Origin of the sequence: Ureibacillus massiliensis 4400831 = CIP 108448 = CCUG 49529 (assembly GCF_000772965.1) — a bacterium.
Classification (GTDB): Bacteria; Bacillota; Bacilli; order Bacillales_A; family Planococcaceae; genus Ureibacillus; species Ureibacillus massiliensis.
The window spans coordinates 57,672-142,610 of sequence record NZ_JPVQ01000004.1 but is presented as its reverse complement, the minus strand read 5'-3'; the positions used below and the strand labels follow the sequence as shown (position 1 = coordinate 142,610).

The following is an 84,939-nucleotide window of genomic DNA, read 5'->3' as shown; positions in this document are numbered from 1 at the left end:
CAAATAGCATCAACTATTGAACCTAATTATTTATGTGCGAAGTTTGAGTAAATAATCATTAAATTACCTTGTTCTCTTACATGAATATTTAACCTTGTTCTCTTACATGAATATTTACTTCCAAATTCACCACACCTCCAGTTTGAATATAACTCAATTCCCTTTTTTTCTTTTTTAAAACTATAAAAATTATTTCTTTAAAATAAATATTGTAAAATCATCCTTCATAGCATAATCTTGTAATTTTTGTAACTCTGAATAGACCTTTTCACATATTTCTTGCGCAGAAAGATGACGGTGCAAATAGGTAATCTCTTTAATAATATTCCGAGATTCATTGACTTCTATATCTCTTATTTCTGTTACCCCGTCAGTCATGATTACAACAAAATCATTTTCCTTTAGCTGGATATCAAATTGAGGATATTTTACCTCTGGAAGTACACCCAATAATAATCCTTTACTTTCTAAATCGTGGAATGATTCATCACTAGCACGGAAATATAGTCCAGGTTCATGTCCCGCTGAACCATATGTTAATACATCATTAGCTAAATCATATCGGCCATAAAATGATGAAACAAACATACTGTCATCAACACTTTTCTCAATGATTCGGTTTAATACTTCTAAAACGTGTGATGGATTATTGTTAGCATACTCAAGTGTTTCCAATCCATTTTTAACCATGGACATACATAAAGCCGCAGGAACTCCTTTTCCTACAACATCTGTTACTGCAAAACTTAAGTAATCTTTTTTATCATATAAAAAGCAATAAACACAATCTCCATTCATTTGCCTTAATGGAATAGATAACATTCCAATATCTAAAGATTCTATTTGTGGTACAGTTGTTTTTAGTAAGTGATTTTGGATTCTTGTAGCAATATCCATCTCAATTCTCAATTCTTCTTGTTTGATTAAAAGACTTTGGTGTTCACGAAATTTAAGTCCAAATTGCACCATCACTTCGATGAGGAATTCGTAAGCATAAGATAGCTTTTCCGGTAAATCATCATAGATTTCTTCAATGGCTTTTTTATGAATATTGATTACATCTTCAGGTGCTACATTTTTTTTCATTAGCTGTCGAACATAATTTTGTCCTACATATAAATTCTGTTCCTGTCTATTTGCAATATAATCGGATAAGATTTGTTTATATTGAATTAATAATTGTTGCACAATATATCACCCCATTCTTAACCATTTTTCTACTCTAATTTTTGTTCCTCTTCCTACTTCTGAAGTAATATCCATATTATCCATAAGTCTTTTTACTCCAGGTATACCAGCTCCTATACCTTCTGGAGAATTTTCACCTAATACGCTTTTAATGTCAGCAATACCTGGCCCGCTATCCTTAGCTATTATACATATTCCTTTTAAATTTAGATCTTCATTGTCAATTTTTTCAATTTCAATCTGTCCAATTTCTGCATACAAGAAAATATTTTTTGCTAATTCTCCTATTGCAGTTGCGATTCGCGCTTGATCCACTACATCGAATCCGATTGATTTAGCTATTTTTCTAGCAAATTGGCGTGCAGTGATTATATCCCATTCCGTTTTAATATCTATAGTTATTATTTCTGTCACAACTGCACCCCCAAATCATAAGGTTTTTATCAAATTTATTTAACTTTTTATATAATTCTATTATTTGTTATCGGCAAAACCAATAAGGTTTATATACTTTCTATTTATTGTAATTATATTCTAATAATTGTAACAAAGTAATTATAATTTTATTTTAATAACAATGATAATGAAAAGAGCATCGAAAACTTTTGTTTTCGATACTCTTTTTTAAATTATGTATTCAAAATTTCATTAATCCTAAACTTATTTCTAAGGCTTCGTCCACTTTATCCATTAATTCTTCATCTAATTGAGTAATCCGGTCGGTTAGTCTGGATTTATCAATTGTACGCAATTGTTCAAGCAAAATTACCGAATTTCGTTCAAACCCATACTTTTTGGCATCTATTTCAACATGGGTTGGTAATTTTGCTTTTTGAATTTGCGCAGTAATCGCAGCGATAATTACTGTAGGACTGAATCGATTTCCTATATCATTCTGAATGATTAATACGGGTCTTGTTCCACCTTGTTCAGAACCTACCACTGGTGATAGATCTGCAAAAAAAACGTCCCCTCGTTTCACAATCAAATTTCATCCCCCGCTTACGAGACGCTCCACCATATGCTCTGCTTCATACTCCGCATGTAGACATTCACTACAAATTGACAAATTAATTTGTGACATTTCCACATAGCCTTTCATTAAAGCTTCCCGTATTTGATTTGGTTGCTTGTGCGTTGATAATCTACGTGTCGCAACGATAACATACTCTTCCTTGCGCGCAAATTTTTGCTCAAGTGTTTGATTAAACTCTATTAACATCTCTTGAGGAAGAGAATATTCGATTTCTTTTAACTCATCAGCTTTTTTCGCGTACAAAAACAAGCACCTCCACAAAAACCATACCGTTTCTTCTACCTATTCTATCATCGAAAATAGTAGTTGAAAAGACAAGATATTTTATAATGTGACAATTCTTGTGATTGTAGTGGTTTTTATTGGAGATTTTTGTCGGATTATATTGTTATGAGTAATAGATTCGGGGCACTCTAGTTGTTATAATACACGGTATTTCATAGTTTATAGTTTCAACTTTTGCTGCCCATTCATCGATTGTTATTTCTTCCTCATTTTGTTTTCCAATTAAAATTACTTTCTCACCTACATTATATGCACTAGGTAATGCAATCATACATTGATCCATGCAAATTCTTCCGATTATAGGGACTCTTTTCCCATCAATCAATACTTCTTGCCCACTTAATTTACGAATCATACCATCAGCATATCCTATAGGTAGTGTACCTACATACATTGGTTCTTCTGCTGTAAAGGTTGCACCATATCCAACTGATTCACCTTTTTGAAGTAATTTTACAGCAACAAGCTCCGTTTCTAATGAAAACGCTTGTTTAATTGGAAACGGTAATTTACCTTTTACGTAAGATGAAGGTGCTAATCCATACATTGAAATACCGAAACGCACTGCATCATATTGTAGATGTTTATCCTTTATCAACATAGTTGCCGTGTTTGCAGCATGTATGATTCGCGGCTTTTCCGGTAACATTTGGACTAGCTTTTCAAACTTTTCTACCTGTTTTTCAAAGTAGGATTCATCTTCTTCGTCTGCCGTTGCAAAATGAGTAAATATCCCATCTACTATAAGATTACTTGTTTTTTTAATGTCGCTAAATAGAGTTAAAAGTTCCTCAATAGTTGTTACACCAATTCTACCCATACCACTATCGATTTTAATATGTAATTTTAATAACTTATCGGAGTTAAATTGGACGCTATTAACCCAATCCGAAGAATATACTGTTAAAGTAATATTTTCATCAGCCGCTACCTTTGCAAAGGTAACCGGCGAATATCCAAGTACTAAAATATCAATATTAGGAAAATGCTTTCGAAGATGGAGAGCCTCATCGGGTGTTGCAACAGCAAGTATAGTTGCTCCTGCCTCTATTGCAGCACCTGCGACTTCGACATCTCCATGTCCGTAAGCATTTGCTTTTACAACAGCCATTATTTGTACTTCTGGTTGCAGAAATCCTTTTAAATGGCGAACATTTTCTTTTATTGCATTTAAATCAATTATTGCATGAGTTGGACGGTAGTGTGGTGTTGTCATTTGTTTTTCCCTCTTTTACTTAATTCTAAACCTAGAATAATTTTTGTACGTTATATTTTTCAGTTTTGTAAAACATTTGTTAATTATTATACCCGTCCAACTGTACAATTCAACATGCTTATTTTAATTCTCCTGGGATTACAGAAGCTGCTACTTCCATCATCTCGTCACGTGTTAAACTTTCAGAGGCTAAGAAGAATGATACCCCATCACGTTCCCAGCTAATTGAGTTATCCGTAATAGCACCAATAGTAAATCCTAAGTCTGCTGGATCGCCGGGAGCAAATACAGGAACCGTTGAATTTTCGTCATAAGCTATTGGTTGTTCCATTAATGTAAATGGTTTGTCTCCTTCGAACGTTAAAATAACACGTTCCGTACCATCTTCAACGATTGTTTGCTCGTCTACTAATGTAGTACCTTCCCATTGTAAATTAGGATAATGTACTTGGAATTCTTGAGGTTCAATTGCGCCAGTTTCTCCTGATTCCTCAGTAAACTTTTCTACCGCATACTCTTCTTCCTTATGTTCCATTCCTAAATCAATTTTGCTAAATGTAATAAGCAGCTGTTCTTCCCCAGCTTCGTTCATAACTGAGACTGATGTAGGTAATTTTGTTTTCTTATCTACCGTTATTTTTTGCGTTGGCATTACGCTTTTATGATTATTTCTAGTAGCTGCTTGGAATACATAATTGTTTTCATCTTCTTCCATTGCAACATTTTGATCTGCTAATAAATCTTCAGCTAGAGCACCAATGAGGTATGCTTGGCTATTTTGTTTTGGCCACTCACTCTGGAACTTGTACGTTTTTCTGAGTGAAGGTGTTACGACAAATACGCCTTCTTTGTTACGTATTATCATCTGTGTTACGTCTTCACCTTGTTGTGTTACCTTTACTCGATAAAGATCTGGTTGAGTATGCCAAACATTTACATCGTATACTCTTGGTTCACTTCCTGTTTTGATTTCCATTGTTGCATCTAACTCATAACCTTTGACGTTCGTCCATTTGTTGCTCAAATCCTTTAACACATCTTCCTTCGATTGACTACCACAAGCCGCGATTACAAGTACACTTAACAACAATACGATAAAAGCAATTACACGTTGTCGCAAAACTCCATCCTTTCTACTTTCACTCGATACGACAAATATATGAGTGGTTGAATAACTTTATGCTATCAATTTTGGACAATATGACAATTTGCTCTTAGGTTAAGAACTAAGTCATTAATATAACCTGAGCTGCAGCATAATCCTTGGAATGTGTGATGCTAACAAAACCTTTAACAATTTGACGATTGAAATATAATGTTGGTTTCCCTAGTTCGTCATTTAGTATTTCAATTTGATGAAATTCACAACCCTCTCTAATGCCAGTACCGTTTGCTTTAGAATATGCTTCTTTCGCTGCAAATCTTCCAGCTAAATATTCAATTTTTCTTTGCTCTGATAATTTATTGTAAACATCAAGCTCACGATTAGATAATATACGATTTCTAAACTTTTCCTTTTCATTTACTTTTTTTATTCTTTCAATTTCTATAATATCTAAACCGATTCCTTTAATCATAAAGGTTCTCCTTTTCATCTTTAATCAATACAATGTATAATGATGTTATAAATTGAGGTGGATATATGTTTATTAGAAGGGAAAGTTTCAAGCAATATATTAAATTGTACCCAGTTGTTTCTTCCATCATTGCGATTAATCTAATTGTTTATATTTTAATGCTTTTACCAGGGATGGAATATAGGTTTTTTATATATGGTGCAAGTATTAATTCATTAATTGGCGATGGTGAGTGGTGGCGAGTTGTTTCCTCTATCTTCATACATGCTGGTTTTCTACATGTACTGTTTAATATGTTTTCGTTGTTTTTATTTGGACCCGAGCTTGAAAAAATTGCAGGTAAAGCTCGCTTTTTAACAATCTACTTGCTTGCAGGTATTTTTGGTAACGTTTTAACATTTATGACCCAACCCGGTATATATACAAGCGTTGGTGCAAGTGGCGCAATCTATGGGGTATTCGGTGCATTTGCAGCGTTAGTTTACTATACCCGCCATACAATGCCACAGTTAAAACAAATCATTATGCCTATTATTATTATCAGTGTCATTTTAACCTTTTTACAACCAGGCATTAATATTATGGGTCATTTAGGAGGATTAGCTACAGGTTTCATTATTGGGCTTGTTTACTTTACTCCAAAAAACATTATACGTTGGCGAAACAGAAGATAATATAAAAAAACGGTAAAGCATTACCGTTTTTTATTTTGACTGAAACCATTTGAAAACCTTATCGGCATCTTCAATTTTCAAATGCGCTACCTTTGCAGTTGCACCCATAACCCCTGACATGACAGTTGCTTGTATTGATGCAAGCTCGTTTCTTTTTTGAAAATAGCTCTGTCTTCTTCCTATAACTTGAATTCGTTTCTTTTCAGTTAAAAATGTAACTCGACTAAAGATTCGGTATACCAAAGTTAGTTGGTTGTTTAGAATCGCATATCCCGCTGTACGATATTGCCATAATCCAAGCAAAACCACTGGTACTACTAGTAATATTGACAATAAACCATAGGGATAATAAAAATAACTAAGTAAAGCAACTAATGGCAGCACCCAAATAAAATCGATTCGATAGAAAAAGGATTTTGCCTTGGATGGTGGTTTTGTTAAATTTAGACCCAGATCAAACTGCGGGAATAATTCCCCTAATAACGGATATAGCTCTTTTTTTCGGATAAGTGGAAACAAAATAATTTTTTTCTCCTTTTCACCATATCCCCCTCCTGCACTTTCAATACTCACAGAGGCTAAACCAAATAATTGCCGTATAGGGTTCTCTACGATTTTAATCGCTTGAATTCGCTTTACAGGAATAGCTATTTTCTTCTTTTCAAGAAGCCCACGAGTAACTATAATCCGATCATTTTCTTCCACTATTTTAAAATCATAATAACTAAGAAAAGTTAGGCCAACAGATGCGATCCAAGCAAAAACCAGCCCTATAAAAATCATCCCCAAAATAACTAGAAAACCAAATTGAATAAATGCAGATACTTCTTCAAAAATCAAATCCAATGGAATATATTCAGAGAACTGGGATAACAAAGCTACTATACCAGCTAATACAACGCCTATACTATTTGATGTTGTAGCTAATAATAGCAAATCTTTAGATGACATTTTATGGATAAGCTTAGAAGATATTTCAGAATCACTTGAGCTTTCGAATATTAAAGAATCCTCTTCATTAAGTTTTATTCGCGCTTTTCTTTTAGCATTTTCCATTTCTATTTCAATTTGTTTTGCAGCTTCTTTCGTTACCGCTGTTAACTCAACCTCGGGCTTACCATTTGTACTCCCTGCTGTTTCAACCATTACTTGCACTAACCCGAATATCTGATGAAATATCCCCTCTTTATAATTCAAGCTTTGAATACGTTCGAAAGGAATATACCGCTTTTTCTTAACAAACAGGCCGTATTCTGATCGAAGCTCGTCATCCTCAAACCAGTAAACAAATGTCCACCATTTAATAATCCCGAATATTAAATAAAAAAACACTGGAACTGTAATAATAAGTATTGGAAAAATATCCGACCAAAAGTTAATCTCATTTGTTTGCTGCGAATTAAAGGTACTAGATATAAAAATAATTCCGATTGGGATGATTAACTCCTTCAATCCCTTTAAAAAATTAATAATTGCTGATATAGGATGTAGTTTATAAGTTCTGTTAGACATCATCTTCAGCCACCCTCGCTAGTTCAGAAATTCGCATACGTAGTAAATCAGCCTCTTCCGAAATAAGCATTGGAATGATATGTGTCGTTGCTGCCGTTGATATAGATATATTAGCTAAGTTATATTTTTTTAGTATTGGGCCTTGAGCTGTATCAACATGTTGCACTCGTACCATCGGGATTAGAGTTTTTTTTATGATGAACAATCCACTTTGTATTTCAATCTCATGCTCCCTAACATCATATCGCCAATGTTCCCAACGTATATTGGGAATGATCCAAATAAAAGCTAACGCTTCCACAATCACACCAGCTATCACTATGTAATGGATATAGTGTGGCCATTCAAATATAAACGTAAATACACTGGCGGCAATTGCAATCATTAAAAATACAACCGAACCTATAAGACCGTATAAACGCCATACAGTTAATCCCTTCCTAGGAATTTTATTTTTTAATTCATCCCTCAATTTCCACACCTCGTTTCTTTCTTTTACATACGTTTAAAATTTAAAATCGTTTCGTTTTCCCGTAGCCTACTATAATAAAAAAACTGACTCATAAGCTGAGTCAGTTTTTAGTTTAAAATTAAATTAGCTATCGCGACGGCGTGGACGGCGACGCTCACTACTTTCACGACGGCCACCTTCTCGTCTGTTTCGATCACGACTAGTTGGACGACCACCACGTGCGCCATCTCGGCGTGGGCCACGATCACGGCCACTGCGGCCACCGCTCGCACGGTCTTTTCGCATTGGCAATGGACGTTCTTCTGTTATTGTTACAGGCGTTTCATCCGGTTCTTTTGTCATTGATTTAATAGCTGCAGCCACTAAATCAACAGCGTCATGCTGTTCTAAAAGTTCATTTGCTAAAATACGATAGTCTCCTAAATCATTCGCTTGAACAATTTCAACTAATGTTTCCATTGAAATTTGTTGTTGACCTGCTAAAGCTTCTGATTCTGATGGTGGACGTAGAGGTGTCATACGTTTTTTCGTAGTTTCCTCAACAATTCGTAAATAGCCCATTTCTCTAGGTGTTACAAAGGTAACAGCCAGCCCCGATTTCCCCGCACGTCCTGTACGACCAATACGGTGAACATATGACTCAGGGTCTTGTGGAATATCAAAGTTATATACGTGTGTAACGCCTGAAATATCTAATCCACGAGCAGCTACGTCTGTCGCAACTAGAATATCAATTTTATTTTCCTTAAATTGTCTTAAAACAGATAAACGTTTTGCTTGGCTTAAATCACCATGAATTCCCTCAGCTAAGTAACCACGAATACTTAATGCTTGAGCTAATTCATCTACACGACGTTTCGTACGACCAAAAACAATTGCTAATTCCGGTTGATGAACATTTAACAAACGAGATAGTATCTCGAATTTTTCACGTTCTTGTGATTTCACGAAGTATTGGTCTATGTTTTCAACTGTCATTTCTTTTGACTTGATTTTAACTTCTTCAGGGTTTTTCATGAAGTTCGTCGCAATTTTACGAATAGCTGGTGGCATTGTTGCTGAGAAAAGTAATGTTTGTCTTTCTTCAGGGACATTTTCTAAAATAGCGTTAATATCGTCGATGAAGCCCATATTTAACATTTCGTCCGCTTCGTCTAATACGAGCGTTTGAACGTTATCAAGCTTTAATGTATGACGGTTAATATGGTCTATAATACGACCAGGCGTACCTACGATAATTTGAGGTCTGTTTTTTAAAGCGCGTATTTGACGCCCGATATCTTGCCCGCCATAAACGGATAAGATTTTCACTCGTTTATCATATCCAATTTTATAGATCTCTTCTGAAACCTGAATTGCAAGCTCACGAGTCGGTGCAATAATTAATGCTTGTATAGATGTGTTTTTAGGATCAATCTTTTCAATGATCGGAATACTAAATGCAGCTGTTTTACCAGTACCAGTTTGAGCTTGTCCGATAATATCTCTACCCTCTAGGGCAAATTTAATAGTTCCTTCTTGTATTGGTGTAGCTTCTTCAAAGCCCATACGTTGTAAAGACCTTAATGTAGATTCGCTAATGTTTAATTCTGAAAAATTTGTCAAACTCTTCAATCTCCTTTTTTTCCGCTTAAGTTGACAAATGGTTACATTCAGATGAAGTGTATTCGGCAATTTCGAGCCTTTGTTTGGAACGTTTCCGTTATTAAATAAATCTCTACGTTTACACTAGAGTAGTTTTATATGAAAGGAAAGCCCGGTCATTGCCGAGCGGTTTCAATTCTACACAATCTTTTAATCATTTTTAAAATAGAATAAAACCGTAAATTCAAAAAAAAGCACTCTTCATTACATTGAAGAGCCTTCGCAAAATGTATCCATTGCTTACAATAGTCTATCATGCGCATGTTCGTATATGCAACGATAAAGCTCTCCTGCATTTCGATTTAATTTATTTTATCTTCTTGTAAAAATTTTAATATTCCTGGAAACCATATATCACAATCGTCGCTATAACAAATATGATGTTTACCATTTTGCGAAAAGAATATGTACTTTTCACTACATGGTAGTTGATCGTAAAGATATTGTGCAGTAGTGTAAGGCACGATTCCATCACATCTTCCTTGTATAAGATACGTAGGCACATTTATCTTACTAATATAAGGTGTAACCATTTTAACAATTCTCATAAATTGAACAGCGCTACTAACAGGTACATTATTTATTTTGTTCTCGTAGCGTTTAAATAATTCATTGTCTTTTAAATGTCCATTAATTGCATCTTTGATAATTTGTCTTATATCTTTTAAAAGTTGTACAGGAGCAATATATTTTGCTGATGGACTTAAAAGAACTAATTTTTCTACATTGTATTTTGTTGCTAAATACAATGCAATCATTCCACCCATAGAAAACCCAACAACAATTACTTTATCGCACTTTCTTGCCAATCTACGATATGCAACCTCTGCATCTAAAAGCCAATGTTCCGCTTTATAGCCTTTTAGTGATAGCGTTTCTCCGTGACCACAAAAGGTAGGTGTTTCAACAATCCATTCTGTTTCATACTTAATAAAGTTAGCAAGTGGTTGAACTTCATATGGACCACCCGTAAATCCATGTAACATCAAAATTCCCTTTGTCATGGTGCTTCCTCCATATAAAAAGAAAAGTTCCAAAAGCAGTTTATGTATCTTACTTTTGGAACAAAATTATTTATTTGAACGACTCTAAAACCGTTTCTAGTTTCATACCACGAGAGCCCTTTAATAAAATAATGGATTCTTCACTAGCATGGTGTTTAATATAATTAATAATTTGCTCATAATCATCATTTGTATGAATTAGATTTTCAATTGCAAATTTATTTTGTAGTTTTTCGTAAAGCCAGTTCATTCGATTTCCAAATAAGCATACTTTTGTGATTTTAGATTCATCAATAACGCTGGCTAGTTCTTCATGAAACTGTCTTTCATTTTCACCTAGTTCTAGCATATCTCCAAGCACTAGCCATTTTTCTGATCGCATATGAGTTGTTTGTATAAATTGGATTGCAGCCGTCATTGACGTAGGTGCGGCATTATAAGCATCATTTATAAATAAAATGCCACTACTTGATTGGATCACCTGCATACGCATATCCGTAAGCTTTGCTTGTTCGATTCCAAAATGAATTTGGTCATCTCTTAATCCAAGCGACTTTGAAATTAACATTGCATTCAGCGCGTTTTTAACTTGGTGTTCCCCTAAAACGGGAATAAAGAACTCTCCATTTAGTTCTCCGCGCACTGTAAACTGACTACCCTTTTCAGTTGTGACAATATTTGATGCAACTAATGAATTATCTTCATTAAAACCAAAGGACTCTACATTTAGATTAGGTTCTTTCCCGACTAAATTTTGTAATAACGGTTCATCACCATCGTAAAACAGAACCCCATGTTCGTCTAATCCTTTAATAATTTCAAATTTCGCCTTTGCAATTCCTTCACGAGATCCAAGGTCTTGCAAATGGGCTTCGCCGATATTTGTAATTACGGCATAATGAGGTCTAGCTAATTTTGATAAAAATTCAATTTCACCAAAGCCACTCATTCCCATTTCTAGTACAGCAATTTCCGTATCCTCATCTAGTGATAAGATGGTAATAGGCAAACCTAATTGATTATTAAAATTACCGGTTGTTTTTTGTACTTTGTAATACGGCGATAAAGCACTTGCCAGAATGTCCTTTGAAGAGGTTTTACCATTTGACCCTGTAATACCTATAAAAATTGCATTGTGCTCATTTCGATATTGACGAGCCATCTCTTGTAAAGCAATTTCTGAATCCTCTACAAAGAGAACCGGAACATCCTTAGGTGGATTTGGTTCACCCATTACCCAAACGGTTGCAGCAGCACCGTTTTCAAAAGCTTTTTCCACATATCGATGACCATTTACCTTTTCTCCCCGAAAAGGAATAAATAAATCACCCTTTTTAATCGTACGAGTATCGATTGAAACACCTGTTACAATTGTATCCTCAAATTGAGCATTCTTTACATCTAACCAATTGGCAATTTGTTTTAATGTCTTTTTCACTCTTAATTCCCACTTTAATCTTTATTGTATTGAAGTATTTGTTTTTCTTCGTAACGCTCTACCGCTAAGTCGATTAATTGGTCAATTAACTCAGAGTAACTTACACCAGAGTTTTGCCATAACAATGGGTACATGCTAACTGGTGTAAATCCAGGCATTGTATTCACTTCATTAATAAATACTTCATTATTTTCCGTTACAAAGAAATCAGAACGAACTAATCCAGCACAGTCCAAAATCTTAAAGGCACGAATCGCCATATCCTTCATCGTTGAGTGAACTTCAGAAGTTATTTTTGCAGGTATAATCAATGAAGTAGAATTATCTTTATATTTTGATTCATAGTCGTAAAATTCAGTATTTGGTTTTATTTCACCTGGCACGGAAACTTTAGGATCATCATTCCCTAATACACCCATTTCTATTTCTCGTGCAACAATGCCTTGCTCAACAATTATTTTACGATCATATTTAAGGGCAACATTAATAGCATTTATAAGTTCTTCTTTGTTATTCGCTTTATTAATTCCTACACTCGAGCCTAAATTAGCAGGTTTTACGAACATCGGCCACGGAAGTTCATTCTCACATTTGTTAACGATTGCTGATTGGTTTTGTTCCCATTCTTTACGCAAAAAGTGAACATAGGATACTTGATTTAACCCTGCAATTTCGAAAAGCTGTTTCATCACAACTTTATCCATACCTGCTGCAGATGCTAACACACCATTGCCAACATACGGTAAATTTAATACCTCTAATAATCCCTGAACAGTTCCATCTTCACCATTTGTGCCATGTAATAACGGGAATATAACATCATATTCCATCTGTGTATTATTTTCGTCTAGAATGAATCTTAAAATATTGTTTGGTTGTGTTTCGGATGTATTTTTAAACTCTAATTCATCAATTGATGAAACTGGTGCACTTAATTGAGGTCCTTTACACCATTCCCCATCAAGGGTAATGTAAATCGGTTGAACATCGTATTTTTCAAAGTCAATCGCCTTTAATACTGCAAATGCAGTTGATAACGAAACTTCGTGTTCTGCTGATTTCCCACCATATAACAAACCAATTCTTTTTTTCATAAAATTAACCTCCAGTACCTGAGTATTTCTAGTTTATCACGAATTCGAATAACTAATGAATGATAACATATGAAAGATAAAAAACTTCCTGTCTTGGTTATTGGATTTTTTTCCATTGACAGAAAGTTTAAGAGATTTGTATCAACTCATCATAGTCTTGATTTAAAATCACATCTAAATCATCCCATACTTCATCAGGGAAATCGTTATCAGCTAATGTTCGGATTTCAATGCCAAACCTGTTAGGCTTATCTAATTTACATAATGATACTAGAGCACCGTCTTTTGCATAAGGACGGTATGCTTTTAGTAATTCAGGTTCAAGCACCGGAATTGAATCCATCGCTTTTTTTCTCCAAAATCCGCCATTTCCTATTCTTTCTTTGATAATACCATTCATAATATTAGAAACTAGAATCTCTGCTTCATCTAAATTTTCGAAATAGATTTTCTTAGTTTTTTCTCTCGCTGAAGAATAGTACAGAAACCGATTTTGTAGCTTTGACGAAAAAGGAGTACCAATTGGTTCCTTTTTATGACTAAAATAAAGTAGCTTTGCTTGCTCCATTGGAGAAAGTTGATCTAAGTTTTTTTCATCAACAAAATCTACCCAACATAAATCATCCGAAGTATCAGCATACTTTCTTATGAAGTTTGATAAATCTTCATTTATCACATAATCCAATTGCGTATGCATATTAAATAATCCATCTTCATAACTGTGTTTAAGAAGTAGGAGGTTAGGTATTGGATCTACTGCGGTAAAGAATTGTTTAAACGTTAAACCACTAAAAATAACGAACTGATCAACCTCATTCATATGTACATATAAATGATGAATAAACTCCTCAGATGCCTTTTTCTTTTTCGGCATGACCATTCACACTCCAATTGTTAGCTACAGAATTTATTATATGATTTATCGTTTAATTTTGAAACATTTTCATAGTCTTTTCGTTATAACTTTATACGTATCCATAAAGACGCATTTTAATGCTATAATATGTTACAGTTAACAAAGCATTTTATGAAGATGCAATGTTAAATAATCCTAATTTGATAGGTGAAATACATGGAAAATAATCGAAATTTCACGAAAAGGCTAGATTGGCCTCTCGTTTTTATATTATTCGCCTTTTTAATCGTTAGCCTTCTTGCGATTTCCTCGGCTCAAACAACAGGGCAATATGGTACAAATTTTGTTATTAAACAGCTTCAATGGTACGTGATAGGAGCAGGTATTGTAGCCTTTGTCTTATACTTCGAACCTGACCAATACAAAAAAATGTCATGGTATTTATACGGCTTTGGCATTTTAATGTTAGTGGTACTTATTTTCATGCCCGAGGAGAAAGGGCAAATAGGGGAACCTATTAACGGGGCAAAAAGTTGGTATCAGTTGCCGTTTGGTAGTATACAGCCTGCTGAGTTTATGAAAACCTTTTTTGTATTAGCTGCAGCGGATTTGATTAGCAAACATCACGAAAAATATGTTATAAAGTCGATAAAAACAGACCTTATCTTACTACTCAAAATTGGCATCGCGTTAGTGATCCCACTAGCATTTATCGCCACTCAACCTGACCTAGGATCTTCCTTAGTGTTTATAGCTATTACAGCAGCCCTAGTTATAGTCGCTGGTATATCTTGGAGAATCTTGATTCCTATTTTTGCTGGTATCAGTGTGATTGGTGGATCATTATTATGGATGGCCATTTACATGCAGGATTTCCTAGAGGAGACCTTCGGATTCAAACCATATCAATTTGCCCGAATTTATTCATGGTTAGATCCTTATTCTTATCCAGCTGACGATGGCTATCATTTAATCACTTCATTAAACGCCATTGGATCTGGAGAAATTTTCGGTAAAGGATATATGAATCGCGAAGTATACGTAGCAGAAAACCATACAGATTTCATATTTGCAGTTATCGGGGAAGAATGGGGATTTGTCGGTGCAAGTCTTGTTATATGTTTGTTCTTCCTGTTAATTTATCATTTAACGAAAACAACTTTACTCCTTAAAGATCCTTTCTGTACATATGTATGTGCTGGGATTATAGCTATGATTACGTTCCATGTGTTTGAGAATATTGGCATGACTATTCAGCTTCTTCCAATTACAGGGATTCCACTTCCGTTTATTAGTTATGGGGGGAGTTCTCTAATGGGAAATGCGTTGGCTATTGGACTTGTGTTTAGTATGAAGTTTCATTATAGAACGTATATGTTCTCAAGCTTTGATGAAGAAGAATAAAAAAAATCCCGACTGGTTGCTCAGCCGGGATTTTTAAATATTCGAGTTAATTTTTTTAAAACTATACTTGCGGAGTTTGTGTTGGTGGTGTTAATACTTTCAAAATTTCTAGACGTGACTTGGTTACAGATGCAGTAACACCTAATTTTGATAATTTTTTCACAATGTTTTTTAAGTCTGCTTCTTTTTTCATACTTCCACCTAACCTTTCCTCGTTATTTATAACGTTTTCATAGTTAAAAAAGTTTCAAGTGTAAGTCGAGAGGTCTGACATGTTACTCTTGAAATATCATAACATTTTTTACCTTAAAAGTATTTTTCATTTATGTTACAACTTTAAAAAAGTCAAACATTTTGCTTTTAATGATATTAAAAATATTAAAAGTTCCCATCTATCAATGAGATAATTATATCCAATCTAACTACCTTCCAAACAATCAAAATACAATTTTAAACTCTCAAAATAACAACACGTTCATATTTGTTAGCTCGTATTAGTTAACGGTAAAATGGTCATAATTAATTGCATAAGAAAGCAGGTTTTTTTATGAAAAAAACATTCCTACTACTCATGTCAATTCAATTCCTTGTTTACCTAGGATTTGGAATCATTATCCCCGTATTACCTGAAGTCATCGTTCAATATGGATGGGATGAAATTCATGTTGGAGGTTTACTAACTATTTATGCAATAGCTAGCTTTTTTACTGCTCCTTTTTGGGGGCATCTTTCTGATAAATTCGGAAGAAAACAGCTTATTTTATTAGGATTAATTGGTTTTTCAATGAGTTTTATCATGTTTAGTATTTTTATTGACCAATTGTTTATTTTATATTTGTCACGGATTATTGGTGGCTTGTTCTCTGGAGCACTTTATACAGCAGTAACCGGCTATATAAGCGATATCTCTACAAATGAAAACCGTAATAAGTATATGGGCTTCATGGGTATGTCCATTGGATTAGGATTTATCTTTGGACCTGCAATAGGCGGCTTACTTGGTCATATAAATTTACAGCTACCTTTCGTCGTATCCTCCATATTAATAGCTTTACTATTTATATATGGATTGATTTTAATAAAAGAACCTTCTCGTAGAGGCGATGCGAATAAAAGAGCCATTATCCCTATTGGTGCATCCAAAATGTTTGAATATCGTGTTCGCTATTTATTTTTATTTTCTTTTTTTGTAACGTTTATCCTGGCTGGGGTTGAAGCAACATTTCAGCTTTTTCAAATTGAAAAAATTGCTATTACACCCCTTCAATTAGGCTGGTTATTCATGTTTAGTGGGTTTTTTGATGCAGCGATTCAGGGTGGTTTAGTAAGACGAATTAAGGATGGTTCCGAAACAAAGTGGTTAATCTGGGCACAAATCATCACAGCAATCGGGCTTTTTTCGATCGTGTTTACGACTAATTTATTTTTAGCAGGTCTATCACTATGCATTTTTACCGCTGGAAATGCCTTAGCAAGAACTTGTGTTGTATCTTTAACAACAAAAGAATCTGGAGGAAGGTACGCAACAGGGGCTGGTTTATCTTATTCAATGGACAACTTAGGTAGAATCATTGGCCCATTATTTTTCACTTCTCTTTTTAAAATTGATATTTCCTATGGTTACATCTTATCTATTGTTCTTGCCTTACTTTCAATAATCCTCATTTTCCTATTTACTCGTTCTTCTAATTCTCTAAGATTTGAACATGAATAGTCAAAGGGCCACTTATATTTTTATACGTGTTTTTTGTATATGTTTAACAAATGGAAATATGTGGAAAATAAAGAGATAAGAACACTTATTATTGTTATTTTATTTTAGCGGAGGATAATGTTTAATGAACATGTCGAAACATTTAGATTTACCTATACAGCTCGAAAGAATCAGATCACAGCTAGAACCTTCTTTGCTTGATTCCGTAAGGATAAACCCATCATTAAGTGTATCATCCTTACACGATAGTAAATTTTCTGGCTTACCTTATCTACCACTAAATCATGCATATCCAAAAGATATGGAAGGTAACGGAATGTATTTTCTAGCACAAATTAACTTTGCTCAATTACGTCTTGATCCACCTTTTCCGAATAGTGGAATTCTACAGTTTTTTATCTCGCCGATTTTATTTCATAATAAAATAGATGTCGATGAACATATTTTCCAGCATTATTTCAAAGTTCGTTATTTTTCAAAAATCTTGTCGGAAGGAATGTTGGTTCAAAGTTTTCCTTTAATGAACATATTTTCAACTGATTTTCCTATTTTAAGTGAAATGAAGTTATCCTTTACTCATAAACTAGAACCAGTATCGGCAATGGATTATCGAATAGAAAAGTTCCTCACTAAGCCCCTAAGCGATTTTTCTTTTGAGCTTGAAGACGGTCGATCGCTTGAAGATGTTTACATTCAAGATTTTTTAGGGGCAGAACATAAGGTCGGGGGATACCCATATTTTCTTCAAATTGATACTCGTAAAAATTCACCTTTTTTAAGAAGATTTGATACACTATTATTACAGATTGTTTCAAATGATGAACAGAATATAATGTGGGGAGACAGTGGTGTTATCAAGTTCTTTATCAATCAACAAAAATTGATAAATCTTGACTTCTCCGAAATTTACTTTGTTACTGAACAATATGTTTAGTATTATTGTATAGTGACTACTTGATTTTCCGCCTTTCTAGAATTTAATAAAAGTTATAAAAACTTAATATTGATAAAGTAGGTGCAATCTTATGAGTATCCTCTTTAATCCTTATGTATTTCTTCCAATTTTATTTATTTTAAACCTTGTATTTGCGATTACCGTGATTTTCCTGGAAAGGAAGGATGCTTCTTCTGCTTGGGCCTGGATACTCGTCCTTTTCTTCTTACCTTTCCTCGGATTCGTTTTATATTTATTGCTGGGAAGGCAATTACGAAAAAAACATTTATTCCGATGGGATGGCCAAAAAGATATTGGGATTGATAATCTAATAAGCTACCAAATACAAGCTATCGAAGAAGATAAACTCGAACTACATCAAGAATATGTGGAAGATTATAAAAGTCTTATACATATGAATTTAAAAACTAGTAACTCTGTCTTAACACAGGATAATCATGTACAAATATTTAATGATGGAACAGAAAAATTCGAAGCCTTAATTGAAGATATAATGGCAGCAAAGGACCATATCCATATCCAATATTATATTTTTAAACTTGATAATTTAGGACAACGTATTCTCGATGCTCTAAAAAAGAAAGCCAATCAAGGTGTAAAGGTAAGAATTTTGTATGACGAAATGGGCTCACGCGGTATTAAAAAATGGCGTTTTAAAGACTTAATAGAGCTAGGTGGAGAGGTTGAAGTGTTCTTCCCATCCATCCTTCCACTTTTTAATCCTCGTTTGAATTTCCGAAACCATCGTAAAATTGTTATTATCGATGGCCGTATTGGCTATATAGGTGGCTTTAATGTTGGGGATGAGTATTTGGGATTAAATAAAAAGTTCGGATATTGGCGGGACACCCATTTACGTCTAGAAGGAAGTTCAGTTCACCCGTTACAAACAAGATTTCTACTAGACTGGAACCAAGCGAGCAATAACAGTATCGATTACTCTGAAAAATATTTCCCTGCAATTCCTAAAAAAGGGGATGTTGCGATTCAAATTGTATCAAGTGGTCCAGATAATGATTGGCCATCAATAAAAAATGGCTATTTAAAATTATTAATGAGTGCAAAGCGTTATATTTATATTCAAACTCCATATTTTATACCTGATAGTAGTTTCTTAAATGCAATTGAAATAGCTGCCTTATCTGGTATCGATGTTCGCATTATGATCCCGAACAAACCTGATCATATGTTTGTTTATTGGGCAACGTATTCCTATATAGGAGAACTACTTAAAGCAGGCGCAAGAGTTTATATTTATGAAAAAGGATTTATACATGCTAAAACGATTGTGATTGATGATGAGGCATCAACTGTTGGTACAGCAAACATTGATGTTCGAAGCTTTAGTCTAAATTTTGAAGTAAATGCGTTTATTTTTAATCGAACTATTTCACATGAGTTAGCGGAAGTTTTTGAAAAAGATATATTTGATTGTACTGAGTTGACGTTAGAGCAATATAATAATCGATCAAATATGATTAAAATTAAAGAATCCGTTTCTCGACTTTTAACACCGATATTATAACCAGTTTAAATATTTAAGTGTTACAAATCATAAAAGGACTGTTTAAATTTTATTTTAAACAGTCCTTTTATATTATTGAATTCCTAAATATTCTTCTAATGTTACACCAGAATTTTTAACATCAGTTGCTAATGGAACACCTAGATAGCGGAAATGCCATGATTCATACATGTATCCCGTTATTTCTTCTTTTCCTTTAGGATAACGAAGAATAAATCCGTAATTATGCGCATTGTTAACTAACCATTTTCCTGCTGTCGACTCTCCAAATTCACTTGTTAACCATAAATCTTCTTTCCCAACTTCACCAATATCGAACGCTAAACCTGTTTGATGTTCTGAGTAACCAGGACGGGCACTATAACGATCTGCATTGTCTTTACCGTCACGGTCTACATATCTTTTATAAAGAGATTGTTGGTATTCAAAAGAACGAAATGTACTAAAAGCAGTTAATTCAATTCCTTCCTTACGTGCTGCCTGAGCCATTTCCTCAAAAGCAGCTCGAGCTTCAACATTTTCCCCTGGATTGTAATTTTGGGGTAAAGGATACTTTTTGTTTGCAATTAATACGCCATCTACATAAGTTGGCTCAGTTGGTAACATTTGTCCAACAATATAACCATTCTCTTTAGTTACCTTATCATCTTTTTCTTCTGCGGCTGGAGGAGTTTCATTTTGTGTTTCTTCTTCATTCGTCTTTTCCTCTTCATCAGGTGTACTTTCTAATCCCTCTTCTTTATCGGCTTCCGAATTTTCAATCGACTCTTCCTGTTCTGTACTTTCTTCAGGCTCGTTAGATTCTATATGTTTCTGATTCTGTTGTTCGACAGGATTATTCTGTGTAGAATTGTTCGAAAAGAAGACGATAAAACCAATTGCTACAGCTAAGGCTATAACTGTTATTACTGAAATTAGTATGTATTTTGTCTTATTTGATGCTTGAGATTTTTTCATATAGACTTTCTCACTTTCTATTTCTGTACTGTTTTATTTTAGCACTGTTTTACTTTTTTGACTGTACTATTTTTTAAAGAAAAGTATTTTATAAATAAGAAAATCGAGGAGTCGGGCTCCTCGATTTTCCTTATTTTTTATCTACTATTTCAGGATGGTCAGAATAAAATTTTCTACCAATGTATGTTTGAATAATTAATATTAAACCACTCACCGACCAGTATAGCGGAAGAGCTGCCATTGAAGAAAGTGAAATGATAACAATCATGATTGGCGAAATATATACCATCATTTTCATTTGAGCTTTTTGCGCTTCAGGCACTGTCCATAATGATACTTGTGCTTGTAGGAAGTATACGATACCAGCAATCGCTGTCATTAAAATATCAGATTCCCCTAAATTAAACCATAAAAACTCGTGAGATTTCACATCTTCCGAATGGGAAATTGCAAAGTACAGTCCCATAATAATTGGCATTTGAATAATAATCGGTAAGCAACCCATATTTAACGGATTAATACCATTATCACGATAAAGAGCAATCATTTCTTGCTGAACAGCCATTTGCTCTTCTTTCGTTGTCGCCTTTTTCATTCGGTCTTGAAGTTCGTCCATTTTTGGCTTTACGATATCCATTTTAGATTTCATTAAAGCTTGTTTACGGTAATTTTTTAACATGGGCGGCATCAAAATTAAACGAATAGCAACCGTTATTGCGATAATTGCTAACCCATAACTACCCCCAAATAGTCCTCCAAGATAATCAATAAGGAAATCCATCGGTTTTACAAATATGTTATAAAAAAATCCTTCTTGATTTTCTACAGACTGACATCCAGTTAATATGAACAACAGGACGCCTAGCATAGAAAATAGCAATATTTTTTTCATTTTTCCACCTACTATATGTTTTTACTATGTTGAAGTATACAGTACTTAAGCTAGGATTATCAAATAGCAGGCGCTTCAATGAAAGATACTAAAATATCCATTTCCTGCAGTAGCCACGTTCCGTATTCTTAAACATTTTCATGTTCCAAATCATTAATTTCAAATCGATAAAACTCATGATGTAATTCATCTCTAAAATGTTTCGGTGTAACACCAGTATATTTTTTGAATATGCGAGTAAAGTAACTTTGATTACAGAAATGAAATTGTTCAGAAATCGAAGTAATGCTTTTATTTGTATGTCTTAAGTAATACTGCGACTCTTCTACTCGTCTAACATTTAAATATTCTACCAGTGTAATTCCAACATGTTCTCTAAAAATACGTGACAAATGACTTGTGCTTATATGAAATTTATTCGCTATACTTTCAACTGTTAAATCATTTTCTAGTTCATCATTTATGTACATGATTACTTTATTCACAGTTTGGTGTTTGAAAGTTGGTTGTTTGCGATCTGCAATAAAATCTACATAAAACTCAATTAACTCGTCTGCAAATTGTAGAAATTCAGCATCTTTCATTTTGTTTTCTATCATATCTGAGCAAGCTAGATTAAATGCAAACGCCTTTTTTGAAGGGACTTGATTATCTAATAATTTTCTAGCAACAATTGATGACAGTATGACAAAATAACCACGGACAATTTTAATCACTTGTTTTCCAAATCGAATCGATAGGATATCAATGATTTCATGCAAAGATTTCTTTGCCTTCGCCGCCTCTAAGTGAAAGATTTCAAACAACAGCTTTGATTCAATATTGAAAAAGTCCTCAATCCCACTATATTGATTAATACCATCAATTTCTTGAAAGTATCTTTTAGAAATGGTTTCTGATATTGAATGTTGATGCTGCATAAATTACCCCATCTTTCTTCAGAATGCAATTTGCATAAATTATTTGAAAAATCACATTTTATTTTTTTACAATAAGAATTATATGCTTTATATGAATATTGTATCATCCTATACATAAATTGATATTTTTATCTTAAATTTTGGTTATGATATGCAAAAACTTAATGTTTTTATTCGTATAAATATGTATAAAGTAATTATTTTATAACTACAGTGAATATTACCATAATTTGCGATTTTTTTTCAACTCAATTTTAAAGATTGGTATAGAATGAGATATACTTTGCATACTCCATTGTATACGATTAATATTTGTTTTACAGTATAATATTATATTTTACGCATTTGTAAAATTATTACATCGATGTTATCTTTAAATACTCATTTTATCAATAGTTTTTTTTGAATTGTTCAAAAAATCCTAAATTATTCCTCAATCTTCTCTATTTCAATTAGTTTAATATGTAGTAAAATTAATATATACTATACATACTAAGCTAATGAAGAGGTGTTACTATTGGATCCAAAGCAAATTGAAGAAATCATGAATATTATAAAAGATTTCTTCCCAGAGGATACATCAATTGCAATTTCTGATACCAATGAGTATCTATACTATCAGCCAAGTAAAAAGGTTGATTTAAAAATTAAACCTGGAGATCCTATTAAAGAAGGTTCTGCTGCACATAAAGCTCTTACATATGGACAAAAAATCAGTTCATACATTGAACCTGATGTATTTGGAGTACCATACTACGGAATGAGTATTCCTCTTGTTGAAGAAGGTGAAACGAAAGGAGCAATCATAGCTATTTCTCCTCAAAAGCCATCTCCATTTTTAACAAACTATATTACGATAAAAATTGATGACTGTTGGTATCCTATTAAACACAATCAAGTAATATACCTTGAAACACAATTAAGAAAAACGTTTGTGAAAACGATGAATCGCGAAGGCTACCATAGACTTAACTTAAGTGACCTAGAACTTTTCTTAGCTCCTGATTCTTTTATTAGATGTCATCGTTCTTACATTGTAAACATTGATTTTATAGAAGAAATCCAACCAGACTCTCATTCCACTTTCTTGTTAGTGATGAAAGACGGAACTAGAATTCCTGTCAGCCAAAGATATGCAAGTTACTTCCGTAGATCATTAGGCTTTTAATTTAAAATTGTTTTTCTACCCAAATCGACCATTGTACTATATAATAATGGTCGTTTTTTTATTTTTTTGTTTTTTATTTGATAAAGAACAGAGATGGTTTTCTTATTTTTCTTCGTTTTTACGTATTTTTTCTCGTTCATACGCAAATTAAGCACTTTCATAAATTTGTTGAAGATTTTGTGACATTTTGGTGCTAATATTAGTGTATAAGAATTATATTAAGTAGTAACTTGATATAATGTAGAGACTATTTTTTTATATTTAAGGGGAGGATTTTTAATGGATCCAAGAGTCGAAAAACGTCTAGGTTTAAAACAATTAGTCGATAAAGTTGTATCTGCAGAAGAAGCTGCCGCACTTATTAGCAATGGCGCTGTAGTTGGTATGAGTGGATTCACTCGTGCTGGAGATGCAAAAGTTGTTCCTATGGCATTAGTTGAACGCGCTAAAAATGAAGAGTTTAAAATTGATGTTTATACTGGTGCTTCACTTGGCCCTGAAGTGGACAAGTATCTAGCTGAAGCTGGTGCAATTCGCAAACGCGGACCTTTCATCGCAGACCCAATGATTCGTAACCAAATTAACTCTGGCGATGTTTTATATGTAGACGCTCATCTTTCTCACAATGCTGAATTAGTACGCCAAGGAATTATCGGACCAATCCAATATTTAATTATTGAAGCTGCTGCAATTACTGAAGATGGTTTAATTATCCCAACAACATCAGTTGGTAACTCACCGATCTTCGCTCAATATGCAGAAAATATTATTGTTGAATTAAATATCGCACATCCTGAAAGCTTAATTGGTCTTCATGATATTTATGTACCAGAAGCACAAGGACAACGTGGACCAATTCCATTAACTGATGCAACACAACGCATTGGAGAAATCGGAATTAAAGTTGATCCAGCTAAAATTAAAGCGATCGTTGTTTCTGAAGAGCCAGATGCTCCTTCATTAATCGTTCCTCCAGACGAAGAAACTCAGGACATGGCAAACATCTTACTAGATTTCTTCCGTTCTGAAATTAAAGCTGGACGCTTAACGAACAAATTAATGCCTTTACAATCAGGTGTTGGTTCTGTTGCAAACGCTGTACTTGATGGATTTGCAGATTCTGAATTTGAAGATTTGATCGTAGCCTCAGAAGTTCTTCAAGACGCAGTATTTAACTTAATTGATGCTGGTAAAGTAAGCTATGCTTCTGCTACATCTATTACTATATCAGAAGAATTACAGAAAAAAGTATACGGAAACCTTGAGAAGTATGCTGACAAATTAGTATTACGTCCACAAGAAATTTCGAATCATCCAGAAGTAATCCGTCGTCTCGGGTTAATTTCTATCAACACTGCTCTTGAGCTAGATATTTATGGAAACGTAAACTCAACGCATGTTAGTGGTACAAAAATGATGAACGGTATCGGTGGATCTGGGGACTTTGCTCGTAACGCTCGTCTTGGTATCTTCGTAACGAAATCATATGCTAAAGGTGGCGCTATTTCGTCAATCGTACCTATGGTATCTCACGTAGATCATACAGAGCACGATGTAGACGTAATCGTAACTGAACAAGGTATTGCTGACTTACGCGGACTTGCTCCAAAAGAACGTGCTGCATTAATTATCGAAAACTGTGCACACCCTGATTATAAAGAGCAATTACGTGATTACTATAACCGCGCAGTTGAAGCAACTGGTAATGCGCAAACTCCTCATATTTTAGAGGAAGCTTTATCATGGCATGTAAACCTTGCTAAAAACAAAACAATGAAAAAAGAAGTTGCTAAAGCTTAACTCTGTTACATTTTTTTCTTAATAGCAAGCAGAAATAAAACCTCGACAACTAATTAAGTTATCGAGGTTTTTATTATTGCTTTTGTTGACTTTCATTATAATAGGCAAGTGCTGTTTGTCCTCCACCTTCACCTATAAAATTATTCCCTCTAATGTTTGTATCGCTTACACTTGCTGCTGTTTCCGCTAATTCTTTGAGTGTATCACCTGTACCAGTTGCACCTGATTTCTGAAGATTCAATTTAGCTCCTGCCTTATCTTTAATCGAATTAATCATATTCATTGTTTTTACGCGGTTGTCTTTTTTACTTAAGAAGGATGCTACACCTGCGACAAAAGCTGCTAAAACTACACCTTTACCTTTCAATTTTGCCAATTTAATCCCTCCAAACGATCTGATACTTTACTTTTTCCCTTTTATAAAAAAATATACTTGTTCAATTTCGACAATTGCACGATAAACTATGTAAAAATACCTCGAACGATTTTTCCAATCTATCTTTCCATTTTGGTAATATATTTCCATTGCCTTTAATAATATATAAGTATCAAATTTTTTATATGGAGAGGGCTGAACTTCATGAGAGATCGAGAAATATTTTATGATTGGAAAGAAGTATCCTCATTTTTGGTTGGAGCATTATTACTAACAGTTCTAATTTATTTTTTTATTCAAATTTAAATTGGATATTCATCTAATAATTACGCTAAAATTCATACTACTTTATAAATCAATATTTCAATATAATCCCATACTATTTAAAAAGGTGTAGATAATGAATTTATCCATTATCTACACCTTTTTTATGCTTTTATATCATCATATTCATTACTTTTATCAAATGCCGCCACTACATAAGAACATACAGCTTCCATCTTATAACCGTTCTCTCTTGCGTAGCTTGCAGCTTGATCTAATAATTTTTTGGCTACCCCTTGGCCTCTTAAAACATCAGATACATACGTATGGTTCATGACCATGACGTTCTCTTTTTGAACCCACTCAATCTCAGCTAACTTTTCTCCATCTTTTTTGTACTCAAAAGCAAAATGCTGTGGACTTAATTCATTCAAAGTAAATTCCATTTTACTTCTCCCCCTTTGCCTAAAATATACCATACTAAAAACAGGAGTTTAATTAATTTGCATCAACTATTACTGGAGCTCTGTCCAGCCATCCTTTTGTTGTATTTTTCCAGCCTTCATTAATGATCCAAGTGCACGTTTGAAGGCGCCTTTACTCATTTTAAACATTTCTAATATTTCTTCTGGCGTGGATTTGTCACTAAAAGGCATTTTTCCACCCACACTATTTAAATACTCTAATATCTGTTCTGCATCTGAACTAAGTCTTTCGTGTTTTCTAGGTAGCATTGAACCATTTAATGATCCATCTTCCTTCACATCGATCACTCGAATCGTCACTTCTTGACCTAATCTTGGTTCGGATTCCATTTCCGAATTATGCACAAAAATACGATAAGGATTATCTATTCCAAGTAGGAAAGAACCTACTGGTAATAAACGATAGGGTCTAGCTTTTATATTTTTATTATGCAAATCCCCTACTGCACCTTCGTACAGTTCATTAACTTTCTCTTCTGTAATTAAACGTCCAAATAAATCACCATTACGATCGATTCGCAACGTTGTATAAAGCTCATCGCCTACTTCTGGCCACAGATTATTTAAAGGTGGCAAGTCCTCTGATTTGATTAAAACCTCACGTGTCGAGCCTATATCTACATATGCACCTTCTTTAGATACCTTTATCACACGTGCCCAACCATACTCGCCTTGCGTTATCTTCGGTAGGGCAGTTGTTGCTTGTAGGTTTCCTCGACGATCTGCAAATAGAAATACCTTAATACGATCTCCTCTTTGAAGAGGTTGTTGGACTTCCGAACGATTTAATGGAATTTCTAATTCGCCATTTGTTAACATAAAACGTGAATCCTGTTCTTCTAATACAGTAAGTTCGACAACTTCACCTGATTTTAGTTCTAACATGTGTTATTTCCTTCTCCTCTTAAACAAGTTATTGAGCTTTCATCTCTTCAAGCTTTTTTACTAACTCAGCATCTTCTTCTAATAGTTGTACTAGATCAGCAATTCTGTCTATAGAATTCCAGCTCAAATGATGTTCAATACCTTCAACATCCGCATATATAAGTTCTTCATCCACACCAATTAAACGAAGAAATTGTTCGAGTAGTTCATGCCTCTTTACTAGTCGTTTACCTAGTCTTTCCCCTTTTGATGTAAGTGTTAACCCTCTATATTTTTCGTATACTAAATAGCCATCTTTATCTAACTTTTGGACCATTTTTGTAACTGAGGAAGGTAAAACTGATAATGCTTCTGCTATGTCAGACACCCGCGCATATCCTTTATTTTCTATTAGTAAATAAATTTGTTCGATATGGTCCTCCATACTAGGTGTTGGCATAAACGACCCCTCACTTTCAAAATCTTACTTTTAAGTTTACTACAACCTTACGTAAAAAGGTAATATTTCACGACATATCCATTATTGATATTCGCTAATAATCTGTTGTTCACTCATATTAAAAATTTTAATAACAACATACAAAGGGTGCCCAGAAATTATTATTTTCTGAACACCCCCCATATATCACTTTATATTAATTAAACCATCTTAGGTTAGGAATGATTCTGACTTTTTCCAACTGCATAAATGGCTCTTATGATTTCCTTATTTAACAAGCTAATGTATATCGGATTATTCAGCTTATTATACACTTCTTCTCTTGCTTCAGCCGTTGACACATAGTTTGATGGTAATCTATTCAGCGTGTAAGCTGCTATTTCCATCTCACATTTTTCGCAATGACAAAATGTTTGATATTCTGGACCGAATAATAAAAATCTAACAAGACCATGAACTATTTCTTCGGTTACATTGACTAAAATTGGCTCTGTCATAATTGAAAAATCGCTCCATAAATAATATTTCTAGTGAATTAATCATAAAACGAATAATCAATTATTACAATGGAAAATCGAAATAAATAATGCATCAATTAGTAAACATTTGATTTCACTGTGATTTCAATATTAATTCATAGGTTTTAATTAAGTTCCCATCAATATTCGTTTGATGGTATCGACCATAAACCCAATCTGCACTTTGATCATCATACCATTTCGATTTAACATGACCACTCTGACCAGGAGCAACCAATTGGAAGGAGTGAGATAAATCATTTAAATCAACAACGAATCTCCATGACGCACCATGGTTCACATTCCCTTGCCCATCATTACCTGCAGCTTGTACAGTAATTCTAGAGCCACCAACTGATTGTTTACTTGGATTGATATATTGTGCAAGAAAATCGGATGCAGCAGATAAGGGATGATCAAATGTTAGCTTATTATAGCTACCCCATGTCCATTTTGAAGCTTTTGTTCCATATTTTGATTTTATATCCGTTATTGTTATTTCAAATGAATCAAATATAACTTGATCGATTCCACCAGCTTCTGTAACCCACACACCTGGATTTCCTGCATACGCATCTCTTAATAGTTGATCAGTCACTTGATATTTTGCTGGCATCAACTCATAGATATCTTCTGGCAGTTTACCATCGTATAATGTTTTCTGCACATTATCCATCAGTAGATTAAATACTAATGGTGCTGCCTCATCCTTATTATCAAACATTTCCCATTCTTCAAGAAGTGTAATGATTTCTTCATACTTACCTTCTGTATCCATTTTCTTTAATGTTTCAAGAATATGAGGTAAAAATTCTTCTGCATAAAAATTTTTTTTATCTGATTGAATTGCTTTCATGTCATTTGAAGTTAACTTTGTTTCTGACCCATCAACAGATTCTATCAATTCAACGATTCTTTCATAACGATATGGTGGCGCCCAATAGTTTGCAATATGGTATGGATATTCTTCTCCTATTACTTCGTTATTAGCAGTAACAATATAACCTTCCTCAGGATTAATGACAGAAGGTAATTCATCAAATGGAATATATCCTTCCCATCCATATTCAGATGAATCTCCAGGTACAGGTAATTCCCCTTCCCCAGACTTACGAATCGGTATATTTCCTACTGCCTTATATGCAATAGTTCCGTCGGTTGATGCAAATACAAAGTTTTGCGCTGGTGCTTTAAAGTCCTCTAAAGCTTCTTCAAACTCATCCCAGTTTGTAGCTTTGTTAAAACCTAAGATTGCACGAAATTCATGGGTTGGCTCTAACGCTGTCCATTGCATAGAGAAAACAGCATCTGGTGTTTCTTCTCCAAACATATAATCCGATATAACCGGGCCATGTCTTGTTACAACAACTTCAAAATCAATTGTTTCTCCATTTTTAACTTTAATCGGTTCATTTCGAACTTCTGCATCTTCCCATTTTCCGTCATACTTGAATTGAGTTGGATTTTCTGGGTTTGGGATTTCAATATATAAATCTTGAACATCTGGACCGACATTCGTAACTCCCCAAGCAATAGATTCGTTATGACCTAAAATAATACCTGGAACGCCTGCAAAAATTACTCCACTAACATTTTGTTCAGGTGACTGTAAATGCATTTCATACCAGATAGAGGGAGTGCCTAGACTAAGATGAGGGTCATTTGCTAGTAAAGGCTTCCCTGTTTCAGTTTTTTCACCAGATATAACCCAGTTGTTACTACCATTAAATTCATTTGGTAATAACTCTGTATTAAATTCTCCAGCTACTTTTACAGAATTATTTAAATTTGCTTCAATAATGGATGGTGCACCTTCAGGATATTTTACTAACAGTTCCTTCGCTTCTTCTTCAGTTAGGTTTTGCATAGCCCAATGATTAAATGCCTGCAATTTCCAAGTCCCACCTAAATCATAGGCCATGTATTTCCCAATGGTTAGCGAATCTATTGGTGTCCATTCTTCTGGTTTATATCCAAGTAGTGCAAACTCATAAGTTAATTTCCCTTCATTGATATAAGCATTTACACCTTCTGCAAACCATTCTAGAATTTGTTTCGTTTCATCATCATATGTTTCCCAAGACTTTTCAGCTGCATTTCTTAAGCTAAATGTACGGAATAACTTATCAGACTCAATTGCTGTTTCTCCAACGACTTCTGCAAGTGTTCCACTAGCTTGTCTTCTTGCTAAATCCATTTGAAATAGTCTGTCTTGGGCTTGTACATATCCTTGCGCGCGATATAAATCGGCTTCTGTCTTAGCAGATATATGTGGAACACCATGACCATCACGTGTCACAGTTACATCCTCATCCAATATTTCTACAACGACGTCGCCTTCAATTTTAGGTAATGAGCTTGCAACATAAAAATGTATCCCAACTACAATTAGACCACCTAATATAATTAATATACCAACTGCCCAAATTATCCAATCTATAATTCTTTTCGGTTTTTTCTTCTTTATAGCTTCCGTTGACATTCTTTTGACCACCTCTCGTAGGCAATAACATTTTAAATATCGTTTTTTACGATTCGAATTAAACGTATTTCATTTAATTATTATTTAATTTCCTATTATTTAAATCTAATTTTAAAAGAATTGGACAATGATCGCTACCGTAAATATTCGAATGTATATCCACTTCCTCAATTTGGTCTTTTAATTGCTCAGAGACAATATAATAATCAATTCTCCATCCAATATTTCGCTCTCTTACTTTATTCATATAGGACCACCACGTATATGAATCTGTTTTAGTTGGATTTAAATAACGAAATGAATCGACAAATCCCGATGATAATAATCGGCTCATTTTTTCTCTTTCTTCTACTGTAAAACCTGAGTTCCCCATATTCGCTTTAGCATTTTTCAAATCTATTTCTTCATGTGCAACATTTAAATCACCACAATAGACGACTGGTTTCTGTTGATTTAAGCTGATTAAATAATTCGCTAATTTCTCTTCCCAATTTAATCGATAGGGCAATCTCGCTAAATCTCTTTGAGAGTTAGGTGTATACACATTTACCAAATAAAAGTCATTATATTCTAATGTAATGATACGTCCTTCCTGCTCCTCTTCCTCATCCCCCACGCCATATTTTACATGATTTGGTTGATGTTTTGTGAAAATAGCTGTTCCTGAATACCCTTTTTTTTGAGCATAATTCCAAAACTGATGATATCCATCAAGTTCAAGCTGTACTTGTCCATCCTGACACTTTGTTTCTTGTATACAGAAAAAATCCGCATCAACTTCATTAAAGTAATCTAGAAAACCTTTCGTTAAACAAGCTCTAATACCATTTACATTCCACGAAATAAACTTCATTTTAAACTCCTTATGTAATCAATTTTCCTATATGTATTTAAAGCGCCCTCGCTTACACGAAAGGCGCTTTTTAACATACTAGTCTTCACCAACAATTTTAACTTCTAGCTCTAATTCAACACCAAATTTTTCTTTTACTTCCTTTTGAACCATTTTAATCGTATTTATATAATCTGTTGCTGTTGCATTCCCTTTATTAATAATGAATCCCGCATGCTTTAGAGAGACTTCGGCATCACCGACTCCCTTGCCCTGTAATCCACTGTCTTGAATGAGCTTTCCGGCGAAATAGCCAGGGGGACGTTTAAATACACTACCGGCTGATGGGTATTCTAAAGGTTGTTTTGATTCTCGTTTATATGTTAAATCTGCAATTTTTGCATCAATTTCTTCCTTATTTCCCTTTTTAAGCTCAAAAATTGAAGAAAGAACAAAATAACCTTCTTGAGTTATGATGCTGTGTCGATAGCGTAAATCGAGCTCTTCTTTTGATAGTACGATTATTTTTCCTTCTTTTGTTAACACAGTTGATGATACGATGATATCTTTGATTTCCCCGCCATAAGCTCCTGCATTCATCGCCATTGCTCCACCAACGGAGCCTGGAATCCCACAAGCAAATTCGAAGCCCGTTAAGCTTTCATTCGCTGCTATCTTTGAAACATCTTTTATTAAAGCTCCGCTTTGAGCATATATTTGGTTTCCATCCACTCGAATTTCATTTAATTTTGAAAATGTGATGACAATCCCTCTTACACCACCATCTCGAACAACCATATTTGAACCATTTCCAAGCATTAATAGCGGTATATGATGATCATAGGCATATTTTACAATAGCACTGGCTTCTTCTTCTGTTTCAGGCATTACAAACACATCTGCTGCCCCGCCAAGTTTTGTCATCGTATATTTCTTTAATAACTCATTTGTCTTAATATTTTTTGGATTCATTAATTGAGCCAAATCATTAGCCCACTTTTGTATAGTCATATTGAAAATCCTTTCTACTAAACGTACATACTTAGTATGGGAAATTGAAAGCTTTTTGGCAAGTGGCTATACACTTTAATTTATCCATATTTTTGACCATTTTTCTACTTCTCGAATTGCTCCTTCAAGTGCTTTCCCCTTATCCGTTAAGGAATATTCCACCCTAATAGGTACTTCTGAATATACTTTTCGCTCAACAATATTTTCTTTTTCTAATTCTTTTAAGCGTTCTGACAACAGCCGGCCACTAATTGGTAAAGAGGATTCAATTTCGTTAAATCTTTGAGGACCTTCCAATAATTGATACAATATTAAAGTAGTCCAACGCTTTCCTAACAAGTCCATAGCTTTTGAAAAACGTGGACATATACATACCTCTTTCATGATATAACACCTCTAGATTTAATTTTAGAAAGTAGACTCACTCTTATCGTCCTGTTTTTTAGTGTACCATTTAAAATTTAGCTACGAAAAGTAACTTAATTCTTGGATATTTACTATTATTGTATATTTTTCCTTGTTAAGATATTATTAGGTAACAAGAGAATTCGATTGGAGGTGTCAAATTCATGGATTATGCAATCGATTTTCCTCATTCAGCAATTTCATTTACGGTAAAACATATGGGTATTGCAAATGTTAATGGTGTTTTTGGTTCTTACTCAGCCATCATTAAAACAAAGTCTATTGAAAGCTTAGAAGATGTATTTATATCTTTTGATATCGATGTTCCAAGTTTATCGACAAGTGATCAAAGCCGAGATAAACATTTAATTTCTGCAGACTTTTTTGATGCAGATCGTTTTCCAAAAATAAAATTCAACTCATCAAAAATTGAAAGATTAACAGACTCTACATTTAACCTTATTGGAGATTTGACAATAAAAGATATTACAAAACCTACAACTTTTTTTGTTGAATGTACTGGGCAAGTTAAGAATCCTTGGGGGCAGGATACTTATGGTTTTACTGCTAACTCTTCAATAAATCGATATGATTTTAATTTACGCTATAATAAAATTTTAGAATCTGGTAGTTTTTTAATCGGTGAAAATGTAGACGTTTACATCGATTTGGAAATTTACCCTCTATAGGGTTTATCTACAATTTATGAGAAATGTCATGAAAATATTCATTTCGACATTTAAATTCCTACATAATAACACCTTGTATCTGTACAATGCATTAAATAAAATAAATCCCCCAACGAAATTTTGAAGTGACCCCTTAAAGTTAGACCATCTAACAATTGGGGAGCAGTTCATTTTCATGGGGGATTTTTTAGTTAAAAATCACAATGATCGTCTGTACAAATAGCACCGTTATCATTACCAACCATTTTTAACTTCGGCTTTAAACCGGCCTCACTAGCTACTTTTTCAATCGTTTTTTCAAATACTGGTTGAGGTTGAGCACCTGAAATACCGTATTTATTATCAAATACAAAAAATGGTACCCCTCTTACACCTAGTGTTTGTGCTTCTATAATATCTTGTTCTACATCTTTAGCGTACTGCTCACCTTCTAATATGTCGGTTGCTTCCTTCGTATCTAAACCAAGCTCTTCAACTAGCTTTAGTAACACATCTCGTTTACCAATTGCCTGACCCTCTGAAAAATAGGCCTGTAATAGACGTTCGCTCATTTCAGAACCTTTTCCCTTTGTATCTGCCCACTTAGCTAATCTATGTGCAGCTACTGTATTCGCTGTTTTCATAATATCAAAATCGTATTCGAGACCTACCTCTTTCGCACGGTTCGCAACGTTTTTCGTCATATTTTTAGCTTCATCTACGGATACTCCAAATTTTTTTGCTAACGAAGAATATACGGACTCATCCGCATCTATTGGTGTTGTAGGATCTAATAGAAAGCTTTTATATTCAACTTCAATTTGACCTTCATAACCTGTATCTTTTAATGCTTTTTCTAATTGACGTTTTCCAATATAACAAAAAGGACAAACGTAATCTGACCAAACTTCTACTTTCATAGGGTCACTTCTCCTTTTTTTCTTATTCTACGGAATTCACTTACTATAGTTCAATAAAAGTGCTCATCTAAATATATTTATGCTACCAAAATAGTTTTAAATAGATGATACTTTGGCATTTAATTTAATTTTTCTTTCTCTTTAAAAGTGAGTTCTTATACACAACATTGAATAATGTACTCAACATTTTCCAATACTTCTAAAAAGAATATATATTGGAGGCAATTTATGCAAAACTCTCTTTGGCTAAGTGGAATTGAACCATTATCTTTAAATAAACTATCTACTTCTCTCAATTGCGATGTTTGTATTGTGGGTGGAGGATTAACGGGTGTCTATACTGCCTATTTACTTGCAAAAAAAGGTGTTAATGTGGTGCTTCTTGAAGCAAACTCTTCTGTAGCAATTGCTACAACAGGTCACTCAACTGGTAAGTTAACACCTCAGCATGATGCAATCTTTGCAAAATTATTAAAATCATTTTCTGAAGAAGAAGCAAGAACCTACTTTGATGCTAACCAAAAAGCCATTGATTCCGCATTACAAAGTGTAAATAGTGATATATTCCAAAAAGTAGATTCCTATTTATATTCAACTACTGATCAAGGAAAACAGAAACTTCAGGATGAGCTAGAAGCATATAAATTACTCAATATCCCAGGGCTTGAAACATTGGAAACGGAGCTTCCTTTTGATATTAACACTGCAATCAAAATCGAAAATACATCTCAAATTCATCCTACAAATTTCACACTACATTTTGCGAAACTCGCATTAAAAGAAGGCGCAAATCTTTATTCAAATACCAGAGTCACAAAGGTAGTGCCAGACAATAATACTATTTATACAGAAGATGAGCTTGAAGTATCATTTAATCATCTTGTACTTGCAACACATTATCCGATTGAAGCCATTAAAGGTTTGCAAATTGCTAAACTTTCGATTGAACGTTCTTACTTAACTGCAACTAAAAATACGGAACTATTGAAAGGACAATATTTATCTGTTGATAGTCCTTCCCGAACAATCCGAACTGCCCTTATTAACAATCAGCCTTATTTTATTTATGGAGGTAGTTCTCATAAGGCTGGTACTGTTGAAGATACACAATTATATTATGACACGTTAGAAAATGAGGTCATGTCAAAATTTGATTTACCTAAACCTGAATTTCATTGGAGTGCTCAAGATCCGGATACCGCTGACTCGATACCTTATGTTGGGCCAATTACTGCAAATGAATCGAACATCTATATTGCAACAGGCTATCGCAAGTGGGGATTATCGAATTCCCTTGTTGCTGGTGAAATCATTTCAAGTGCTATTACAAAGGTAAAACACCCAGCGGAAGAGATTTATCATCCATCCCGAAATCAATTTGGTATTACTATGTTACGCATGTTCAATTTAATCGGATTTATGACTTCTAATTTAGCCGAGGGGTATTTAACTAGAATTGATGCACCTAAATGCACTCATTTAGGCTGTAAAACACGATGGAATGAAGGGGATGAAACATGGGATTGTCCATGTCACGGATCAAGATTCGATAAAAATGGAAATGTTATTGAGGGACCTGCAGTATATCCATTAGATTTGAAATGAAAAAGGTGTCGCCCTTAAAGCGACACCTTTATATTATTTTAAAGCGTCTGTTAGCACTGGTACAACTTGTTTTTTACGAGATACAACACCAGGTAATTCAATTACATGATCATTTAATTCTTTTCCAAATGCTTTTGCTGCATCTTCTGAAGCACTACCTGCCACAACAACGACTGAATCATTATTTAAAATGTCCGTAACGATGAAGAAATATAAATTCAAACCATTTTGTTCAACTTTATTATTTAAAAGACTTACTAATTCTTCTTTACGATTTAATACATCGTTTACATCCACCGCATTTACTTGAGCTACAACAGATTTGACATTACCAAATGTAAATTCCTTCGCATCTAAAGAAAGTAAATCTTCTAACGCTTTATCAGAAAGATCTGCACCTGCTTTTAGCATAGCTAAACCATATTCTTCCGCATTAATGCCAGCCTTTTCAGCTAGTTCTTTTCCTGCCTGAATATCTTGCTCAGTACATGTTGGAGATTTGAATAATAACGTATCAGATACAATTGCTGAGAACATTAGCCCTGCAATATTCGCTGGTATTTCTACATTATTTTCTTTGAATAGTTTATTTAAAATCGTTGCAGTACATCCAACTGGCTCCGCACGGAAATATAGTGGATCTGATGTTTCAAAGTTAGCAATTCGATGGTGATCAATTACTTCTGTTACTTTCACTTCTTCAATGCCATTTGCAGATTGTTGACGTTCATTATGGTCAACTAAAATTACTTCTTTTGCTTCATTTGCAACATTATCGATTAATCTTGGAGCTTCAAAGCCAAATTTATTTAATGCAAATTGTGTTTCACTGTTCACTTCACCTAAACGTACTGCTTCTGCATCAGCGCCAAGCTGTTGTTTTAAATATGCATAAACTATTGCTGATGTTATTGTATCTGTATCTGGATTTTTATGACCGAAAACTAATACTTTGCTCATTAACCAAAGTCCTCCTAATATTTGTTCATAATTCGAATTTATTTTAACACAACTATTTAGAAATTAGAAAAATAGAACTACATTTCCAATTCACAAAATAAAGCGCATACGTAAATGCCCCCGCAATTTACGTATACGCTTTTTCATTTAATATTAACATGTTGATCTGATACTAGATTCAATATACGAAAAACTACTTTCAATTTGTTCATTTGACTTTTGGAATGTCATGTATTGCTTTCGATTATTAGAAATCATACCTTCAATTAAAGCGTTAATTAGTGAACATAATGATGTAGATGTTTCAATAGATATTTGCTTTTGCATATTAATTGTAAACATAGCATCAGCATAATCACGAATTGGTGATAAAGTGGAATTTGTAAGTGCAATAACTTTCGCCTTTTTATTTTTTGCTAAATTAGCAATCGTTAGGACATCTTCTAGCACGTGATCAACAGCCACAATGACTAATACAGAATCTTTATCTATATTACTTAATTGCTGTACAATATCTTCCATTTCATGTTGAATCTGCTTTACATGTTTCCTTAAGTTTTTTAATGTACTTGTCATAAAATTTGCAGCTGGTGCTGATTGTCTAAAACCAAGTACGTATACGAACTGGGACTCATGTAAAAGCTGTGTAGCCAATTCAAATTGTTGAGGATCAATTAATTCAATCGTATTTAGAATATTTGATACATCCTCATTCATAATCTCTTTAATGAAATTACTTTGCTTTTTGGAAACGACAACTTTTTGTTCTCCTTTTGAAGATATCCCATTGAACAAATCATTTCTTAGCTTCTCTTGTAGCTCGTGATAACCTGACAATTCCATGGCATAACAAAAACGGATAACTGTTGATTCACTTACACCAATTAGTTGTCCCACCTCGGAAGCTATATGAGTAGCTACTATATTTGGGTTATCAACAACAAATTGAGCAACTTTACGCTGACCTCTAGATAGTCGAATATATCGTTTTTTTATAGTTTCAATGATATTCATGTTAGCTTCCAAACCTCCCTTAGACATGTTAATAGTATATATTTGATAAATGATAGGTTAACACTAATAAAAATTAAATACAATGAGTTTTCTGAAAAATCTTTCATAAGCTAAAGTGAAATGTTCGAAATTTCGACAAAATTAGATAAGTATTATCTAAAATAGGCATAGGGTGGGTGAATTTGCATAGATTTCAATATTTTCGGAAATCGAGTAGGTGACTATTCATTATTTGAGTAGTCGACCTCTCACACCACCGTACGTACGGTTCCGTATACGGCGGTTCAACCTTTTAAGTATCGTTGCTCATAAAGTAAGGAGATATCTTTTAGTCTCCACTTTGTGAGCTTTTCTTTTGTTATTGCACGTTGAAGAATTTCACTTCGTGAAAGTCTCCAATATCCCTTTCGGGAATTAGCTAATTTCATTGCGTCATCATGATTTACTCCATATTTACGAAGCATCTTATATTTAGTCTTTGGTTTCTTCCATCTTTTCCATATAAGTTGCCTTAACCGATGGTTAAGCCATTTCTGTGTCTCAATAATGAATTTCTTCATTCTTGAAATCCCATAATAATTAATCCATCCAGTTGTGATTTGATTAATTTTCTTGACTATTTCTTCAAAATTTCCATTCATTTTCCGACTTGTACTTTTCTTTAACTTGTCTTTGAATCGTTGTTTGGCCGACTTACTTGGTCGGCATCCAACTTTCCCATAAGATTTTGAATGTTAAACCCAAGAAAAGTAGAAGTTGTTGCCCCGCATACCTTACTTTTGTTTTGGTTAATGACGAGTTGTAAGTCTTGTTCAATGAACTTTGAGACACTTTCCATAACTCTCTCTCCAGCACGTTTACTTTTCACGTAAATGACAAAGTCATCCGCGTATCTAATAAAACGATGCTCTCTTTTCTCTAACTCTCTATCTAATTTGTTTAGATAAACATTTGCTAATATAGGAGACAGTGGTCCACCTTGCGGAGCACCTTCTTTGGTTTCAATATAGATGTCCCGGTCTAGGATCCCTGAACGCAAGAATTTCCATATTAATTTTAAGACAATTTTGTCTGATATGAATTCTTCTAAATATGCTCTTAGTCTTTGATGATGAATTGTATCAAAGTAACTTTTTAAGTCACAGTCCACTACTACGCGGTAACCTTCCTCGTAATATTTTTCAGCTAATATAATTGCTTGGTGGGCATTTCTGCCTTTCCGAAATCCAAAACTATGTTCTGAAAAGTGTGGGTCTATAATGGGTTCAATCACTTGAAGAATAGCTTGTTGGACGACTCTATCTAAAACGCTTGGTATTCCTAAATATCTTTTAGAACCGTCCGGTTTGGGTATGGCAACTCTTTTAACTGGTTGAGGTTGATAAGTTCCATCTTTCAACTTCTTTTTGAGAGGTTCAAAATATTTCTTCATGTGTGACTTTAATTGTACTACTGTAATTCCATCAATCCCTGGTGCACCATTGTTTGCTTTTACTTTCTTATAAGCTCTCCAAAGATTATTATTTGCAATAACTTTATCAATTAAATTGATATTGATACCATCCTGTTCTTTCATATCCATATTAGTATTCCTACGCGCTCCTATTTACCCTTTCGTTTCCAACTTATCTCTCCATAGGTAGCCATCTTTCGGTCTTTACCACGATGTTTTCTGCGGTTATGCGGAATATCTATACCTCCTTGTTTTCCAAGATTTAAGATTGTTCAGTCCTTCATCACCCGAAAGGGAGACTACTATGACGTCTGCTGACTTCTCACGATTCATCGAACTATCACTAGTTTAATTGTTAAATAAATAACCCTCGTGAGACCTCCCCGGGTAAGAGCTATAACCTTCCTCCCATGTAACTGCTATATTTACTGTATGGGATTCGTGCAGTATTGGACTTCGTTTTGTTATGCAAACTCGTCCATCCCAATTCAGCCTTCTATATAGTTTCTGTCCGTCAGTTCGGGATTTTGCCTCCGGCTTCCTTCAGATTCCACCTCACGGTGGACACCCTTGCCATTAGCTAACAGTTCCTACTGCCAAGCCTGTAGTGGACTTTCACCACCAAGTTATAGCCCATGCCGGGCGCACATAAAAAATGACTCAAAAGTTTGGTTCACTTTTGAGTCATTTTCACTTTTTCTATTATTCAAGCTCTGTTTGCATTGTTTCTTTTCCTAAGAATATAACTGCTATTACACCAATGACAATCGAGATACAGAAGATCATAAAGATTAAACCGAAATCATATCCAGCAGTTAACAAGCTCCCAACTAATAAAGGACCAAAGATTCCTCCAACTCGCCCAACTGCTGCCGCCATTCCAGATCCTGTACCTCTTATAATTAACGGGTACTGTTCAGGCGTATATGCGTAAAGCGCTCCCCAAGCACCTAGATTAAAGAAGGATAAAAGTATGCCAGAAATAAGTAGTACTTCAATTGTTTCGGCATTCCCAAAAACTAATGCACTTCCAGCAGTACCTAGTAAATAAGTTACAAGCACAAACTTTCTACCTAATTTTTCAATAAACCATGCAGCTGAGAAATATCCTGGAAGCTGAGCAAGAGTCATAATCAATACATATCCGAAACTTGAAATTAAACTAAAGCCTTTATTAACCATTACACTAGGTAACCATAGGAACATTCCGTAATAAGAAAATACTACGACAAACCAAAGAATCCATAGCATGATGGTTGCTTTTGCATATTTTTTTTCCCAAATCCCAGCCATGTTTTGTAAAATACTTCTCTTTTTCGCTTCTGGCCTTGCTGTAAACTGTGGGGAGTCAGGTAAATGCAAACGAATATACAGGGCATAAAAAGCAGGAATTGCCGTAAGTAAAAGGGCAACACGCCAACCTTCAATTGGCCAAAAATCAGCTGGAATAACAAAATAAGATATAACTGCTGCGATTAACCACCCTGCTGCCCAAAAGCTTTCTAATAAAACGACTACTCTTCCTCGTTCTTTTGCTTCAACACTTTCAGAAACTAAAGTAGATGCTACTGGAAGTTCTCCACCTAATCCCATACCAACAAAAAAACGTAAAATGAGAAATGCAACAAAAGTGGTTGTTAAGGCAGACAATCCACTAGCTACTGAAAAAATAACAAGCGTCCATATGAAAATCGTTTTCCGTCCAACCTTATCTGCAAATACACCAAATACAAGTGCCCCTACTGCCATGCCAATTGAGTTAATACTTCCAATCCACCCCATTTGGCTACTGTTTAATCCCCAATCTGCTGCGAGTGCTGCAATAACAAAAGACAAAATCCCTACATCCATTGCATCAAACATCCATCCAACACCCGCAACGCCTAACAATTTGTTTCTGGAAATTGTTTTATTATTAGCGCTTGTCTCCATTGTGATATTACCCATCTAATCACCTGTCTTTACATTTGTATTAACACATATTAAAAATAACTATAATTTGAGAAACTTACAAGAGAAATTTTTATTTTTTTTAAATTTTTTTGGTGAAAACATTATTTCTTTTCCCACTTATACTCAAATAAAGCTTTTACGGCTGTATTTGAAATGGAAACTTAAGATGACATAGCAGGAATTCAGCCAATATTTCTCCAGAATGTATGAAACTTTTGAGATCGTTTAATTTAAACTTATATAGTTTGTGTTAATTTAGTAAATTCTATTGAAATGTACTATTGTGTTGCGTTAAAATGTCTCTTATATACAAACAACTGTTCATCTTAAGAGAACAAAAGGAGATCATGTTATGTGGAGAGGTCTTATTGAAGAATATAAAGAATTTTTACCCGTTACAGAGAAAACACCTTCTTTAACATTAAACGAAGGGAACACTCCATTAATTCATTTAGTTAATCTGTCTAAGCAATTAGGCATTGAGTTATATGGTAAATACGAAGGTTTAAATCCTACTGGTTCATTTAAAGACCGCGGTATGGTTTTTGCTGTTGCAAAAGCTGTTGAAGAGGGAACAAAATGTGTTATTTGTGCCTCTACAGGAAATACATCAGCTGCTGCAAGTGCCTATGCTGCACGTGCTGGCATTGAATCCATTGTTGTTATTCCAAAAGGAAAAGTAGCACTCGGTAAATTAGCTCAAGCTTGTATGTATGGCGCTAAAATTATAGAAATTGATGGCAACTTTGATGATGCTTTAAAAATCGTTCGTGAAGTAAGTGAAACTACAGCCGTTACTCTTGTCAACTCCGTAAACCCTTATCGTATTGAGGGCCAAAAAACAGCTGCTTTCGAAATTGTTGATGGTTTAGGCTCTGCTCCAGATTATTTATGTATTCCAGTCGGGAATGCAGGGAATATTACTGCTTACTGGAAAGGCTTCAAAGAATATAATGAAGCAAAAAATACTGGTTTACCTAAAATGTATGGATTTGAAGCAGAAGGAGCAGCTGCGATTGTAAATGGCGAGCCAATTGCTAATCCTGAAACAGTTGCAACTGCTATCCGTATCGGTAACCCAGCAAGCTGGCAATATGCAGAAGCAGCCCGAGATGAGTCAGGTGGTATTATTGATTCAGTTACAGATAATGAAATTTTAGCTGCGTACAAATTAATCGCTAGCTCCGAAGGTATATTTGTAGAACCAGGTTCTGCAGCTTCTCTTGCAGGTGTTATCAAATCTGTTGAAAATGGGAAAATCAAAAAAGGTAGCCGCGTTGTAACTGTGTTTACTGGTAACGGATTAAAAGACCCTGATACAGCAATGAAAGTTTCTACAATCGATTTAGTATCTTTAAAAAATAGTGAAGAAGACATCAGAAAATATATTGAGGGAATTCTATGATAAAAAAATGGCAAATTACTGTCCCAGGAAGCACTGCTAATTTAGGACCTGGATTTGACTCGATTGGACTTAGTTTGTCTCTATATTTACATTTAACAGTGTCGCTATCAGATAAATGGGAAATTATACATGTTTCTGAAGGTTTACCGAAGGAATTTGAAATAGAAGATCATTTAATTTATCAGATTGCTCATGAAACTGCTGCACGCTTTAATAAGGAATTGCCACCTTGCAAAATTGAAATGACGAGTGAGCTTCCCTTTGCACGCGGATTAGGTAGTAGTGCATCTGCGATTGTAGCAGGAATTGAATTGGCAAACATAGTATGTGGATTAAACTTATCCAAGCAGGATAAATGCAACATTTCTTCTCAAATTGAGGGACACCCGGATAATGCAACAGCTTCTGTCTTAGGTGGTCTAACTATTTCTTCAATGGACAAAGATGGAATTGTTGATACAATCCACGTTACTGATTTAGATACTTCTTTTGTTGTTTTCATTCCTCAGGTTGAATTAAAAACATCTGAAGCAAGAAGTGTATTACCAGAGCATTTTGAACGACCATATGCTGTTACTGCGAGTGCAAATGCCAATATGCTTGCTGCTGCATTAATTGCAAAAGATTATGTACGTATCGGTCGTTATATGGAAGCTGATAAATTCCATGAACCTTTTCGAGCTCAATTAATACCAGATTATTATGAGATTATACAAATGGCAAAAGAGCATGGCGCATATGGCACTGCTTTAAGTGGTGCTGGACCAACCATGATTTCTATGATTCCTACTTCAATAGGGCAACGTTTTGTTACAAAAATGGAAAAGCTTTTCCCGTCACATCAAGTATTATTAACAAAAGCAGATCAAACAGGGGTAACTGTTTCTGAAGCCTCAGTTCTTACTCAATAGCTAAAAAGGTGATTCAAACAGTGTCTAAGACTGTAGTGAATCACCTTTTTATTTTAAGTTAATAGCACTAAACTAATGGCCATTACTGCCATACCACCGACAACACCATAAATCGATAAATGGGTTTCATCGTATTTTTTTGCTGCTGGTAAAAGTTCGTCAAGAGAAATAAAGACCATTATCCCTGCGACTGCGGCAAAAATAATACCAAAAAGCACATCATTTAAAAATGGCATTAGGATTAAATATGCTAAAAATGCTCCTACTGGCTCTGCTAATCCTGAAAGAAAAGATAACTTAAAGGCCTTCTTTCTTATTCCAGTTGCATAATAGATTGGAATCGCCACGGCAATCCCTTCTGGAATATTATGAATAGCAACAGCTATCGCAATTGCTATCCCTACATTTGGATCTTGGATAGCAGACATAAATGTAGCAATTCCTTCTGGGAAGTTATGAATGGCAATTGCTAATGCAGTAAATAAGCCCATTTTCATCAATTTATCATGATCTATTGCTGTTGTATTTTTTTCTGCTGCTTGAACATCTTCTACTGTTTTTACTTCATGGGGATTTTTGTTCTTTGGAATAAAACGGTCTATTAATGCTATAAATACCATCCCTCCGAAAAAGCCTACAATTGTCATCCAATAGCCTTGTGAATCGCCCAATGCATTTGTTAATGAATCTTTTGCTTTTACGAATATCTCAACTAATGACACATAAATCATAACGCCAGCAGAAAAACCTAATGCAACTGACAAGAACTTTTTATTTGTTCTGGATGTAAAAAATGCAATTAATGCACCTACACCTGTAGCCAAACCTGCGAAAAGCGTTAAACCGAAAGCTAAGATTACATTACTGTCCATTTGGATTCTAATCCCCTCTTTATTTTTATAATAGTATTATATACTTAAATGTTTCCTATGTGCAACTTTTTTAGTTTGGGTTATATATTATGTACAAGGAAAACTTTTGAAGCGTTTTCATGTTAGTGAAGGGTTTTCATGTTAGTGAAGGGTTTTCATGTTAGTGAAGGGTTTTTCGTGGATCTTTTCATCGCTCGGCTGCTAATTTTTCTTTATTTTAAATCACATAAAAAAACGCCCTATTATAAGGACGCTTTAACTTATTCTACAACTGTGTAATTCCCATGTTCCATATTAATTACAAACTCTGGTTTTGGTGGTTTACCGCCATGCTCTTTAATTTGTTCTTTGTGCCCTGCGATATGCTCCGGACTCTTTTCCCAAGCCTTCCAAGCCTCTTCAGACTCCCAACGAATGATCATTAATACTTCTTCTTCTCCACGGCGTACATTCTTCACAAGTAGTTCACGGCTAATAAAACCTTCTCTTTGCTCAATCAAAGATGGGCCTTGACCTGGTTTCTTTTTAAAACGATCTAAAATCTTGTCTGAATTTCCTTCTGTTACCGTCCATTTTCGAATTTGAACAAACATTTTTTATTTCCTCCTTCATTGTATCCTTATCGGCTCCTCTTTTATCATTACTCTAAGGTTTATGCCGATAAACATAAAATCTTTCCTATCTTTAGAAAAAGCTGCCCATAATATGGACAGCTTGATCATTTAATTATTTTAATTCGTTAAGAATTTCTTGGATTTTAGCAAGCTCAGATTGTAAGCCGCCCCCACCTAAGTACCAAAGTGGACCATCTAAGTAAACAATTCGATTGTCCTTATATGCTGTTGTTTGTTTAACGATGTCATTTTCCATATCTGATTCAATATTTGATACATCACCAATAGCAGCTGTACGGTCAATAACGAATAATACTTGTGGGTTAAACTCTAAAATTGCTTCAAAACCAAAGTTTGAACCGTGAGAAGAAGATTCAATATCCTCAGTTACTGGAACAAATCCATAAATATCATAAATGTAACCATAACGTGAATTTGTTGAGAAACCTGATAATTTACCTTCATTATACATTGTTACTAAAGTATTATCGAATTGACCAGAAAGTTCTTTTATTTCTTCGATTGCAGCTTCGATTTCAGCAACATGTTCTTGTGCTTCAGCTTCTTTACCAAAAATTTGACCTGCGATATCTACTGATTTTAAGAATGTGTTCCAGTAGTCATCTTGTGTTGCACCAACAAAGATTACATTTGGTGTAATTTCTTTTAATTGCTCATAGAATACTGACTGACGGCCAGAGATGAAAATTACATCTGGTTGAATTTCAGCGATATCTTCGAATAATGGTTCTTTTAATGTACCAACGTTTACATAATCATCACTGCTATATTTTGTTAAGTGTTCTGGTAATTGAGAATCTTGTGGAACCCCAACAATTCCTTCTACTCCAAGAGTGTCAAGTGTGTCTAAGAAACCGTAATCAAATACAACAATTTTTTCTGGCATTTTTTCAAGAGTAACATCTTCAAATAAAATTGTGCCAGCTTCTTCAGACTCACTTTGAGAAATTGTAGATGAGATAGTTAATGGATATCCTTCTTGAGTTGTTTCTGTTTCGTTTGATGGCTCAGCTTCTGAGCTAGTATTTGAATCAGTTGATTCATTGTTAGAATTACATGCAGCTAGCACGAATACTAACATTGCCAACATTAAAGTTAGTAATTTAAAATTTTTCATTCTTTATTTCTCTCCTGTTCCTTTTATTAATGATAATGAGAATCGTTATCAACTAATTGAAATTATATCATCTTAAAATATATCGTCAATACCTTTTTTCAATATTTTTTTCCTTTTTTCCTTAAAAAAATGATTTAGAAAATATTGTGAACAATAGTTTTCTAAATCATTAATTTCTTACCTAATGTGAGTTAAAATATACGCAAATACGACATCCGTTTTGCTCTTGAACTGGGATATGCATATCATATATTTCACGAAGTGCATCTGAATTGATAATTTCTTTCGTTGCTCCGCTCTTTACGACTTTACCGTTCTTTAGTGCAACAATATAGTCAGAGTAGACGCTCGCAAAGTTAATATCATGCAATACAATCACAACTGTTTTGCCTAACTCATCAACGAGCTTACGAAGAATTTTCATTATTTGAACAGAATGTTTCATATCTAAATTGTTTAAAGGTTCGTCTAAAAGCACATAATCTGTATCTTGGGCAATCACCATTGCAATAAATGCCCGTTGCTTTTGCCCGCCAGAAAGCTCATCTAAATACTTATCCTGCATTTCTGCTAGATTCATATAATCAATTGCTTGTTCGATAAATTGTTCATCCTCAGGTGTTAAACGACCTTTTGAATAAGGATAACGTCCAAAAGAAACTAATTCACGCACTGTAAGTCGTACGTTTATGTAATTCGCCTGCTTTAAAATCGATACGCGTTTAGCAAATTCATTAGATTTCCACTGTTTGACATTATTTTTATCAAGTAATACTTCGCCTGTATCTGCATCTAGTAATCGACTAACCATTGATAATAGTGTTGACTTACCAGCACCATTAGGACCAATAAAGGATGTAATAGATCCTGGTTGAATCGTAACGGAAACATCTTCTACAACAGGCTTGTTACCAAAATTCTTTGTTAAACCTTTGATTTCAATCATCCTGCTGCCCTACTTTCCTTTAATAATAAATAGATAAAGTAAATACCACCAACAAAGTTAATAATAACACTCAATGTAGTTCGCATTTCAAATAAATGCTCCACGATAAATTGACCACCGACTAATGCGATTACACTCATTAAACCGGATCCCAAAATAAGTATTGAATGCTTATAAGTACTAAAGAACTGATATGAAAGATTAGCTACGATTAATCCGAAAAATGTAATCGGACCTACTAAAGCTGTTGATGTAGCAATAAGTACTGATGAAAGAATTAAAACATTCAACACAAGTTTATCGTAGTTAATACCTAGATTCATCGCATTTTCTCGACCAAGTGACATAACATCCAGCTGCCCCAAAATACGATAACCATAAAGAAAGGCAAGTAATAATATTGCTGTTGCTATATATAAAAGCTCGACTTTAATATTAGAAAAACTTGCAAATAATCGATTTTGTAAGCTTAGATATTCTACAGGGTCAATCAGCACTTGTAAGAATGTAACCAAGCTTCCTAGTAAAGTACCTATAACCATCCCAATTAGTAATAGTAAGTAAATTGGGTGTTTATCCGCTCTAAACAGGAATCGGTAAAGAATAAGTGCAAACAACACCATTGCGACAATGGAAGCTGTGAAGTTTAAATATTGATTTAACACCCAAATTGATAATGACCCCGCTAAGAAGTATATTAACGTTTGAACTACTTCATACATAGAGTCAAGTCCCATTACAGAAGGCGTTAAAATACGATTATGTGTAATCGTTTGGAACACAACTGTTGAATATGCAATCGCAAAGCCTGTAACGATCATTGCACCTACACGCATCATACGACGTGGGAAGGCGTAATCGAATCCACCTTTTATATCATAAAAGCCATATAACAAAATACAAAGAATTGCCACTACCGCTAGAATGATAAGTTTTATACTATTTTTTCGCATATGCTCTCCCCCTAAATAACATGATTAAGAAGATCGCACTGCCAATAACTGCGACTGTCACATTTACAGGTATCTCATATGGATAAATAACCACACGACCTATAATGTCACAAATTAATAGGAACACAATACCTAATACAGCTGTATGCGGTATCGTCTTTCTTAAATTATCCCCTAAATAAAGAGATACAATATTAGGTACAATTAGTCCTAAAAATGGAATAACACCTACTGTAAGTACTACGGTTGTAGCGATGATTGCAACTAAAACAAGGCCAATATTTAAAACAAATTTATAACTTAGCCCTAAATTTTTCGCAAAATCCTCACCCATACCTGCTACAGTAAATTTGTTCGCATATAAATAAGCTAAAATGATGGCTGGTACACTGAGATACAATAATTCATATCGCCCTGCGATAATCAATGTAAAACTCCCCATCAACCAAGATGAGATATTTTGTAGTAAATCTGCTTCATAAGCAAAGAACGTGGTAACGGAAGATAATATGTTACCATACATAATCCCAATCAACGGCACAAAAATAACATCTTTAAATTTAATGCGATCTAAAATCTGCATGAATAGAAATGTACCTAATAGTGCAAAGGCAAAGCTAAAAATTACTTGCTGTGTATAGGTTACATTTGTGAAAAATAACATCGAAATGAGAATCCCTAACTTAGCAGCGTCTAAAGTCCCTGCTGTAGTTGGAGAAACAAATTTGTTCCGACTTAAGCTTTGCATTATTAAACCCGCAATACTCATCCCAGCGCCTGCTAATATAATCGCTAGTAAGCGTGGTACACGACTAATTAAAAAGATTTGAGTCTCTTGTGATTCCCAATCAAGTAAATCAGTCGGCTTTATATCAATCGCACCAATAAATAGCGAAATAATCGATAGGATGATTGCTGCGATAATTAACATCCACAGTCTCATTTTTATCCCCATATTCTATTTAATCTTTTGAGTTTAATGAAAATGATTCTCAACTCGAGTACTTTCTTCATTATAATCACAAATTTCACAAAAATCAATACGTACTTGAGAATGATAATCAAATAGATATGACTATTTTCACACAGTTTTTATTTACTATTTAAATCAAGTTAATATTTAAATTTCCTTATTAATTCTATGTAAAAATTAAATGATGTTAATGCCCACAAAAAAAGATGACTCCATAAATAAGAAGTCATCTTTACATTTTTATTTCTTCAAGCTATTAAAATGTTAGTTCCGTTGCAGTATCGATTACTTCTTGAGGTACTTCAATTGAATCGATTCCATTTATATTAGAGAAAACCATTGATGTATTCATTAGTACAGACTCCTGCGCTTCTGAATCTGCTAAATCCATAACCATTGTAATCTCTTCTGTGTCAAATGTTTCTTTATTGATAATAAGAACATAGCTTAAATCATTAATTTGAATAGCTGCAACTTCTTCTTCAGATCCAACAACACCAGTACTTGCAATTTGATCGTAGATGAAGTCAGTAAATTTTTCACCTGATGCATCTAAGGATAAAATGAATTGCGTGTCATTTTGTTCAAAAGTAAAGTCCTCGACAAAGGACTGTAACATCTCTAATTGTTGAGAAGCATCAGCTTGATTTGCAGCCTGCCCCAGCATATCCTCATAATTGTCAATCGGCATTAGCATCCAAGCCTGCGACATATCATCATACATATAGAATCCATCTTCAACCATATACATTTCATAACCTAACTTTATATCTTCCCCAGTAGCTGGATCTACTGTCATTGAGGCACCTTTTGCATACATCGTCATTGGATCGATAGTCATGTCCATTACCATATCGCTATTGCCAGCAGTTTCTACACCGCCACTTTTGATGGTTTGATCCATTTTCACTTCAGCTGATAAACTTGTGATTTCATTTTGTCTTTCTATTGCTTTTTCAAAAACCTCTTCCAATGTTAAATCAGAAACACTAGATTCCTCTTCTGTAGACTCTGGAGTTCCTTCATTTGTATTTTCACTGTCATTTTCTTCAGTTGTATTTTCAACAGGTGTTGCTGTGCTGTTGCATGCTGTTAATAATAAAGCAAATAAGCACGCCAGCAATAATGTCGACCACTTTTTCATCACTTTCAATCCTTTCAACCCATCTTTATATCGATGGTTCTAATAATTAGGAAATATAATGCGGAGACGGTTTTTTCCCATATCGCCATTATATTGTAAAATATAAACTTTATGACATAGGCTGAAAGTATTGAAATAATTTCTACTTTATTATTGCATATTGCTCAAACTTTTTATAATCTGCTTCCTTCAATTCTAATGAAATCAATGTGCCATTTTCTTCATATTCAGTAGTGAAAATTGAGGCATTTTGATTCAGATAGGATACAATGTCTCCGCGGTCAAATGGGATTAGCATTTTACATTTTATATAGTCATCAAAAATTCTTAATCGTATCATTTCGATTAACTCGTCTAATCCAACGTCTTCTTTTGCTGATAACCAAATATTATTACCACTTATTAATGGATAAGACACATCGGCTCTATCAGACTTGTTATACACATAAATTGTAGGAACATCTACTACACCAATTTCCTTTAGTGTTTGATTCGTAATGTCCATCATGAACTGATATTGTTCATTCGATACATCTACAACATGTAATAATAAATCTGCATCTTTTGCTTCCTCTAGCGTTGATCTAAAAGCTCTAACGAGATGATGTGGTAATTTACTAACAAAACCAACCGTATCCGTTAGTAAAAATGACTTATTATCACTTAGTTCAATATTACGAACTGATGTTTCTAATGTAGCAAATAACATATCCTTTTCAAATACTTGTTTATTTTCTTGCTGTCCCATTTTAAATAGTAATTGGTTCATGATTGTCGACTTTCCAGCGTTTGTATAACCAACTAACGATACTACTGGCACTTGATTTTTACGACGTTTCTTCCTTTGTGTTTCTCGTTGATCCTTAATATTTTCTAATTCATTTTTCAGCTTACTTATTTGATCCTCAATTTTTCGGCGGTCTAATTCAAGTTTCGTTTCCCCTGCACCACGGTTTCTGAATCCTCCACCAGTACCGCCACCTTGACGAGATAGAGATGCATGTAATCCAACTAATCTGGGTAGCATGTATTGTAGTTGAGCGAGTTGAACTTGTAATTTCGCTTCACTTGTTTTAGCACGTCTCTCAAATATATCAAGAATTAACATCGTTCGATCTATCACTTTACAATCAAGATCGTGTTCTAAATTGCGAATCTGTGAAGGTGACAGTTCGTCATTAAATATAACAAGATTTGCATTCGTCTCATCATATAAACTTTTTATCTCTTCAATTTTTCCTGTACCTACATAATGGGATGGTGTAACCCGTTCTAAATTCTGTGTAATGGTTCCGACAACTTGAACATCAAGGGCTTCCGCTAAATCAGCTAACTCTTCCATAGAATATTGAAAATTACTTTCGTTTTGTAAATTTACACCCACTAATATTCCTTTTTCAATTAATACTTCTATCTCTTTCATATTACTCACAAATTTTCCTCCAACATTAAGAGTTAATAGTATTCCACTTCTTTATTATATCCTTTTACCGATAAATAAAGACCCGTAACAATTAGGTTACGGGCCTTTAAGAAGTTTTAGGTAAATTATTACTTTTCTCTTTCAGATTTTAAAAGAGCTAATGTTTCATCGAATTCTTTCTCAATCTCAGCATTTGGTTTATAAGTAATTAAACTTACAATAACAGCTGCGATAAGACCAAGTACGAACCCTGGTACGATTTCGTATAAACCAAAGAAGTTTTCTTTAATTGCTGGCACAGTACCCCATACGTAAGCAACGACTGCTCCGACGATCATACCAGCTAAAGCACCAATATTCGTAAGCTTTCTCCAGTATAACGCTAATAGTATTACTGGACCAAATGCAGCACCAAATCCAGCCCATGCAAATCCAACTAAATCTAAAATTGAATTCTCAGGATCTAAAGCAAGGAAAAAGGCAACAATTGCTACGATTAATACTGCTATACGTCCACCTGCTACATAGTGTTTATCTGAAGCTGTTTTATTGAATAGAGCTTTATAAATATCTTCAACTAAAGCTGAAGACGTAACGATTAATTGAGAAGCAATTGTACTCATGATTGCAGCTAAAATAGCAGCAAGCATTATACCCGCAATGAATGGGTGGAATAAAATTTGTCCCATTGAGATAAAGATTGTTTCAGCATCAAAATCAGAATTTAACATATCATTTTGTTGGAAATAAGCTAAACCAACTAATGCTGTTCCTATAGCACCAAATAAGCTTAGGATCATCCAGCCTATACCAATACGGCGAGCTTGTTTCGTTTCTTTAACAGATTTAATCGCCATAAATCGAACAATAATATGGGGTTGTCCAAAATAACCTAGTCCCCAAGCTACTGCTGAAATTACACCAGCAACTGTTGCTGTAGATGCAAATAGATTTAAATGTTCAGGATTAACAGCTTGAATAGAAGCCACTGTTTCACCAAGACCACCTGTTACAAAGATACCTACAATTGGCACTAGAATTAATGCTAAGAACATAATTAACCCTTGTAAGAAGTCTGTGTAACTTACAGCTAAGAAACCACCAAATAACGTATAACCAACTGTGACTATAGAAACCACTAACATACCTGTAAAATAATCCATTCCAAATGCACTTTGGAAGAACTTACCGCCAGATACCATACCAGATGATACATAGAATGTGAAGAATACTAAAATGATAATTCCTGAAACAATACGAATTAATTTTGTATTATCACGAAGACGATTGTCTAAAAAACTTGGAATAGTAATGGAATCACTTGAAACTTGAGTATACACACGCAGACGTGGTGCAACTAAAACATAGTTTAACCAAGCACCAATCGTTAAACCGATTGCTATCCATGCCTCTACCATACCAGATAGATAAATTGCCCCTGGTAAACCCATCAGTAACCAACCAGACATATCTGCTGCTCCAGCACTTAATGCCGTTACAGCTGGTCCAAGTCCACGTCCACCTAACATATAATCGTTTAAGCTAGACGTTCTTTTATAAGCATACCAACCGATTAATACCATCGCTGCCATATAGACAACGATTGCTATCGCTTGCCATGTTAATTCGCTCATATTATTTCCCCCTCTAATACAAAAGTAATGATTTTAGCGTCCTAGTATAGAAGTATATTTCATTTTTCAGAACACTTATCCTGTTTATTAATTTAACACATTTTGAACAATTTGTGACTAAAATTATTAAAAAATTCAATAAAAAAAGTTTTCTCTCAATAATTTATTTGTTATTATAATTTTCTAAAGATTCTAATAATATATTTTTTCTTTTTTGTGATAAACTATTTTTAACCACTCTTTCTGGAGGATGTTAATCAAATGGAATTTGAACAAATGAAACAAGAGATTATTACACGTGTTTTACAAGAGGAACTTGTAAACGCCACAATTAGCCAACCAAGACAAAAGTCTAATGAAATTAAAAGAATTAAATTAAAACCACTATTACTTAAAGATGTCTATCATATTCAATTTGAATATCAATATGAGCGCATTCTAAAACACGAAAATGTTATATTAGAAAACTTTATTGAACATTTTGAAAAAATTTTAGATGGGTTTAGACAACTACATTTCCAATTTACAAATGAGACAATTCAAATACAGTTATCAAAGAAAAACAAGGTCTTTTGGAAAAGTGAGGAAAGTCCCGATAAGGTGGTTAATTTATCCCACAATCGAAAAAAGAAATATTTACTCGACGAAGCTACACCATATCCTTTTTTAATACGTCTAGGTGTTCAAACAACTGATGGTAAAGTTAAGAAACAAAAGTTTGATAAATTCAAACAAATAAATCGTTTTTTGGAATTTATTCACGATTGTCTAGACTACCTTCCAAAAGATAAGCAAGTAAGAATTTTAGACTTCGGTTCAGGAAAATCCTATTTAACCTTCGCTCTGTATTATTATTTAAAAGTTGAAAAGGGATTAAACATAAAAGTTACTGGTCTTGATTTAAAAAAAGAAGTCATCGAAGAATGTAGACAGATTGCCAATGATTTAAATTACGAGGATCTCGAATTTTTAGTCGGAGACATCAACGATTATAATTCAGAGACTTCTGTTGATATGGTGGTTACTTTACATGCTTGCGATGTTGCAACGGATATGGCTCTTGCAAGGGCTGTTAGATGGGGAGCAAAAGTTATTCTTAGTGTGCCTTGCTGTCAACATGAGCTTAATCGTCAATTAGATGCACCGGCATTAGATATTATGACACAGCATGGTTTAATAAGAGAACGATTTGCTTCACTTGCTACGGATTCTATAAGAGCTGAAATTTTGTCTTTAGTTGGCTATGAAACACAAATTTTAGAATTTATTGATATTGAGCATACCCCTAAAAACATTTTAATCCGGGCCTTTTATACTGGTAAGAAACCTACAGTTGAACAACAATCTCGTTATCATAGTTTTGTTCAGTTTTTATCAGCGAAACCATTTTTGGAAAATGAACTACAGGAATATCTAAAATAGACACGAATATAATTGATAATAATTTCAGGCAAGTATATTTTGGTGTAAATCACTCAATCTATACTTGCCTATATTTATTAAATATATTTGTCTTTAAATGTTACATTTATGTAAATTTTGTAGATTTCAATGGTTCTATAGTATAGATTTTGTAATTATTTTGTTATTATTATATAGGTTTTCAAGTAAGATCTTACGTATAACAGGAGGCATTTCATGTTTAGTTCTAGAAAACAAGATCCATTTTTTATATCATTGCAAAAAATTGCTGAAAATATGCGAGAAGCAATTCATTATGCTAATAATGCGAAATTTGAATCTATATCAGATTTAAAAGAAATTTCAATTAAAATGAAGCAATATGAAACATATGGTGATAATCTGATCCATGAGTTAATTGTCATGTTAAACAAGTCGTTCATGACACCTATTGAAAGGGAAGATATTTTAGCCCTTGCTAATAGGCTAGATGATGTATTAGATGGTGCAGAGCATTGTATAGCACACTTTGAAATGTTCTCATTTACAGAGCTAGACGAATCCATGCGTACTTTTCTTGAATATATAACGAAAAGTGCTGACGAAATCGTTGCTGCTATTGAGTTACTAAATAAGAAAAACTTAATCAATATGAGAAAACATATCATTCTTATAAAGGATTACGAAAGAGAATGTGATGAAGTATCTCGATCATCTATTAAGCAATTATTCCTTAAAGAGAAAGATCCTATTCGCTTAATCAAGTTTAGAGACATTTATGATCAATTAGAGGACATTGCTGATTACTGTCAAGATGTAGCTAATACTCTCGAAACGATTATAATGCGAAACGCTTAGGGAGAATTTTATGGATACAATATTAATCATTACTATCTTAGTCGTAATATTTGCACTTGCTTTCGACTTTATTAACGGTTTTCATGACACAGCCAATGCAATCGCGACTTCTGTTTCAACACGTGCTCTTCCACCAAGAGTTGCAGTATTGTTAGCAGCGGTTATGAACTTTTTAGGAGCGATTACTTTTGTAGGTGTTGCAAAGGCAATCGCAAAAGACATCGTAGATCCATTTTCATTAAACAATGCTGCAGATGATACAACTGGGACAATCGTTATTTTGGCAGCTTTATTATCGGCCATCACTTGGAATTTACTGACATGGTATTTTGGTATTCCTTCTAGTTCATCCCATACATTAATAGGCTCCATTGCCGGTGCTGCCGTTGCTGCAGCTGGCTTTGATAAATTGAATTATGAAGGATTTACCAGCATCATCATTGGGTTAGTGGCTTCACCCTTCCTTGCTCTGGCTGTTGGGTTTATCTTTATGAGTATATTTAAATTACTGTTTAAAAACTTAAATCTTTATCGAACGAATAAAGGTTTTAGAACATTACAAATCTTTACCGCTGCACTCCAATCCTTCACCCATGGTACGAATGATGCGCAAAAAGCAATGGGGATTATTACAATGGCATTAATCGCAGCTGGGATACAAACCGATGATAGTGTTCAAGATTGGGTTCGAATTTCATGTGCGATCGCAATGGGACTAGGAACATCCATCGGTGGCTATAAAATCATCAAAACTGTCGGTACAAAAATCATGAAGATCCGACCAGTAAATGGGGCTGCTGCCGATTTAGCCTCAGCTAGTATTATTTTTAGTGCAACCCTTATCCATTTACCTGTATCAACAACACATGTTATTTCCTCAGCAATTATGGGTGTTGGTTCGGCTCAAAGAGTTAAAGGTGTTAAATGGGGCGTCGCAAGAAAAATTGTTTTAACTTGGATCATAACAATGCCAATTTCTGCTGTTATGGCAGCAATTATTTATGAGATATTAAGTATTTTCTTTTAGAGCTAACAAAAAACGACCGACTTTTATATCAAGTCGATCGTTTTTATATTTATTTCGAAATTTGAGTAGAAGATTCTTCTATATTATTCGTTGGTTCAAAATTTGAGAAAAAATATTGAAATGCTACAAATATTGCTATACAAACTAATAATACGATTACTACTACAGTAGTTGCCGCCTTTTTACCACTCATGCTAAATCCCCTCTACTATTTCTTTCTAAATCCTTCTTCATGTAAGTATGTGATTGCAGCTTCCTTCGTTCCAAAGCTTTCTTCTAAATTTTCATGATAATAAATATTCCAATTTCTTTTTTCATGGGCTAATGTAAGGATTGTCCCATTTTTTGAAATCCACTCTTCAACAATTGGCTGCTCATGATCCGAAGACAAATAAAAAATTGCGTCTTCAATAATTTCACGAAGTTTCGCTTCGTCGTATTCACGTATATTCACTAGACCCTTTTCATTTGACTCATCTTCATATTTGCCTAAATCACCAACAAATACAAAGCCATTCCCATTTGGATGAAGCTTTTCAACAACAATTGTTTTTTCATAAAGACTCTCATTAAAGTGGAAATTCAAACGATTTAATGAAATTTCTTTTTTAGAAAGCTCAGAAAATGACTCAATCACTTTCTTCTTTTGTTCAAATGATAACATATTTAGAACTCCTTTTTATCTAACTTTCGACTTAATCCTTCAAACAGTATACCTTAATAGAAAGAAAAACAGCACACCTTTATTGGTATACTGTATTTTTTCAGGACTAAATTGATTTTGTTGCTGCTTCTTTAATTTGCTTACGTTCCTCATAAATATTTCTAACGATAGCCTTAATAACAGCATAAGTAGGAATCGCGATAATAATTGCAATAAATCCACCAATATTTCCTGCTGCTAGAACAATTGAGATAACCGTTAATGGATGGATATTCAATTTCTCACCCATGATATTCGGAGTAATTAAATTGCTTTCTACTTGTTGTGCCACAAGCGTAATTACACAAACCCATACAACTAAAATCGGATCCTGGATAAGTGCTACTACAATAGCCGGCGCCAAAGAAATCCACGGGCCAATAAACGGAATCATGTTCATAAAGAATGCGAATATAGCAAGTAATAATGAATACTGTAGTCCAATAAATAGATATCCAATATAGATGGACACTGCTAGAATTGCACTAATTAGAACTTGTCCCTGTACATAATTTCTTAAAACTGTATCGATGTCTGCTAACGTATCTTTAATCCACGTGCGTCTTTCACCTGTAAAAAGATTATAAATTTGTGGTGCAAATTTTTCGTGATCCTTTAACATAAATATAAAGAAAAACGGGATTAAAATAAGAGTAAATGTAGCTGAAACTGCCCCGCTAATAAATGAGACAATCATTTGACTTCCTGCAACGGCAATATCTTGTATTGAGTTGGAAATCGTATCAATAAACTCTGCAGCTTGTGGAGGTAAATTTTCTTTATTATTTATGACAAAATCTGTCGCCTCCATGATCTTGTCACCAATATAAGGTGCATTCTTCGCTAAATTATTAATTTGGTTTGATACTGGATTCATGATTAATAGTGCTAACCCTGTTAACAATCCTAGTAAAACTAAAACAATTGTAATAATGCTTCCCCATCTTGGCATTCCCTTTTTTTCAAGAAGTCTTTGTAATGGCTCTGTGATGTAGTAAAGTACTCCTCCTATAAGTAACGGTATAAAAATTGTTTGTAAAATGATAAATAACGGGTTAAATATCCAATGGATTTCAAGTGTGTATTTTATAACTAATAATGAAATTAATAGTCCTACTCCAACTTGAAACCATACTTTCTTTGTCATCTTAGTTTCACTCCTCTCTCTATTCTTTTGTATTTTTTACCAAAACGATGTTATTAAAACCATATACGACTATATATTAACAAAAGTGCCAACTATTAATAACAAAAACCTCTCGAAAATTTTTTCGAGAGGCAAAAATTTTATTTTACGGTAAATTGACTTATAGTTTCTTGAAGAGCGGTTATTTCAAGAGAAAGGTCATTTGATGCTTCCGTTACAAGCTGTATCGCCTTTTGTTGTTCCTCAACCGATGCTGTTACTTCTTCAGCAGTCGCGGCATTATTTTCGCTTATTTTTGTAATACTTTCGATTGAATTAATTACTATATTTTTCGATTCATTTAATAGCTGTACACTTTCCGATACAGCCTCAATAGTACTGATAATATTTTCAACTGCTGTATCAATTTCTTTAAATGAGCTTTCTGTTTCAGCAACCGATTTGTTTTGATCCTGTACAATTATATTTGTCTTTGACATTTCTTCTGTCACGATGGTTGTTTCATTCACAATTCCTCTAAGTGTATTTCGTACTAACTCTGTCGCTTCACTCGTTTGATCCGCTAGTTTCCTTACTTCTTCAGCTACAATTGCAAATCCTTTTCCATGCTCGCCAGCTCTAGCAGCTTCAATCGATGCATTTAATGCTAATAAATTAGTTTGATCTGAAATATCATTGATTGTTCCTACTATTCCTTCTATCTCCTTTACCTTTATAATTAAGCTTTCAAAAACAGATTGAACAGTAGTTATTACCTGATAGGACTCATTAGAACGTTCTTTTAATACTGCTAAATTTCGCATTCCTAGCTCATTGGATTTCCGCATTAGATTGGATGATTCTAATACTGAAGCATTCTTACTACTAAGAACTTCAATCTCATTTGCTAATTCAATGGTCGTTTTATTCGTTTCTTCTGCGTCAGATGCTTGTTGTGAGGCACCTTTAGCTACTTCTGTAACAGCACTTACAATGTTTTCACCGTAGGCTGTTGTTTCCTCTGCAACGGCCGTCAAATTACTTGATGTGCTTTGTATTTCTGTTATCGTTGATTCAACTCCTGAAATTACATTTTTTAATTGATCTACCATATGACTAAAACCATTGTTAAGTGTCCCTACTTCATCTTTTCGTTGCATCTCTTTAATTTCAACTGTTAAATTTCCTTTCGCAACCTCAGAAACACGTTCAGATAGTTTTTTTAATGGTTTTGCCAAATGTCTAGAGAATACGAATGTTAATAAAATACCAAACACAATCGCGACAGCTATTGTAATAATGATCACCTGTAATAACCCGAATGCAGGAGCATTGAAATCTTGATTATAGGTTCCGGAAGCGATGATCCAGTCCCAATTGGGATCTAATTTCGAATAAATGAGCTTTGGTGCCACCACATCTTGACCAGGCAATTCGAATTCATAGTATGTAAAGCCGCCACCATTAAGCGCCTGATTCTTAACCTCGCGAATAAAATATTGACCAGAACTGTCTTGATCATTCCATAAATTATCACCTTCTCTTGTAGGATGTCCAAGTAGTGTTCCATCATGGCCTAAAATATAAATGTAACCGTTTTCACCAAGGTCTCCAGGATAGCTAATTTCACGAGTTCCATCTGCATTCATTTTACCAATGAGTGTCTCTTTAACTTGTTCCTTACCTTCTTCAAGAGTAATCGTTCCACTTTCAACCTGCTTATTAACATTTTCAATTAGTTGTAATGAAGATTCCACGCTGTTTTTGATAATAGATTCACCCAGCTCATCCATGCTGTTTTTTGCTTGATAGTAGCTTACAGATCCAATAATTATGCTTGGAACAAGTAGCAACGTTAGTGAGAATAATAAGAGTTTTCCTCTTATAGTACGAACATATTTCAATATACTCACCTCTTTAAAATATTATTTTTGATTAATATCATTATTACAATAAATTTCCTTTTACACAATCATATTTTGATAGATTCTACTATAAATACCTAATTTTTTACAATATTTTCTTTTTTAAACAGAAAAAAGCGCAGGGATATTTCTCCACCACGCCTTTTAAGCTAATCAATGATTAATAGCCAAATATATAAACTAAACAATGTGACAATTAAAGTTGGTATTGTTAAAATGATTCCTACTTTAAAATAAGTTCCCCAAGATATTTTAATTCCTTTATGCGTTAATACATGTAACCAAAGCAAAGTAGCCAAAGAGCCTATCGGTGTAATTTTTGGTCCTAAATCGGATCCTATAACATTTGCGTATATAAGGGCTTCCTTTACTACACCTGATGCATTCGTTTCAGCTATTGCTATTGCATTAATCATGACTGTTGGCAAGTTATTCATAACAGATGATAAAAACGCTGCAGTAAAACCAGTAATAATTGTACTTATTAGTAACCCTCTATCAACACCCCATTGCAAAACATTTGCAAGTAGAGATGTTAATCCTACATTTTGAAGACCATAAACGACCACATACATTCCAATCGAGAAAAAAACAATACTCCAAGGAGCACCTTTTATAACACGTCTCGTATTTACTGCTTCACTATAATTTGAAAGTATTAGGAAGATTGATGCAATACCACATAATATGAAGGAAACTGGGATATTGAAAAATTCACTTGTAAGGAAACCAACTAATAATAGTGATAAAACAATCCATGAAATTTTAAAGAGTTTCTCATCTTTTATCGCTTTAGCAGGTTCCTTTATTTGTTCTACCCCATAGTTGCGCGGTATTGATTTTCTAAAATAGATAAAGAGTACAATAATACTTGCTAACAAGGAGAAAAAATTAGGCACAATCATGACAATGGCGTATTCCAAAAATGTAATTCCAAAGAAATCAGCAGAAACAATATTTACCAAGTTGCTAATTACAAGGGGTAATGAAGTGGTATCTGCTATAAATCCACTTGCCATTATAAAAGGTAGTATCATTTTTTCTGAAAAGTTAAGATTGCGCACCATTGATAAAACAATCGGCGTTAGAATTAGAGCAGCGCCATCATTTGCAAAAAAGGCCGAGACGATTGCACCTAATATTGTAATATAGATAAACATTCGGATCCCGCTACCTTTTGCAGTCCTCGCCATATGCAGCGCAGCCCATTCAAAAAATCCAATTTCATCTAATATAAGGGAAATAATGATAATCCCTATAAAGGATAGTGTGGCATTCCACACGATTTCAGTAACTTCTAGTACATCTGAAAATGTTACAATGCCTAAAATTAACGCAATCGTTGCTCCTATACACGCAGACCATCCAATCGAAAGGTTGCGCGGTTGAACGATAACAAAAAATAATGTAACAAGAAATATAAGTAATGCCAGTACCGTTTCCACGACTTTCCTCCATTTAAAAATCCAGCAGCTTAAGCCACTGGATTTTATCTAGCTATGGTTAATTATATCTATGAATTAATCTTCTAAATCCGCATTGTGATAGACACGTTGCACATCATCTAAATCTTCTAATGCATCAATCATTTTTTCGAACTTCACTTTATCTTCGCCAGTTAATTTTACTTCTGTTTGTGGAAGCATTGTAAGTTCCGCAACAGTAAATTCTGTAATGCCTGCTGCTTTAAAAGCTTCTTGAGCAGCGTGGAATTGATCTGGTTCAGCATAAACGATTGTTACTTCTTCTTCTTCAAATACATCACGTGCATCAACATCTGCTTCTAATAGTATTTCTATTACTTCATCAGCAGATTTACCTTCAACCCCGAATACAGCTGTAGAATCAAACATATAAGTAACAGATCCACTTACACCCATGTTGCCACCGTTTTTCCCAAATGCCGCGCGTACATCGGAAGCCGTACGATTTACGTTATTTGTCAATGCATCAACGATCACCATTGATCCACCCACACCAAATCCTTCATAGCGCAATTCGTTATAATCTTCACCACCGGCACCTTTTGCTTTATCGATTGCTTTATCAATAATATGTTTTGGTACGTTATATGTTTTAGCACGTTCTAAAACAAATTTTAATGCAGCGTTCGATTCAGGATCTGGTTCACCCTTTTTAGCAGCTACATATATTTCAACACCAAATTTTGCATAGATTCGACTGGTATTTTTATCTTTTTCAGCCTTTTTGTCTTTAATGTTATTCCATTTACGACCCATTGGATTCACTCTCTTTCAGTTTTATAGATATAAAGCAAGGTAACTTGTACCTAATCATTAAGTATTTGAGACTGTAATATTATACACCAATTTCAGTAAGAAGAAAAAGTTAATAATTTACTTCCAGATTGTAGGCAAACTCAAAAGATTTAAATAGCCAGCTAATTCATTTCTTTCATTATCTTCTTTAATAAAACTTCGCAGCCTTCTTTAACCAAATCATACGTTTCTTGAAAATCACCTGTATAGTATGGGTCTGGTACATCTTTTTTGTGTGGAGTTAAATCTAAAAATCGGAATATTTTAGGATGATCAGGTTGACCTAGCATTTCACGAATATTACGGACATTACTCGAATCCATTCCTATTATGTAGTCAAATTGTTCAAAATCACTTTCCTGTAGCTGACGCGCTTTAATTCCAGTGGTTGATATTTGATACTCCTTCAACTTGGACAGAGTCCCTTTATGCGGCGCTTCCCCAACGTGCCATCCGCTTGTGGCAGCAGAATCAACTGTAATTTCGTCGCTCAATCCATTGTTTTCAACTAAATCACGCATAACAGCCTCCGCCATTGGTGAACGACATATATTTCCTAAACATACAAACAAAACTCTCATCAATTTCTATTCACCTCTTTAACGATATTCTAAAGAAAACACTCTCCGAATTGTTGGAGAGTGTATGGACCAATACTTATTTCTTTTTCAATTCTTCTAAAACCCCGATAAGGCGATTTAACTCATTTTCTAGATGCTGTGTTGCTGCCTCTCTACCTTCTTTGCCTGCCTCAACAGTAAAAGGTTCTCCATAAATTAAATATCCTTTTTTTCGTTTTAATACTTCTTTTACATTACGCGGACCTATATAGGCAGCAGGCACAATTTTCCCCTTTGATAGTTGCGCGATAGTGATAGCACCTTGCTTTAGTTCCGTATTTTCCGTCGATCTTGTTCCACTTGGGAAAATACCTACAATCTTACCTTCTTTAATTAATTGTCGTGGTATTTTAATAACACTTGGTCCTGGATTCTCACGATCAACAGGAAATGCATTTAAATTTTTTACTAAAGGTCCTAATACTTTCATATCGAATAATTGTTTTTTAGCCATGAAATGAACTGGACGAGGATATATAGATACACCTAAGTTTAAAATATCCACATAACCGTTATGAGTACATGCTACTATAAAGCCCTCATCTTTTGGCAAATTTTCTTTTCCATACACTTTTGCCTTTGCTCCATTTATTGTTAAAAAAGCGTTTACAAGATTTGCACCTAAATTATATAACACGGAATGTCTCCTACCTTATTTCTATTTGTCATACCATTATTGTAATCCATTACATATAGATGATTCAATTTTGTTTTTAGAATTCACCAACTAATATATCTAAATCAATGGTAATTTCATTTATTGCTACGTCTTCATTATTTTCTATATGCCAACCTAATGGAGTCATTTCCAGAAGTTTCGGTAGTAAGTGATGTTCTAACGGTTGGTCATATATGATTCGTTCTATATAAACTTTTGAAAATTGATCTTTAAATAATGAAACCGTTTGTTCATTCGAATATTGCTCTTTTTCTGATTTGGCAAATGCCTGCTCTCTTAACTGCTGTAAGTAACTTGCTTGTGGCACCACTTTGATAACCTTTCCATTTGGCTTTAATATTCTTTTAAAATCAGTGTAATTAGCTGGAGATAGGAAATTTAAAATATAATCAATCGATTGTGCCTGAAATGGGCTATTTGCTAAATCTCCAACACACCAAATATGACGCTCATAATGTTTAGCCGCTGTAAAGATTCCTTCTTTTGATATATCAATGCCAAGGGATACTACCTGTGGATGTAGCTTTTCACAAATTTTTGCCAAGTGTGTTCCCTCACCACAACCGGTGTCTAGTATTGATTGTACACCAAAATCTATTAGATTCGCGATTTTTTCATGTACAGGATTGTATAGTCCACTTTGAATAATTTCATAACGAGACTGAAATAACTCTTTGCTATACATTGAATGAATCGCTTTTGTCATAAAGTTTACATACCCTTGTTTCGCTATATCGAACGAATGCTTTTGTTCACAAGTAATGTTTCCATTCTCTTGAACCTGCATATTCGTTTTACATATTGGGCATTGAAATAGTTTTTCATTTTCCTTCATATAAGAAATACTGGATTCTCTTTTAGAAAGTTTCGCCATGTTGGTTTCTCCTTCTTCTTTCATTTGTTGTATCATAACATTCTAACATTTTTGTATAAATAAACTCCCTTACACAACAAAAGAGTCATAAGAAATGACTCTAATAAATAGTTTATATTTGTTTAATTAACTTACTAAGGCTTTGAGCAATTGTTTCAATCTCAGTTTTAGTGATTGTACTATCTTTATGGTCCCAGTAATTTTTGAGTTCACTTAGTTTTAAAACATCTACATTTTTAGAATATAATTCAATCATTTTAAAAGAGCTATTCTCTGAAAAAACAGCTAAGGAATATATCGATTCTTCTTGAATCTGTGGAAAGATCTTAGAAAAAACTGCAATGATATTTTGATGGTCAGTTAAAGGATTCTTCACTGCTTCCTTTTTATCACCATAAGTAGCGATCGTCCACTCATTATCAGTCTCTCTTCCATACACCCATCCATCTTCTTTTGAAATATTTATTAAATATATGCCTGATTCATGTAAAAAAACAATATCAATTATCTTCTCCTTATTCGTGCTAACTGGAATATGTAGATTTGTTAAAATCTTAAAATCTCCTGACGCCTTCCTTAACGTGCTTACAACTTTATATGTATGTCTAACCGTTTTATCTTTCCATATATCCAAAAAAGAGTACCCTGTCATATTACTAAATTGACTATCTTCAAATTTATATATGGAATAGGCTATAAAAATTCCAACTATGAGTATTAATAAAAGTATCCAGACTATCAATCAAGTCCCCCCTAGAACTATACTTTAGCTTTTATTTTATCAAAATAAGGAAATGTTTTCTATGTATGAAAGGATATCTCTATATCCTGAGGTAGAAAGAATACTTCCTTGCTGTCTATTGTAAAAGCATACTATATTTATTAATACCATCATTAGAACTTTGATGAAATTTTTTTAATAAAATTAATAAATTATTAATTATTGTAAATAATAACGTTGATGTCTCAATACACCTAATATACGGAGGTTTTATGAATGGACATTATTAATGAATATTCAATACCTGCATATCTGGAATCAAATGAATTAACTTATGAATTAGAAACAGTAGTTGGGTTCCATCATATTATTTTTCCCGTTCACGCAAATGACTATGAAATGAAACCTCAAGTCGAAATTAAGGTTGATCTTAAAATAGAAGAGAATATTCAAAAAAGTGTTGATGAAGGCCATTCTCCTTGGAGACTTGATCCACTATTTACAGCGCAAGTATTTACTAGTCTACACTTATTTCCTGAAGGAATCATTGGAGATTATCCTATCGAACAAGAGAATTTAAAATTGAGCTATAGTAATATTGAGATTGCTTTAGTTGAAGTGAACGATGAGGACACTAACATTAGTATGGTCTATTTAAAACGCCTTATCCGTCAAGAAGAAGGTGGCATTTGGACTGTGGTCGGATATGATGTTCTTAAAAATCAATAATGCTTAAAAAAGGAGACAAAGGAATGTATGCCCCTTCGTCTCCTTTATTAATTATTCTACATCTTTTGTCCATTCAGCAACTTTATCTGGGTTTTCTTCAACCCATTTCGCTGCAGCTTCTTCTGGATCTGCGCCATCATGAATTTCTAGCATTACTTCTTCAATATCAGCACTTGTCCATTGGAATGCATCTAATACTTTAAATGCTTCAGGCATGTCTTCTTCTAACCCTTGACGAGCAAATGTATTAATCGTTTCTGCCCCACCAAATACACCTTTTGGATCTTCTAAATACTTTAAGTCATAAGAAGCAAATTTCCAGTGTGGAGACCAGCCTGTTACAATAACTTCTTCTTCATTTTTAATCGCTTGATCTAATGCAACTGTCATTGCACCTGAAGAAGATGGCAGCAGTTCCCAATCCGCTAGGTTTTCATATTCGGCAATTGCATTTTCCGTTGCAGACATTACACCTGCACCTGCTTCAATACCTGTAATTGTCATATTCGCTTCATCTGTTAAATCTTCAATTGAGTTTGCTTCCATATAAGTCGGAACTACTAAACCAATTTTTGCACCCTCAAGATTTACGCCTAATTCTACTAAACTATCTTTATATTGTTCATATTGGGCAGCATGTGTACCTGGTAACCAACCAGCTACCATTGCATCTGCTTCACCAGATGCTACCGCTTCCCACATAATCGCATTATCTAGTGGTGTTACTGTTACATCATAACCGATACCTTCTAACACCTCTGCTACAACATGTGTAGAAGCAATTTCTGTATCCCATTCTACATAAGCTAAGTTAATTTCTTTAGATTCTGTTGTTGTTTCCGTGTTGTTATTTGTTTCTCCTTCATTAGCTGGAGTTGCGCTTTCAGAACCACAAGCTGCAAGCATTGCCCCTAAACCTAATGTTAAACCTAACATTTTAAATTTTTTAAAATTCATCCAATCTCCCTTTCTAACCTTGTTTTTTATTAAAGCTTTGCGTTAAACGGTCAATTATAATGGCTAATATAACTAAGCTTAATCCTGCTACAAAGCCATTACCTACTTGAGCTCGTTGCAAAGCAGATAAAACCTCTCTACCTAAACCTGGCGCACCAATCATGGATGCAATAACAACCATTGATAATGAAAGAAGTACCGTTTGGTTAACCCCTGCCATAATTGTTGATTTAGCCAAAGGCAATTCAACTTTAAATAGTTTTTGTCTACCAGTACTTCCGTACGAGTCTGCTGCTTCAACCAATTCTCTTGGTACTTGTTTTATACCTAGGTTGGTAAATCGAACGGTTGGTGGTAATGCAAAGATTACTGATGCAAATACCCCTGGTACGACACCGATTCCAAAGAAAGCAACCGCTGGGATTAAATACACAAACCCAGGCATTGTTTGCATAAAGTCCAATACCGGTTTAAGGATTGCTTCAGCAATTGAGCTTTTAGACATTAAAATACCTAATGGAATACCAATAATGATCGCAATAACACTAGCAAAAAGTACTAACGTGATGGTATTCATCAGTTCATCCCATAATCCCTGATTGTATATAAAATACAATCCAACGATTGAGAATATTGCTAGCCCAAATTTTTTCTTACTAGCAAAGAAAGCAATAATCGCTACAATTAAGATAAAGATAATTGCCGGGATAGCTAAAAGCATATCCGTTATCGAATCCATCGAATTTTGACCCCATTTTTGAACAAAGTCAAATAACGATGCTAATGAATCTGTTAGTATTTCCATTACATATTCCACTGCATCTGATACTGGCAGTGTCGGAATGTTATCAAGAAACTGATTCATTCTCTGTCACCTCCTCGTGACTTGCCGCGAGGGTCTCGATGACAACGCCTCTTATTAACACTCCAACTAACTTTTCGTCTTGCACAACCGCAAGAGGTGTTGGAGAATCCGAGATGATTCCTAGTACATCCTGAATAAGCATATCTGGTGGAACAACCGGCATGTCCTTTCTTAAGAAGTTGACAACACCTTTTTCCCCTTGTTTAGATGCTTCTAATGCATCGTCAGCAGTAATATAACCCTGGAATTCACGTTTTTTATTAACAGCCAACAATACACTGACTTCTTCTTCTCTCATTCTTTGTAATGCCACTTTCGGACCATCGATTTCAATGTTTACAGAAATTGGACGAATCATCGCATTTTCAACTGTTAACACTTTTGAACGGTCTACATCCTCTAAGAATGTTTTTACATAATCATTGGCAGGGTTTGTTAATATATCTTCTCCTGTACCAATTTGAATAATTTCTCCGTCCTTCATTAACGCAATGCGATCACCAATTCGCAATGCTTCATTTAAATCATGGGTGATAAATATGATTGTCTTTTTCATCTTTTGTTGTAAATCTAGTAATTCATCTTGCATGTCTTTTCGAATTAGTGGATCGAGCGCAGAAAAAGCTTCATCCATTAGTAAAATGTCAGGGTCGTTCGCTAATGCCCTTGCAAGACCAACACGTTGTTGCATCCCACCTGATAATTGTTTAGGATATTGATCTTTGTATTCTAATAGCCCTGCGTTGTCTAAAGCCTTTTCTGCTTTCAATCTACGTTCTTCTTTAGTAATACCGCGCACTTCTAATCCGAACTCTGTGTTGGCAAGTACTGTTCTTTGTGGGAATAAACCAAAGTTTTGAAACACCATACTCATTTTTTCGCGTCGAACTTTTATAAGCTGCTGTTTATTCATTTTGGAGATGTTTTCACCATCTATGTAGATGTTTCCACTTGTTGGTTCAATGAGGCGATTAAGGAGACGAACTAACGTTGACTTACCACTTCCTGAAAGTCCCATAATAACGAATATTTCCCCTTCGTTGACGGTGAAATTCGCATTATACACACCTATTGTTGCGCCGGTTTGCTTTAAAATTTCTGTCTTACTCTTGTTTTGTTGTACGAGCTTTAACGCACTATTGATATGTTTCCCGAAAACTTTTGTTACATTTTCGACTTTTATTTTCTCCATACCATTCTCCTTTCCTATATTTCTATAAATATTTCATTTAGATTACAACAAAGTGACAACCTAATCGTAACAAAGAGTTGTTACTTGTGTCAAATTTCCAATTTATGAATCCATCTAAATAGCATTAAAGATTCATAAATAAAAAAGGTCTACAGATACTGGTGCTTTAGTATCTGTAGACCTTTTAAATTGGGTATAAAAATTTCTCTACTCTGTCTATACTTTCATCGTTTCCAATAAAGTAGATAATGTCATTTTTTTCAATTGTTGCATATGGACCTGGTGATAAAATAAGCTCACTTTCTCTTCTTATCCCAACAATTGTCGCCATTGTATTTTGCCAAAAATTGATGCTTCCAATTGTTTGGGAAATATATGGAGAACTTTCTAAAATTTCAATCTGAAACGGTACAAATGGATTCACTGATCGGAATCTCTCTGTCCTACTCACTAATTGCTCCGTTGTTTCCTGTAAGTAAGCTAACTCATCTCGCTGTCTCTTTATACTTTCTAACATTTCCATCTGAATTTGTTGTATCGATTGTACATCCAAAAATTGATGGACAAATTGAGCAGCCTTTTCCGAAGATTTTATCATGACGCCGCTACCCTTTGTCGCCTCTACAATTTCTAAATCCTGCAGCACTGCAATAGCTCTTCTTGCCGTTTCAGAAGACACACCATATTGACTTGCAAGGGATGATCTTGCATAAATTTTTTCGCCAATTACATACTTTTTATCAACAATTTTTGACGCAATATCAGCAGCAATCTTCATGTACTTTGGTTGTTTTACTTGTAGCCTTCTGTTATCCATTTTATACCCTCTTATATTTTAAATATCGTTTGTTATTCATTTTATTATGTTCTAATATTAATCCAGTTAAAGTAAAGATTCTATCATATTTTAAGCTTCATTTGTATTTAATTTTTGAGTTATTAGTTCTTTTGTTAGTAACGCATTGGTTTTGTCCAGTTAGGAGTACGTTTTGTCCAGTTGCAAGCGAGTTTTGTCCATTATGGAAAGGTTTTGTCCGTTCACGTAAGCATTTTGTCCAGTCAACGCCACATTTTGTCCACCCACTCATGTTTTTAGTCCATTCACTAACAGTTTTGTCCACTCGCAATTTTTATGTTTAGTTACAGCATGATATGGTCTACTCATACAACTCTTTTTTCTATAGAAAAAATTCGCCGATCTATCCATTCTACAAATGAAACAAATAAAAAAATCCAATTTATATATTGACCTTCTCGTTACGTAAACCTTTATGATGAAATCACAGGAGGGATTTTTTATGGAGTACACAATTAGTAAATTAGCAAAACTAGCGAATGTTAGTGCACGAACATTACGCTATTATGATGAAATTAATTTACTTAAACCGACAAGAATTAGTAGTGCTGGATATAGAATTTATGGTCAGCAGGAAGTAGATCGATTACAACAAATACTGTTTTTTAGAGAATTAGATGTTGATTTAGAAACGATTACTTCTATAATGAATGATCCTAATTTTGATAAATCTAAAGCATTACAATCACATCTCCGTGAGCTCATTCAAAAAAGATCTCGACTGGATAAACTTATTGGGGTGGTTGAAAAAACAATCGCTCATGAAAAAGGAGAGTTAGTCATGTCAAATAATGAAAAATTTGAGGCATTTAAAGATAAATTAATAGAAGACAATGAAAAACAATATGGGGAGGAGATTCGCCAGAAATATGGAGAGGAAGCTGTAGAAAAATCCAATAACAAATTTAAAAATATGTCAAAAGAGGATTACGAAGCATTTACGAAGCTCGGTGAAGAAATTCTCGAATTACTTCCAACTGCTTTTGAAACCGGTGATCCAGCTTCTCCAATAGCTCAAGCGTTAGCTGCTAAACATAAACAATGGCTAATATATACTTGGCCTTCTTATTCGGAAGAAGCTCACGTTGGACTGGCAGAAATGTATGTCTCTGATGAACGATTTAAAGCATATTACGATAAGGCAACTAAAGGCGGAACTGAATTTTTACGAGATGCCATTGTTATTTTCACTCAGAAAAATTAATTTTCAAAGCATGGTAGGACTGTATCCTACCATGTTTTTCTCGTATCCATTATATTATTCCACTTACTGCTCGAATGATTTTTTGTATATTGGAAAACATAAAAGTGAAATTACCTGAGTCGTTAAATTCACCATCAATTATAGGTCTTTATAAAGGAGAAACCTTCAACAATGCAAAATAATGAAAAGAAATTGATGAAAACTCAATACGAATTCGACAATCAGGAATACATAATCTTAAACAAATGTCCTCATTGTAATTTAGATATTCATCCAACTGTTCAAAATACGTATTATTTTGAAAACAATACGTATAAAGTATATGCATTATCTTTAACATGTCCCTCTTGTAAAAGAGATTATTTTATTTTGAACGATTTGCGCGATCATTCGAAAGAAAAGTTTATTATGTCTATCCCAAAATATAGTTTCAATGAAAATGCACTTGTAAAAAATACATCTAAAAAGTTTCAAAATTTATATATGCAATCGATTAATGCTGAATTGTTAGATCACGAAGATATCGCATTTTTTGGGTACATTAAAGCGCTTGAAGTGTTAATTAAGGAAATCGCGATAATTGAACATCCCGAAGCTGAGGATGTTATACTCTTCTCCAATTTAAATGCGTGTCTTGAGCAATTTCACGCTACAAATATGCATCTTTTTTCCAAAAAGTTGCTTGAAGTATTAAAAAACGATTATCTTTACTATCACAATACAGAAGATTTCCATACATCTTCAGAGCTTGTAAAAGACTGTATTGATTATTTTTTACATTACCTAGAATTACTTTTAAAAACGTTTAAGCTAAATAATACAAGTACAGATAAATAAAAGGGATATTTTACAACGAGTAAAAAAAGTATTTCTATTAAATAAGCTAATGTGAAATAGCAAAAAGCTGTTCTGGGTCGGATCAACACTTTCAGAACAGCTTTTTATATTATTCCTCCGTCACCTCAAATGCCATACGAATTGCTGGCATTGCTGACCCTGGATGATCTGTTGAATAAGTTAACTGTGGAATTAACGTCATATCTGTATCTTTTATTTCCTGTTTATAAACACCTGGATATAAATCGATTAAATGATAACCTGGCTCCCCAGTTGCTATCACGTCAAATGTAAGATCTCCCGCACTATTAAAGGCACATAGATAACCTGTATAAGCATTGTCATATGTTAAATAATAGGCATTATCGAACTCGGTCCAACCACCACCTTTAATGGTAATCGTAATCGAAGTACCGACTGGCCCAGATTTCGGCTCCATACTCACTATTGAAGGTAAAATACGTAAGTAAGTTTGACCATATACTTCACCATCGACTACTAAATCGATTCTATGAGGAATTCCCCCTAAATCATCTGGGACAGCAAAGTCATATGTTAAATTCCCTTCCACATCAATTTGGGCTGAGCCAAGTGACGTTGTTTCCTCTCCAAAACCATTTCCACTTACACGGCTACCGCGCATTGTGTTGAAAATTAACTCCACAGTCTTTTCTGCTGGTAAACCCGAAGCAGTCAATGTAACAGGTGAACCGACTACACCTTCCGTAGTACTTAAATCCACAGCCACTCCCTCTTTATTTTGAAGTTTAGGCATAACCACTCCACCATCTGCAGCCACGGGCGTTTCCTCGACATGATTTTCGATTGTGTCTGCTACTCCTTCAGTTACTTCAAACATAAAATCCGGTGCTGGTTTATCAGGATATGGGGATTGTAAATAATTAATATACTGCATACCTAAATAACCAGTACGTAGGCGAATTGCGTGTTTTCCTGGCTGTCCGGCTGCTCGAATTTTTGCTTCAGCTGTACCATTTGTGGAAATACCCGTTATTAAGCCCGTATATTTATTATCATAGGTTAGCTGCCAGTTTCGCATATACGTACTCCAGCCAAGACCCTCCATTTTAATGGTGATCTCTGTTCCAACTGGTCCGCTAGTTGGTTCCATAACAAATGATGGATCCACTGTATAGCCTACCTGACCAACCTTTTTACCCTCTTGCTTTACCCAAATGGTAAAATCGCCACCAAAACCTTCTGGTATGATAAATGATCCTGACCAATTTCCATTAGCATCAGATTTTCCGGACGTTAGTACAATCTCTTTTTCTATAAACTCTGGACCTACAACTGAATATAAATCTTCAACAATCCAGCTACCATCGATAGAATTCCACGTTAATTCAGCTTCTTTATTCGGTTGTAATTCTGTAACTTCAAATTGGATTTCATCACGAACAAAACCGCGTTCTGCTGAAAGTTTAATATTATTTTTTAACAATTCTAGTGTTTCTGTACTTTGAGTTATATTTTCTGATTCTGTTGTTGTTTCGTTTTTTTCATCTGAGCAGGCAGCTAAAACTAGCAAGCTTGCCAAACTAAACATAAGTAGCCACGTTTTATAGTATGGGAATTTCATTCAATTTCACCCGTTCTATCATTCTACTACTACTAATTTCGCTGTCATATCTCCATGTCCAGCACCACAGAATACACTACAAGCAATCTCATATTCACCTGGTGTTTCAGGTGTGAACTTAACTTCACCTTCTTGATCCAATTGGACGTCAAGGTCTGCAATTGCAAGGCCATGGAATCCTTCCTCATTTTTTAATGAAAGTGTTACTTCTTGCCCTGCTTTCACATAAAATGTTTTTTCACCATTTGGACCGTTTAACTCAAAGTTTTTTCCTACTATTTGTACATTTTGATTTGTTTCTACAGTTGATAAGTCAACCTCTTCCTCGGCTGGTTCCTCTGGTCCTGGTCCAGAAGTAGCAACTGTTTCAGACACGATTTGTAATTTTGAAGGTGCTACATTGAACGGTGTCCACTCAGCTGTTTTACCATTAAATTCAGCTGTCACTTTATAATCAAGTTGGCCAGTTGGCGTATCAGCTGTTACTGGATATGCGACTACCCAGAACATATCATCGCCATGTTGCCCATATGCCATATCGAGAACTTCCCCTGTTGATAAATGAAGTTGTACTTTTGCATCCGTTACTTGCTCCCCTGAAATACCGTCAACAACATTGTTACGAAATACAATTTTATCCCCCGCTGTAAAACGACTGTTTAGTACACAACCTAATTGCTCTGAAACAACATCACCAGAAATAATGATGGAAGATTCAGCTGTTTGCTCAGTTTGTTCCTCCGTTGTTGCTTCACTGTCATCTCCGTTACAAGCAGCCATTACCATCATCGCTGCAAATAACGACGCAATAATTGTTAGTCTTCTCTTCATTATAAAAACACCCCCTGTTTTAATATACTTTTATTTCCAAAAGTACAATATTATTATATTCTTAATTTCTTCGTCACACAATATCCATATTTTATTTTATTTGCATTCTTTTGTAATTTTAAATTTTCCCTATTAATACAGTGAAAACCTTGTTTCATTACACTTTTTTGTCAATAAAAATATTTTTACTATAGTGATATAAAGAAAATCATTGATATATTGATATAACATTCAGGCGGTCTAATTCCATTTCTGCATATTTCATTTAGTTCACGGGGAAACTATGCAATAAAAAGGGGATTGTTTTTTATGCCAAAAATTGCTTCCGTAAGTACATACGAGCCTCCCTATACAATTGAGCAATCAAATGTTGAACAATTAATAAAAGAACTATTTCAACATAAATACAATAATCTTGATCGATTACTAAAAGTATTTAAAAACGGAGATATAGAGAGACGTCAATTTTGTGTACCGATGGAATGGTACAAAAATGAACATACATTTGAAGAACGCAACGATTTATATATCGAATTGGCAACAATTTATACCGTTGATGTTATTAAAAAATGTCTCAATAATTTAAAGTTTTTTGAGACACCTATAGACCCTTCAGAAATCGATGCATTTTTCTTTGTAAGCAGTTCTGGAATTTCAACGCCAAGTATCGATGCTCGCGTTATGAATCATTTAAAATTTTCCGATCGTATAAAAAGAATTCCTATCTGGGGATTAGGATGCGCGGGAGGAGCTGCTGGTATTAGTAGAGCTTTCGACTATTGTCTCGCCCACCCTACTAAAAAAGCTCTTGTGGTTTGCGTAGAATTGTGTAGCTTAACATTTCAAAAGAACGATTATTCTAAAAGCAATTTAGTCGGTACGTCATTATTCTCAGATGGCGTTGCTTGTGCACTTGTATGCGGTGATGAAGTAAACTTACCTACCAATAAATCTATTCCTTATATTATAAATACCGCTTCAAAATGGATGCCAAATTCGTTAGATGTTATGGGTTGGGATTTTAAAGACGATGGATTACATGTCATTTTTTCTAAGGACATTCCTTCAATTATCGAAAAATGGCTTGGACCGTTTATTCATGATTTTTTAAAGGAAAATGATATCCCCTATAATCAATTAGCCCATTTTATTGCTCATCCTGGTGGCAAGAAGGTTCTGAAAGCATATGAAAGTACATTAAATTTAACAGAGCACCATACGGAAATATCTCGTAATGTATTAAAACAACATGGAAATATGTCCTCTCCAACAGTTTTATATGTACTCGAGCAATTCATGTTAAACAATAGGGCACAAAACGATTATGGATTAATGGTTGCACTTGGACCTGGGTTCAGCGGTGAAGCAGTTTTACTTCAATGGAGGAATTCAAATTGATTCTATTTAGTATTATTTTAACCATTGTCATTTTACAGAGGCTAATTGAATTAATGGTAGCAAGGAAAAATGAAAGAATCATGCTTTCCAAAGGTGCGTTTGAGGCGGGTTCTTCTCATTATCCTTATATGATTGCTCTGCATGTATCATTTTTTCTAAGTCTAATAATCGAAGTTGTTTTATTTGATAAAGAAATTTCTTTGATTTTCCCTTATTTATTTACATTATTTATCTTTGTTCAATTGATGCGAATATGGTGTTTGATGTCTTTAGGAATATTTTGGAATACTAAAATTATTATTTTGCCTGGAGCTAATATTGTCAAAAAAGGTCCTTACCTTTTCATGCGTCACCCAAATTATTTAGTGGTTTGTTCTGAAATTTTAGTACTACCGTTAATGTTTAATGCTTACTTTACTGCAATTTTGTTTACTTTACTAAATTTTCTTATGCTTTCTGTAAGAATCCCAACCGAAGAAAGAGCATTAATAGAAGCTACAAATTATTCAGAACAGTTTAAACGAGGTTTCCAACATCAAGATATTAATTAGTTTCGCTTGTACTATTTAAGGGTCTAAATTATCAATTAGTGAGATATTATCATTTATTAGTTAAATTCAATAAATATTTATTAGAAATTAATAGAAATAAGTCGTATAATTTCATTATATGGCACACAAAATTCAGAAATTCTCAACATTTTTGTAATAAAAACGCTCATTTATTTTTACATAGGCTAATGAGTAAGTTTCTATTGTTACATTTTCCTACTATCAGATTGATTTAATAAATATTTATATTATGATGATATTGGTAAACAAATGTTTTTAATTTATAGGGTCTAGTTGGATTTTTTCGTTTGTGTGACTATTTGTGAATGTATTTTCAAACTTTCTAATCTAGATTTGTAAAAAGGTAAAAAAGCAAAATGTAAAGGAGAATTGGAAATGTCAGAAGAATTGGTGAATCAAGCTCAAAGCACAACTGCAAGCCCACAAGATTTACTTGATCAATTATTAAAACCTGAAGTTCAACAGTCGCTTACAACATTAGTGGAGCAGCTACCTAAATTGACTGAAGTTGTTACTCTTTTAACAAAAGCATATGACTTTGCTCAATTGGTTTCAACCGATGAAGTATTAAAAAGTGATACTGTAAATAGTATTAAAGAAGTTACAGAACCTGTTATTAGCGCTGTTAAAAATGTAGCAGTAACAGCTATCGAAGCAAAAGATCGTGCTGAGGTTTCAAATGAATCAATAGGATTATTCGGCATGTTAAAACTATTAAAAGATCCAGAAGTACAAAAAGTATTACGTTTTGTTAATGCTTTCGTAGAAGTTTCTGCAGAACGTAAAAATCAATAAATAATGCTCGTTTAGATAAATTATTAATTCAAGGACGGAGGATAAATAATGTCAAAAGAAATCGTCATCTTAGGTGCTGGTTATGGCGGTCTATTAACTGCTCAAACATTACGTAAATACTTAAGTAAAGATGAAGCGAAAATTACTGTTGTAAATAAATATCCAACTCATCAGCTTATTACTGAATTACATCGTCTTGCAGGTGGAACAATTGCGGAGAAAGCAATTTCTTTCCCTCTTGAAAAGCTATTCAAAGGAAAAGATATTAACGTTTTAGTTCAAGAAGTAAAGTCTTTCTCTGTTGCAAACAAAGAAGTACACTTTGCAAATGGTTCAGTTATTGAATACGATACACTTGTTGTTGCACTTGGAAGTCAAACAGGATACTTTGGTATTCCAGGCTTAGAAGAAAACAGTATGGTATTAAAATCTGTTGACGATGCTAACAGAATTTATAGTCATATCGAAAGTCATATCGAAAAATTTGCAAAATCAAAAGATCAAGCAGACGGAACAATCGTTATTGGTGGCGGCGGTTTAACAGGTGTTGAGCTTGTTGGTGAAATCGTTGATAACCTTCCAAAAATTGCGGAAAAACACGGTGTTGATACTGCTGATATTCAAATTAAACTTGTTGAAGCTGGTCCAAAAATCCTTCCTGTATTACCAGATGATTTAATCGAGCGCGCTACTAAATCATTATCTGCTCGTGGTGTTGAATTCTTAACAGGTCTTCCTGTTACAGGTGTTGAGGGTAACGTGATTTCATTAAAAGATGGTTCAACAATTACTGCAAACACATTCGTATGGACTGGAGGCGTTGCTGCCCTTCCATTTGTACAAGAATCTGGTCTAGAATGTGACCGCGGAAAAGCAATTGTAAACCACTATTTACAATCTGTTTCTCATCCTGATGTTTATGTTGTTGGTGATGCTTCTGTTATCCTTCCAGAAGGTGGCGGTCGTCCATTATATCCACCAACTGCTCAAATGGCATGGCAAATGGGTGAATTCTGTGGATACAATATTTTCGCATCTATTAGAGGTCAAAAACTGAAAGAATTTGCACCGATCAACTCTGGTACTCTAGCAAGTCTTGGTCGTAAAGATGGTGTTGCAACAGTTGGTAAAAACAACATTCCATTAAAGGGACTTCCTGCTTCATTAATGAAAGAAGCAAGTCATGTTCGTTATTTATCACACATTAAAGCTCTATACGGCTTAGCATATTAATCTTACTATTCTTAAATAGGATGCTGTTCTCAACAGCATCTTTTTTTTGTATCAAAAATCAAAACTTTTCCAATTTACAGGAAAAAGTTTATAATAGTAGCTATCATCCAAGTGACGAGAAGGTGTGAGATTAATGAGCGAGAAACAAGCTACTCAAAACAATCCAATTTATCCTATTATGATAGCGATTGGTGTAGCCCATTTGATAAACGATACGATGCAATCTGTTGTACCAGCAATGTTCCCTATTTTTGAAAGGGATTTAGGATTATCATTTACCCAGCTCGGGGTTATTACCTTTGTTTTAAACATGGTTTCATCTGCACTGCAGCCTGTTATTGGTTTTGTAAGTGATAAAAAACCGATGCCCTATGCACTTCCTATTGGCATGATGAGTGCCTTTGTGGGAATTCTTATGCTTGTTTTATCTGGGCAATATTGGATGATTATTATTGCTGTTGTCTTTTTAGGATTTGGTTCTGCCATATTCCATCCTGAAGGTTCTCGTGTATCATTTATGGCCGCAGGAAATAAAAGAGGATTATCTCAATCCATTTATCAGGTCGGAGGAAATTCTGGACAAGCACTTGCTCCGTTAATTAGTGCATTTGTTTTAGATTCTTTAGGTCAACATGGTGCTGCTATTGTCTTATTGTTAGCTGCTATCGGAATTGCCATTTTATTAAAAATTTCTCGATGGTATATTCGACAGTTAGAGGCAGAAAGAACATCTCAGAAAAAGAAAAAAATACTCATTTCCTCTTTACCACCGTTAACGAAAAAACAAGTTAGTTTTGCAATTATTTTATTATTAATAATTATTTTTGCACGCTCTTTTTATACAACAAATATAACAAGCTTCTACGTCTTTTATTTAATGGATCACTATGGTCTAACTTTACAATTTGGACAAGTCTTAATATTTATCTTTATGGCTTTCGGGGTTGTTGGTACCTTTTTCGGAGGATCTCTTTCAGACCGTATAGGACGTAAAAATGTCATATTACTTTCAGTAGTTGTGCCTATGCCATTTTGTCTTATTCTTCCCTACATGCCATTATGGCTAGTTCCTGTTGTTTTGATTATTATAGGGACTCTGATTATGATTAGCTTCTCTGTTACGGTCATCTATGCACAAGAATTAGTACCAACGAAAATTGGAACGATGGCTGGTTTAACGACTGGTTTTGCTTTTGGTATGGGTGCAATTGGTGGTGTAATCATCGGTTTTCTTTTAGATAACATCGGCATCGATACGACGATGAAAATTATATCGTTCCTACCGCTAATATTAATAGTTGCTTTCCTTTTACCTAAAGATAAAGTAGAAAAGCTTGCATAAAAAAGAAGGAGTTTGATAGGCTCCTTCTTACTTTTTATTTTTTTTTGATTTTCTACGGATAATCCAAATCACAAACAGTATAAATAATATTGCTAATAAAGCATAGGCAATATTTGAATAAGTATCCATGTATTCAACAATAGTATCCCAGTTTTCCCCTACCTGAGTTCCTAAGTAAATCAAGATAACATTCCAAATAAACGTTCCGATTGTAGTTAATAGTAAAAACACCCAAAAGTTCATATTGGACATACCGGCAGGAAGGGAAATTAAACTTCGAATTAGCGGGATGAAACGACAGAAGAAGACTGTCCAGACGCCATACTTTTTAAACCAATCATTTGCCTTATAAATATCCTCATTGGTTAAACGTAATACGCGTCCCCACTTATCTACAAATCTTCCAATCCGCTTAATACCAACAACCTTTCCAACATCATATAGCGCGATTGCGCCAGCAACTGAACCGAGAGTAGAAGCAATGACAACTCCTATAAACGTCAGATTTGATTGAGTGGTCATATAGCCACCAAATGTTAAAATGACTTCAGATGGGATAGGTGGAAATATGTTTTCTAACATAATTAACAAAAAGACCCCGATATATCCGAAATCTTCCATAATATTTATAATCCAATTTTCCATCTATTAGGCTCCTTATTGTCCGTTCTTATTTCTATGTACTCACTGTGACTTTGCCACAAGTTGTACTAAAAAATCAAATATATACCATTAATTATTTACTAGGATGATGTGCTTGTAAATGTAATCTTGTTTTTTTTCGTAACAATTTACATTTTTTACACTCAAATTATAAAAAACGAACTTTCTCTCTCTAAAAAATGGTTATAGCTCAATAGAATTTTTGCACCTTCCTTTTCTTTTTACTTTTCCATTCTCTATTTAATGTTAAAATTTTCTTGTATAGACTATATTCCTTTAATTTACTTTTACTGAAAGAGGGACCTTTCTATGTATGTAGCTAATCAAAATAATATGCAACTTCTTGATCAATATACTATCGAAACATTAGGTTTACCAGGGATCGTGCTGATGGAAAATGCCGGCTTTTCCGTAGTCCAAGAAATAATCAATCGGTATCCAGATCGTTCAACAAAAATCATCGTATTTGCAGGTAGCGGTAATAATGGTGGCGATGGTTTCGTCATTGCAAGAAGACTTATTGACTTCGGCTATTCTGTTAAGCTCTTTCTTTCTGTTCCAGATTCCAAGTTAAAGGGGGATGCAAAAGTTCACTATGATGTTTATAAGATGCGAAAATTACCTATTCATTATTATGAAAAACAAATGGAATTACAAAATTTAATTACACAGTACGATATTATCGTGGACGCATTACTTGGCACTGGCTCAAGGGGTGAAGTCCGAAAGCCTATAAAAGACGTTATACAAGCAATCAATGATTCGGGTAAACCTGTTTACGCCGTGGATATACCTTCAGGACTTAACGCAAACACTGGAGAAGTTGCAAATATCGCTGTAAAAGCAACTTATACAATTACCTTCGCTATGCCCAAAGTAGGTTTTTTTGTAGGACAGGGACCACAATTTATCGGAGAGTGGAAGGTAGTCGATATTTCTGTTCCTCCAAGTGCCGTTGAGAAGCTACAGCTTAAATTACCTTATCTTTTAGACGATCAAAAAGCAAAACAATCTTTACCGAAACGAATACAACATGGTCATAAAGGAACCTTTGGCCATTGTTTAGTTATTGGTGGATCGAAATACTATGTCGGAGCTCCAATTTATAGTAGTAAAGCGGCGTTCCAAACAGGGGTAGGCTTAGTATCTTTAGCGATTCCTAATGACATTTATCCTTTTATTGCAGCTCAATGCCCAGAATCACTTTTAGTTCCTTTACAATCAAAAGATGGATTTCTCGCGAGTAACGCCTTTGAATCTATCGATTTTTCACCATATAAATCAATCGCATTTGGTCCAGGGCTTAGTAGAGAGGTCGACGGTGAAGCATTATGGAATAGTTTATTATCAAAAATAACTAATCAAACTCTTATCGTTGACGCGGATGGACTTTATTTTTTCAAAAGACAATTACAACGGGCAAAGGACTATCCAGGCAATATAATACTCACTCCCCATCCAGGTGAGATGAGCACTTTAACGGGGTTATCGGTGTTCGAAATTGAATCCAATCGCATTGAAATTGCAAAGGAATTTGCGATTAAATATGGCGTTTATTTAATCTTAAAAGGCCATAGACCAATTATCGCAACACCTGAAGGTAATATTTGGATTAATCCTCACGGTAATGATGGCTTAGGAAAAGGTGGTAGCGGTGATGTGCTTACTGGAATGATTACTTCTTTTGTAGCTCAAGGTGCAGAGCCTCTTCAAGCCGTACTTGCCGCTAGTTATTATCATGCGAAAGCAGCGGAGAATTTGTCTTTACAAAAATCAACCTATGGTATCACTCCATCAGATATTATTGAATATGTAGCCACAAATTTATAATTAGGAAGCAAATGGATGCCCTTGTTAGGCTTGAGCATTTGCTTTTTTCTTTGTATAAACTTAAAAATTATTATTCAACTTGGAATTTTCCCTTAGTCGGATTTTTCTTATTTTTCTATTTACTTCAATGTTAAATTCATATAACATTTGTTTGTCGTCATTAGAAAGAAGGTACATACATATGTTTTTGGATTTAGAATTATCTACTATAATTCTACTATTTGTTTTAGGTTTTTTAGCTGCCTTTATCGATTCCGTTGTTGGCGGAGGCGGACTTATTTCCCTCCCAGCACTTATGTTTACTGGCTTAAGTCCATCTGCTGCGGTTGCAACAAACAAACTAGCAGGAACAATGGGTTCTTTTACGAGTACAGTAACCTTTTATCGTTCTGGTAAACTCGAATTAAAAACAATCATTAAATTATTTCCCATCGTCTTTATAGCTGCAGCAATCGGGGCTTGGATTGTCCATTTAATGGATCCTACTCTATTAAAGCCTTTAATGCTTATAATGCTTGCAGGTGTATTAGTATATACCATTTTTAAAAAGGATTGGGGAAGTATTTCCACTTATGAAAAGCTATCGCCCATAAAATACTTTGGCTTTTTCCTATTAGTATTTGCTATAGGATTTTACGACGGATTTTTAGGACCTGGAACAGGATCGTTTTTAATTTTTGCTTTTTTAATGATTGGCTTTGATTTTTTAAGAGCAGCTGGTAACGCGAAATTCCTTAACTTTGGCAGTAACATCGGTGCACTTATCATGTTTATGTTTTTAGGGCAAATCAATTATGCATATGGATTAATTATGGGGGTTGCACAAATTATTGGTGCAATTTGTGGGTCAAAATATGCAATAAAACGTGGTAGTGGATATGTACGAGGTCTTTTCATCATTGTTACTATAATATTACTTGCTAAAAATGCGTATGATTTTTTTATTTAGATTGAAATAAGTTTTAAACAAAGTAGTGAAATCTAATGAATATTAGTTAATTCTTAAAATAAGAGGAGTCTACAAAAGAGGCAGGGGATACAAAGTCACATATGTACTTTGATCTCCTGCCCTTTTACTTTACTCTAGCACTTCACTTGTCTTTGGATTCCCTGCTTCAATGAGTGTTTTACTTTTAATTAGGAAAATTAACATAAACATCATAACGAGCCCTGTCCCAATTAATAACCACTCTATTGCAATCACATCAGCAATCGGCCCAAAAATTAACATTCCTATTGGCATCATGGATGTTGAAATCATACCAAATACACCAAATACTCGGCCTAAGTAATCTCCATCCACTTTTTCTTGAATTAACACAGTTGTTGGTGTATTAAAAATCGGCATCGCAATTCCGAAAATCCCCATGAAGAGTAAATAGATCCAAAATGACGGAACAATTCCAAGGGCTACTGTACAAATCCCCATGATAAGTCCTGAGAACGCCATTGTATGAATTCGATTTTTAAATCCACCCCATGTAGCTATTACTCCACCACCAGCCATCATTCCTATAGAAAAGGCAATTTCAATGGCCGTTAATCTCCAAACATCATCACCAAAACTACGGGCGACCTGGAGTGGGGTTAAAAATGCTGCCGGTGCCATTAATACAAAGAAAACCGCAAACATTATAAATAGAACTTTCAAGAAACTATTATTACTAATATATTTTAAACCCAATTGAAAATCCTTAAAGTAACTCACTTTTTCACTTTGTGCTGCTTTTGCATGCGTTGGGATACGTATGAACAATAGCAAGATACCTACAGCTATTGCTGCAGTGATTACATCAACAAAGAAAATCACCTCAATTGCGGTTGTAGAAAGCAATGCCGCACTAACCATAGGTGATACAAACATAATAATTGCTTGTATCGAACCATTAATACCATTTATTTTAACGAGATGCTCTTCTGGTACAATTTGTGGCAATACAGCTCCTACAGCAGGGGTTTGGACACCCGTTCCGAGCGCTCGAATTGCAGCTACTACAAATAGTAGCCACATAGAATCGTACCCCATCAAAAATATGATTGCTAATATTAAAGTTGATAGGGCAATTAGAGAATCCGATACAATCATTAATACTTTACGATTGTATCTATCCGCCCAGACTCCTGCAAATGGTGATAAAAGAAATGTTGGGATAAACCCACATAATATAAAAATGGTCATCATTATACCGGACTGAGTCGAAAGAG

General features: G+C 34.3%; 84 protein-coding genes (1 of these 84 cut by a window edge). 24 read left to right on the top strand and 60 right to left on the bottom strand.

What is annotated here, in order from left to right:
- Window positions 1-189 precede the first annotated feature (189 nt).
- From CD30_RS04350 to acpS, 7 genes are all read right to left on the bottom strand, one after another.
- Window positions 190-1,188: a PP2C family protein-serine/threonine phosphatase gene (locus CD30_RS04350; RefSeq protein ID WP_036172880.1), complete on the bottom strand. Its 999-nt coding sequence runs from the start codon at window positions 1,186-1,188 to the stop codon at window positions 190-192.
- 6 nt (window positions 1,189-1,194) lie between these two features.
- Window positions 1,195-1,602, bottom strand: coding sequence for an anti-sigma regulatory factor (locus tag CD30_RS04345; protein WP_036172877.1), 408 nt, complete (start codon window positions 1,600-1,602; stop codon window positions 1,195-1,197).
- Between the two features lie 223 nt (window positions 1,603-1,825).
- Complete coding sequence (locus tag CD30_RS04340) at window positions 1,826-2,176, bottom strand: type II toxin-antitoxin system PemK/MazF family toxin (protein WP_036172876.1); 351 nt, start codon at window positions 2,174-2,176, stop codon at window positions 1,826-1,828.
- Window positions 2,177-2,179: 3 nt separating this feature from the next.
- On the bottom strand, window positions 2,180-2,467 hold the full coding sequence (locus CD30_RS04335; protein WP_036172873.1) for a hypothetical protein: 288 nt from the start codon (window positions 2,465-2,467) through the stop codon (window positions 2,180-2,182).
- 145 nt (window positions 2,468-2,612) lie between these two features.
- Window positions 2,613-3,725 carry an alanine racemase gene (gene alr / locus CD30_RS04330; protein ID WP_036172872.1) on the bottom strand — a complete coding sequence of 371 codons (1,113 nt, stop codon included), beginning with the start codon at window positions 3,723-3,725 and terminating at the stop codon, window positions 2,613-2,615.
- A 118-nt stretch (window positions 3,726-3,843) separates the two neighbouring features.
- Window positions 3,844-4,845: a LolA family protein gene (locus tag CD30_RS04325; RefSeq protein ID WP_036172869.1), complete on the bottom strand. Its 1,002-nt coding sequence runs from the start codon at window positions 4,843-4,845 to the stop codon at window positions 3,844-3,846.
- Between the two features lie 106 nt (window positions 4,846-4,951).
- Window positions 4,952-5,302, bottom strand: a complete 351-nt coding sequence (acpS, locus tag CD30_RS04320) for a holo-ACP synthase (protein ID WP_036172866.1) — start codon at window positions 5,300-5,302, stop codon at window positions 4,952-4,954.
- 65 nt (window positions 5,303-5,367) lie between these two features.
- On the opposite strand from acpS, the gene CD30_RS04315 reads away from it, so the two are divergent.
- Window positions 5,368-5,976, top strand: coding sequence for a rhomboid family intramembrane serine protease (locus CD30_RS04315; RefSeq protein ID WP_036172863.1), 609 nt, complete (start codon window positions 5,368-5,370; stop codon window positions 5,974-5,976).
- Between the two features lie 30 nt (window positions 5,977-6,006).
- On the opposite strand, the gene CD30_RS04310 is transcribed toward CD30_RS04315, so the two are convergent.
- The 7 genes from CD30_RS04310 to CD30_RS04280 form a co-directional block, all read right to left on the bottom strand.
- Entirely contained in the window at window positions 6,007-7,488 is a 1,482-nt protein-coding gene (locus CD30_RS04310; RefSeq protein ID WP_036172860.1) for a PH domain-containing protein, read from the bottom strand.
- Entirely contained in the window at window positions 7,481-7,960 is a 480-nt protein-coding gene (locus CD30_RS04305) for a PH domain-containing protein (RefSeq protein ID WP_036172857.1), read from the bottom strand. Before CD30_RS04305 ends, CD30_RS04310 begins: the two co-directional genes overlap by 8 nt.
- A 123-nt stretch (window positions 7,961-8,083) precedes the next feature.
- A complete protein-coding gene (locus CD30_RS04300; protein WP_036172854.1) occupies window positions 8,084-9,565 on the bottom strand; it encodes a DEAD/DEAH box helicase in 1,482 nt (493 codons plus the stop codon).
- A 341-nt stretch (window positions 9,566-9,906) separates the two neighbouring features.
- Window positions 9,907-10,608, bottom strand: coding sequence for an alpha/beta hydrolase (locus tag CD30_RS04295; protein WP_036172851.1), 702 nt, complete (start codon window positions 10,606-10,608; stop codon window positions 9,907-9,909).
- A gap of 70 nt (window positions 10,609-10,678) precedes the next feature.
- The gene (locus tag CD30_RS04290) at window positions 10,679-12,046 is read right to left on the bottom strand and encodes a UDP-N-acetylmuramoyl-tripeptide--D-alanyl-D-alanine ligase (protein WP_036172849.1); all 1,368 of its coding nucleotides are present in this window, start codon (window positions 12,044-12,046) and stop codon (window positions 10,679-10,681) included.
- A 14-nt stretch (window positions 12,047-12,060) separates the two neighbouring features.
- A complete protein-coding gene (locus CD30_RS04285; protein WP_036172846.1) occupies window positions 12,061-13,140 on the bottom strand; it encodes a D-alanine--D-alanine ligase in 1,080 nt (359 codons plus the stop codon).
- 127 nt (window positions 13,141-13,267) lie between these two features.
- Entirely contained in the window at window positions 13,268-14,014 is a 747-nt protein-coding gene (locus CD30_RS04280; protein ID WP_036172843.1) for a hypothetical protein, read from the bottom strand.
- A 198-nt stretch (window positions 14,015-14,212) separates the two neighbouring features.
- Here CD30_RS04280 and CD30_RS04275 point away from each other — a divergent pair, with 198 nt between their 5' ends.
- A complete protein-coding gene (locus CD30_RS04275) occupies window positions 14,213-15,400 on the top strand; it encodes an FtsW/RodA/SpoVE family cell cycle protein (protein ID WP_036172841.1) in 1,188 nt (395 codons plus the stop codon).
- Between the two features lie 61 nt (window positions 15,401-15,461).
- Here CD30_RS04275 and CD30_RS20615 read toward each other — a convergent pair whose 3' ends face one another.
- Complete coding sequence (locus CD30_RS20615) at window positions 15,462-15,593, bottom strand: Lmo0850 family protein (protein WP_268871079.1); 132 nt, start codon at window positions 15,591-15,593, stop codon at window positions 15,462-15,464.
- A 354-nt stretch (window positions 15,594-15,947) separates the two neighbouring features.
- Here CD30_RS20615 and CD30_RS04270 point away from each other — a divergent pair, with 354 nt between their 5' ends.
- The 3 genes from CD30_RS04270 (at window position 15,948) to cls (ending at window position 19,594) form a co-directional block, all read left to right on the top strand.
- On the top strand, window positions 15,948-17,114 hold the full coding sequence (locus CD30_RS04270) for an MFS transporter (protein ID WP_036172838.1): 1,167 nt from the start codon (window positions 15,948-15,950) through the stop codon (window positions 17,112-17,114).
- Between the two features lie 124 nt (window positions 17,115-17,238).
- On the top strand, window positions 17,239-18,048 hold the full coding sequence (locus CD30_RS04265) for a YwqG family protein (protein ID WP_036172836.1): 810 nt from the start codon (window positions 17,239-17,241) through the stop codon (window positions 18,046-18,048).
- 91 nt (window positions 18,049-18,139) lie between these two features.
- Window positions 18,140-19,594: a cardiolipin synthase gene (gene cls / locus CD30_RS04260; RefSeq protein ID WP_036172833.1), complete on the top strand. Its 1,455-nt coding sequence runs from the start codon at window positions 18,140-18,142 to the stop codon at window positions 19,592-19,594.
- A 72-nt stretch (window positions 19,595-19,666) separates the two neighbouring features.
- Here cls and CD30_RS04255 read toward each other — a convergent pair whose 3' ends face one another.
- The 3 genes from CD30_RS04255 to CD30_RS04245 form a co-directional block, all read right to left on the bottom strand.
- Window positions 19,667-20,551: a M15 family metallopeptidase gene (locus CD30_RS04255; RefSeq protein ID WP_036172831.1), complete on the bottom strand. Its 885-nt coding sequence runs from the start codon at window positions 20,549-20,551 to the stop codon at window positions 19,667-19,669.
- Window positions 20,552-20,681: 130 nt separating this feature from the next.
- Window positions 20,682-21,443, bottom strand: coding sequence for a membrane protein insertase YidC (yidC, locus tag CD30_RS04250; RefSeq protein WP_036172827.1), 762 nt, complete (start codon window positions 21,441-21,443; stop codon window positions 20,682-20,684).
- A gap of 128 nt (window positions 21,444-21,571) precedes the next feature.
- Window positions 21,572-22,363, bottom strand: coding sequence for a helix-turn-helix transcriptional regulator (locus tag CD30_RS04245; protein ID WP_036172824.1), 792 nt, complete (start codon window positions 22,361-22,363; stop codon window positions 21,572-21,574).
- A gap of 517 nt (window positions 22,364-22,880) precedes the next feature.
- Here CD30_RS04245 and CD30_RS04240 point away from each other — a divergent pair.
- Together CD30_RS04240 and CD30_RS04235 are read left to right on the top strand one after the other, a co-directional pair.
- Window positions 22,881-23,531, top strand: coding sequence for a LytTR family DNA-binding domain-containing protein (locus CD30_RS04240; protein WP_036172820.1), 651 nt, complete (start codon window positions 22,881-22,883; stop codon window positions 23,529-23,531).
- A gap of 279 nt (window positions 23,532-23,810) precedes the next feature.
- Window positions 23,811-25,331, top strand: coding sequence for a succinate CoA transferase (locus CD30_RS04235; RefSeq protein WP_036172817.1), 1,521 nt, complete (start codon window positions 23,811-23,813; stop codon window positions 25,329-25,331).
- A 73-nt stretch (window positions 25,332-25,404) separates the two neighbouring features.
- On the opposite strand, the gene CD30_RS04230 is transcribed toward CD30_RS04235, so the two are convergent.
- The 9 genes from CD30_RS04230 to CD30_RS04190 all read right to left on the bottom strand — a co-directional run bounded on the left by CD30_RS04230 (window position 25,405) and on the right by CD30_RS04190 (window position 33,007).
- Complete coding sequence (locus CD30_RS04230; RefSeq protein ID WP_036172814.1) at window positions 25,405-25,707, bottom strand: hypothetical protein; 303 nt, start codon at window positions 25,705-25,707, stop codon at window positions 25,405-25,407.
- A gap of 428 nt (window positions 25,708-26,135) precedes the next feature.
- Window positions 26,136-26,417: a GNAT family N-acetyltransferase gene (locus CD30_RS04225; protein ID WP_036172812.1), complete on the bottom strand. Its 282-nt coding sequence runs from the start codon at window positions 26,415-26,417 to the stop codon at window positions 26,136-26,138.
- A gap of 69 nt (window positions 26,418-26,486) precedes the next feature.
- Window positions 26,487-27,341, bottom strand: a complete 855-nt coding sequence (locus CD30_RS04220) for a CvfB family protein (RefSeq protein ID WP_036172809.1) — start codon at window positions 27,339-27,341, stop codon at window positions 26,487-26,489.
- Between the two features lie 28 nt (window positions 27,342-27,369).
- Entirely contained in the window at window positions 27,370-27,780 is a 411-nt protein-coding gene (gene mntR, locus CD30_RS04215) for a transcriptional regulator MntR (RefSeq protein ID WP_036172805.1), read from the bottom strand.
- A 215-nt stretch (window positions 27,781-27,995) separates the two neighbouring features.
- The gene (locus CD30_RS04210; RefSeq protein WP_036172802.1) at window positions 27,996-28,277 is read right to left on the bottom strand and encodes a late competence development ComFB family protein; all 282 of its coding nucleotides are present in this window, start codon (window positions 28,275-28,277) and stop codon (window positions 27,996-27,998) included.
- A 115-nt stretch (window positions 28,278-28,392) separates the two neighbouring features.
- The gene (locus CD30_RS04205; protein WP_036172798.1) at window positions 28,393-30,780 is read right to left on the bottom strand and encodes a penicillin acylase family protein; all 2,388 of its coding nucleotides are present in this window, start codon (window positions 30,778-30,780) and stop codon (window positions 28,393-28,395) included.
- A gap of 73 nt (window positions 30,781-30,853) precedes the next feature.
- Window positions 30,854-31,633 (bottom strand): exodeoxyribonuclease III, encoded by a 780-nt coding sequence (locus tag CD30_RS04200; RefSeq protein ID WP_036172795.1) that lies wholly within the window; start codon window positions 31,631-31,633, stop codon window positions 30,854-30,856.
- Window positions 31,634-31,711: 78 nt separating this feature from the next.
- Window positions 31,712-32,623, bottom strand: coding sequence for a UDP-N-acetylmuramate dehydrogenase (gene murB, locus CD30_RS04195; protein WP_036172790.1), 912 nt, complete (start codon window positions 32,621-32,623; stop codon window positions 31,712-31,714).
- Between the two features lie 75 nt (window positions 32,624-32,698).
- Window positions 32,699-33,007, bottom strand: a complete 309-nt coding sequence (locus CD30_RS04190) for a winged helix-turn-helix transcriptional regulator (RefSeq protein WP_036172787.1) — start codon at window positions 33,005-33,007, stop codon at window positions 32,699-32,701.
- 185 nt (window positions 33,008-33,192) lie between these two features.
- On the opposite strand from CD30_RS04190, the gene CD30_RS04185 reads away from it, so the two are divergent.
- Window positions 33,193-33,717, top strand: coding sequence for a YceI family protein (locus CD30_RS04185; protein ID WP_036172783.1), 525 nt, complete (start codon window positions 33,193-33,195; stop codon window positions 33,715-33,717).
- A 191-nt stretch (window positions 33,718-33,908) separates the two neighbouring features.
- Here CD30_RS04185 and CD30_RS04180 read toward each other — a convergent pair whose 3' ends face one another.
- The gene (locus tag CD30_RS04180) at window positions 33,909-34,616 is read right to left on the bottom strand and encodes a DsbA family oxidoreductase (RefSeq protein WP_036172779.1); all 708 of its coding nucleotides are present in this window, start codon (window positions 34,614-34,616) and stop codon (window positions 33,909-33,911) included.
- 228 nt (window positions 34,617-34,844) lie between these two features.
- On the opposite strand from CD30_RS04180, the gene CD30_RS04175 reads away from it, so the two are divergent.
- On the top strand, window positions 34,845-36,221 hold the full coding sequence (locus CD30_RS04175) for an FAD-dependent oxidoreductase (RefSeq protein WP_036172776.1): 1,377 nt from the start codon (window positions 34,845-34,847) through the stop codon (window positions 36,219-36,221).
- Between the two features lie 33 nt (window positions 36,222-36,254).
- Here the strand turns inward: CD30_RS04175 and CD30_RS04170 are convergent, their stop codons facing one another.
- The 5 genes from CD30_RS04170 to CD30_RS04150 all read right to left on the bottom strand — a co-directional run bounded on the left by CD30_RS04170 (window position 36,255) and on the right by CD30_RS04150 (window position 41,595).
- Window positions 36,255-37,181 carry a manganese-dependent inorganic pyrophosphatase gene (locus CD30_RS04170; RefSeq protein WP_036172774.1) on the bottom strand — a complete coding sequence of 309 codons (927 nt, stop codon included), beginning with the start codon at window positions 37,179-37,181 and terminating at the stop codon, window positions 36,255-36,257.
- A 153-nt stretch (window positions 37,182-37,334) separates the two neighbouring features.
- Window positions 37,335-38,195 carry a MurR/RpiR family transcriptional regulator gene (locus tag CD30_RS04165; protein WP_036172772.1) on the bottom strand — a complete coding sequence of 287 codons (861 nt, stop codon included), beginning with the start codon at window positions 38,193-38,195 and terminating at the stop codon, window positions 37,335-37,337.
- Window positions 38,196-38,479: 284 nt separating this feature from the next.
- Complete coding sequence (locus CD30_RS20505; RefSeq protein ID WP_052126034.1) at window positions 38,480-38,836, bottom strand: group II intron maturase-specific domain-containing protein; 357 nt, start codon at window positions 38,834-38,836, stop codon at window positions 38,480-38,482.
- A 20-nt stretch (window positions 38,837-38,856) separates the two neighbouring features.
- Window positions 38,857-39,777, bottom strand: coding sequence for a group II intron reverse transcriptase/maturase (gene ltrA, locus CD30_RS04155; RefSeq protein ID WP_235802003.1), 921 nt, complete (start codon window positions 39,775-39,777; stop codon window positions 38,857-38,859).
- A 573-nt stretch (window positions 39,778-40,350) separates the two neighbouring features.
- The gene (locus tag CD30_RS04150; protein ID WP_235802002.1) at window positions 40,351-41,595 is read right to left on the bottom strand and encodes an MFS transporter; all 1,245 of its coding nucleotides are present in this window, start codon (window positions 41,593-41,595) and stop codon (window positions 40,351-40,353) included.
- A gap of 358 nt (window positions 41,596-41,953) precedes the next feature.
- Between CD30_RS04150 and thrC the strand changes: the two genes are divergently transcribed.
- Window positions 41,954-43,006, top strand: a complete 1,053-nt coding sequence (thrC, locus tag CD30_RS04145; protein WP_036172770.1) for a threonine synthase — start codon at window positions 41,954-41,956, stop codon at window positions 43,004-43,006.
- Window positions 43,003-43,917, top strand: a complete 915-nt coding sequence (gene thrB / locus CD30_RS04140) for a homoserine kinase (RefSeq protein WP_036172768.1) — start codon at window positions 43,003-43,005, stop codon at window positions 43,915-43,917. The genes thrC and thrB overlap by 4 nt, the downstream gene beginning before the upstream one ends.
- A gap of 53 nt (window positions 43,918-43,970) precedes the next feature.
- Here the strand turns inward: thrB and zupT are convergent, their stop codons facing one another.
- The 9 genes from zupT to putP all read right to left on the bottom strand — a co-directional run bounded on the left by zupT (window position 43,971) and on the right by putP (window position 53,614).
- On the bottom strand, window positions 43,971-44,789 hold the full coding sequence (gene zupT, locus CD30_RS04135) for a zinc transporter ZupT (protein ID WP_036172766.1): 819 nt from the start codon (window positions 44,787-44,789) through the stop codon (window positions 43,971-43,973).
- A gap of 260 nt (window positions 44,790-45,049) precedes the next feature.
- Window positions 45,050-45,382 (bottom strand): antibiotic biosynthesis monooxygenase family protein, encoded by a 333-nt coding sequence (locus CD30_RS04130; protein ID WP_036172764.1) that lies wholly within the window; start codon window positions 45,380-45,382, stop codon window positions 45,050-45,052.
- 133 nt (window positions 45,383-45,515) lie between these two features.
- Window positions 45,516-46,541 carry a siderophore ABC transporter substrate-binding protein gene (locus CD30_RS04125; protein WP_036172762.1) on the bottom strand — a complete coding sequence of 342 codons (1,026 nt, stop codon included), beginning with the start codon at window positions 46,539-46,541 and terminating at the stop codon, window positions 45,516-45,518.
- Between the two features lie 181 nt (window positions 46,542-46,722).
- Complete coding sequence (locus CD30_RS04120) at window positions 46,723-47,487, bottom strand: iron ABC transporter ATP-binding protein (RefSeq protein ID WP_036172760.1); 765 nt, start codon at window positions 47,485-47,487, stop codon at window positions 46,723-46,725.
- Complete coding sequence (locus CD30_RS04115) at window positions 47,484-48,440, bottom strand: iron chelate uptake ABC transporter family permease subunit (protein WP_036172758.1); 957 nt, start codon at window positions 48,438-48,440, stop codon at window positions 47,484-47,486. The genes CD30_RS04120 and CD30_RS04115 overlap by 4 nt, the downstream gene beginning before the upstream one ends.
- Window positions 48,427-49,383, bottom strand: coding sequence for an ABC transporter permease (locus CD30_RS04110; RefSeq protein WP_036172756.1), 957 nt, complete (start codon window positions 49,381-49,383; stop codon window positions 48,427-48,429). The genes CD30_RS04115 and CD30_RS04110 overlap by 14 nt, the downstream gene beginning before the upstream one ends.
- A gap of 286 nt (window positions 49,384-49,669) precedes the next feature.
- Window positions 49,670-50,557 (bottom strand): DUF6612 family protein, encoded by an 888-nt coding sequence (locus CD30_RS04105; protein ID WP_052126033.1) that lies wholly within the window; start codon window positions 50,555-50,557, stop codon window positions 49,670-49,672.
- A 142-nt stretch (window positions 50,558-50,699) separates the two neighbouring features.
- A complete protein-coding gene (gene hflX, locus CD30_RS04100; protein WP_036172898.1) occupies window positions 50,700-51,980 on the bottom strand; it encodes a GTPase HflX in 1,281 nt (426 codons plus the stop codon).
- 128 nt (window positions 51,981-52,108) lie between these two features.
- Window positions 52,109-53,614 carry a sodium/proline symporter PutP gene (gene putP, locus CD30_RS04095; RefSeq protein WP_036172754.1) on the bottom strand — a complete coding sequence of 502 codons (1,506 nt, stop codon included), beginning with the start codon at window positions 53,612-53,614 and terminating at the stop codon, window positions 52,109-52,111.
- Window positions 53,615-53,875: 261 nt separating this feature from the next.
- Here putP and CD30_RS04090 point away from each other — a divergent pair, with 261 nt between their 5' ends.
- The 3 genes from CD30_RS04090 (at window position 53,876) to CD30_RS04080 (ending at window position 56,900) form a co-directional block, all read left to right on the top strand.
- Window positions 53,876-55,036: a class I SAM-dependent methyltransferase gene (locus CD30_RS04090; protein WP_036172752.1), complete on the top strand. Its 1,161-nt coding sequence runs from the start codon at window positions 53,876-53,878 to the stop codon at window positions 55,034-55,036.
- Window positions 55,037-55,252: 216 nt separating this feature from the next.
- Window positions 55,253-55,873, top strand: coding sequence for a DUF47 domain-containing protein (locus CD30_RS04085; RefSeq protein ID WP_036172751.1), 621 nt, complete (start codon window positions 55,253-55,255; stop codon window positions 55,871-55,873).
- Window positions 55,874-55,883: 10 nt separating this feature from the next.
- Window positions 55,884-56,900, top strand: coding sequence for an inorganic phosphate transporter (locus CD30_RS04080; protein ID WP_036172749.1), 1,017 nt, complete (start codon window positions 55,884-55,886; stop codon window positions 56,898-56,900).
- A gap of 49 nt (window positions 56,901-56,949) precedes the next feature.
- Here the strand turns inward: CD30_RS04080 and CD30_RS20035 are convergent, their stop codons facing one another.
- From CD30_RS20035 to CD30_RS04035, 10 genes are all read right to left on the bottom strand, one after another.
- A complete protein-coding gene (locus CD30_RS20035) occupies window positions 56,950-57,093 on the bottom strand; it encodes a hypothetical protein (protein WP_156962299.1) in 144 nt (47 codons plus the stop codon).
- Window positions 57,094-57,108: 15 nt separating this feature from the next.
- Window positions 57,109-57,564 carry a hypothetical protein gene (locus tag CD30_RS04075; RefSeq protein WP_036172747.1) on the bottom strand — a complete coding sequence of 152 codons (456 nt, stop codon included), beginning with the start codon at window positions 57,562-57,564 and terminating at the stop codon, window positions 57,109-57,111.
- Window positions 57,565-57,670: 106 nt separating this feature from the next.
- Window positions 57,671-58,750 carry an AI-2E family transporter gene (locus CD30_RS04070; protein ID WP_036172745.1) on the bottom strand — a complete coding sequence of 360 codons (1,080 nt, stop codon included), beginning with the start codon at window positions 58,748-58,750 and terminating at the stop codon, window positions 57,671-57,673.
- A 140-nt stretch (window positions 58,751-58,890) separates the two neighbouring features.
- Window positions 58,891-60,642, bottom strand: coding sequence for a methyl-accepting chemotaxis protein (locus CD30_RS04065; RefSeq protein WP_235802001.1), 1,752 nt, complete (start codon window positions 60,640-60,642; stop codon window positions 58,891-58,893).
- Between the two features lie 161 nt (window positions 60,643-60,803).
- Window positions 60,804-62,099 carry an arsenic transporter gene (locus tag CD30_RS04060; RefSeq protein ID WP_036172741.1) on the bottom strand — a complete coding sequence of 432 codons (1,296 nt, stop codon included), beginning with the start codon at window positions 62,097-62,099 and terminating at the stop codon, window positions 60,804-60,806.
- A 75-nt stretch (window positions 62,100-62,174) separates the two neighbouring features.
- A complete protein-coding gene (locus CD30_RS04055) occupies window positions 62,175-62,894 on the bottom strand; it encodes a YebC/PmpR family DNA-binding transcriptional regulator (RefSeq protein ID WP_036172739.1) in 720 nt (239 codons plus the stop codon).
- 161 nt (window positions 62,895-63,055) lie between these two features.
- A complete protein-coding gene (locus CD30_RS04050) occupies window positions 63,056-63,517 on the bottom strand; it encodes a low molecular weight protein-tyrosine-phosphatase (protein ID WP_036172737.1) in 462 nt (153 codons plus the stop codon).
- Window positions 63,518-63,590: 73 nt separating this feature from the next.
- Window positions 63,591-64,190 (bottom strand): lysophospholipid acyltransferase family protein, encoded by a 600-nt coding sequence (locus tag CD30_RS04045; RefSeq protein WP_036172735.1) that lies wholly within the window; start codon window positions 64,188-64,190, stop codon window positions 63,591-63,593.
- A gap of 76 nt (window positions 64,191-64,266) precedes the next feature.
- Complete coding sequence (locus tag CD30_RS04040; protein WP_036172733.1) at window positions 64,267-65,106, bottom strand: putative RNA methyltransferase; 840 nt, start codon at window positions 65,104-65,106, stop codon at window positions 64,267-64,269.
- Between the two features lie 112 nt (window positions 65,107-65,218).
- Window positions 65,219-65,848 (bottom strand): nuclease-related domain-containing protein, encoded by a 630-nt coding sequence (locus tag CD30_RS04035; protein ID WP_036172731.1) that lies wholly within the window; start codon window positions 65,846-65,848, stop codon window positions 65,219-65,221.
- 255 nt (window positions 65,849-66,103) lie between these two features.
- Between CD30_RS04035 and CD30_RS04030 the strand changes: the two genes are divergently transcribed.
- Window positions 66,104-66,556 (top strand): hypothetical protein, encoded by a 453-nt coding sequence (locus CD30_RS04030; protein WP_036172729.1) that lies wholly within the window; start codon window positions 66,104-66,106, stop codon window positions 66,554-66,556.
- 51 nt (window positions 66,557-66,607) lie between these two features.
- Here CD30_RS04030 and CD30_RS04025 read toward each other — a convergent pair whose 3' ends face one another.
- The 4 genes from CD30_RS04025 to CD30_RS04010 all read right to left on the bottom strand — a co-directional run bounded on the left by CD30_RS04025 (window position 66,608) and on the right by CD30_RS04010 (window position 70,387).
- Entirely contained in the window at window positions 66,608-67,513 is a 906-nt protein-coding gene (locus CD30_RS04025) for a glycine betaine ABC transporter substrate-binding protein (RefSeq protein ID WP_036172728.1), read from the bottom strand.
- A gap of 13 nt (window positions 67,514-67,526) precedes the next feature.
- Window positions 67,527-68,378, bottom strand: coding sequence for an ABC transporter permease (locus CD30_RS04020; protein WP_036172726.1), 852 nt, complete (start codon window positions 68,376-68,378; stop codon window positions 67,527-67,529).
- The gene (locus CD30_RS04015; RefSeq protein WP_036172724.1) at window positions 68,362-69,570 is read right to left on the bottom strand and encodes a quaternary amine ABC transporter ATP-binding protein; all 1,209 of its coding nucleotides are present in this window, start codon (window positions 69,568-69,570) and stop codon (window positions 68,362-68,364) included. Before CD30_RS04015 ends, CD30_RS04020 begins: the two co-directional genes overlap by 17 nt.
- 184 nt (window positions 69,571-69,754) lie before the next feature.
- On the bottom strand, window positions 69,755-70,387 hold the full coding sequence (locus CD30_RS04010; RefSeq protein ID WP_036172723.1) for a TrkA C-terminal domain-containing protein: 633 nt from the start codon (window positions 70,385-70,387) through the stop codon (window positions 69,755-69,757).
- Between the two features lie 481 nt (window positions 70,388-70,868).
- Between CD30_RS04010 and CD30_RS04005 the strand changes: the two genes are divergently transcribed.
- Window positions 70,869-71,630, top strand: a complete 762-nt coding sequence (locus tag CD30_RS04005; RefSeq protein ID WP_036172720.1) for a MerR family transcriptional regulator — start codon at window positions 70,869-70,871, stop codon at window positions 71,628-71,630.
- A 171-nt stretch (window positions 71,631-71,801) separates the two neighbouring features.
- Window positions 71,802-72,467 carry a hypothetical protein gene (locus tag CD30_RS04000; protein WP_036172719.1) on the top strand — a complete coding sequence of 222 codons (666 nt, stop codon included), beginning with the start codon at window positions 71,802-71,804 and terminating at the stop codon, window positions 72,465-72,467.
- Window positions 72,468-72,576: 109 nt separating this feature from the next.
- On the opposite strand, the gene CD30_RS03995 is transcribed toward CD30_RS04000, so the two are convergent.
- Together CD30_RS03995 and CD30_RS19400 are read right to left on the bottom strand one after the other, a co-directional pair.
- Entirely contained in the window at window positions 72,577-74,070 is a 1,494-nt protein-coding gene (locus tag CD30_RS03995; RefSeq protein ID WP_036172717.1) for a hypothetical protein, read from the bottom strand.
- A gap of 18 nt (window positions 74,071-74,088) precedes the next feature.
- Window positions 74,089-74,901, bottom strand: a complete 813-nt coding sequence (locus tag CD30_RS19400) for a cupredoxin domain-containing protein (RefSeq protein ID WP_052126032.1) — start codon at window positions 74,899-74,901, stop codon at window positions 74,089-74,091.
- Window positions 74,902-75,210: 309 nt separating this feature from the next.
- Here CD30_RS19400 and CD30_RS03985 point away from each other — a divergent pair, with 309 nt between their 5' ends.
- The 5 genes from CD30_RS03985 (at window position 75,211) to CD30_RS03965 (ending at window position 80,241) form a co-directional block, all read left to right on the top strand.
- The gene (locus tag CD30_RS03985; protein WP_036172715.1) at window positions 75,211-76,299 is read left to right on the top strand and encodes a type III polyketide synthase; all 1,089 of its coding nucleotides are present in this window, start codon (window positions 75,211-75,213) and stop codon (window positions 76,297-76,299) included.
- Window positions 76,281-76,850 carry an isoprenylcysteine carboxyl methyltransferase family protein gene (locus tag CD30_RS03980; protein ID WP_084077627.1) on the top strand — a complete coding sequence of 190 codons (570 nt, stop codon included), beginning with the start codon at window positions 76,281-76,283 and terminating at the stop codon, window positions 76,848-76,850. Before CD30_RS03985 ends, CD30_RS03980 begins: the two co-directional genes overlap by 19 nt.
- Before the next feature lie 396 nt (window positions 76,851-77,246).
- Window positions 77,247-77,666, top strand: a complete 420-nt coding sequence (locus CD30_RS03975) for a helical membrane plugin domain-containing protein (RefSeq protein WP_036172713.1) — start codon at window positions 77,247-77,249, stop codon at window positions 77,664-77,666.
- Window positions 77,667-77,714: 48 nt separating this feature from the next.
- Window positions 77,715-78,899, top strand: a complete 1,185-nt coding sequence (locus tag CD30_RS03970) for an NAD(P)/FAD-dependent oxidoreductase (protein ID WP_036172711.1) — start codon at window positions 77,715-77,717, stop codon at window positions 78,897-78,899.
- 133 nt (window positions 78,900-79,032) lie between these two features.
- A complete protein-coding gene (locus tag CD30_RS03965) occupies window positions 79,033-80,241 on the top strand; it encodes an MFS transporter (protein ID WP_036172709.1) in 1,209 nt (402 codons plus the stop codon).
- Window positions 80,242-80,268: 27 nt separating this feature from the next.
- Here CD30_RS03965 and CD30_RS03960 read toward each other — a convergent pair whose 3' ends face one another.
- A complete protein-coding gene (locus CD30_RS03960; RefSeq protein WP_036172706.1) occupies window positions 80,269-80,886 on the bottom strand; it encodes a DedA family protein in 618 nt (205 codons plus the stop codon).
- A 327-nt stretch (window positions 80,887-81,213) separates the two neighbouring features.
- On the opposite strand from CD30_RS03960, the gene CD30_RS03955 reads away from it, so the two are divergent.
- On the top strand, window positions 81,214-82,734 hold the full coding sequence (locus tag CD30_RS03955; protein ID WP_036172704.1) for a bifunctional ADP-dependent NAD(P)H-hydrate dehydratase/NAD(P)H-hydrate epimerase: 1,521 nt from the start codon (window positions 81,214-81,216) through the stop codon (window positions 82,732-82,734).
- Between the two features lie 181 nt (window positions 82,735-82,915).
- Complete coding sequence (locus CD30_RS03950; protein ID WP_036172702.1) at window positions 82,916-83,683, top strand: TSUP family transporter; 768 nt, start codon at window positions 82,916-82,918, stop codon at window positions 83,681-83,683.
- A gap of 129 nt (window positions 83,684-83,812) precedes the next feature.
- Here the strand turns inward: CD30_RS03950 and CD30_RS03945 are convergent, their stop codons facing one another.
- Window positions 83,813-84,939, bottom strand: partial view of an MFS transporter gene (locus CD30_RS03945; RefSeq protein ID WP_036172700.1) — the 3' portion only. 124 nt of this gene lie beyond the right edge of the window; 1,127 of the gene's 1,251 nt are visible here — the last part of the coding sequence; its start codon lies off the right edge, out of view — the gene reads right to left on this strand; its stop codon occupies window positions 83,813-83,815.

Coding starts and splice junctions, on each gene's coding strand:
- alr (WP_036172872.1), bottom strand. CDS start 3,725: ATGACAACACCACACTACCGTCCAACTCATGCAATAATTGATTTAAAT.
- acpS (WP_036172866.1), bottom strand. CDS start 5,302: ATGATTAAAGGAATCGGTTTAGATATTATAGAAATTGAAAGAATAAAA.
- CD30_RS04315 (WP_036172863.1), top strand. CDS start 5,368: ATGTTTATTAGAAGGGAAAGTTTCAAGCAATATATTAAATTGTACCCA.
- CD30_RS04310 (WP_036172860.1), bottom strand. CDS start 7,488: ATGTCTAACAGAACTTATAAACTACATCCTATATCAGCAATTATTAAT.
- CD30_RS04295 (WP_036172851.1), bottom strand. CDS start 10,608: ATGACAAAGGGAATTTTGATGTTACATGGATTTACGGGTGGTCCATAT.
- CD30_RS04285 (WP_036172846.1), bottom strand. CDS start 13,140: ATGAAAAAAAGAATTGGTTTGTTATATGGTGGGAAATCAGCAGAACAC.
- CD30_RS04280 (WP_036172843.1), bottom strand. CDS start 14,014: ATGCCGAAAAAGAAAAAGGCATCTGAGGAGTTTATTCATCATTTATAT.
- CD30_RS04275 (WP_036172841.1), top strand. CDS start 14,213: ATGGAAAATAATCGAAATTTCACGAAAAGGCTAGATTGGCCTCTCGTT.
- CD30_RS20615 (WP_268871079.1), bottom strand. CDS start 15,593: ATGAAAAAAGAAGCAGACTTAAAAAACATTGTGAAAAAATTATCAAAA.
- CD30_RS04270 (WP_036172838.1), top strand. CDS start 15,948: ATGAAAAAAACATTCCTACTACTCATGTCAATTCAATTCCTTGTTTAC.
- CD30_RS04265 (WP_036172836.1), top strand. CDS start 17,239: ATGAACATGTCGAAACATTTAGATTTACCTATACAGCTCGAAAGAATC.
- cls (WP_036172833.1), top strand. CDS start 18,140: ATGAGTATCCTCTTTAATCCTTATGTATTTCTTCCAATTTTATTTATT.
- CD30_RS04255 (WP_036172831.1), bottom strand. CDS start 20,551: ATGAAAAAATCTCAAGCATCAAATAAGACAAAATACATACTAATTTCA.
- yidC (WP_036172827.1), bottom strand. CDS start 21,443: ATGAAAAAAATATTGCTATTTTCTATGCTAGGCGTCCTGTTGTTCATA.
- CD30_RS04245 (WP_036172824.1), bottom strand. CDS start 22,363: ATGCAGCATCAACATTCAATATCAGAAACCATTTCTAAAAGATACTTT.
- CD30_RS04235 (WP_036172817.1), top strand. CDS start 23,811: ATGGATCCAAGAGTCGAAAAACGTCTAGGTTTAAAACAATTAGTCGAT.
- CD30_RS04225 (WP_036172812.1), bottom strand. CDS start 26,417: ATGGAATTTACTTTGAATGAATTAAGTCCACAGCATTTTGCTTTTGAG.
- CD30_RS04220 (WP_036172809.1), bottom strand. CDS start 27,341: ATGTTAGAACTAAAATCAGGTGAAGTTGTCGAACTTACTGTATTAGAA.
- mntR (WP_036172805.1), bottom strand. CDS start 27,780: ATGCCAACACCTAGTATGGAGGACCATATCGAACAAATTTATTTACTA.
- CD30_RS04210 (WP_036172802.1), bottom strand. CDS start 28,277: ATGACAGAGCCAATTTTAGTCAATGTAACCGAAGAAATAGTTCATGGT.
- CD30_RS04205 (WP_036172798.1), bottom strand. CDS start 30,780: ATGTCAACGGAAGCTATAAAGAAGAAAAAACCGAAAAGAATTATAGAT.
- CD30_RS04200 (WP_036172795.1), bottom strand. CDS start 31,633: ATGAAGTTTATTTCGTGGAATGTAAATGGTATTAGAGCTTGTTTAACG.
- murB (WP_036172790.1), bottom strand. CDS start 32,623: ATGACTATACAAAAGTGGGCTAATGATTTGGCTCAATTAATGAATCCA.
- CD30_RS04190 (WP_036172787.1), bottom strand. CDS start 33,007: ATGAAAGAGGTATGTATATGTCCACGTTTTTCAAAAGCTATGGACTTG.
- CD30_RS04185 (WP_036172783.1), top strand. CDS start 33,193: ATGGATTATGCAATCGATTTTCCTCATTCAGCAATTTCATTTACGGTA.
- CD30_RS04180 (WP_036172779.1), bottom strand. CDS start 34,616: ATGAAAGTAGAAGTTTGGTCAGATTACGTTTGTCCTTTTTGTTATATT.
- CD30_RS04175 (WP_036172776.1), top strand. CDS start 34,845: ATGCAAAACTCTCTTTGGCTAAGTGGAATTGAACCATTATCTTTAAAT.
- CD30_RS04170 (WP_036172774.1), bottom strand. CDS start 37,181: ATGAGCAAAGTATTAGTTTTCGGTCATAAAAATCCAGATACAGATACA.
- CD30_RS04165 (WP_036172772.1), bottom strand. CDS start 38,195: ATGAATATCATTGAAACTATAAAAAAACGATATATTCGACTATCTAGA.
- CD30_RS20505 (WP_052126034.1), bottom strand. CDS start 38,836: ATGAATGGAAATTTTGAAGAAATAGTCAAGAAAATTAATCAAATCACA.
- ltrA (WP_235802003.1), bottom strand. CDS start 39,777: ATGGATATGAAAGAACAGGATGGTATCAATATCAATTTAATTGATAAA.
- CD30_RS04150 (WP_235802002.1), bottom strand. CDS start 41,595: ATGGGTAATATCACAATGGAGACAAGCGCTAATAATAAAACAATTTCC.
- thrC (WP_036172770.1), top strand. CDS start 41,954: ATGTGGAGAGGTCTTATTGAAGAATATAAAGAATTTTTACCCGTTACA.
- thrB (WP_036172768.1), top strand. CDS start 43,003: ATGATAAAAAAATGGCAAATTACTGTCCCAGGAAGCACTGCTAATTTA.
- zupT (WP_036172766.1), bottom strand. CDS start 44,789: ATGGACAGTAATGTAATCTTAGCTTTCGGTTTAACGCTTTTCGCAGGT.
- CD30_RS04130 (WP_036172764.1), bottom strand. CDS start 45,382: ATGTTTGTTCAAATTCGAAAATGGACGGTAACAGAAGGAAATTCAGAC.
- CD30_RS04125 (WP_036172762.1), bottom strand. CDS start 46,541: ATGAAAAATTTTAAATTACTAACTTTAATGTTGGCAATGTTAGTATTC.
- CD30_RS04120 (WP_036172760.1), bottom strand. CDS start 47,487: ATGATTGAAATCAAAGGTTTAACAAAGAATTTTGGTAACAAGCCTGTT.
- CD30_RS04115 (WP_036172758.1), bottom strand. CDS start 48,440: ATGCGAAAAAATAGTATAAAACTTATCATTCTAGCGGTAGTGGCAATT.
- CD30_RS04110 (WP_036172756.1), bottom strand. CDS start 49,383: ATGAGACTGTGGATGTTAATTATCGCAGCAATCATCCTATCGATTATT.
- CD30_RS04105 (WP_052126033.1), bottom strand. CDS start 50,557: ATGAAAAAGTGGTCGACATTATTGCTGGCGTGCTTATTTGCTTTATTA.
- hflX (WP_036172898.1), bottom strand. CDS start 51,980: ATGAAAGAGATAGAAGTATTAATTGAAAAAGGAATATTAGTGGGTGTA.
- putP (WP_036172754.1), bottom strand. CDS start 53,614: ATGAGCGAATTAACATGGCAAGCGATAGCAATCGTTGTCTATATGGCA.
- CD30_RS04090 (WP_036172752.1), top strand. CDS start 53,876: ATGGAATTTGAACAAATGAAACAAGAGATTATTACACGTGTTTTACAA.
- CD30_RS04085 (WP_036172751.1), top strand. CDS start 55,253: ATGTTTAGTTCTAGAAAACAAGATCCATTTTTTATATCATTGCAAAAA.
- CD30_RS04080 (WP_036172749.1), top strand. CDS start 55,884: ATGGATACAATATTAATCATTACTATCTTAGTCGTAATATTTGCACTT.
- CD30_RS20035 (WP_156962299.1), bottom strand. CDS start 57,093: ATGAGTGGTAAAAAGGCGGCAACTACTGTAGTAGTAATCGTATTATTA.
- CD30_RS04075 (WP_036172747.1), bottom strand. CDS start 57,564: ATGTTATCATTTGAACAAAAGAAGAAAGTGATTGAGTCATTTTCTGAG.
- CD30_RS04070 (WP_036172745.1), bottom strand. CDS start 58,750: ATGACAAAGAAAGTATGGTTTCAAGTTGGAGTAGGACTATTAATTTCA.
- CD30_RS04055 (WP_036172739.1), bottom strand. CDS start 62,894: ATGGGTCGTAAATGGAATAACATTAAAGACAAAAAGGCTGAAAAAGAT.
- CD30_RS04040 (WP_036172733.1), bottom strand. CDS start 65,106: ATGGCGAAACTTTCTAAAAGAGAATCCAGTATTTCTTATATGAAGGAA.
- CD30_RS04030 (WP_036172729.1), top strand. CDS start 66,104: ATGGACATTATTAATGAATATTCAATACCTGCATATCTGGAATCAAAT.
- CD30_RS04025 (WP_036172728.1), bottom strand. CDS start 67,513: ATGAATTTTAAAAAATTTAAAATGTTAGGTTTAACATTAGGTTTAGGG.
- CD30_RS04020 (WP_036172726.1), bottom strand. CDS start 68,378: ATGAATCAGTTTCTTGATAACATTCCGACACTGCCAGTATCAGATGCA.
- CD30_RS04015 (WP_036172724.1), bottom strand. CDS start 69,570: ATGGAGAAAATAAAAGTCGAAAATGTAACAAAAGTTTTCGGGAAACAT.
- CD30_RS04010 (WP_036172723.1), bottom strand. CDS start 70,387: ATGGATAACAGAAGGCTACAAGTAAAACAACCAAAGTACATGAAGATT.
- CD30_RS04005 (WP_036172720.1), top strand. CDS start 70,869: ATGGAGTACACAATTAGTAAATTAGCAAAACTAGCGAATGTTAGTGCA.
- CD30_RS04000 (WP_036172719.1), top strand. CDS start 71,802: ATGCAAAATAATGAAAAGAAATTGATGAAAACTCAATACGAATTCGAC.
- CD30_RS03995 (WP_036172717.1), bottom strand. CDS start 74,070: ATGAAATTCCCATACTATAAAACGTGGCTACTTATGTTTAGTTTGGCA.
- CD30_RS19400 (WP_052126032.1), bottom strand. CDS start 74,901: ATGAAGAGAAGACTAACAATTATTGCGTCGTTATTTGCAGCGATGATG.
- CD30_RS03985 (WP_036172715.1), top strand. CDS start 75,211: ATGCCAAAAATTGCTTCCGTAAGTACATACGAGCCTCCCTATACAATT.
- CD30_RS03980 (WP_084077627.1), top strand. CDS start 76,281: ATGGAGGAATTCAAATTGATTCTATTTAGTATTATTTTAACCATTGTC.
- CD30_RS03975 (WP_036172713.1), top strand. CDS start 77,247: ATGTCAGAAGAATTGGTGAATCAAGCTCAAAGCACAACTGCAAGCCCA.
- CD30_RS03970 (WP_036172711.1), top strand. CDS start 77,715: ATGTCAAAAGAAATCGTCATCTTAGGTGCTGGTTATGGCGGTCTATTA.
- CD30_RS03965 (WP_036172709.1), top strand. CDS start 79,033: ATGAGCGAGAAACAAGCTACTCAAAACAATCCAATTTATCCTATTATG.
- CD30_RS03960 (WP_036172706.1), bottom strand. CDS start 80,886: ATGGAAAATTGGATTATAAATATTATGGAAGATTTCGGATATATCGGG.
- CD30_RS03955 (WP_036172704.1), top strand. CDS start 81,214: ATGTATGTAGCTAATCAAAATAATATGCAACTTCTTGATCAATATACT.
- CD30_RS03950 (WP_036172702.1), top strand. CDS start 82,916: ATGTTTTTGGATTTAGAATTATCTACTATAATTCTACTATTTGTTTTA.